Annotated in this window: 95 protein-coding genes, 1 tRNA gene and 5 pseudogenes (2 of these 101 only partly in view); 52 read left to right on the top strand and 49 right to left on the bottom strand. The window is 69.9% G+C overall.

The genetic code is table 11. The features are described 5' to 3' along the window. From EQG70_RS12995 to EQG70_RS12980, 4 genes are all read right to left on the bottom strand, one after another. Positions 1-356: the beginning of a lipid II:glycine glycyltransferase FemX gene (locus tag EQG70_RS12995; RefSeq protein WP_109269288.1), read on the bottom strand. Its footprint begins 664 nt before the window's first position; only the first 356 of its 1,020 coding nucleotides appear in the window; the start codon lies at positions 354-356; the stop codon falls past the left edge of the window. A gap of 55 nt (positions 357-411) precedes the next feature. Further along, on the bottom strand, positions 412-2,028 hold the full coding sequence (locus EQG70_RS12990; protein WP_017832400.1) for an LCP family protein: 1,617 nt from the start codon (positions 2,026-2,028) through the stop codon (positions 412-414). A gap of 66 nt (positions 2,029-2,094) precedes the next feature. Continuing rightward, positions 2,095-2,580, bottom strand: a complete 486-nt coding sequence (gene purE, locus EQG70_RS12985) for a 5-(carboxyamino)imidazole ribonucleotide mutase (RefSeq protein ID WP_109269302.1) — start codon at positions 2,578-2,580, stop codon at positions 2,095-2,097. Positions 2,581-2,716: 136 nt separating this feature from the next. Then, complete coding sequence (locus EQG70_RS12980; protein ID WP_017832398.1) at positions 2,717-3,880, bottom strand: 5-(carboxyamino)imidazole ribonucleotide synthase; 1,164 nt, start codon at positions 3,878-3,880, stop codon at positions 2,717-2,719. A 296-nt stretch (positions 3,881-4,176) separates the two neighbouring features. Between EQG70_RS12980 and EQG70_RS12975 the strand changes: the two genes are divergently transcribed. Further along, the gene (locus tag EQG70_RS12975; RefSeq protein ID WP_095650444.1) at positions 4,177-4,833 is read left to right on the top strand and encodes a GtrA family protein; all 657 of its coding nucleotides are present in this window, start codon (positions 4,177-4,179) and stop codon (positions 4,831-4,833) included. Between the two features lie 10 nt (positions 4,834-4,843). On the opposite strand, the gene EQG70_RS12970 is transcribed toward EQG70_RS12975, so the two are convergent. Further along, entirely contained in the window at positions 4,844-5,599 is a 756-nt protein-coding gene (locus EQG70_RS12970; RefSeq protein WP_138976483.1) for a TIGR03089 family protein, read from the bottom strand. Between the two features lie 347 nt (positions 5,600-5,946). Here EQG70_RS12970 and EQG70_RS12965 point away from each other — a divergent pair, with 347 nt between their 5' ends. The 5 genes from EQG70_RS12965 (at position 5,947) to EQG70_RS12945 (ending at position 10,225) form a co-directional block, all read left to right on the top strand. Continuing rightward, complete coding sequence (locus EQG70_RS12965) at positions 5,947-6,477, top strand: WhiB family transcriptional regulator (RefSeq protein ID WP_095650442.1); 531 nt, start codon at positions 5,947-5,949, stop codon at positions 6,475-6,477. 14 nt (positions 6,478-6,491) lie between these two features. After that, complete coding sequence (locus EQG70_RS18840; RefSeq protein ID WP_126346496.1) at positions 6,492-7,190, top strand: DUF3499 family protein; 699 nt, start codon at positions 6,492-6,494, stop codon at positions 7,188-7,190. 116 nt (positions 7,191-7,306) lie between these two features. After that, on the top strand, positions 7,307-7,651 hold the full coding sequence (locus EQG70_RS12955) for a hypothetical protein (protein ID WP_109222780.1): 345 nt from the start codon (positions 7,307-7,309) through the stop codon (positions 7,649-7,651). Positions 7,652-7,804: 153 nt separating this feature from the next. Then, positions 7,805-9,082, top strand: coding sequence for a L,D-transpeptidase (locus EQG70_RS12950; RefSeq protein ID WP_017832392.1), 1,278 nt, complete (start codon positions 7,805-7,807; stop codon positions 9,080-9,082). Between the two features lie 120 nt (positions 9,083-9,202). Beyond that, positions 9,203-10,225 carry a TIGR01906 family membrane protein gene (locus EQG70_RS12945; RefSeq protein ID WP_081615703.1) on the top strand — a complete coding sequence of 341 codons (1,023 nt, stop codon included), beginning with the start codon at positions 9,203-9,205 and terminating at the stop codon, positions 10,223-10,225. Between the two features lie 9 nt (positions 10,226-10,234). On the opposite strand, the gene EQG70_RS12940 is transcribed toward EQG70_RS12945, so the two are convergent. Then, positions 10,235-11,878, bottom strand: coding sequence for a dolichyl-phosphate-mannose--protein mannosyltransferase (locus EQG70_RS12940; protein ID WP_232035335.1), 1,644 nt, complete (start codon positions 11,876-11,878; stop codon positions 10,235-10,237). 78 nt (positions 11,879-11,956) lie between these two features. Between EQG70_RS12940 and rsmI the strand changes: the two genes are divergently transcribed. From rsmI to cynS, 3 genes are all read left to right on the top strand, one after another. Further along, complete coding sequence (gene rsmI, locus EQG70_RS12935; protein ID WP_414467485.1) at positions 11,957-12,919, top strand: 16S rRNA (cytidine(1402)-2'-O)-methyltransferase; 963 nt, start codon at positions 11,957-11,959, stop codon at positions 12,917-12,919. 185 nt (positions 12,920-13,104) lie between these two features. Next, positions 13,105-13,947 carry a formate/nitrite transporter family protein gene (locus EQG70_RS12930; RefSeq protein WP_109269284.1) on the top strand — a complete coding sequence of 281 codons (843 nt, stop codon included), beginning with the start codon at positions 13,105-13,107 and terminating at the stop codon, positions 13,945-13,947. Positions 13,948-13,997: 50 nt separating this feature from the next. Further along, positions 13,998-14,447 carry a cyanase gene (gene cynS / locus EQG70_RS12925; protein ID WP_035926675.1) on the top strand — a complete coding sequence of 150 codons (450 nt, stop codon included), beginning with the start codon at positions 13,998-14,000 and terminating at the stop codon, positions 14,445-14,447. A 113-nt stretch (positions 14,448-14,560) separates the two neighbouring features. Here the strand turns inward: cynS and EQG70_RS12920 are convergent, their stop codons facing one another. Genes EQG70_RS12920 through EQG70_RS12910 form a run of 3 tightly spaced genes read right to left on the bottom strand, consistent with a single transcriptional unit; the run spans position 14,561 to position 19,292 of the window. Then, entirely contained in the window at positions 14,561-16,978 is a 2,418-nt protein-coding gene (locus EQG70_RS12920; RefSeq protein WP_167508905.1) for a transglutaminase TgpA family protein, read from the bottom strand. Then, positions 16,975-18,345, bottom strand: coding sequence for a DUF58 domain-containing protein (locus EQG70_RS12915; RefSeq protein WP_109269282.1), 1,371 nt, complete (start codon positions 18,343-18,345; stop codon positions 16,975-16,977). Before EQG70_RS12915 ends, EQG70_RS12920 begins: the two co-directional genes overlap by 4 nt. Beyond that, a complete protein-coding gene (locus tag EQG70_RS12910) occupies positions 18,342-19,292 on the bottom strand; it encodes an AAA family ATPase (protein WP_017832385.1) in 951 nt (316 codons plus the stop codon). Before EQG70_RS12910 ends, EQG70_RS12915 begins: the two co-directional genes overlap by 4 nt. 161 nt (positions 19,293-19,453) lie before the next feature. Between EQG70_RS12910 and EQG70_RS12905 the strand changes: the two genes are divergently transcribed. Beyond that, positions 19,454-20,467, top strand: a complete 1,014-nt coding sequence (locus EQG70_RS12905) for a TatD family hydrolase (RefSeq protein WP_109269281.1) — start codon at positions 19,454-19,456, stop codon at positions 20,465-20,467. 180 nt (positions 20,468-20,647) lie between these two features. Here the strand turns inward: EQG70_RS12905 and EQG70_RS12900 are convergent, their stop codons facing one another. Beyond that, positions 20,648-21,544 (bottom strand): DUF559 domain-containing protein, encoded by an 897-nt coding sequence (locus tag EQG70_RS12900; RefSeq protein ID WP_017832383.1) that lies wholly within the window; start codon positions 21,542-21,544, stop codon positions 20,648-20,650. Positions 21,545-21,807: 263 nt separating this feature from the next. Here EQG70_RS12900 and rsmA point away from each other — a divergent pair, with 263 nt between their 5' ends. Both rsmA and EQG70_RS12890 read left to right on the top strand, forming a co-directional pair. Continuing rightward, a complete protein-coding gene (rsmA, locus tag EQG70_RS12895) occupies positions 21,808-22,710 on the top strand; it encodes a 16S rRNA (adenine(1518)-N(6)/adenine(1519)-N(6))-dimethyltransferase RsmA (protein ID WP_017832382.1) in 903 nt (300 codons plus the stop codon). Next, a complete protein-coding gene (locus tag EQG70_RS12890) occupies positions 22,707-23,654 on the top strand; it encodes a 4-(cytidine 5'-diphospho)-2-C-methyl-D-erythritol kinase (RefSeq protein WP_109269278.1) in 948 nt (315 codons plus the stop codon). Before rsmA ends, EQG70_RS12890 begins: the two co-directional genes overlap by 4 nt. A 70-nt stretch (positions 23,655-23,724) precedes the next feature. On the opposite strand, the gene EQG70_RS12885 is transcribed toward EQG70_RS12890, so the two are convergent. The 8 genes from EQG70_RS12885 to EQG70_RS12855 all read right to left on the bottom strand — a co-directional run bounded on the left by EQG70_RS12885 (position 23,725) and on the right by EQG70_RS12855 (position 34,687). After that, complete coding sequence (locus EQG70_RS12885) at positions 23,725-25,086, bottom strand: YveK family protein (RefSeq protein ID WP_109269277.1); 1,362 nt, start codon at positions 25,084-25,086, stop codon at positions 23,725-23,727. Positions 25,087-25,256: 170 nt separating this feature from the next. Further along, the gene (locus tag EQG70_RS12880) at positions 25,257-26,783 is read right to left on the bottom strand and encodes a lipopolysaccharide biosynthesis protein (protein WP_109222788.1); all 1,527 of its coding nucleotides are present in this window, start codon (positions 26,781-26,783) and stop codon (positions 25,257-25,259) included. Next, positions 26,780-28,054 carry an O-antigen ligase family protein gene (locus EQG70_RS12875; RefSeq protein ID WP_017832379.1) on the bottom strand — a complete coding sequence of 425 codons (1,275 nt, stop codon included), beginning with the start codon at positions 28,052-28,054 and terminating at the stop codon, positions 26,780-26,782. The genes EQG70_RS12880 and EQG70_RS12875 overlap by 4 nt, the downstream gene beginning before the upstream one ends. A 7-nt stretch (positions 28,055-28,061) precedes the next feature. Further along, entirely contained in the window at positions 28,062-29,039 is a 978-nt protein-coding gene (locus EQG70_RS12870) for a glycosyltransferase family 2 protein (protein ID WP_052132920.1), read from the bottom strand. Then, positions 29,029-29,340: a hypothetical protein gene (locus EQG70_RS18570; protein WP_244296563.1), complete on the bottom strand. Its 312-nt coding sequence runs from the start codon at positions 29,338-29,340 to the stop codon at positions 29,029-29,031. Before EQG70_RS18570 ends, EQG70_RS12870 begins: the two co-directional genes overlap by 11 nt. Continuing rightward, complete coding sequence (locus EQG70_RS18565) at positions 29,337-29,846, bottom strand: CDP-alcohol phosphatidyltransferase family protein (protein WP_244296561.1); 510 nt, start codon at positions 29,844-29,846, stop codon at positions 29,337-29,339. The genes EQG70_RS18570 and EQG70_RS18565 overlap by 4 nt, the downstream gene beginning before the upstream one ends. Next, a complete protein-coding gene (locus tag EQG70_RS12860) occupies positions 29,846-33,940 on the bottom strand; it encodes a fibrinogen-like YCDxxxxGGGW domain-containing protein (RefSeq protein ID WP_109269276.1) in 4,095 nt (1,364 codons plus the stop codon). The genes EQG70_RS18565 and EQG70_RS12860 overlap by 1 nt, the downstream gene beginning before the upstream one ends. A gap of 33 nt (positions 33,941-33,973) precedes the next feature. Next, positions 33,974-34,687: a hypothetical protein gene (locus tag EQG70_RS12855; RefSeq protein WP_138976482.1), complete on the bottom strand. Its 714-nt coding sequence runs from the start codon at positions 34,685-34,687 to the stop codon at positions 33,974-33,976. Between the two features lie 397 nt (positions 34,688-35,084). Here EQG70_RS12855 and EQG70_RS12850 point away from each other — a divergent pair, with 397 nt between their 5' ends. Together EQG70_RS12850 and EQG70_RS12845 are read left to right on the top strand one after the other, a co-directional pair. Then, positions 35,085-36,203, top strand: coding sequence for an acyltransferase family protein (locus EQG70_RS12850; protein WP_167508904.1), 1,119 nt, complete (start codon positions 35,085-35,087; stop codon positions 36,201-36,203). Between the two features lie 167 nt (positions 36,204-36,370). After that, the gene (locus tag EQG70_RS12845; protein WP_109269274.1) at positions 36,371-36,817 is read left to right on the top strand and encodes an FAD synthase family protein; all 447 of its coding nucleotides are present in this window, start codon (positions 36,371-36,373) and stop codon (positions 36,815-36,817) included. 3 nt (positions 36,818-36,820) lie between these two features. Here EQG70_RS12845 and EQG70_RS12840 read toward each other — a convergent pair whose 3' ends face one another. Continuing rightward, positions 36,821-38,467: a polymer-forming cytoskeletal protein gene (locus EQG70_RS12840; RefSeq protein WP_109269273.1), complete on the bottom strand. Its 1,647-nt coding sequence runs from the start codon at positions 38,465-38,467 to the stop codon at positions 36,821-36,823. 191 nt (positions 38,468-38,658) lie between these two features. Here EQG70_RS12840 and EQG70_RS12835 point away from each other — a divergent pair, with 191 nt between their 5' ends. Next, on the top strand, positions 38,659-39,930 hold the full coding sequence (locus tag EQG70_RS12835; protein ID WP_167508903.1) for a ScyD/ScyE family protein: 1,272 nt from the start codon (positions 38,659-38,661) through the stop codon (positions 39,928-39,930). Between the two features lie 147 nt (positions 39,931-40,077). Then, positions 40,078-40,851, top strand: coding sequence for a matrixin family metalloprotease (locus EQG70_RS12830; protein WP_109269271.1), 774 nt, complete (start codon positions 40,078-40,080; stop codon positions 40,849-40,851). 93 nt (positions 40,852-40,944) lie between these two features. Here the strand turns inward: EQG70_RS12830 and EQG70_RS12825 are convergent, their stop codons facing one another. Further along, positions 40,945-42,183, bottom strand: a complete 1,239-nt coding sequence (locus EQG70_RS12825; protein ID WP_109269270.1) for a phosphotransferase — start codon at positions 42,181-42,183, stop codon at positions 40,945-40,947. A gap of 4 nt (positions 42,184-42,187) precedes the next feature. Next, positions 42,188-44,032 carry an ABC-F family ATP-binding cassette domain-containing protein gene (locus EQG70_RS12820; RefSeq protein ID WP_109269269.1) on the bottom strand — a complete coding sequence of 615 codons (1,845 nt, stop codon included), beginning with the start codon at positions 44,030-44,032 and terminating at the stop codon, positions 42,188-42,190. Between the two features lie 352 nt (positions 44,033-44,384). Between EQG70_RS12820 and EQG70_RS12815 the strand changes: the two genes are divergently transcribed. The 5 genes from EQG70_RS12815 to EQG70_RS12795 all read left to right on the top strand — a co-directional run bounded on the left by EQG70_RS12815 (position 44,385) and on the right by EQG70_RS12795 (position 49,210). Beyond that, positions 44,385-45,152: a hypothetical protein gene (locus EQG70_RS12815; RefSeq protein WP_126346491.1), complete on the top strand. Its 768-nt coding sequence runs from the start codon at positions 44,385-44,387 to the stop codon at positions 45,150-45,152. A gap of 62 nt (positions 45,153-45,214) precedes the next feature. Next, positions 45,215-45,287: transfer RNA gene (locus tag EQG70_RS12810), tRNA-Gln, on the top strand. 232 nt (positions 45,288-45,519) lie between these two features. Next, entirely contained in the window at positions 45,520-47,016 is a 1,497-nt protein-coding gene (glmU, locus tag EQG70_RS12805; RefSeq protein ID WP_232035354.1) for a bifunctional UDP-N-acetylglucosamine diphosphorylase/glucosamine-1-phosphate N-acetyltransferase GlmU, read from the top strand. A 2-nt stretch (positions 47,017-47,018) separates the two neighbouring features. Continuing rightward, positions 47,019-48,002: a ribose-phosphate diphosphokinase gene (locus EQG70_RS12800; RefSeq protein ID WP_017832365.1), complete on the top strand. Its 984-nt coding sequence runs from the start codon at positions 47,019-47,021 to the stop codon at positions 48,000-48,002. A 179-nt stretch (positions 48,003-48,181) separates the two neighbouring features. Next, a complete protein-coding gene (locus EQG70_RS12795) occupies positions 48,182-49,210 on the top strand; it encodes a chitinase (RefSeq protein ID WP_109269266.1) in 1,029 nt (342 codons plus the stop codon). Here EQG70_RS12795 and EQG70_RS12790 read toward each other — a convergent pair. From EQG70_RS12790 to EQG70_RS12775, 4 genes are all read right to left on the bottom strand, one after another. Beyond that, positions 49,176-50,447 carry an acyltransferase family protein gene (locus tag EQG70_RS12790; protein WP_232035334.1) on the bottom strand — a complete coding sequence of 424 codons (1,272 nt, stop codon included), beginning with the start codon at positions 50,445-50,447 and terminating at the stop codon, positions 49,176-49,178. The genes EQG70_RS12795 and EQG70_RS12790 overlap by 35 nt on opposite strands. Next, positions 50,434-52,812 carry a bifunctional polysaccharide deacetylase/glycosyltransferase family 2 protein gene (locus EQG70_RS12785; protein ID WP_232035333.1) on the bottom strand — a complete coding sequence of 793 codons (2,379 nt, stop codon included), beginning with the start codon at positions 52,810-52,812 and terminating at the stop codon, positions 50,434-50,436. The genes EQG70_RS12790 and EQG70_RS12785 overlap by 14 nt, the downstream gene beginning before the upstream one ends. Positions 52,813-53,338: 526 nt before the next feature. After that, on the bottom strand, positions 53,339-54,502 hold the full coding sequence (locus tag EQG70_RS12780; protein WP_095650415.1) for a CAP domain-containing protein: 1,164 nt from the start codon (positions 54,500-54,502) through the stop codon (positions 53,339-53,341). Next, on the bottom strand, positions 54,499-56,385 hold the full coding sequence (locus EQG70_RS12775; RefSeq protein WP_167508902.1) for a GH25 family lysozyme: 1,887 nt from the start codon (positions 56,383-56,385) through the stop codon (positions 54,499-54,501). The genes EQG70_RS12780 and EQG70_RS12775 overlap by 4 nt, the downstream gene beginning before the upstream one ends. Positions 56,386-56,716: 331 nt before the next feature. Here EQG70_RS12775 and EQG70_RS12770 point away from each other — a divergent pair, with 331 nt between their 5' ends. Next, positions 56,717-57,328, top strand: coding sequence for an arsenate reductase/protein-tyrosine-phosphatase family protein (locus tag EQG70_RS12770; RefSeq protein WP_109269262.1), 612 nt, complete (start codon positions 56,717-56,719; stop codon positions 57,326-57,328). Between the two features lie 91 nt (positions 57,329-57,419). On the opposite strand, the gene EQG70_RS12765 is transcribed toward EQG70_RS12770, so the two are convergent. Beyond that, on the bottom strand, positions 57,420-57,662 hold the full coding sequence (locus EQG70_RS12765) for a hypothetical protein (RefSeq protein ID WP_095650412.1): 243 nt from the start codon (positions 57,660-57,662) through the stop codon (positions 57,420-57,422). 53 nt (positions 57,663-57,715) lie between these two features. Here EQG70_RS12765 and EQG70_RS18165 point away from each other — a divergent pair, with 53 nt between their 5' ends. The 3 genes from EQG70_RS18165 (at position 57,716) to EQG70_RS12750 (ending at position 61,637) form a co-directional block, all read left to right on the top strand. Then, complete coding sequence (locus tag EQG70_RS18165) at positions 57,716-58,045, top strand: hypothetical protein (protein ID WP_167508901.1); 330 nt, start codon at positions 57,716-57,718, stop codon at positions 58,043-58,045. A gap of 120 nt (positions 58,046-58,165) precedes the next feature. Further along, complete coding sequence (locus EQG70_RS12755) at positions 58,166-60,355, top strand: M36 family metallopeptidase (RefSeq protein ID WP_109269261.1); 2,190 nt, start codon at positions 58,166-58,168, stop codon at positions 60,353-60,355. Positions 60,356-60,365: 10 nt separating this feature from the next. Then, the gene (locus tag EQG70_RS12750) at positions 60,366-61,637 is read left to right on the top strand and encodes a M28 family metallopeptidase (RefSeq protein ID WP_109269260.1); all 1,272 of its coding nucleotides are present in this window, start codon (positions 60,366-60,368) and stop codon (positions 61,635-61,637) included. Between the two features lie 38 nt (positions 61,638-61,675). On the opposite strand, the gene EQG70_RS12745 is transcribed toward EQG70_RS12750, so the two are convergent. After that, positions 61,676-64,090 carry an ATP-binding cassette domain-containing protein gene (locus tag EQG70_RS12745; protein ID WP_109269259.1) on the bottom strand — a complete coding sequence of 805 codons (2,415 nt, stop codon included), beginning with the start codon at positions 64,088-64,090 and terminating at the stop codon, positions 61,676-61,678. A 197-nt stretch (positions 64,091-64,287) separates the two neighbouring features. Here EQG70_RS12745 and EQG70_RS12740 point away from each other — a divergent pair, with 197 nt between their 5' ends. Together EQG70_RS12740 and EQG70_RS12735 are read left to right on the top strand one after the other, a co-directional pair. Beyond that, positions 64,288-64,908 (top strand): ClpP family protease, encoded by a 621-nt coding sequence (locus EQG70_RS12740; RefSeq protein ID WP_109269258.1) that lies wholly within the window; start codon positions 64,288-64,290, stop codon positions 64,906-64,908. Then, positions 64,905-65,507 (top strand): ClpP family protease, encoded by a 603-nt coding sequence (locus tag EQG70_RS12735; RefSeq protein WP_109269257.1) that lies wholly within the window; start codon positions 64,905-64,907, stop codon positions 65,505-65,507. Before EQG70_RS12740 ends, EQG70_RS12735 begins: the two co-directional genes overlap by 4 nt. Positions 65,508-65,530: 23 nt before the next feature. On the opposite strand, the gene EQG70_RS12730 is transcribed toward EQG70_RS12735, so the two are convergent. Beyond that, a complete protein-coding gene (locus EQG70_RS12730) occupies positions 65,531-65,923 on the bottom strand; it encodes a helix-turn-helix domain-containing protein (protein ID WP_244296559.1) in 393 nt (130 codons plus the stop codon). A 130-nt stretch (positions 65,924-66,053) separates the two neighbouring features. Between EQG70_RS12730 and EQG70_RS12725 the strand changes: the two genes are divergently transcribed. Together EQG70_RS12725 and EQG70_RS12720 are read left to right on the top strand one after the other, a co-directional pair. Beyond that, positions 66,054-66,347 (top strand): ArsR/SmtB family transcription factor, encoded by a 294-nt coding sequence (locus tag EQG70_RS12725; RefSeq protein WP_035926607.1) that lies wholly within the window; start codon positions 66,054-66,056, stop codon positions 66,345-66,347. Further along, the gene (locus tag EQG70_RS12720) at positions 66,344-66,751 is read left to right on the top strand and encodes a VOC family protein (protein ID WP_109269255.1); all 408 of its coding nucleotides are present in this window, start codon (positions 66,344-66,346) and stop codon (positions 66,749-66,751) included. The genes EQG70_RS12725 and EQG70_RS12720 overlap by 4 nt, the downstream gene beginning before the upstream one ends. Before the next feature lie 196 nt (positions 66,752-66,947). Here the strand turns inward: EQG70_RS12720 and EQG70_RS12715 are convergent, their stop codons facing one another. From EQG70_RS12715 to EQG70_RS12690, 6 genes and pseudogenes are all read right to left on the bottom strand, one after another. Beyond that, entirely contained in the window at positions 66,948-67,298 is a 351-nt protein-coding gene (locus tag EQG70_RS12715) for a hypothetical protein (protein ID WP_138976481.1), read from the bottom strand. 316 nt (positions 67,299-67,614) lie between these two features. Then, positions 67,615-68,736, bottom strand: a complete 1,122-nt coding sequence (locus EQG70_RS12710; RefSeq protein WP_141874646.1) for a CpsD/CapB family tyrosine-protein kinase — start codon at positions 68,734-68,736, stop codon at positions 67,615-67,617. 340 nt (positions 68,737-69,076) lie between these two features. Then, positions 69,077-69,319 (bottom strand): annotated as a pseudogene (locus tag EQG70_RS18925) (Wzz/FepE/Etk N-terminal domain-containing protein); the annotation flags it as partial. A gap of 44 nt (positions 69,320-69,363) precedes the next feature. Then, positions 69,364-70,365 (bottom strand): GDP-L-fucose synthase family protein, encoded by a 1,002-nt coding sequence (locus tag EQG70_RS12700; RefSeq protein ID WP_109269252.1) that lies wholly within the window; start codon positions 70,363-70,365, stop codon positions 69,364-69,366. Positions 70,366-70,379: 14 nt separating this feature from the next. Continuing rightward, entirely contained in the window at positions 70,380-71,411 is a 1,032-nt protein-coding gene (gene gmd, locus EQG70_RS12695) for a GDP-mannose 4,6-dehydratase (RefSeq protein WP_109269251.1), read from the bottom strand. A 79-nt stretch (positions 71,412-71,490) separates the two neighbouring features. After that, positions 71,491-72,726: a glycosyltransferase family 4 protein gene (locus EQG70_RS12690; protein WP_167508900.1), complete on the bottom strand. Its 1,236-nt coding sequence runs from the start codon at positions 72,724-72,726 to the stop codon at positions 71,491-71,493. A 140-nt stretch (positions 72,727-72,866) separates the two neighbouring features. Here EQG70_RS12690 and EQG70_RS12685 point away from each other — a divergent pair, with 140 nt between their 5' ends. The 6 genes and pseudogenes from EQG70_RS12685 to EQG70_RS12660 all read left to right on the top strand — a co-directional run bounded on the left by EQG70_RS12685 (position 72,867) and on the right by EQG70_RS12660 (position 78,089). Next, entirely contained in the window at positions 72,867-73,484 is a 618-nt protein-coding gene (locus EQG70_RS12685) for an LbetaH domain-containing protein (RefSeq protein WP_109269249.1), read from the top strand. Positions 73,485-73,495: 11 nt separating this feature from the next. Next, positions 73,496-74,626: a glycosyltransferase gene (locus EQG70_RS12680; protein ID WP_167508899.1), complete on the top strand. Its 1,131-nt coding sequence runs from the start codon at positions 73,496-73,498 to the stop codon at positions 74,624-74,626. Beyond that, entirely contained in the window at positions 74,623-75,729 is a 1,107-nt protein-coding gene (locus EQG70_RS12675) for a glycosyltransferase (protein WP_138976479.1), read from the top strand. Before EQG70_RS12680 ends, EQG70_RS12675 begins: the two co-directional genes overlap by 4 nt. Further along, positions 75,726-75,944, top strand: a complete 219-nt coding sequence (locus EQG70_RS12670) for a hypothetical protein (RefSeq protein ID WP_138976478.1) — start codon at positions 75,726-75,728, stop codon at positions 75,942-75,944. Before EQG70_RS12675 ends, EQG70_RS12670 begins: the two co-directional genes overlap by 4 nt. 108 nt (positions 75,945-76,052) lie before the next feature. Continuing rightward, positions 76,053-77,692 (top strand): annotated as a pseudogene (locus EQG70_RS12665) (IS1634 family transposase). A gap of 76 nt (positions 77,693-77,768) precedes the next feature. Continuing rightward, on the top strand, positions 77,769-78,089 hold the full coding sequence (locus tag EQG70_RS12660) for a transposase family protein (RefSeq protein WP_167508898.1): 321 nt from the start codon (positions 77,769-77,771) through the stop codon (positions 78,087-78,089). Between the two features lie 355 nt (positions 78,090-78,444). Here the strand turns inward: EQG70_RS12660 and EQG70_RS12655 are convergent, their stop codons facing one another. Then, positions 78,445-79,695 (bottom strand): IS256 family transposase, encoded by a 1,251-nt coding sequence (locus tag EQG70_RS12655; RefSeq protein ID WP_109269245.1) that lies wholly within the window; start codon positions 79,693-79,695, stop codon positions 78,445-78,447. Positions 79,696-80,102: 407 nt separating this feature from the next. On the opposite strand from EQG70_RS12655, the gene EQG70_RS12650 reads away from it, so the two are divergent. Beyond that, on the top strand, positions 80,103-80,273 hold the full coding sequence (locus tag EQG70_RS12650; protein ID WP_208746210.1) for a hypothetical protein: 171 nt from the start codon (positions 80,103-80,105) through the stop codon (positions 80,271-80,273). A gap of 299 nt (positions 80,274-80,572) precedes the next feature. On the opposite strand, the gene EQG70_RS12645 is transcribed toward EQG70_RS12650, so the two are convergent. Beyond that, positions 80,573-81,820: an IS256 family transposase gene (locus EQG70_RS12645; protein ID WP_109223276.1), complete on the bottom strand. Its 1,248-nt coding sequence runs from the start codon at positions 81,818-81,820 to the stop codon at positions 80,573-80,575. 142 nt (positions 81,821-81,962) lie between these two features. Here EQG70_RS12645 and EQG70_RS12640 point away from each other — a divergent pair, with 142 nt between their 5' ends. From EQG70_RS12640 to EQG70_RS12630, 3 genes and pseudogenes are all read left to right on the top strand, one after another. Next, on the top strand, positions 81,963-82,586 hold the full coding sequence (locus EQG70_RS12640; protein WP_109269489.1) for an SGNH/GDSL hydrolase family protein: 624 nt from the start codon (positions 81,963-81,965) through the stop codon (positions 82,584-82,586). A gap of 255 nt (positions 82,587-82,841) precedes the next feature. Continuing rightward, complete coding sequence (locus tag EQG70_RS12635; protein WP_109269488.1) at positions 82,842-84,149, top strand: O-antigen polymerase; 1,308 nt, start codon at positions 82,842-82,844, stop codon at positions 84,147-84,149. 213 nt (positions 84,150-84,362) lie between these two features. Then, positions 84,363-85,425, top strand: a pseudogene (locus tag EQG70_RS12630) (IS630 family transposase). A 384-nt stretch (positions 85,426-85,809) separates the two neighbouring features. Here EQG70_RS12630 and EQG70_RS12625 read toward each other — a convergent pair. The 6 genes from EQG70_RS12625 to EQG70_RS12600 all read right to left on the bottom strand — a co-directional run bounded on the left by EQG70_RS12625 (position 85,810) and on the right by EQG70_RS12600 (position 92,382). Continuing rightward, positions 85,810-86,661, bottom strand: coding sequence for a glycosyltransferase (locus EQG70_RS12625; protein WP_167508897.1), 852 nt, complete (start codon positions 86,659-86,661; stop codon positions 85,810-85,812). Positions 86,662-86,893: 232 nt separating this feature from the next. Next, entirely contained in the window at positions 86,894-87,538 is a 645-nt protein-coding gene (locus EQG70_RS12620) for a polysaccharide pyruvyl transferase family protein (RefSeq protein WP_109269486.1), read from the bottom strand. Between the two features lie 175 nt (positions 87,539-87,713). Continuing rightward, positions 87,714-89,210, bottom strand: coding sequence for a lipopolysaccharide biosynthesis protein (locus EQG70_RS12615; RefSeq protein WP_109269485.1), 1,497 nt, complete (start codon positions 89,208-89,210; stop codon positions 87,714-87,716). Between the two features lie 110 nt (positions 89,211-89,320). Beyond that, positions 89,321-90,847, bottom strand: a complete 1,527-nt coding sequence (locus EQG70_RS12610) for a sugar transferase (protein ID WP_244296556.1) — start codon at positions 90,845-90,847, stop codon at positions 89,321-89,323. A 299-nt stretch (positions 90,848-91,146) separates the two neighbouring features. After that, the gene (locus EQG70_RS12605) at positions 91,147-91,608 is read right to left on the bottom strand and encodes a hypothetical protein (RefSeq protein WP_109269483.1); all 462 of its coding nucleotides are present in this window, start codon (positions 91,606-91,608) and stop codon (positions 91,147-91,149) included. A gap of 357 nt (positions 91,609-91,965) precedes the next feature. After that, positions 91,966-92,382 carry a VOC family protein gene (locus EQG70_RS12600; RefSeq protein ID WP_109243337.1) on the bottom strand — a complete coding sequence of 139 codons (417 nt, stop codon included), beginning with the start codon at positions 92,380-92,382 and terminating at the stop codon, positions 91,966-91,968. A gap of 193 nt (positions 92,383-92,575) precedes the next feature. On the opposite strand from EQG70_RS12600, the gene EQG70_RS12595 reads away from it, so the two are divergent. The 3 genes from EQG70_RS12595 to EQG70_RS12590 are packed head-to-tail and all read left to right on the top strand — an operon-like array spanning position 92,576 to position 93,834. Continuing rightward, on the top strand, positions 92,576-93,196 hold the full coding sequence (locus EQG70_RS12595; protein WP_167508895.1) for a sensor histidine kinase: 621 nt from the start codon (positions 92,576-92,578) through the stop codon (positions 93,194-93,196). Further along, the gene (locus EQG70_RS18920) at positions 93,175-93,381 is read left to right on the top strand and encodes an ATP-binding protein (RefSeq protein ID WP_368731352.1); all 207 of its coding nucleotides are present in this window, start codon (positions 93,175-93,177) and stop codon (positions 93,379-93,381) included. The genes EQG70_RS12595 and EQG70_RS18920 overlap by 22 nt, the downstream gene beginning before the upstream one ends. 36 nt (positions 93,382-93,417) lie before the next feature. Beyond that, positions 93,418-93,834, top strand: a complete 417-nt coding sequence (locus EQG70_RS12590) for a hypothetical protein (RefSeq protein ID WP_109269481.1) — start codon at positions 93,418-93,420, stop codon at positions 93,832-93,834. A 24-nt stretch (positions 93,835-93,858) separates the two neighbouring features. On the opposite strand, the gene EQG70_RS12585 is transcribed toward EQG70_RS12590, so the two are convergent. Beyond that, positions 93,859-95,343, bottom strand: a complete 1,485-nt coding sequence (locus tag EQG70_RS12585) for a sugar transferase (RefSeq protein WP_109269480.1) — start codon at positions 95,341-95,343, stop codon at positions 93,859-93,861. A 350-nt stretch (positions 95,344-95,693) separates the two neighbouring features. On the opposite strand from EQG70_RS12585, the gene EQG70_RS18160 reads away from it, so the two are divergent. Both EQG70_RS18160 and EQG70_RS18155 read left to right on the top strand, forming a co-directional pair. Continuing rightward, on the top strand, positions 95,694-96,209 hold the full coding sequence (locus EQG70_RS18160; protein WP_167508894.1) for a WecB/TagA/CpsF family glycosyltransferase: 516 nt from the start codon (positions 95,694-95,696) through the stop codon (positions 96,207-96,209). Continuing rightward, positions 96,155-96,493 carry a WecB/TagA/CpsF family glycosyltransferase gene (locus tag EQG70_RS18155; RefSeq protein ID WP_167508893.1) on the top strand — a complete coding sequence of 113 codons (339 nt, stop codon included), beginning with the start codon at positions 96,155-96,157 and terminating at the stop codon, positions 96,491-96,493. Before EQG70_RS18160 ends, EQG70_RS18155 begins: the two co-directional genes overlap by 55 nt. A 145-nt stretch (positions 96,494-96,638) precedes the next feature. On the opposite strand, the gene EQG70_RS12575 is transcribed toward EQG70_RS18155, so the two are convergent. Then, on the bottom strand, positions 96,639-98,114 hold the full coding sequence (locus EQG70_RS12575) for a sugar transferase (protein WP_244296554.1): 1,476 nt from the start codon (positions 98,112-98,114) through the stop codon (positions 96,639-96,641). 521 nt (positions 98,115-98,635) lie between these two features. Here EQG70_RS12575 and EQG70_RS12570 point away from each other — a divergent pair. Continuing rightward, positions 98,636-99,247 carry a 50S ribosomal protein L25/general stress protein Ctc gene (locus EQG70_RS12570; protein WP_109269477.1) on the top strand — a complete coding sequence of 204 codons (612 nt, stop codon included), beginning with the start codon at positions 98,636-98,638 and terminating at the stop codon, positions 99,245-99,247. A gap of 106 nt (positions 99,248-99,353) precedes the next feature. Then, the gene (pth, locus tag EQG70_RS12565) at positions 99,354-99,932 is read left to right on the top strand and encodes an aminoacyl-tRNA hydrolase (RefSeq protein ID WP_109269476.1); all 579 of its coding nucleotides are present in this window, start codon (positions 99,354-99,356) and stop codon (positions 99,930-99,932) included. Positions 99,933-100,141: 209 nt separating this feature from the next. Here the strand turns inward: pth and EQG70_RS12560 are convergent, their stop codons facing one another. After that, positions 100,142-101,146: a GDP-L-fucose synthase family protein gene (locus tag EQG70_RS12560; protein WP_109269475.1), complete on the bottom strand. Its 1,005-nt coding sequence runs from the start codon at positions 101,144-101,146 to the stop codon at positions 100,142-100,144. 26 nt (positions 101,147-101,172) lie between these two features. Continuing rightward, positions 101,173-102,192 (bottom strand): GDP-mannose 4,6-dehydratase, encoded by a 1,020-nt coding sequence (gmd, locus tag EQG70_RS12555; protein ID WP_109269474.1) that lies wholly within the window; start codon positions 102,190-102,192, stop codon positions 101,173-101,175. A gap of 604 nt (positions 102,193-102,796) precedes the next feature. On the opposite strand from gmd (EQG70_RS12555), the gene EQG70_RS12550 reads away from it, so the two are divergent. Together EQG70_RS12550 and EQG70_RS18150 are read left to right on the top strand one after the other, a co-directional pair. Further along, positions 102,797-103,573 carry a WecB/TagA/CpsF family glycosyltransferase gene (locus EQG70_RS12550; RefSeq protein WP_167508892.1) on the top strand — a complete coding sequence of 259 codons (777 nt, stop codon included), beginning with the start codon at positions 102,797-102,799 and terminating at the stop codon, positions 103,571-103,573. 487 nt (positions 103,574-104,060) lie between these two features. After that, positions 104,061-104,711 (top strand): glycosyltransferase, encoded by a 651-nt coding sequence (locus tag EQG70_RS18150; protein WP_167508891.1) that lies wholly within the window; start codon positions 104,061-104,063, stop codon positions 104,709-104,711. A gap of 1,102 nt (positions 104,712-105,813) precedes the next feature. On the opposite strand, the pseudogene EQG70_RS12540 reads toward EQG70_RS18150, so the two are convergent. Together EQG70_RS12540 and EQG70_RS12535 are read right to left on the bottom strand one after the other, a co-directional pair. Continuing rightward, positions 105,814-106,257 (bottom strand): annotated as a pseudogene (locus tag EQG70_RS12540) (transposase); the annotation flags it as partial. Positions 106,258-106,470: 213 nt separating this feature from the next. Continuing rightward, positions 106,471-107,618 (bottom strand): IS3 family transposase gene (locus tag EQG70_RS12535; protein ID WP_109269471.1). Its coding sequence is split into 2 segments (ribosomal slippage): positions 106,471-107,345 and positions 107,345-107,618, totalling 1,149 coding nucleotides; the frame shifts between segments, so codons are not numbered across the junction. Positions 107,619-107,911: 293 nt separating this feature from the next. On the opposite strand from EQG70_RS12535, the gene EQG70_RS12530 reads away from it, so the two are divergent. Beyond that, a complete protein-coding gene (locus tag EQG70_RS12530) occupies positions 107,912-108,982 on the top strand; it encodes an IS110 family RNA-guided transposase (RefSeq protein ID WP_109269470.1) in 1,071 nt (356 codons plus the stop codon). 20 nt (positions 108,983-109,002) lie between these two features. Here EQG70_RS12530 and EQG70_RS12525 read toward each other — a convergent pair. Beyond that, positions 109,003-109,671, bottom strand: a pseudogene (locus EQG70_RS12525) (transposase); the annotation flags it as partial. 1,333 nt (positions 109,672-111,004) lie between these two features. On the opposite strand from EQG70_RS12525, the gene istA reads away from it, so the two are divergent. The 3 genes from istA to EQG70_RS12505 all read left to right on the top strand — a co-directional run. Continuing rightward, the gene (gene istA / locus EQG70_RS12515) at positions 111,005-112,603 is read left to right on the top strand and encodes an IS21 family transposase (protein ID WP_208746193.1); all 1,599 of its coding nucleotides are present in this window, start codon (positions 111,005-111,007) and stop codon (positions 112,601-112,603) included. After that, a complete protein-coding gene (istB, locus tag EQG70_RS12510) occupies positions 112,600-113,385 on the top strand; it encodes an IS21-like element helper ATPase IstB (protein WP_109269538.1) in 786 nt (261 codons plus the stop codon). The genes istA and istB overlap by 4 nt, the downstream gene beginning before the upstream one ends. 1,034 nt (positions 113,386-114,419) lie before the next feature. Continuing rightward, positions 114,420-115,343, top strand: the 5' portion of a protein-coding gene (locus tag EQG70_RS12505) for a hypothetical protein (protein WP_138976476.1). 549 nt of this gene lie beyond the right edge of the window; the window shows 924 of its 1,473 coding nt (coding positions 1-924); the start codon lies at positions 114,420-114,422; the stop codon falls past the right edge of the window.

The raw sequence follows: 115,343 nt of genomic DNA, 5'->3' as shown, positions 1-115,343 counted from the left end.
AGGTCGATGACCTGGGTGTGCCCCGGCTGCACCTGCCGGGGGGCCGGGCGCATTCCGCGCCGGCGCAGCGAGGCCTCCGGCGTCTCGAGCCCGTCCGTCACCGCGGCGTCGACGGGCTCCACCCGCACGAACCAGCAGCGCTCGGACCGGGCCGTGCGGGCGAGGTCCTCGAGCGCGGCCTCGAAGGCCTGCGGGGTCAGCGCCTCGGGGCCGTACGGGCAGTAGAGGTAGCGGCCCGTCCGGCCGCCCTCGAGGATCGCGAGGTAGCGCCATCCGTCCCCAGAGGCCTGGAACACCTTGTGCCCCAGGTTCCGCTGGAATCCGGCCCATGCGTTCGACTGCAGTATGTTCGCCACGCCCCCACTGTACCGGGGCGTCAGGGCGCCGCCGGTGCCCCGCGGTCCGGGCCGGTCAGGGCACCGAGCAGGTGCCGTTGGGCGTGAGCTCCTGCGTCCCCACGAGAGGCTTCGCCGCCGCGAGGGGGGCGGCCATCGCGATCCCGGAGCCCACCGGGGTGCCGGCCGGCAGGGCCTCCGCGTCCCGCGCGCCGCGGTCCGTGGCCTCTTCGAGCACCCGGTCGAGGTCCTCGTGCAGCAGGTCGAAGTCCGGGTAGGTGGGGAAGGACGGGTCGTAGTACGGCGGGCCGGCGGCGTACTGCACGAGCTCGTGCTCCTTGGCCTTCAGCGCCACGTCCACGAACGAGCCGATCTGGCTCTGCGGGATGTCGGTCTCGACGACCTGTGTGCCCGAGTTCGCGAGGTCCTCGAACCGGGTCAGCACGTTGACGGGGTTGAGCTGCTTGAGCATCGCGGCCTGCACGCAGCGCTGGCGCGCCTGGCGGTCGTAGTCCGTGGCCCCCTCGCGGGACCGGGCGTACCAGAGGGCGTGGTAGCCGTCCAGGCGCTGCACGCCAGGCTCGATGTACCCGAAGATCTCGTTCGGCAGGCCCGTCACCAGGTCGGTGCCGCCGCCGATCGGGACGCGCCCGCCGACGTCGATGGTGATCCCGCCGAGGGCGTCGACGAGCTGCTCGAAACCGTTCATCTCGACGATCGCGTAGGCCTGGACCTCGATGCCGAGGACGCCCGAGGCGGCGTCCTTCATGGCCTCGGCGCCGGGGTCCGCGGCGTCCGGGTAGAGCTCGGCGTGGTTGTTCGTGACGTCGGTGTAGAGGGCGTTGAGGATGCACTCGTCGCCGCAGTCGAAGCCCTCCGGATAGACGTCGGCCAGCGGCGAGTCCGAAGGGAAGGGCGCGTTCTGCAGGTTGCGCGGCAGGGAGACGGTCACGGTCCGCCCGGAGTCGGCGTCCACGCTGAGCACCGTCATCGAGTCGGGGCGGCGGCCCGAGCGGTCCTCCCCGGAGTCGGTGCCCATGAGCAGGATGTTGTACCGCCCGTCCGCGGGCCGGAAGGGAAGCCCGCCCCCGAAGACGTCCGAGACCGCACCGCGCGTCACGGACAGCAGGTAGGCGGACCAGGCCAGTCCGCCGGAGGTGACGAGCATGAGCGCCACGGTGGCCGCGGCCACCGCGCGGCGGGTCCGCTGCACGAGGAGGCCGGGCCGGATGAGCCGGAGGGTGTCGAAGAAGAGCAGCGCCCATCCCACCGCCAGGGCCACGAGCCCGGCGATCAGGAGCAGGGACGTGAACGAGTTCGTCAGGAACCAGACCAGGGGAGTGCGCCACAGCACCAGGGACAGGAGCGCCAGCGCCGCCGCGGCCCAGACCACCACGTCGACCTTGAGGACCGCCCGACCGACGGCCCGCCGGCCCGCGACGAGCTGCGCGCTGCCGGGGACCACGAGCGTGGACAGCAGCAGCGTCCACGCGCGTCGGGCCCGGGTGCCGTCCCCGGCGTGCTGCGGGTGGCGCAGCGGATCCGTGAGCCGGGGCGGGCTCGCCGCGTCGTCGTCGACGCCCCGCACGGCCGTCACGGCGTCGGGCGGGAGGTCCCGGGACCGGGAGCCCTCGGCGGACGGGTCGTGGGGCGGGCGGGGATCGTGCTCAGCGCGGGGGGTGTGGCTGTTCACGGGCAGCTCCGGCGGGGAAGGGCGGGCAGGGGGAAGGACGGGAGGGCGGGAGCGCGGGCGCCCGGGTCAGCCGTCGAGGCGGGTGCGCAGGGCGGCGCCCTTGGCGTGGGCGGTCTCCCGGAGCTCGTCGGCGAAGCGCAGGAGCTGCCGGCGCAGGGCCTCGGCCTGCGGGCCCGCGCCGGCGGCGAGGATCCGGGCGGCCAGCAGCCCGGCGTTGCGCGCCCCGCCGATGGACACGGTGGCCACCGGGACGCCGGCGGGCATCTGCACGATCGACAGCAGCGAGTCCATGCCGTCGAGGGTCTTCAGGGGGACGGGGACGCCGATCACGGGCAGGGGCGTCACCGAGGCGAGCATCCCCGGCAGGTGGGCGGCGCCGCCGGCCCCGGCGATGATCACCCGCAGCCCCCGCTCGTGCGCCCGCCGACCGTACTCGATCATCTCGGTGGGCATCCGGTGGGCGGAGACGACGTCGGCCTCGTACGCGATCCCGAACTCCTCGAGGGCGGTGGCGGCGGCCTCCATCACGGGCCAGTCGGAGTCCGAGCCCATCACGACGCCGACGACGGGCTGCTGCTTCTCGTTCACTGGTGCTCCTGGGCTGCTCGGCGGGTGGGGGCCGCCATCGCGGTCCGGTCTGGGGCTACGCTATCCGTCCCGGCTGGACGGGCCGTGGGAGGCACGCGGGTCAGGCCTGCCCGTCGCGCAGCACAGCGGCCACGCGGGTGGCCCGCCGGCGCAGCTCCGGGATCTCGTCCGCGGTGCCGGTGAGGTTGACGTGGCCGATCTTGCGCCCGGGCCGCACGGCCTTGCCGTAGTTGTGGATCTTGGCGCGGGGCTCTGCGCCCATGGCCGCCCGGTAGGCGCCGAAGAGGTCCTGGTTCGCCCCGCCCAGGTAGTTCTTCATCACCGCGGACCCGCCGATCAGCCCGGTGTCCCCGAGCGGGAGGTCCAGCACGGCGCGCAGGTGCTGCTCGAACTGGCTGGTCACGGATCCGTCCATGGTCCAGTGCCCGGAGTTGTGCGGGCGCATGGCGAGCTCGTTGACCAGGAACCCGGTACCGCGGCCGGGGGTCTCGAAGAGCTCCACGGCCATCACGCCGGTCACGCCTAGCTCGGTGGCCAGTGTCCGGGCGGCGTCCGCGGCCGCGGCCGCGACCTCGGGGCGCAGCTGCGGGGCGGGCGCGAGCACCTCGTCGCAGACGCCGTCCACCTGGATGGACTCCACCACCGGCCACGCCCGCACCTCGCCGGAGGGGGTCCGGGCCACGAGCGCGGAGAGCTCGCGGGAGAACCCGACCTTCTCCTCCGCCAGCAGGGGCCCGTCCGTGCGGGCGAACCACTGCGCCGGCTCGGCGCCGCGGGCGTCCTCGGCGGTGCCGAGCACCATGACGCCCTTGCCGTCGTAGCCGCCGCGCGGGGTCTTGAGCACCACCGGCCAGCCCGTGCGCTCCCCGAAGGCGATCAGCTCCTCGACGTCGGCGACCGCCTCCCACCGCGGGTTCGGCAGCCCGAGGCGCTCCACGGCCGCGCGCATCCACAGCTTGTCCTGGGCGTGCACCAGCGCGTCCGGGCCCGGGCGGACGTCCACGCCCTCGGCGAGCAGGGTCTGCAGGTGCTCGGTGGGCACGTGCTCGTGGTCGAAGGTCAGCACGTCGACGCCCGCGGCGAACCGGCGCAGCACGTCGAGGTCGGTGTAGTCGCCCACGGGGGCGGTGGGCACGGCGGCGACCGCCGAGACGTCGGGGCCCTCGGCGAGCACGCGCAGCTCGATCCCCAGGGCGGTGGCGGAGGGCGCCATCATGCGGGCGAGCTGCCCGCCTCCGACGACGCCGACGACAGGGGCGGTCACAGAAGAATTCACCCGACCAGGGTATCCCGGTACGCCGGGACCGCTCGGCGGGCCGGGATGCCCTGCCTCCGGGGCCGCCCGCCGCCCGGTCTCCGGCGTCGTGCTCCCGCCTCGGCCCCGGCACCTGCCCGGCACGGGCCCCGCGACGGCCAGGGGACTGTGCTGTAACTCTCCGGTGCCGTGCAGGAGGGGCGGGGTAGGATGTGCCGAGGTCCGCCGCGGGTGCTCGTCCGTGGGCGTCGACCGCCGCGCCGGCCGGCGCCCACCGCCTCACCACCTGGGAGACCTGAAGCCGCGTGAACCGCCTCGTCGACCGTTTCGATGCCCTGTGGCACCTCTTCGTCAAGGAACTCATGAAGTTCGGCGTCGTGGGCGCCCTCGCGTTCGTGATCAACGCGTCGCTCACCTGGATCCTGATGCACACGGTGTTCGAGGACGGCCACCTCAAGGCGAAGTTCGTGGCGACGGCCGTGGCCATCGTCTTCGCGTGGGTCGCCAACCGGCTGTGGACCTTCCGGCACAAGCGCCAGTCGGACAAGCGCCGCGAGCTGGTCCAGTTCCTCGTGGCCAACGGCATCGGCATGGCCATCGAGCTCGGCTGCCTCGGCTTCAGCTACTACGTGCTGGGTCTTACCAGCGCCTACGCGTCCTTCGTGTCCGGCACGATCATCGGGACCATCCTCGGCACCGTCTTCCGGTACTTCGCCTACCGCTTCTGGGTGTTCACCGAGGAGCTCGACGAGGACCCCAACTTCGCGGACACCGCGGCCCTCGAGATCGCCCTGATCACGGGTCACCAGCCCGCGGAAGGCGCCGAGCACCCCCACCGCGCGCACCAGCACCCCCACCGGGAGGGCGCCCGCCACCGCGCGGGGAGCGCGGCGGCCCCCGGCTCGGACACCCACGAGAGCCACGAGAGCCACGGGAGCACGGAGCCGGCGGAGGGGCGCTGAGCCGTTCCGCTCAGAACGCGACGGCGTTCTCGGCCGCCAGCACTGACCGCCAGCCGTCGTCGGCCGCGTCCGCCGGACGGTCCGTGACGACCGCGGCCCGGCCCCCGGCCAGCACGGCCAGCACGCGCAGCAGGAACTCGGCGTCCATCCGCCGGCCCGGCACGTGCACGGCCGACGCCGTCCCCCACACGTCCTCCCGCCCGGCCGCGAGCTCGCCCGCGGCCGGCATCAGCCGGTCGTGCGGCAGGAAGCCGTCGTCGGAGCCCGCGGCCCGGAGCGCGGCACCGTCCGGCGCCGGCTCCTCGAGGCCGTCGTAGACGTCCGCGTGGGAGCGGACCTCGGCGCAGTAGTCGAGGACGTCCCCGTCCGGCAGCTCGCCGCGGTGGCCGAGCGAGAGCGCCGGCCGGTCCAGGACCACGGCCCGCGCCCCGGCGGGCACCCGGTCCAGCAGCGGGGGAGTCGCCCCCTGCGGGTCGACGAGGCCCACCACGGCCCGGTCCCCGGGCTCCGCCGCGTCCTCGCGGGGATCGACCACCCGCACCGCGGCCCCCATGGTCCACGACCCGAGGACGGCCGCGAGACTGCGCCAGTGCACCTCGTCGCCGACGGCCACGACGTCGCCCGCCTCGAGGTCGAGCTCGTCCACCCACAGGTTCGCGGTCTTGGCCACCCAGTTGTCGAGGACCCGCCCCGAGAGCTCCACGCGCTCGCCGTCCCGGCCGTACCAGATCAGGGCCGGGCGGCTGCTGCTGCGCAGCTTGTCCACCAAGCGGGGGACAGATCGGGGGGTCGGGGTGTCCATGGTTCCTCCTCGTGGCTGCCGTGCCCGCGGCGGCGGTTCGGCATATGCGTAGAGCCGCATTCTTCGCCCTCTGCGGCATTCCTGTCGAAAATCGGGCCGTGACGTGGAAAAACGTCTACTCCCAAAGACATTCTTCCCGGATATCGTGGCATGGGCGGTCACCCGGGACGGGTTGACTCCGTACTAGTTACACACGTGTAATTGGGAAGTCCGGCAGACGATCAGCAAGGATACGTTCTCCGGGATGCACAGGGTCGGCGACCCCCGTACTGCGCCGCACCCGAGCAATCGTGTCGGATGGAAGGAAAGTCATGGGAGAGGCCGCACGACAGCAGGTCGTGGAATCCAGCCCCCTCGAGGCCCGTCGGCTGAGCATGCGCTCGGTGCCAGAGGACTGGTTCGTCGATCCCGTCGACCCCCGGGCCGCCGAGCGGCACGTCCGCCGGGCGGCCGGGAGCATGGAGGACCAGGCCACGGCCTACCTCCGGGCCCACGAGGCCGTCCAGAACCTCTCCGGCGCCGGCGCGGCACCCGCTCTCGACCTGCTCGAGGCACCGGCGGCCGACGAGGGCTCCGACTGGAGCGCCGTGGCCGGGCTGTACGCCGTGGACGAGGACGAGGGCGAGCTCGCGTGGCAGACCGACGCACTGTGCGCCCAGACCGACCCGGAGGCCTTCTTCCCCGAGAAGGGCGGGTCCACGCGTGACGCCAAGCGCGTGTGCGAGGCCTGCCCCGTGCAGGCGGAGTGCCTCGACTACGCGATGAGCAAGGACGAGAAGTTCGGCATCTGGGGCGGGCTCTCCGAGCGCGAGCGCCGCCGCCTGCGCCGTCTCGCCCGCTGAGGTAGTTTCGGGCCATGAGCTCCTCCGGCAGTCCCACCCGCCTCTGCTCCCGCCAGACCTGCAGGCGGGACGCCGTCACGACCCTGACCTACGTGTACTCGGACTCGACCGCCGTCGTCGGCCCGCTCGCCGGACACGCGGAGCCCCACGCCTACGACCTGTGCGCCGTGCACGCCGACCGGCTCACGGTGCCCCGGGGCTGGCGCGTGGTCCGGCTGGAGCCGCCGGAGGCGCGGGCCCGGCGCGAGGACATCGGCGCCGTGGCGGAGGCGGTCCGGGAGGGCGAGCCCCCGGCGCCCGTCCGCGACCGCCCGCGGACGGTGCTGCGCGACGTCTCCCTGCCGCGACCCTCCTCCCCGGCATCCCCGGCATCCCCGGCACCGCACGCGCCGCGTCCTGAGAGCCCCCGCACGACCCCCCGGACCGGTGGCCGGGCGGGTGCCCCGGAGCGTGCCGCACCGGGCGGCCCGACGACGGCCCCGCAGCGCCCCTCGGTGCCCGCCCCGGAGAACCCCCGGGCTGCCGGCGCGGAGGACCCCCGGGGCCCCGCCACCGGCATCTCCCGCCCGGCCGTGCCCGAGCGCGCTCCGCGGCCGGCCCCCGAGCCGGCCCCCGAGATGCCGTGGAACGACGTCCCGGTGCCCGCGGCCCTGCACCGGGCGCACCTGCGCCGGCCCGCCGTGCCCGGGGGCTCCGCCCGGCCCGAGGCCTGAACCGCGCGTCCCCGGCCGGTTCCGCACCGTGCCCGTGCTCCGCCCCTAGGATGAGCCGCAGACCGCACCTGTCCGGTGCGGAAGGCTCTTCCCCCCGGAGCACCAGGAGTCCCCCCATGACTGTCCCTGCAACGACGCAGCCGGCTCACGAACTCCACACCGAGTTCCACACCGGTCTCCGCACCGAGACCCGCCACGAGAGCCGGCCGGCGCGGCACCACGAGGCACCGGCCGACCGCCGCCCCGCCCCCTGGGCGATGCCGGTGCCCGAGCCGGAGCCGGTGCCCCCCGTGGCGGTCGCCCTGGCGCCCGGTCTGCTCGAGCTCCTGCGGTGCCCCCTCACGGGCGGGACGCTGATCCCCGTGGACGCCGACCGGCTGATGAGCGACCGCCCGTTCCGGGACGGCGTGCACCCGGTCTATCCGATCGCCCACGGCATCGCCTGCCTGACCCCCGGGTGATGACGCACCGGCCACGTCGCCGGGGGTCACGAAGGCGTTAACATTCGTGACCGAGGGGCGGCGGGTGCGGTCCTGCGCGGCCGGCGGACCTATCGTGGGAAGCAGTTCCCCAGCGTTCCCCCCACCCCCCAGACGCCCGAGGTGCCGCTTCCCATGCCCCTGTCCTCCTGCCCGGTTCCCGCGCCCCCCTCCCCGCGAGCGCTGCCGGCCCCCCGGCGCCTGGTCGCACTGGGGGCCGTGACGGTCCTGCTCGCCACCGGCTGCGCCCAGGCCTCCGGGGCCCCCGCGGCAGAGCAGGCCGCCACCGCCCCGACGGCCACTGCCCCGGCCACGCCGTCCCCGAGCGGGCCGGCCACGGCCGCACCGGCCGAGGTCACCGTCGCCCCCGCGGACGCGGCGGTCGAGCACAACCCCGTGGAACCGGTCGTGGTGCGCGCCGACGGGGGCGAGCTGACCGACGTCGTGCTGGTGCCCGCCGCCGGCGGGGATCCGGTGCCCGGGGAGCTCTCCGCCGACGGCCGCACCTGGACCAGCACCGCGGTCCTGGCCTTCGACACCCCCTACGTCGTGCACTGGAGCGCCGCGTCCGGGACGGAGCCGACCACGGGCACCAGCACGTTCACGACCGTCCTCGCGGCGAACGAGGTCGACGCGCGCCTCAACGTGGCCGAGGGCGGGGTCTACGGCACCGGTCAGGTCCTGGAGTTCACCTTCTCCGAGCCCGTCGTGCACAAGGAGCAGGTCGAGGAGGCCGTCACCGTGGACGGCGGCGGCGACCGGGCGGGCGCCTTCCGGTGGTACTCGGACACGATGCTGCGCTACCGCCCCGCCGAGAAGTGGGCGCCGCGCTCGGAGATCACGGTCTCCCTGGACCTCCTCGGACTCGACGTGGGCCACGGCATGGTGGGCAACCACGACCTGCGCCGGAGCTTCTCGACCGGCGCCGAGCACTACGCCCGGGTGGACAACGAGACCAAGACGCTGACCGCCTGGGTGGACGGCGAGGTCGCGGGGACGTTCCCCGTGACCCTGGGCAATCCGGACTGGCCCTCGACCACCGGGCAGAAGGTCATCATGGAGCAGGCCCCGACGTACCTGTTCAAGGCCTCCTCGCTGGAACTGGAGCCGGGGGACCCGCACTGGTACGACACGTTCTGGGCCTCCAACGTGTCCCGGCTGACCGCCAGCGGCGAGTTCGTGCACCAGGCGCTGCCCTCCGCGCTGCCCGTCCTGGGGATCGCCAACGTCTCCCACGGATGCGTGGGCATGCCGCCCGAGGGCGCGAAGTTCATCCACGACGTGTTCCGGCCCGGGGACGTCGTGGAGGTCGTGGGCACCGGCTACCCGCAGGCCGATCCCGACGACGGGTACGGCGACTGGAACATCCCGCTCGAGCACTACGCGGACGAGGAGTGGAAGGGCGACTGGTGAGCCCCCGCCGGTGAGCCCCCGCTGGTGAGGGAGGGGGCCGGCGGTGGGTAGGATCGGGACCGGCCGGAGCGGACCCGCCCGCCCCGGACCACCGACCCCCTCCGACCGAAGGACCCGCCCGTGGCCACCCCCAGCAACGACAAGGCGCCCTGGCAGCAGGCAGACCCGCCCGCGGACGACCGGCAGCGCGAGGAGCCCGTGTGGACGGGCCTGCTCCCCGCCGTCGTCCCCGCGGAGAGCGCGTCCGAGGACGCGCACGACGACGACCGCCCCGGTGGGCGCGGCGGGAGCCGCGGCGCCGGGACGGGCCGCACGGGGGGCGGCGCCCGCGCCGTCGGGGCCGACGAGGCCGCGGGGGACGAGGACCCGGACGCGGAGGCGCGCCGCCGGTCCGCGCTGCGCCGGGACGCGCTGGCGGACGAGCCGCGGCTGCCGCGGCTGCAGCAGGTCCTCCTGGCGCTCGTGCTCCCGCTCGCGCTGCTCGCCGCGGCCGTGCGAGTGGTGGCCACGCCGCTGTTCCTGTGGGCGGAGTACCACCGCCCGGGCTTCCCGGCGGACTCCTACGGCTTCTCCACCGAGGAGCGGATGGTCTTCGGCTCCTACGGGCTGGACTACGTCATGAACTGGGCCCCGGCCGGGTTCCTCGGCGGGCTGCAGGACGCGGACGGCGCCCCGCTGTTCCTGGGCTCCGAGGTCGCGCACATGACCGACGTGAAGATCGTGCTGCAGGCCGCGCTCGCGGTGGTCGCGGTCCTCGCGTTGCTCGGCCTCGTCTCGTGCCTGTACCTGCGGGCGAAGGCCCCGGGGGCCGCCTCCGGCGCCCTGTTCTTCGGCTCGTGGTTGACCGTGGCGCTGCTGGTGGCGCTGGCCGTCGCCGCGGTGCTCGGCTGGCAGCAGTTCTTCGCGCTGTTCCACTCCCTGTTCTTCGCGGACGGGTCCTGGACCTTCCGGGCCTCGGACACCCTCATCCGGCTGTACCCCACCCAGTTCTGGATGGACGCCGCGATCGCTGTGGCCGGCCTCGCCCTCCTGGGGGCGCTCGCGGTCATGGCCGCCACCTGGCCCACGGCCTTCCGCCGGCACCGGGCCCTCGACCGGGTGCGCCGGCGGCAGGAGCTCAAGCGGCGGCTGGCCGGTCGCTGAGCCGGCGGGTCAGATCCAGGCGGTGAACCACATCCGCTCTCGCCACTGGGCGTACTCGACGGTCTCCGCGTACCAGACGGGGGCGAAGTGCGCGCTGAGCAGGAGCACCGCGGCCGTGAACACCCCCACCACCGCGAGACCCGCGCGCCGGCGCCGCACGGTGTCCCCGGGACGGCCCAGGACCAGGCCGAGCATGCCGGCGAGCATGAGCATCAGGGCCGGCTGCACGGGCAGCGCGTAGAAGTAGTACATGGTGCGCTCGGGGTACAGGAACCAGGGCAGGTACCCGGCGGCGAACACACCGGTCAGCGCCCCGAAGCGCCAGTCCCGCCGCACGGCCCACAGCCACGCGGCCACGAGCACGGCGGCGATCGCCGTCCACCACAGGAGCGGGTTGCCGATGTTGAGGATCGCCTGCGAGCAGTGCTCCACCGCGCACCCGGACCTGCCCCGCTCCGGGTCCTCGTAGAAGTAGGAGGTGGGCCGGCCCAGGGTCAGCCACAGCCACGGCAGCGCCTCGTAGGCGTGCTCGGTGCCCAGGCCGCTGTGGAAGCCGTAGGCGGAGGAGTGGTAGGCCCACAGCGAGCGCAGGGGCGCGGGCAGCCACTGGGGGCCCTCGCCCGGGTGCTGCTGCGCCCAGGTGCGGTCGTAGGCGTCCGTCGAGGCGAACCAGCCCGCCCAAGTGGACACGTAGACCACCAGGCCCGTCCCGACGACCGCGAAGAACGCGGGCACGCCGTCCTTGAGCACCCCGGCGGGCAGCCAGCGCCGCACCCCGGCCACCCGGCGGGCGTTGAGGTCCCACAGCACCGTGAGCACGCCCAGCCCGGCCACCAGGAACAGGGCGCTCCACTTCACGCCCACCGCGAGACCGCAGGCCGCGCCCGCCGCGATCCGCCACCAGCGCACGCCCAGCCACGGCCCCCACTCCAGGCGGCGCCGCAGCTCCGCCTCCGGGACGTCGCGGCCCGGGGCCACCCCCAGCCGGGCGACCAGGCGGCGGCGCCCGTGCTCCCGGTCCAGCAGGAGCAGGACGAACGCGAGCAGCACGAAGAACATCAGGAACACGTCCAGCATCGCGAGCCGGGACTGCACCAGGTGCAGCCCGTCCACCGCGGTGAACAGCCCCGCGAGCGTGGCCACCGTGACCGAGCGGAAGAGCAGCCACCCGGCGGCGCACACCAGTGCGATGGACAGCGTCCCGACCAGGGCCGCGGAGAAGCGCCAGCCCAGCGGGTCCTCGGCGCCGAAGAGCCACATGCCGAACGCGATGAGCCACTTCCCGGCCGGCGGGTGCACCACGTAGGAGGGGGTGGCCAGGGCCTCCGGCGGGGTGCCGGCCACGAACAGCTCGTCTGCGCCCTCCGGCCACTGCCGCTCGTAGCCGTGCAGCAGCAGCGAGTAGGAGTCCTTCACGTAGTAGGTCTCGTCGAAGACGATCGCGTCCGGGTGGGAGAGCCGGTGGAAGCGCAGCAGCCCGCCGAGCAGGACCACCAGCAGCGGCCCCAGCCACGCGAACCGGGCCACCGCCGGGGGGGCCGGCAGCAGCCGCTCCCGCAGGGCGGCGGGGGCCAGGGACCGGCGCAGGGTGCCCACCGGTGCCGCCGGCCGAGGCTCCGGCGCCAGGACTGGGGCGCGCACCGAGGAACTCACGGTGTCATCGTAGGGGACGCGTCCCGGCGCCCGCTGAGCCGCGGAGGAGGCCCGCGGGGCGCGCCGTAGAGTGGACCCGTGCACACGGAACCCCACGACGACACTCCTGCCGACGCCCCCACCGACGCCGCCGACGCCCGGAACGGCGCCCCCACCGACGCCGCCGACGCCCGGAACGGCGCCTCCGACGGCGCCGCCGCGGGCCCCGGGCAGGTGGTCCTGGCGGGCACCCCGATCGGCAACCTCGGGGACGCGCCGCCCCGGCTGCGGGCGGCCCTCGAGACCGCGGACGTGCTCGCCGTGGAGGACACCCGGCGGCTGCGCCGGCTCACCGCCGGGCTCGGGGTCACCACGCGCGGCCGGGTGCTCACCCACCACGAGCACAACGAGGCCGGACGGGTCGCCGAGCTGCTCGACGCCGTCCGGTCGGGAAGCACCGTGCTGGTCCTCTCCGACGCCGGGATGCCCACCGTCTCCGACCCCGGCTACCGGCTCGCGGAGGCCGCGGCCGCCGAGGGCCTGACCGTGACCGCGATCCCCGGCCCCTCGGCGGTGCTCATGGCACTGGCCGTGTCCGGCCTGCCCACGGACCGGTTCACGTTCGAGGGCTTCCTCCCGCGGAAGTCCTCGGAGCGTGCCGCCCGGCTGGCGGAGCTCGACGGCGAGCGGCGCACCATGGTCTTCTACGAGGCCCCGCACCGGCTCGAGGTCATGCTCGCCGCGCTGCGGGACGCGTTCGGCCCGGGCCGCCGGGCGGTCGTCGCCCGGGAGCTCACCAAGCTGCACGAGGAGGTCGTGCGGGGCTCGCTCACCGAGCTCGTGGACTGGTGCGGGCAGGGGCAGGTGCGCGGGGAGATCGCCGTCGTCGTCGCCGGTGCCCCCGCCCCCGAGGCCGCGCGACCCGAGGACCTCGTGGCCGAGGTCGAGGCGCTCGTGGCCGCCGGGACCCGGCTCAAGGACGCCGCCGGCCGCGTGGCCGAGCGCACGGGCGTGGGCAAGCGGGAGCTCTACGAGACGGTGCTGGCCGCCCGCAAGGCATAGGGGCGGCCCGGCCCGGGCGTCGCCTCACAGGCTCGCCGCGCCCCGGTGAGGCCGAGTTGACCCCCGGGAGCGGACGGGGACACGGTGCGGAAACACGGCCCGTCCAGACTGGGACGTGCCGGGAGCGGGGCACGTGCCGCGCGGGACCCGGCATCCTCCTGTCCGTCCAGCAACGGAGCCATGCCATGTCCTATGTGATGCCCGCCGACTTCGTCACGAAGATGATCGACGCCGGAGCGGCGAAGGTCGCCATGTCCACCCGCGACACTCTGATCCGTGCGTTCATGGCCGGAGCGATCCTCGCGCTCGCCGCGGCCTTCGCCGTCACCGTCACCGTGCGGACGGGCGAGCCGCTGCTCGGGGCCGTGCTCTTCCCGGTCGGGTTCTGCCTGCTGTACCTGCTGGGCTTCGACCTCCTGACCGGCGTGTTCACCCTCGTGCCGCTCGCGCTCATCGACAAGCGGCCCGGCGTCACCGTCCGCTCGATGCTGCGCAACTGGGGCCTGGTGTTCGCCGGCAACTTCGCCGGGGCGTTCGTCGTGGCCGTGCTGATGGCGATCATCTTCACCTACGGCTTCTCCCTGCCCCCGGACGAGGTCGGCCGCCAGATCGGCGAGATCGGCGAGGGCCGGACCGTCGGCTACGCCGAGTTCGGCGCCGCCGGGATGCTGACGCTGTTCGTCCGCGCCGTCCTGTGCAACTGGATGGTCTCCACCGGGGTGGTCGCCGCGATGATGTCCACCAGCGTCTCCGGCAAGGTGATCGCGATGTGGATGCCCATCATGCTGTTCTTCTACATGGGCTTCGAGCACTCGATCGTCAACATGTTCCTGTTCCCCTCCGGTCTGCTCCTCGGCGGCGGATTCTCGGTCATGGACTACCTCGTGTGGAACGAGATCCCCACCGTGCTCGGCAACCTGGTGGGCGGGCTGACCTTCGTGGGGCTCACCCTCTACGCCACCCACGCCCGCACCGGGGCGCCCCGCATCCGGCCGGCGGCGCAGGAGGACCGCGTCCCGGTCGCGTGAGCGCCGGACCCGCCCGCCCCACCAGCTCGCCGACTCCCGAGGAGCCCCGCATGACCCCGATCCTGACCAAGTCCGACGCCGCCGACCTCGTGGTCGCCGCCCGGGTGCGCCGCGGCCTGTCCTGGCGCGAGATCGCCGACGAGATCCGCGCCCCGCACGTCTGGACGACCGCCGCGCTGCTGGGCCAGCACCCGATGACCCCGGAGCAGGCCCGGCAGGTCTGCGACCTGCTGGGCCTGGACGGGACGGTCGCCGAGAGCCTGCAGCAGCAGCCGTCCCGCGGCAGCGACCCGGCGCGGATGACGGACCCCACGGTCTACCGCTTCGTCGAGGCGCTCTCCGTGTACGGGCCGGCCCTGAAGGAGCTCATCCACGAGGAGTTCGGCGACGGGATCATGAGCGCCATCAACTTCCGGGTCGACGTCTCCCGCCGGCCCGACCCGGACGGCGACCGCGTGGTGGTCACCTTCGACGGGAAGTTCCTCGACTACAAGTGGTGACGCCCCGCCCCTGACCCCGTTGCCCGCCGAGTCCCCCCGGTGCTCGCAGTTCCCCCCGATCGATCCGGGGGAACTGCGAGCACCGGGGGGACTCGGCGTTCGGGGCCGCTCGCTCAGCCGCGGGGCGGCACCGAGCGGGTCGTCACCGAGCGGGGGAGCCACCGGGCGCGCCGTGCGCCGGGGCCGCCGCGCTCGGCGAGACCCGTCCGCAGCGCGGCGACGTCCTCCGGGCCGGCCTCGGGGGTCCATTCCGCGGTGCCCGGCGCGTAGAGGGCCCGCTCCACGTCCCGGCCGAGCCGCCCCAGCGCCGGCGCGGCGGCCGGGACCACGGCGCCGAGCCGGTCCACGTAGGCCCGGGGCGTCTCCGCGGCGGCGCGGCCCAGCCCATGGTCGACACCCAGGTCCTCGACCTCCGCCCACCCCGCCAGGGCCCGATCGGCCGCCGGCGCCTGCGCATCGCCCAGCACCCGCATCCGGCGCCGGCGCCGGCGGGACCGGAGGAGCCGGGGGAGGGCGGCCAGCAGGGCGAGCAGCGCGGCGGTCAGGATCCCGGCCAGCCACGGCAGCCACCCGGCCGGTCCGGCGTCGTCGTCGGGCTCCGGCGCGGCGGGGGACTCCGGGGTCGGCACGGCGGTCGGCTCGGCGGAGGGGGCGTCCTCGTCGGGGCTGTCCGCCGTGCTCGCCGGGGTGGGGGCGTCGCTCGGCGCGCCGGTGGGCTCCGCGGTGCCCTCGCCCTCCTGCGACTGCCCGTCCCCGTCCTGCGGCCCCTCGGCGGCGTAGCCGGGGAGGTCGCCGGTGCCGGGGGTCGGCTCGAAGCGCACCCACCCGGAGCCCTCGAACCACAGCTCCGGCCACGCGTGCGCGTCGCGGGGCAGGACCGTGAAGGCGCCCGCCTCCGCCGCGTCCCCGAACGGCTCGTCGGGGTCCGCCGACTGGTCCGGGGCGGCGCCGGTGGCCGGAAGGTAGCCGACCGCCACGCGGGCGGGGATGCCGAGCTCCCGGGCCATGACGGCCATCGCAGGGGCGAAGTGACCGGCGTAGCCCGTGCGCACGGCCAGGAACTCCTCGAGGGAGGCCATGCCGCCGGCGTCGTAGCCCTGCGCGAGCGGGGCGTCCACGTCGTAGCGGAACTCGTCCGAGCGCAGCCACTCCTGCAGGGCCAGGGCCTGGTCGAAGGCGGTGGGGGCGTCCCCCGCCCGCTCCCGGGCCGCGTCCCGGAGGGCGGCCGGGGTCTCGCCCGGCAGTTCGCGGAACGGGGCGAGCTCCGGGGAGTCCGGCGCGGCGGGGGCCTCGCGCAGCCGCGCGGACGTGGGCTCGGGCACGATCGAGCGGACCTCGTAGGCGGTGCCTTCCGGCGGGACCTGCTCCCCGTGCACGGTGAGGTCGAGCGGGCTCCAGGCCCAGCCGCCGTCCTCGAGCCCCGCCACGTCCACGGGCGCCCACGGCAGCGGCAGCCAGCGCTCGGACCAGTCCCGCAGCTCCACGGCGGTGCTGCGCTCGGGGCCCCCGCCCACGGGGCGCAGCGGGGTGGGGCCGAGGTCGTCGAGCTCGGGGTCCAGCCCGGTGGTGTCCGGGAACCACTCCGCCCCGGAGAAGTCGGAGAGCGTGAGGACCCGCAGCAGCTCCGGCTCGTCCGTGCTCGTCGTGTACTCGAGGCGCGGCAGCTGCTGCGCGGAGCGCAGGTCCTGTCCCACGGCCCGCAGCGGGCCCACCCCGGAGGCGCGCTCGCCGGCGAGACCGCTGCCCTGGGGGAACGCGCCGTTGACGAAGCCGGGGACCAGGCCCGGGACCAGCAGGGTCACCGCGAGCACACCGGCGCCCACCACGAGGGCCCGCGGCCAGCTGCCCGGCGCCGCGGCGGTGCGGGGCTCGCGGACCGCGCCGAAGCGCCGTCCGCCGCCGAGCAGGACCAGGGCCGCGAGCACGGCGGCCGCCGTCCCGGCCGCGCCCACGCTCCCGGGCAGCACCAGGGCGGGCACCACCAGCAGCGCCAGCACGCCGAGCGCGCTGAGCCCCGGCGCCCGCAGCGCCACGAGCACCGTGTCCACGAACAGGGTCACGAGACCCGTGGCGAGGGCGGCGACGAACGCGAGCGCCGCGCCCCCCGGATACGGGGCCGGCCGCTCCGCGACGATCCCGGCCGCCTCCCGCCACAGCTCCGCGCCGAGGGACAGGCTCCCGGGGGTGGGCACGAGGCCGAGCAGCGCGGGCTCGCGCAGGAACAGCAGCGTGAGCACGAGCGTCAGGGCGCCGGCGCCGAACAGGGGCGCCAGCAGGCCCGGCAGCCGCAGCAGGCGGGACGTCGTGGTCGCCACGACCACGGCGAGGGCCGCGAGCAGCGCGCCGGGGACCCAGCCCGCGCCGTCGAGGACCCCGGTCAGCGCCACGAGGGACAGCCCGACCGCCACGAGGACCGTGCCGGCCAGGCCCAGCACGGCGCGCACCGGGCGGCGGCCCGTCCTGGCGTCCTCCGGCGGTCCGGCGGTCTCCGGCGGGCGGGTGGGCGCAGGGGTGCGGACGGCGGCGCTCACCGGACGGCCCCGGCCGCGCGGGTCCCGGAGCCCAGCTGCGCCCACGCGTCCTCGGGCGCGGCGGACGCCGGCACGACGACGACGGACCAGCCCGCCGCCTCGAGCACCCCCGCCCCGTCCGGGACGTGGTCGGCGGAGGAGGTCACCAGCACCGCGCTGCCGGCGGCCGCCCGCCGCGTGCCGCCCAGGACCCGCTCGGCGGCCGCGGCGGAGAGGTCCCCCGAGACCAGCAGCACGGGGTGGACCAGGCCGTCGCGGTCGAACCGCTCGGCCAGCGCGTCCTCCGCGGTCCCGCCGGGCCCCGTCTCCCGGGGTGCGGGCTCGGGGCGGACGCGCGCCAGCCCGTGCCGGGCGTCCTCGGCGCCGTCGTCGGTGACGGCGGTGGCGCGGGTGCGGGCGGGAGCGTCGTCGTCGTCCTCGCCACCGCGGGGGAGCGGGCGGCCGAAGGTGTCGAGGGCGTGCAGGGCGGTCTCGCGCTGGGTGAGGTGCTCGAGCACGGCGGCCGTGAAGGACACGGCCCACTCGAACTCGGCGGTGCTGGGGAGCACGCCGGCCCACAGGCGCTCCCCGGGCCAGGAGGTCTCGTCGCGGTCCAGGACCAGGGTGAGGCGGCGGGTGCTGCGGGGGTCCTCCTGGCGGACCATCAGCTGGCCGTGCTTCGCGGAGGCGGCCCAGTGCACCCGGCGCATCGGGTCGCCGTGCCGGTACTCGCGGGTGGTGACGTTGTCCGGGCCCGGCTGCGGCTGCGCGGTCCGGGACGGGTCGGTGCCGGACTCCCGCAGCCGGTCGGCGCTGATCTCCGGCAGCTCCACGGGGTCCGGGGCCACGTGCAGGGACGTGCGCTCGGAGGCGTCGAGCAGCTCGGCGGCGAGGCCGAACGGGTCGGCCACCCGCACGGTGGCCGGCCCCAGGGCGTACACGCCCCGGCGGCGGGGGCGCACGGTGTAGGCGGCGGGCTCCCCGCCGGCCTCCACGACCAGCTCGCGGTCCCCGCCCAGCGGCTCCGGGACCGTCTCGTGCACGGCGACCGCCCCGGTGACCGTCCCGCCGCGCCGGGTCCGGTGCCGCACGCGCAGCCGGACCACCGCGGAGTCCCCGGCCGTCACCAGCGCCGGGTCCACGCCGCGCTTGAGCAGCACCCTGGGCTTCACCACGTACAGGGACATGGCCGCGAACAGGGGGGCGCCGCCGAGGAACAGGGCCAGCGCCAGCACGTCCTTGCGGCCCAGCCAGGTGGCCAGCAGCAGGCACAGGGCGCCGGCCCCCAGGAAGGCCCAGCCGCGCCCCGTGAACCGGGCGCGGGAGTCCACGGGCTGCTCCGCCCGCTCGCCCTCCGCCGTGCGCCCCGGCGCCGGCCGGCGCCTCATCGGGTCCGGGGGGTGTGCTCGGCCGGGACCCGCACCTCGTCCAGCACCGCCCGCACCAGCTCCTCCGCGGAGTCGGTGCCGGCGCGCCGGTCCAGGATCAGGCGGTGGGCGAGCACCGGCACCGCGACCGCCCGCACGTCGTCGGGCAGCACGTACTCGCGCCCGCTCAGGGCGGCCTCCGCGCGGGCCGCGGCCTGCAGCTGGAGCAGCGCCCGCGGGCTGGCGCCCAGCCGGATCTGCGGGTGCGAGCGCGTGGCCTGGCCCAGCGCCACGATGTAGGCGCGCACCGCGTCCGAGACGTGGATGCCGCGCACGTGCGCCACCAGGCGGGCCGCGTCCTCGAGGGAGACCACCGGCTGCAGGCCCTCCAGCGGGGAGCCGCCGCCGTGGTCGGTGAGCATCGTCATCTCCGCCGCGGTGTCCGGGTAGCCCATCGAGATCCGGGCCGTGAACCGGTCCCGCTGCGCCTCCGGCAGCGGGAACGTGCCGTCCATCTCCACAGGGTTCTGCGTGGCCACCACCATGAACGGGGTCGACAGCCGGTAGGTCGTGCCGTCCGCCGTGACCTGTCCCTCCGCCATGCACTCGAGCAGCGCGGACTGCGTCTTGGCCGAGGCCCGGTTGATCTCGTCCCCGATCACCACGTTGGCGAACACCGGACCGGGCTTGAACTCGAACTCGCGCCGGGCCTGGTCGTACACCGACACGCCCGTGATGTCCGTGGGCAGCAGGTCCGGGGTGAACTGCACGCGCGAGACCGTCCCGCCGATCGCGGTGGCCAGCGTGCGCGCCAGCATGGTCTTGCCCACGCCCGGCACGTCCTCGACCAGCAGGTGCCCGCCGGCCAGCAGCACGCTCAGGGCCGTGCGCGCCGCCTCCGGCTTGCCGTCGATCACCGCGTTGATCCGGTCCAGGATCGCCTGCGTGTACTGGGGGAAGGACTCCATGGGCTCCTCGGCTTCCTGCTCGCGTCTGCAGCTCCCAGTATGTCTGCCCGGGCCCAGCTCGTAGATTGGTCGGTGCCCGCGTGTTTCCCGCCCGCTGACCTGTCCGCTGTCCCGTCCCCATTTCCCGATCCGCTCCCCCGAGACCTCCTGAGGTGCCGCCCGTGACCGACCCCAACGCCACCCTCCTCGCCGCCTCCCTGTGGCCCGACCCCGCCGCCCGGCCCGCTCCCGCCCCGGGCGCGGCCCCCGCCGCCTACGAGCCCGAGCACTACGCCGTGCCCGAGGACGTCCCCGCGGGGGAGGGCACCCGGCGCCGTTCCGCCCAGGCCGACGACGGGCGCCGCCGCAACCTCTCCTACCCGCCCGCCCCGGAGCCGCTGCCGCACCCGGTGGCCGACAACCACACCCACCTCGACCTGCAGGACGGCCGGGTCCAGGTCTCGGTCCGGGACGCCGCGGACGCCGCCGCCCTCGCCGGGGTGGGCGGGCTCGTCCAGGTCGGCTGCGACGTCCCCTCCTCCCGCTTCGCCGTGGCCGCCGCCGAGGCCGACCCCCGGGTGCTGGCCGCCGTGGCGCTGCACCCCAACGAGGCGCCGAAGCTCGCGGCCGCCGGGACCCTCGACGAGGCGCTCGCCGCGATCCGTTCCCTGGGGGAGCACGAGCGGGTCCGGGCCTTCGGCGAGACCGGTCTCGACTACTACCGCACCGAGGGAGAGGGACGGGAGCACCAGAAGCGGTCCTTCCGGGAGCACATCCGCTTCGCCCAGGAGACCGGCAAGGCGCTGCAGATCCACGACCGGGACGCCCACGCCGACGTCGTCGCCGTCCTGCTGGAGGAGGGCGCCCCCGAGCGCACCGTGTTCCACTGCTTCTCCGGGGACGAGGAGCTCGCGCGCACCTGCAACGAGCACGGCTGGTACATGTCCTTCTCCGGGACCGTCACCTTCAAGAACAGCCACGACCTCAAGGCCGCGCTGCGCACCGCCCGCCCCGAGCTCGTGCTCACCGAGACCGACGCGCCGTTCCTCACCCCCCACCCGTACCGGGGCCGGCCCAACGCCAGCTACGTGGTCAACTACACCGTGCGCGGCATGGCGGACATCCTCGAGCAGGAACTCGAGCCGCTGTGCGAGCGCCTCTGGGCGAACACCTTGGAGGTGTACGGCCCCTTCTGACCCGCGGCGCCCCCGTTTCCCCTCCCCGCCCCGCCGAGTCCCCACACCTTGGCCCCTTCACGCGGCGAGTCCCCAAAGTGCTCGCATTTCCCCAGAAACTCTCTGGGGAAATGCGAGCACTTTGGGGACTCGGCGGGCCAGTGGCGGGTACGCGGCGGGCCGGGAGGGATGGAGCCTGGGTCAGCGGGGCGTTGCCGTGCGGCGCAGTGCGGCCGAGATCCGGTCGACGGTCGCGGCCGGGGTACGGACGACGTCGTGCCAACCGACCCGGATGACGGTCCACCCGAGCTCTTGGATCTCGACCTCGCGCCGCCGTTCGTTGCGGATCACCGTGGCCGCGGAGTCGCTGTACTTGCTCTCGCCGTCGAACTCGAGCACCAGCCACTGCTCGGGCCACGCGAAGTCGGCCCGGTAGGTCCCCGTCCGGCCCACGATCACCCACTGCAGCTCCGGCGCCGGCAGGACGGACTCCGCCAGCATGAGGCGGGTAAGGGTCTCACCCACGGATTCAGAGCGCGTGTCCATGGCGGCGAGCACGCGCCGAGCTCTGCGCACGCCGCGTCGGCCGGCCCACTCCGGTAGTCGTTGCTCCAACCGGGCCCGCGTGAGACCGAAACAGTGCGCCTGGTCTGCCAGGACCACGGCGTCCGTGAAAGGCAGCAGGCGGGCGCAGTCCAGCAGAGTTCGTTCACCTGTGGTCGCGCGCAGCCCGCCGACAGTGACGATGTCGGACGCCGGCAGGGGCTCCTGGTGCCTCACGATGCCGGCGTATCCGTTGTGGGTTCCCTGCCCCGGCCGGGTGAGCGTGTGCAGACGGGCCGGGACGCGCCGAAGATCCAGGCCGTGCACCAGGGCCGCCGAGGCGAGACAGAAGATCGGCGGCACGGAGGCAGCCCGGCTGAGCGCCCGGTGCCGGAGCAGCGCCTGCTCCTCGGGTCTAAGTCGCAGATAGGCGTCCGACGCCGTGAAGTAGCCAGGGTGGACCCGGTGGAGATCTCCGTCGCGGAGGCGGCGCCGGATCCCTCGGCCGCTGAGGCCGGTGTCGTGCAGCTGGTGGAGGCTCATGGGCTCGGTCATGACTCCGTGATAGGTCCGGCGCCGGCCGGGCGGGCCGGTGCCGCCGCCACGGGGAACAACAATCCGGAGGGACCGCGCCGCAGGGAAATGGGGAGTGCGAATGCGGTGCTCGCCGAGCCCCCACTGCGGTCGCATGTCCCCAGCATTCCTCTGGGGATATGCGACCGCAGTGGGGGGCTCGGCGGCGAGGGAGGCCGGAATGTGGGGGCTCGGCGGCGAGGGGGGCGAGGGGTGCCAGGGCACCGGGCCGATACGATGGGGCGGTGACAGAATCCACCGCGCCAGAGCCCGCCGCCCGCGCCCTGCTGGGGCCCGCGGAGATCCGGGCGCTCGCCGAGCAGCTCGGGATCCGGCCGACCAAGACGCTGGGGCAGAACTTCGTGATCGACCCCAACACGATCCGGCGGATCATCGCCGCCGCGCGGCTGGGGGAGCACGAGACGGTGCTCGAGGTGGGACCTGGCCTCGGCTCGCTGACCCTGGGGCTGCTGGACGCCGCCGAGCAGGTCGTGGCGGTGGAGATCGACCCCCCGCTGGCGGCGCAGCTGCCGCACACCGTGGAGCGGCTGCGCCCCGAGCGGGCCGGACGGCTGACCGTGCTCGAGCAGGACGCCATGCGCGTGCAGGAGCTGCCCGCCGAGCCGACCGCCCTGGTGGCGAACCTGCCCTACAACGTGGCCGTCCCGGTGCTGCTGCACCTGCTGGCCCGCTTCCCCTCGATCCGCCGCGGGCTGGTCATGGTGCAGGAGGAGGTCGCGGACCGGCTGGCCGCGGCGCCGGGCTCCAAGGTGTACGGGGTGCCGTCGGTCAAGGCCTCCTGGTACGCGGAGGTCACCAAGGCCGGGACGATCGGGAAGAACGTGTTCTGGCCGGCGCCGAAGATCGCCTCGGGGCTGGTGCGCTTCGTCCGCCGCGAGCAGCCGGTGGCGGACGTGGACCGGGAGCTGGTCTTCGCCGCGGTGGACGCCGCCTTTGCCCAGCGGCGCAAGACCCTGCGGGCCGCCCTCGCCGGCTGGGCGGGCTCCGCCGCGGCGGCCGGCGAGATCCTCGAGGCCGCCGGGATCGACCCCGGGGAGCGCGGGGAGAAGCTGGACGTCCACGAGTTCGCCCGGATCGCGCGGGCCGGCGCCGCCGCGGGCCTGACCGCCGGGGTGCGCGGGGCATGACCGCGGTGCTGCTCACGGAGCGCGCCGGCGCGCCCGGCAAGGTCAACCTGTTCTTCGCTGCGGGCCCGCCGCGCCCGGACGGCTACCACGACGTCGCGAGCCTGTACTGCGCGGTGAGCACGGGGGAGACCGTGACGGCCACGCTGACCCGGGGTGCCGGCACCACCGTGGGCGTGGCGGCGGTCCCGGGCTCGCTCGTGGCCCAGCAGCTCGACCGCGGGACGTTCTCCCTGGACGCCGTGCCCACCGACGGGTCCAACCTGGCCGTCCGGGCCGCCGAGGCCGTGCTCGCCCGCTTCCCGCCCCTGGCGGGCGGGCTGCACCTGCAGCTCGACAAGGCCGTGCCCGTGGCCGGCGGCATGGGCGGGGGCTCCGCGGACGCCGCGGCGGCCCTGGTCGCCGTGAACCGGCTCGCCGCCCGCGTCTCGGGGGAGCCCGAGCTCGACGACGACGCGCTGCTGGAGCTCGCGGCCGGTCTCGGCGCCGACGTGCCGTTCGCGCTGACGGGCGGGGCCGCGGTCGGCACCGGGACGGGATCCCGGCTGCGCCCGGTGGCGGTCGGGGCGACGCTGCACCTGGTGCTGGTGGCGGCCGAGGCGGGCCTGTCGACGCCCGCCGTCTACGCGGAGCTGGACCGGCTGCGCGCGGATCAGGACGTCCCGGCGCCGCGGCTGCCGGGCGACCTCGAGGCGGTCCTGGGCGCCGGGGCGGCCGGTGAGCTGGCCCCGCTGCTGGCCAACGACCTGCAGGCCGCGGCCCTGTCCCTCGCGCCGCAGCTGGGGCCGGTGCTGGCCGCGGGCGCGGCCGCCGGCGCCCTGGCGAGCTTCGTGTCCGGGTCCGGGCCCACGGTGGCGCACCTGGTGGCGGACGCCGCCGCGGCCGAGGACCTCGCGGACGTGCTCAGGGGCCAGGGAGCGCCCGCTCTCGCGGTGCGGGCTCCCTGACCCCTGGCCTCCGGCCGCCGGCGCCTGGATCTGACCTGACCTCCCGGGTTCAGGCGGCGCCGGCGGACGATCAGCGGTGCTGCGGCGCGGCGTCCCGGGCCGGCGCGGCGTCCGTGCCCGGGCGCACCTGGCGCTGCACCACGAACGCGGGGACCACGGCGGCGCCGCGGCCGCTGAGCCGCTCGAAGCGCTCCTGGAACCGGCGCAGCCGGCCCCGGGGCTCCACGGCCAGAACCACGCCGTCCACCCGGTCGGTCAGGGCGGCGAGCTCGGCGGCACCCGCGCGGGGCGGGACCGTGGCCACGAGCAGCGAGGGCGTGGTGTCGTCCATGCCCAGCCAGTCGGTGTCGCCCAGCGGGCCCACGGCGTCCGTGAGGGTGCGGGTGTCCACGACCTCCACGGTGCCGCCCCACGAGGAGACGACGGCGTCCAGGGCCTGGACGACCACGGTGGCCTGTCCGGGCAGGGCCGAGTGCACGGCGATCCGGGAGCCGGGCCGCGGCACCGCGCGGTCCTCGTCCTGGGAGAGCCGGCGCAGCAGCTCGAGTGCGCCGTCCTCGTCGTCCACGGAGTTCAGCACCACGGCGGGCGAACCGGTCCCGTCGGCGAGCCGGTCGGGCCGGCGCACGCTGCGGTCGGCGCGCTCCCGGAACGCCCCGGCGAGGGCGCCGAGGACCAGGCCGCCCACCACGCCGCCGGCCACGAAGAGCGGGATGCCGGCCGAGGAGGGCTCCTGCGGCGGCGTGGCCTCGCTGATCACGCGGCCCGGCGTCGGGGCGATGAGGGCGAGGGCGGTGCGCTGCTCGCGCAGCTGCCGCAGGCTGGAGGAGTCGTCGTCGCTGCGCTCGAGGCCGGCGATGGACTCGTCGATGCGCTTCAGCGTGTCGTCGGCGGTGGTCTGCACGTCCTCCCCGCGGTCGGCGAGGTAGGCGGTGGCCAGGGCGTTGGCGCGCTCGGCGGCCTGGTTCGGGTCGTCGCCGGTCACTGTCACGCGGAGCACCTGGGTGTCGTCCGGGGCGGTGGTCGAGAGCCGCTCGAGCAGGTCCTCGGCCAGCGCGGGGTCGGCCTCCTCGACGGGGACGTCCTGCAGCAGGGCGGCGGCCCGCAGGGTGATGCGCTGCGAGGCCATCGTGGCCATCTCCGTCTGCATCTCGACCTCCTCGAAGCCGGAGTCGCCGGTGAGCGGGTTCACCGCGCTCGGCGTGACGGTCATCGAGGCGGTCGCCTGGTAGGTCGGCGGCCACAGCAGGCCCGCCACGAGGGCGGCGGCCAGCACGACGAGCCAGGTGCTGAGGATCGTGGGCCACCGGTGCAGGACGCGGCGCCACGCGGGCGTCGGGTCCGCCGGCTCCGGCCGGTTCGGCCGGGCCCGGACGGTGTCGTCCTGGGTTCGGCGCCGTTCGGCGCCGATGGTGTTCAGAGTCTCACTCATGTGGATTTCCCCCCTGGTGGATCGCGGGTCGTCTCGGATGGAGCAGCCGCGCCCGGCGTCCGCCCCCCGGCGGATCGCCGACCCCGGCCCCGGGAAGCGCTGCCGGGTCCAGCCCGGCCGGCCGCGTCCTGATTCCGATGTCGATCGATTGAAATGTTACAGATGCAAACTCATCGGGACCACAGCAGGACCCGGTGATCCCGTGGTCTCTTCGGACCACACGCCTCGGCGTCCGTCCCCCGGACGGCGGCGCGGCCGCGGAGCACGAGGACCGCCCCGGCGCCGGCCACGAGCAGGCCGGTCAGCGCGAGGTGGACGAGCAGGCCGGTGGTGGTGGTGCCGAGCAGGGCGCGGACGGCCAGCCCGCCCCCGCCCGTGAGCACGGCCGCGGCCGCGGCGATGGCGCCGACCACGGACCAGCGCGGGGCGATGCCGAGCAGCCGCACGGACTGGAACAGGGCCAGCCCCGTGTCGGTGAGCACCGACGCCGCCCACGCCGTGGCGGCTCCCACGAGGCCCCACTGCGGGATCAGCCACAGGTTCAGGGCCACGGCCACGGCCAGGGCCGCGGACTTGTTCATCAGCTGCCACCGGCTGCGCCCGGCCATCAGCAGCAGGGACTGCACGCCGCCGGCCGAGACGGCCAGGAGCATGGCGGTGGCGATGACGAGCATCGCGGGGTAGCCGGACTCGAAGCCCTCGCCGAAGAAGGACAGGACCACCGGCCCGAACAGCAGCAGGGTGAGGTAGAAGGGCCAGGCGCCGGCCACGAGCACGGCGGTGGTGCGGGTGAACACGGAGCGGGCGGTGGCGAGGTCGTCGACCGCCAGCGCGGCGCTGATGGACGGGCCGGTGACCATGCGCGCGGTGTGGTCGAGCATGGCGCCCACCCGGATGCACCGGTTGACCACGCCGTAGACGCCCGCCGCGGCGGGGCCCAGGAACGCGGCCACGAGCAGCACGTCGAGCCACTCGAGCAGCGCCTCGACGAAGGCGGTCACGCCGCGGGCGGAGGAGAAGGACCAGAACGCCCGCCGCTGCTGGTCCGGCTCCGGCGGGGGAGCGGCCCCGGGCCGGTCGCGCAGGTCCCGGAGACAGCGGCGCAGCAGCAGGAGGGCGAGCACGGCGACCACGGCGACCGGTGCCGTCCACGCCGCCGTGAGGGCGAGCAGCCCGCCGCCGGCGACGACGACGGCGAGGACGCCGAGCACCCGCAGCGAGGGCAGCACCACGTTCTGCAGGAAGGAGAAGGTCGGCACCCGGTGCAGCCCGCGCAGTGCGCCGAAGGCGAGGTTGAGCACGGCGCCCAGCACGAGGAAGGGTGCGGCGAGCAGCACGGCGGGGCCCACGCCGTCGGGCAGGGCCCCGGGCACGAGCGTGAGCACGGCCGCGGTGGCGGCGACGCCCGCGGCGAGCACGAGCACCGGCCGGGCCGCGATCCGCAGCACCCCGGCCACCGCGGCGCCCTGGCCCCGGGCGGTGAGGGCGGGGACCGCCCGCACCAGCCCGGTGTCGGCGCCGAAGGTGGACAGGGTGGTGGCGATCGCCAGCACGGCCACCACCTGGAAGAACTGACCGGCCGCCGCCGCGCCCGAGGCGTTGGAGACCACCAGCGTGGCGGCGAAGGCGAGGCCCGCGCCGGTGACCACGAAGGCGAAGGTCAGCGAGCCCGAGCGCGCCAGCGGCTGCGCGCTCACAGCCCCTCCCCGTAGCGCCGGGAGCGCAGCAGCACGGCCAGGCTCAGGCTGATCAGGATGAACTGCACCGCGTCGAGGCCGTAGTAGGTGAAGAACAGGCACGCGGCCACGGGCGCGGAGTGCACGAGCAGCCCGGTGGTGGTGCGGACCTTCAGCGTCAGCAGCGTGGTCCCGTGCAGGTAGGCCACGAACAGGCCCAGGCCCACGAGCCCGTAGCAGAACATGAGGGTCCAGACGTAGCCCTGGGTGCCCATCTCGATGCCGACGGTCTCGTCGTACAGCGGCGCCCCGTAGCCGAGCAGCGGGGAGTCCAGGGTGGCCAGGAACGTGTCCCGGTACAGGTCGGAGCGGGTGCCCGTGCTGTCGCTGTACTCCTGGCGGCCCAGGATCCGTTCGACGGCGCCGCTGGCCACGAGCCACCCGCCGACGGCGGCCGTGCCGGCGACCCCGGCCAGGGCCACCCCGATCCGGCCCCGCAGGACCATCCGGACCATGACGTAGCCCAGCGCCACCGCGATGCCGAGGAACATGCCCCGGTTGGTGGTCGCCACGGCCGGGGCGAGCGAGGCCACCAGCCCGGCCACGATCAGCAGGTGCCGGGCGCGGAAGCGGACGGTGGTGAGGTAGGCGAGGACCAGGGGCGTGAGGAGCACGAACCCGGAGCCCCACCCGTTGGTGTACGGGAACGGTGCGGCCGGCCGGTTGTACGGCTCGGGCGCGCCCCAGGGGAGCTGGACCTCCGCCAGGGGCGGGAAGAAGAAGTTCTGCACCAGCGCGTTGGAGGTGATGCCCTCCGGCAGCAGCAGGCCGATCGGCGTGGTCAGCCGCGCCTCGGGGATCACGAACGTCAGCAGGCCCAGTCCCACGAGCGTGGCCCACGCGACCACGGCGGCCCGCAGGAACCGCCGGTGGTCCAGGGTCTCCCGGGCGTTCCAGTAGTAGACGAAGTAGATCAGCGCGGCGCAGATGTTGACCCAGCGCAGCGCGAAGCCCATCCAGGAGCCGAACCCCTCGATCTGCACCGAGCTCGCCGCCATCCACAGCAGGAACACCACCAGCAGCCAGGCCGGCCACGGGACCGTCACCGAGCGGTGGAGCACGAGCAGGAAGAGCATGACCACGGCGAGCAGCGCCGGGGCGAACTGCAGGGCGCCGGAGGCCCAGATCAGCGGCAGCCCCCAGAACAGGACCAGCAGCGGCCAGGCGGGCAGGACGCCGGTGGTGCGGCGGACCGGGGCCGGCCGCACCACCGAGGGGCTCAGGAGCGCCACGGCCGCCTCACACCCCTCTGCCGAAGAAGGACACGGCGTTCTGCAGCCGCTCGGCGCTGACCGCGCCGGTCGCCACGGCCAGGGCGCCCCACGCCCGCAGCTGGCCGCGGTTCCGGCGCAGCGCCGCCCGCGCCCACCGGACCGCCTCCCGGCGGTCGCCGCGGGCGGCGTGGGCGAACGCGACCTGGCCGGCCATCAGGGCCGTGCCCTGGTCGGAGGTCTCGAACTCGGGGAACTTGCGCAGCATGTAGGTCAGGGCGTCCGCCATGTCCCCCCACTGCTGGCGGAAGAAGGAGGGCCGGTCCCAGCGCACGGTCAGCACGGTCTCGGGCACGGAGTGCACCGGGGCGTGCCGGGCCAGGCGCAGCAGCAGGTCGTAGTCCTCGCCGTAGGAGGACGGCAGGTCCTCGTCGACGAGGCCCACGGGCCCGTACAGGTCGGCGCGGCGGCAGATCAGCGCCGAGGGGTGGATCTCCATCATCCGGTCGGCCAGCAGCTCCGGGAAGGTGGCCACGGCCTGCGGGACGCGCCGGATGGTGCGCTCGTGGGAGACGATGTCGATCGCGCCGGCGATCGCGGAGGCCTCCGGGTGCCGGTGCCAGTGCGCCACCTGCCGGGTGAGCTTGCGCGGGACCCACACGTCGTCGTCGTCGCAGAAGGCGATGATCTCCCCGGTGGCCGCGTGGATGCCCGTGTTGCGGGCGCCCACCAGGCCCGGGGACCGGGTGTTGGGCACGGTGCGCAGCTCCACGCCGGCCGGGACCTCCACGTCCGTGAGCGGGTCGACCTCGATCCGGTCGAAGACCACGACGACCTGGAGCGGGCCGGCGTAGTCCTGCTCGACGATCGCGCGGACCGCCTCGCGGAGCATCTCGGGCCGCCCGGCGGTGGCGATCAGGACGGACACGGACGGGTGGGCGGTGCGGAAGCCTGCGGCGGTGGCGGCGGTCGTGGCCGGGGCCGGGGCGAGGACGTCAGCGGACATGGCGGGTGCTCCTGTCGGTCGGGAGGGCGCCGACGGCGTCGGCGTCCGGGTCGGTGGCGGCGGGCCGTGCGGTCAGCCCCAGGTACTTGCGCCGCATGGAGACCGCGCTGATCGCCGCGAGGGCGGCCAGCAGGATCGCGTAGGCGGGCAGGAAGAGCGCGGGGAGCCCCCAGAGGAGGAAGATCCAGCAGGTGACCCCCGCGTCGGTGGGCAGGTTGAGGAAGGAGCGCAGCGTCCCGCCCGCGGGCGGCCCGGCGATCCCGCCCTTGCGCCGCAGCTGCTCGGCGAGGATCTGGCTCATGAACTGGCCGACCTCCACGAGCACGAACAGCGCGGCGAGCACCGCGAGGGCCGCTGCCGGGAACGCCTCGGGCCGGGGTGCAGCAGGGCGGCGGCCGCCACGGCCAGGTGCAGCGCGGGGGTCCGGATCGAGTCGACCACGTGGTCGAGCCACTCCCCGGCCGGCGAGCCGGTGCCGGTGAGCCGGGCCACCTGCCCGTCGGCGGAGTCCAGGACGTAGCCGGCGGCGAGGAGCAGGGCGACGACGACGCCCGTGGCCGGGGTGGGCGGGGCCGCCACGAGCACGACCAGCCCCGCCGCGGAGAGGACCGCGCTGAGGGCGGTCACCCCGTTGGGGGTCAGCCCCGCCGCGGCGGCCCGCGCGGCGGCGTAGCGGGCCAGCGGGCGGTTCACCCACCGGGTGTACGCCGGGACCCCCTGGCCGGGCTTCTGCGCCGCGCGCAGCCCGGCCAGGGCCTCCTCGTAGCTCGGACGGTGCCGCGGGGCGGCGGTGTCGGTGGTGCTCATCAGGCGTTCGCCTCCGTGCTGGGCACGAGCTCGAGGTCGAAGGTCGTGTCGGTGGTGTTCGTCCAGTTGGAGTGCACCTCGGCGGCGATCACGTTCTTGCCGTTGCGCAGCGCCGACGCGGGGATCTCGACCACGACCGGGGCGGCCATCGCGGTGGCCGTCCGGCGCGGCGCCAGCGCGTAGGTCCCGGGGCCCAGGTCGCCGTCCGGCAGGTTGTCCCGGACGACCTCCTTGCCGTTGACGTAGACCGCCACGGCGTCGTCGGCCCGGGTGGTGAGCGTGAGCTTCCCGTACTTGGAGACGTCGGCCACGTCCAGGGACCGGCGGTAGTACGTGGTCAGCGGGCGGGTGCCGTCGGCCACGAGCGTGGTCCGCACCGAGGCGTCGCCCCAGCCGAGCACGGCCGAGCCCTGCTTCCACGCGGCGTCGTCGAACGCCGTGCCGGCCCAGTCGCCGGCCGGAGGGTTCGCCCGGTCGTGGTGGTACCGCCAGGTGGCGCCCTCGGCGACCAGCGCGTCCGGCTCCTCGGCCGGGGACTCCTCCGCCGGCGGCGCCGGCTGCGTGCCGGGGGTGACGACCGCGGAGAGCTCGAAGGTCGCGTCGGTGGTGTTCGTCCAGTTGGAGTGCACCTCGGCGGCGATCACGTTCTTGCCGGTCTTCAGCGCCGATCCGGGCACCTCGACCACGACCGGGTCGGCCACCGCGGTGGCCGTCCGGCGCGGGGCCGTCGCGTAGGTGCCGGGGCCGAGGTCGCCGTCGGGCAGGTTGTCCCGGGCGACCTCCTTGCCGTTGACGTAGACCGCCACGGCGTCGTCGGCGCGGGTGGTGAGGGTCAGCTTCGCCACCTCGGAGGCGTCCGCCACGTCCACCTCCTTGCGGTAGTAGGTGGTGAGCGGGCGGGTGCCGTCGGCCACGAGCGTGGTCTTCACCGAGGCGTCGCCCCAGCCGAGCACGGCCGAGCCCTGCTTCCACGCGGCGTCGTCGAAGCCGGTGCCGGCCCAGTCGCCGGCCGGCGGGTTGGCGCGGTCGTGGTGGTACTTCCACGTGGCGCCCTCGGCGACCAGCGTGTTGGGACCGGCCGGCTCGTCGGCCGGGGGCTCCTCCGCGGGCGGCTCCTCGGCCGGCGGCTCCTCCTCCGCCGGGGGCGCCGGCTGCGTGCCGGCGGTGACCACCGCGGAGAGGTCGAAGGTGGCGTCGGTAGTGTTCGTCCAGCTGGAGTGCATCTGGGCGGAGATCACGTTCTTGCCGGTCTTCAGCGCCGATCCGGGCACCTCGACCACGACCGGCTCGGCCACCGCGGTGGCAGTCCGGCGCGCGGACAGCGCCCACGGCGTGTCCTCGAGCGAGCCCTCGGCGACGTTGGAGCGGACCACTTCCTTGCCGTTGACGAAGACGACCACACCGTCGTCGGCGCGGGTGGTGAGGGTCAGCTTGGCCACCTTGGAGGCGTCGGCCACGTCCACGGTCTTGCGGAACTGGGTGACGATCGGGCGGGTGCCGTCGGCCACGAGCGTGGTCTTCACCGAGGCGTCGTTCCAGCCGAGCACGGCCGAGCCCTGCTTCCAGGAGGAGTCGTCGTAGTCGGCGGCCGTCCAGTTCGCCCCGGGCGAGACGTCGCGGTTGTGGTGGTACTTCCACGTGGCGCCCTCGGCGATCAGGGTGCTCGTGCCGGGCGCGGGCTCGGGCTGCGGCTCCGGGGCAGGCTGCGAGCCGGCCACCACCACCGGGGTGGAGGCGGAGACGTTGCCCGCGGCGTCCGCCGCGCGCACCGCGTACCGGGCGGCGTCCACGTGCGGGACCTTCAGGCTGGTGCCCGTGGCGGTGCCGATGGGCCGGTCGTTGCGCAGCACCTGGTAGGTCACGCCGGACTCGGGGGCCGCCGTCCAGGAGAGGGCGGCGGAGTCGCCGTCCCGGGCGACCTTCAGGCCCGTGGGCGCGGCCGGGGCCTTGGCGTCCCGCGGGGCGAAGCGGAGGAAGCCGCCCGACCACTGCGCGGAGCCGGAGGTGGAGACGCTGCGGTTGATGTCGCCGCCGGTCCACAGGACTCCGTTGCTGTCCACGAGGGTGGCCCACACGCCCCAGCCGCCGAAGCCCTTGATGTCCGGGTTGAAGCCGGGCAGGTACTTGCCGCCGGCGGCGTCCCACGCGCCGATCGCGTTGATTCGGTCGGCCACGGTCACGGGCTGGGTGTTGCCCCCGGCCTTGATCCACTTGGTGGCGCCGGCGTTGAACCAGTGGAAGCAGTGGCAGGCGCCGTAGACGGTGTCGTCGGTGGAGGTGATCGCCTGGATGTCACCGCCCAGGGAGGTGATGCCCCAGGAGGTGCGCTGGAAGGTGGAGCGGTCGTAGCCGAACATCGAGTGCTCGGCGCCGCCGGCCCAGACGGTGTTCCCCTGCTCGCGCACGGCGAGCTGGAAGGCCGTCTGGCCGGGGTTGGCGTAGTCCACGGGCACGGACGGCTCCCACGTCCAGGTGTCCAGCGGGGCGCCGGCGGTGGTGCGCACCGCTGCCAGGCGGAACGCCGAGGCGCCCTGGGACTGGTTGAAGTACCCGGCCGCGTAGAGCCGGTCGCCCTTCGCGGAGGCGTCCACGCTCGTCACGGTGCCGTTGAACTCCGGGTTCCAGCCGGCGTCCGGGGTGCGCGTGGAGATCTTCACGCGGGCGCCGGACCGGGCGTAGACACGCCCGGTCTCCTGCCCGCCGCTGAGGTGGGTGAAGGCCCCGCCGAGGTACAGGTGGTCGCCCTGCACGTCCAGCGTCCGGACCTGCAGGACGCCGCCGGTCAGCAGGTTCTCCACCTTGAGGTTCCAGGCGGTGTCGACCTTGCCGGTCGTGGAGTCGAGCACCACGAAGCCGGGGGCGCTCACGCCGTTGACCGTGCTGAAGCGCCCGCCCACGGCCAGCCGGTTGTTCGGCAGCTCGGCGAGGGCCTTCACCTGGCCGTTGAAGACCGGGCGGAAGTCGGTGCGCAGCTCGCCGGTGTTGACGTCGAAGGCCGCCAGGTAGGACTGGGCAACGCGCCCGGTGCCGGCCGCGTTGCGCTGCATCGCCTTGAAGTTGCCGCCGGCGAAGACCGTGCTCCCGATCTGCTCGAAGGCCTGCACCTCCGTGTTCATCTCCTCACCCTGTCCGTCGGCGCGCTCCACGGCACCCCACTTCGTGGGCTCGGCGCCGCTGTTGGGCAGGGCCCGCTGGGCGGCCGCGGCGGTGCCGGAGTCCGGGATCGCCTTGCCGGTGAAGGCCTGCTGGGTGACCTTGGGCCGCAGGTACATCTGGGTGAAGGGGATGGCACCCTTCCCGCCGGCGGTGGGCGTCCACAGGTAGGTGGTGCTGGTGTTGCTGCCGGTCACGCCGTCGCCGTAGCGGAAGCCGCGCTGCCAGCTGGTCTCGGTGACGTCCTGGAAGCGCACGCGGGCGGTGCCGGTGTTCGTGCCGAAGTCGTTGGTGGTGCCGGTGGTCCCGGAGGCCACCCCGGTGCCGTAGACCAGGGAGAAGGAGGTGACCGGGGTGCGGGAGCCGAACGTCCAGTTCCAGTACGGCTTGGCGGAGATCTTCATCCGCCCCTCCTGCCAGGTGGTGCCCCCGGCGTCACGGGCCCGGCGGATCCGGATGCCGTCCTCGAGGGAGTCGGGCCGCTGCCCGTTCAGGAGCTCGTCGACCGTCTCGGAGGGCAGCTGCTTGGGCGCGAAGGCCGCGGTGCCCGAGACCGTGGAGGAGACGTCCTTGGGCGTGCCCACGCCCTGGTAGTACTCCTTCCAGTCGTTGCGGCCGCGGCCCACGAGGACCCAGCCGCCGCCGTCGGTCACCTGGTCGCAGTAGAACTGCTCGGGCGCGGTCATGGCCGGGGTGACCAGCCAGTAGACGCCGGAGGCGGACTTCGGGTCCTTCTGCTTGATCTCCCAGCAGGACGCCGCGGCCGAGGCCGCGGACTTGCCGTCCACCGGCGGCGCCTCGGCTGCGCCCACCGGGACGGAGGTCAGCAGCGTCGCTGCGACGGCCAGCACGGTGCCGATGCCCAGGGACGCCTTGGTGCGGGCCGTGCGCGCACGGCGCCGGCTCCTGTCCGCCCGGGGCGGGGTGTTCGTGTTTCCCATGGTGTGGTTCCTCAACAGGTTCGTGCGGACGGATCAGCAGGTCGGGTCGTCGGGGAAGCCGTGCTGGACGACTTGCCAGGACTGGCCCGGTTGGCGGAAGAGGTCGTAGTTGTGCAGGACCCTGCGGTCCTTCTGCTTGCCGCTGACGACCACGCCGTCGCGGTCCACGACGGTGACCTCGGAGGAGTCCAGGCAGACGGTGACGCGCACGGCCTCGCCGTCGTCCGTGGGCAGCGGGGCGGAGACGGGATCGCCGACGACGACGGGCGCTCCGCGCTGCTCCCAGCCCTGGTGCTCGAACTCGGCCAGGGACGCGAGGACCTCCTGGAGGGCGGCGCCGGCGGCGTTCTCCTCGGCCGCCGCGACGGCGGCCGGGTCCAGCTCGGCGGGATCGTTCGCGCCGCCGAGCTCGGCGGAGGACTCCGGGTTGGCGGGGTCCGCCGGGGCCGGGCGGTCGGACGGGACGAAGGCCTCCTGGGCCTCGAGCACCGCCTCGATCTGCTCGACCTCGGGCGCGTCCGCGGCCACGGGCGCCGCCGAGGGCAGGTCCTTGGCGCGGACCTCCTGCGGCGTCTCCAGCTCCACCACGGTGGACGCCTCGAGGGCGTCGGCCGCCGGGTCGTCCGTGGCGCCGGCGGTGCCGCAGCCGGTCAGGACGCCGGCGAGCAGGAGCCCGCCCAGCACCGTGCGGGCTGTTCGGGCAGTGGGACCTCGAGTGCTCGATGTGCACGACAGGTCAAGGATCATGTCAGCTCCCCCCAGATCTGAACTTCCGGCGCCGAGTGGCCGGCGCCGCGGTGATCCGCCGCAGGTTGTGGGTCGAGGGACCCCCGCGGCGTTCCGGACGACCCCCCGCCCGGATTCATTGGATCGCATGGAGTCTAACCCCGGCGTTAACGATCGGGAACGGAATCCGATGTCCCCTTTTGTGACCCGGATTATCAGATGCAAACGCGGGTTTCTCCGCAGTAGGGTGAGGCGATCACCGGAATTCCCTCGAGCAAACGGGGGTCCGGACGCAGCACGGGACGGCCGCGGCTCGGGGGAGCGCGGCGTCCGGCGAACGCAGGGAGACGTTGTGGCGGGGGAGACATCAGGACCGGTTCCGGCAGGGGCGCGCCGGCGTCCGAGGGCGCAGCTGCCCGTGCGGCAGTTCGCGCACCTCGACGCGATGCGGGCCGCCGCGGTGATGCTCGTGGTGCTCGCGCACGCGGGGCTCGAGGTGGTGCCGGGGGGCAGCGGGGTGACGATCTTCTTCGTCATCTCCGGGTTCATCATCACGCACCTGGTGCTCAAGGAGCACCGGCGCACCGGGGGCTTCGACATCGCGGGGTTCTACCGCCGGCGGGCCCTGAAGCTGGCCCCGCCGCTGCTGGTGGCCCTGGTGCTGCCCACCGCCCTGTACGCGTGGCTGGTGCGGCCGGTGAGCCTCGGGGACTTCCTGGGGCAGGTCTTCTTCTTCTTCAACTGGCGCTACACCGACTCCCAGGTGGACGTCCTGCCCGGCTCGATCGTGGTGTGGAGCCTGTCCATCGAGGAGCAGTTCTACGTGGCGTTCGCGCTGATCTGGCTGCTGCTCGTGGGCCGGCGCCGCCCGGCCACCGCGCTGGCGGTGCTGGCGGGGACCGCCGCGCTCGCCTCGGCGGGCGCGCGGGTGGCCCTGCACCTGGGCGGGGCGAGTGCGGACCGGATCTACTTCGGCACGGACACCCGGCTCGAGGCCATCGCGATCGGGGTGCTCGCCGCCGTCTGGTACGCCCGTGCCACCGGGGAGCGTGCGCCCGGGGAGCCCGTTGCTAACGCCCCCGCGTGGTGGGGCCGGGACTGGGTCCTGGTGCTGGCGGTGCTGCTCTACCTGGCCTCGCTGCTGATCCGGGACGAGCTCTTCCGCGAGACTGTCCGCTACACGGCCCAGGCGGTGGCGGCCTGCCTGGTGGTGCTCTGGGGCCTGCACGGGCCCACCGGCCGGATCGGGATCCGGGTCCTGGCGGGGATGCGGTGGAAGCCGATCCAGCTGCTGGGGCTGGCAAGCTACAGCATCTATCTGCTCCACCTGGGCGCCGGGCACGCGCTGAGCGCGGTGTTCGGGGAGCTGCCGGGGCCGGCCGGGGTGGCCCTGCGCGTGCTGGTCGGCACGGCGGCCGGCATCGCCTGCTGGTGGTGCGTGGAGGAGCCCGTGGCCCGCTGGCACCACCGCCGCCGCGCCGCTCGCCGCCCCGCGGCGGCCGCCGCCCCGGTGCCCGCCGGGCAGACGTCCGGCTAGACCGACACCTGCCCGTCCGCTGCGGGCGGGCGGGCCCACAGATTTCCGCCGCGCACCCGAGGTGCTCGCGGCGAGCAGACCGAGAGGGACCTCCGGCGCAGTCCGGGCGGTCCACCGGGCCGGGGCTGAGGAGGCCCCGGCAGGATCCCGAGGGGGGAATGACTGACATGAGCACCGACAAGCACGCACCGCGCGTGGGGTACGCGGCCGGGGCGTTCGACCTGTTCCACGTGGGGCACCTGAACATCCTGCGCCAGGCCAGGATGCACTGCGACCACCTGATCGCCGGGGTCGTCTCGGACGACCTGATCGAGATCACCAAGGGCCACCGGCCCGTGGTCTCCCTGCGCGAGCGGATGGAGATCGTCGAGCACATCCGCTACGTGGACCAGATCCACGCCGAGGTGCTGCTGGACAAGCTGGACACCTGGCGGCAGCTGCGCTTCGACGTGTTCTTCAAGGGCGACGACTGGCGCGGCACCCCGAAGGGGGAGCGGCTCGAGCGGGAGTTCGCGGCGGTGGGCGTGGAGGTCGTGTACTTCCCGTACACGGTCCACACGTCCTCCACGAAGCTGCGGGCCGCCCTCGAGGTGCTCTCGCTCCCGGTGGGCTGAGGCTCAGCGCGGCGGCTCCGGGGGGAGCTGCCGCCCCGGGCGCTCGCCGGCCCACGGCGGCCGGTGCTGTTCCGGCGGTCCCGGCGGCGCGTGCCCGGGACCGGCCTGCTCGGAACCGGTGCGGCCGGGGCCGTCCTGCCACGAACCGGCGGACGGGGAGCCGTCCCGCTGGGAGCCGTCCCGCCACGCACCGGGGGACTGCGGACCGTCGTGCCGGGGATCGGCGTGCTGGGGGCCGCCGGGCCACGACCCGGCGTCGCCGCTCCGGCCGCGGTCGAGTCCGTGGTCCCGGCCCTGGTCCGCGCGCCGGCGCGCGCGGGAGCGGCGGGCGGCGTCCCAGGCCCACACCACGAGGGCGCCGAGGCCGAGCAGCGCCACGAGCAGGCCGACGACGGGACCCAGGAAGGGCACGGCCCGCAGCAGCACGTAGACCAGGAGGCCGAGGGCCAGGGCGAGCACCCGTTTGCCGAAGCTCGCCGGTGCCTTGTCCCGGAGCAGGAGCCCGCCCGCGGTGAAGCCCACTACGACCGGGGCCAGCAGGGCTACGGCGAGCACCAGGCCCAGGACCAGCACGAGGTCCAGCACCACGGCCGTGGTCACGACCGCGGCGGCCAGCCCGGCGAGGGTCATCCAGCCCAGGGCGACGGCCAGCAGGATCGACACGACGAGCACGGCGAGCACGGCCACGGCCGTCCCCGCGATCGTCAGCGCGCCCCAGCCGAGGCTGAGCCAGGGCCGGGCCCGGAGCGTGCGCGCCGCCCCGGTCACGGCCCGGGGCAGCAGCCACAGGGCGAGCAGCCCGACCAGGAACAGGGTTACGAACAGGCGCAGCCCGGCGAGCAGCAGCGCGAGCGGCCCGGCGGGCCCGGCCGGCTCCTCCTCGACCACGACCTGCTCGTAGACGACCTCCCCGGCGATCTCGGCGCCCGGGGCGATCGCGGCCTCCGTCCCGGACCGGTAGGACAGGCTCCCGTCCAGGCGGGCCTCGTCGGTCAGGGTCAGCCCGGGCTCCACCCGCGGCACGGCCACCCCGGTGGTGGGCGCCCAGACGGCCCCCACCTCGTCTGCGGAACCCACGTCCGCCTGCACGTCCCCGCCGATCGCACCGGCCAGGGCGAGCGCGGCGGCCCCGGCGGTCACCTCGCCCTCGACCGTGCCGGCCAGCAGGGCCTGGTACGCGCCGAGCAGGACGTCCCCGCCGATCTCGGCGCCGGGGCGGGCCTCCAGGCTGTAGCCGGCCGTGACCAGGTCGTCGGCCACCCGGGCCTGCTCGCCGAGGCGGAGCACCTGGCCGGCCACGCGGGCGTCGTCGCCCACGGTGCCCTCGATCACCACGGTCTGGGCCGCGGCCATCAGGTCCCCCTCGACCGTGCCGTTGATCGTCACCGTCCCGGCGGCCACCAGCAGGTCGCCGCGCACGGTGCCGTCGACCACCACGTCCCCGCCGGTCACGTACAGGTCGTCGTCCACGACCTCGTCGGCCGCCACCACCACGTTCTCCTCGCCGCGGATCTCGGCGGCCCCCGCGGCGGGGGCGGTGAGCAGGAGGCCCGCGAGCGCGGTGGCCAGCAGGGTCAGGAAGGTCAGCAGGATCGGCAGGCGGCGGAGGAACGGGACGGGCGAGGTGCGGGGCACCGGCAGGGTCTCCATGGTCCCGAGTCCACGCCCGGGCAGGGACGGAGTCAAGACGCGGCCCAGTGTGACGGCGGTCCGCCATGTACCCGTGCGTAGGTGAAGAGGTGGTCACGGTTGCGGACCGTTCCCCGTGGGAGCGGGATCGCGGTCCTAGCCTGGGGCTGTCGCGTGGCGGGCGCGCGGGTGGATCCGACCGGGGGTGGGTCATGACAGGACAGGGACTCGGAGCAGGCGTGGTCACGGCGGTGGTGGTGCTGGCGGGGCCGGTGCCGGCGGCGTTCGCGCACGGGGACGACCGGCCGGACGGGCCGCGCGTGGTCGCGGAGGGCCTGGACAACCCGCGGCAGCTGAACTGGGACCAGGACGGGAACCTGGTGGTGGTCGAGGCCGGCCGCGGCGGCCCGGACTGCGTCGCCGAGCGGTGCGCGGGGCCGACCGGCGCCGTCACCCTGATCGAGGATCCGCACCGGGACGCGCCCGCGGTGTCGACCGTGGTCGAGGGCCTGCTGTCCGTGGCGGCGCCGGACGCGTCCTTCGCGGAGGGGCCCGGCGGCGCGGACGCCACGGACGTGGACGGTCAGTACATCGTCGCGGGCTACGACCCCGAGCGGCTCGACCTGTCGGTGTTCGAGGCGCGCGGCGCGTCGATGCTCGTGGCGGGCACCGAGGAGAACGGGGAGGAATACCTGCTCGCGTACGCCGATCTGCAGGCGGCCGAGGAGGAGCTCAACCCGGACGGCGCGCAGATCGACTCCAACCCGTACGCGGTCCTGTACGTGGACGAGGACGACGAGGTCTCGCCGGACGGCTACGCGCTCGTGGCCGACGCCGGCGCGAACACCGTGTGGAAGGTGGAGCCGGACTTCTCCACCGCCACGGAGGACGCGCCGCCGGAGTACGAGATCACCGCGTGGGCCACCTGGCCGACCACCGCCCTGCCCGACGGCACGGACGACCCGGAGGGCCCGGCCGAGTTCGTGCCCACGTCCCTCACCGCCGACGAGCACGGCAACGTCTACGTGGGCGGGCTGGGATCGGTCCGTCCGGGGGAGGGCGCGGTCGTGCAGTTCTCCGCGGACGGCACCGCGCTCGGCCGCTGGGACGGCTTCACCGCGGTCACCGGCGTGGCGGTGGACCGCGGCCACCTGTACGTCTCGCAGCTGTTCGGGCCCACGCCGCCCATGCCTCCGGGGGAGACCCCGGCGGCGGAGGCGCCGCCGAGCCCGGGGCAGGTCCCCGGCCAGGTGGTGGTCCTGCACCGGCACCACGAGGACGCGGCACGGTACGCGATCGACGTGCCCCTGCCGGCCGGTCTGGCGACCGGGCGGCACGGCCAGGTCTACGCCTCGGTCAACAGCGTGGCTCCGGCCGAGGGGATCGCGGAGGGCCCCCAGAACCCGTTCGGCGCCGTCGGCGGCGGAGCGGTCTGGGAGCTGGACTTCTCGGACGCCTACCGCCTGGAGGACACCAGGGAGTAGGCCCCGGCGCCGGAGGAACGACGACGGCGGTGGCGCGGCGCCGGCCCGCCACCGCCGCCGGACCGCCGCCGGACCGCACCGACCGGCCTCCGGGGGCCGGAGGCACGCAGGACCACCCGGGAACGACGTTCGAGGCGAGGAAGAGCCATGGCACCGACGACCGAAGACCTGGTCCACCTCATCGCGGAGGGGTTCGTCTGCGCCACCGAGGGGAGGGGGCACGCCACGCCGGGAGGGCGGCCCCCGAGCAGGATCGTGGTCGACGCCACCGAGGGGTTCATCCCCCTGTGGCAGCCGGGGTCGATGCTGAAGTGGCGCTTCCAGGAGCGCAGCTTCGCGCTCGCCCCCGACCCGCAGGAGAGCCGGTCGATCGTCGGCGGGCTCATGAGCGAGGCCCTGGTGCGGTGGAGCTCGGCCGCACCGGTCCGGTTCACCCACGACCCCGACCTGTGGGACTTCGAGGTGGTGCTGCGCAACGCCGCGGACTGCACCCCGGAGGGCTGCGTCCTGGCCAGCGCGTTCTTCCCGGACGGGGGCCGGCACGAGCTGACCGTCTACCCCACGATGTTCGAGCAGTCCCACGAGGAGCAGATCGAGACGATGATCCACGAGTTCGGCCACGTCTTCGGGCTGCGGCACTTCTTCGCGGCGAACTTCGAGAAGCCGTGGCCCTCGGAGGTCTTCGGGACGCACAGCCCGTTCTCGATCATGAACTACGGGCCGATGAGCAAGCTCACGGACGAGGACCTCGGTGACCTGCGGGAGCTCTACCGGTTGGCCTGGGCCGGCCACCTCACCGACATCAACGGCACCCCGGTCCGGTTCGTGCGGCCCTACAGCGCCTCCGGGTCACCGGTCGCGGAGGCCGCCGGGGCGCTGCCGGTCACGGCCCGGACGGACGCCCGCTCCCCCCGGTACTGACCAGGACCGGCGCCCGCCGCGAGCCCGGTCCGCGGGGCCCGGAACGGCCGCGCGCCGGTGCTTCCTGGCACCGTGTCAGTCATCCGTCCCGTGTCAGCCGTCCGCGCCCGAGAACCGCCGCGCGCCGAGGAACTCCTCCGCGATCTCCAGCCGGCGCCGGGCCCGGTCCGGCGGGCCGCCCGAGCGGCGGGCGCCGGCCACCAGGGACAGGGCCACCCCGGCGCAGCGCACCCGCAGCGCGGCCGGGTCCACGGCCGCGTCGAAGCCGGCGAGCAGGCGCCGCGCGGCGACCGGCGCGTGCCCGTAGCTGTCGTGGACCGTGGGCAGGACCGCCAGGTGGGCCACCAGGCAGGCGAGGTCGTCCACCCGGTGGCCGGGGCCCACGGCGTCGACGTCGAGCACCCCGGTCACCGGGCCGAACGTCCCGCCTGCGGCCGGGCCGACGAGCAGGTTCGCCTCGTAGAGGTCCCCGTGCACGGGCACCACCGGGCCGGGGTCCGTGGCCCGGCGGGCCTCGTCGATCGCCGCGGCGAGCCGTTCGATCCGTCCGCGCTCCTCCGGCAGGGCCACCGCGGCCGCGTGCCCGTAGTCCAGGACCCGGTCCGTCCAGGAGGCGCGGGCGGGGAGCTCCAGCGCGGCGGCGGGCAGGGCGTCGAGCAGCGCCAGCACGTGCTCGGGGTGCATCGCAGCGGCGCCGTCCTGGCGCACGGACGCGGCCAGCGGGGTGCCGGGCAGCTGCCGGAGCACCACCACGTCCCGCACCGGGTCCTCCACGGGCGCCGGCACGGGCAGCCCGGCCTCGAGCAGCATCCGGTGCCGGGCGTGCAGCGCCGCGGCCCGGTCCCGCCGCAGCACCTTGAGGTAGCGCACCCGGGACCCGTGGGCCGCCCGCAGCACCGCCCGCCGGGTGGGCCGGTAGGAGACCTCGGTGAGCTCCGCGGGCTCGGCGGAGCAGAAGACCTCCCGCCCCACGGCCTCGGGGGAGGACGCCCAGGCGAGCCCGGGCAGCCACGGGTCCTGCGGGTGCCGCCACGCCACGAGGTCCACGCCCTCGTGCCGGGTCCGCACCAGGTCCGGGGACGTGCCGGCGGGCGGGGACGTGCCGGCGGGCGGGGAGGCGGTGCTCACGCACACCACCTCGGCGGTCCGCCGTGCCCCGGCCAGGGCCACGACGTCGAAGACCGCGGTGACCCCGGCGCCCGGCCGGTGGTGAACGCGCCGCCGGGTCCAGCGCTGCACGGACAGCCCGGCCGGGCTCAGCGCCGCCGCCAGGACCGGGCCCATCCCGGTGCCCGAGAGCAGGGCCACGGCCTCCTGCTCCGGGCCCGACACGGGGCTAGACCAGGTCCTCGGACAGCTCGAGCCAGCGCATCTCGAGCTCCTCGATCTCGTCCTGGACCGCGGTCAGCCGGGCGGTGATCTCGCCCAGGCCGGTGTAGTCGGACTGGTCGTGCGCCGCCATCTCGGCGTGCAGGGCGTCGACCCTGGCGGACAGCTTCTCCAGCTTCCGCTCGATCGCACCCACCTCCTTCTGCGCGGTGCGGGCCTGCGCACCGGAGAGCTTGGGCCCGCCCTGCGCCGTCGTCGTCCCGTTCGAGGACGCCGCCCCCGTGGCCGCCAGCGGGTTCGAGGCGTTCGCGGAGCCGGCGGCCGTGCCGGTGCGGGACTGGGAGGCGAGCTCCAGGTACTGCTCCACGCCCCGGGGCAGGTGCCGGAAGCGGCCGTCGATCACGGCGTACTGCTGGTCGGTGACCCGCTCCAGGAGATAGCGGTCGTGGGACACCACCAGCAGTGTGCCCGGCCAGGTGTCGAGCAGGTCCTCCATCGCGGTGAGCATGTCGGTGTCGAGGTCGTTGGACGGCTCGTCGAGGATCAGCACGTTCGGCTCGTCGAGCAGGATCATCAGCAGCTGCAGCCGCCGCTTCTGCCCGCCGGAGAGGTCCTTGACCGGGGTGGCGAGCTGCTCGTTGGTGAAGCCGAGCCGCTCCAGCAGCTGGCCCGGCGTCATCTCCTTGCCGTCGGCCAGGTAGGTGGTGCGCTTGGAGGCGACCACGTCCGAGACCCGGTCCTCGGCCACGTCCTCCAGCTCGGACAGCTGCTGGGTGAGGGTCGCGATCTTCACGGTCTTCCCGCGCTTGACCCGCCCGCTCGTGGGCTGCACCTCGCCGGTGACCAGGCCCAGGAGCGTGGACTTGCCCGCGCCGTTGACGCCCAGGATGCCGGTGCGCTCACCGGGGGCGATCAGCCACGTGACGTCCCGGAGCACCTCCCGCGGTCCGTCGTCCTCGGTGGGGTAGGAGACGGAGACCTTCTCGAGGTCCACCACGTCCTTGCCCAGCCGGGAGACCGCCAGCTGGGACAGGGCCACGGTGTCGCGCGGCGGCGGGACGTCGTTGATCAGCTGGTTCGCGGCCTCGATCCGGAACTTCGGCTTGGCCGTGCGGGCGGGCGCGCCGCGGCGCAGCCACGCCAGCTCCTTCTTCATGAGGTTCTGCCGCTTCGACTCGATGGTGGAGGCCTGCCGGTCCCGCTCCACGCGCTGCAGGACGTACGCCGCGTAGCCGCCCTCGAATGGCTCCACCATCCGGTCGTGCACCTCCCAGGTGTCGGTGCACACGGCGTCCAGGAACCACCGGTCGTGGGTGACCACGGCCAGGCCGCCCTGGTTCTTCGGCCAGCGGTTGTCCAGGTGGCGGGCCAGCCAGGTGATGCCGTCCACGTCCAGGTGGTTGGTGGGCTCGTCCAGGAAGATGACGTCCCAGTCGCCGGCCAGCAGCGCGGCGAGCGCCACGCGGCGCTTCTGCCCGCCGGAGAGCTCGCCGAGCTTCGCGTCCCAGTCCAGGTCCTTGACCAGCCCCGAGACCACGTCCCGCACCTTCGCGTCCCCGGCCCACTCGTGCTCCTCGCGGTCCCCGACGACGGCGTGCCCCACGGTCAGCTCCGGGTCCAGCACGTCGGGCTGGTCGAGCATGCCCACGCGCACGCCCGAGCGCACGGTCACGCGGCCCCCGTCCGGCTTCAGCCGTCCGGCGAGCAGCTTCATGAGCGTGGACTTGCCGTCGCCGTTGCGGCCCACGATGCCGATCCGGTCGCCCTCGTCGATGCCGAGACTGACGGCGTCGAAGACCGTCTTGGTGGGGAATTCCAGGTGCAGGTTCTCGCCGCCGAGTAGATGTGCCACCCGTCAAGGGTACTCGCGCCCCCGCCCCGCCGAGTCCCCACTCTCTGGGCCCCTGGGCGACCGAGCCCCCAAGGGTGGGGCCCCTCGCCGCGTCGACTCCCCAGTGATGGGCCCCTCGCCGCGTCGAGCCCCCAGTGGTTGGCCCCTCGTCGTGTCGAGTCCCCCATCGCGTCGCAAATCCCCCCGCTAGACCATGGGGAATTGCGAGGACATGGGGGACTCGACGGAATGGAGGTGCGGATATGGGGGGCTCGGCGGAATGGGGGGTGCGGGAAGGGGGGGGCGGAGGAGGCACATGTGCGGACAGGAATTTCTCAGCGGCGGCTCAAGCTCGGGTGAGAGCATGGAGTGCATGGAGCAGAATCCGACGGAGCGATCCTCCGCGTCCCCGAGCACCCGTCCGCTGGGCACCAGGCTGGACGGGATCACGGACCTGGAGAACGCCGTCCGTGCCGTGACGGAGCACCCCGGACCCGTGGAGATCCCGGCGGGCCCCGGCCAGCTGGTCGGGCGCCACCTCGGCTCGGTGCCGCAGCGGCAGGTCGGGGAGGCGCTGCGCGGAGCCGGCGCCGACCCGCTGATGATGCGGGCGGACATCTCGATCGACGAGGACATCCCGGACGAGGGCGTCATCGCGGTCCTGGACGACCACCTCTCGCTGGCCGCCGGCGTGGGCGCCGAGTACCTCGTGGTGCCCCGGGCCGGGATGGGCGGGCGGGGGCGCAGCGAGGAGCGGATCTTCTCGATGCTGGCCGCCCTCGACGAGGCGGCCTCGGCCCACCAGGTGCACCTGCTCCTCGAGACGGAGGGCGCCACCGCGGACGAGGTGGAGCTGGTCCAGTTCCTGGAGCGCGCCCGGGAGGCGGGGACCCTGGACGTGGACCCGCACTACGTGGCGTCGGTGGCCTGGAACGTGGCCGCGTCCTCCGCGGCGGGGGAGGGCCCGGCCGCCGCGTTCGAGCGGATGCGGCCCCTGCTGGACCGTGCACCGCTGATCGTCTGCGGGGTGGACGAGGACACCGTGGAGGACCTGTTCGCCGCCGTCCCGGAGCTGCGGGAGGCCGCCGCCGCGGCCCGGATCATCGTGATCCTGGGGCGCCCGGGAGCGGCGGGGGCCTGACCCCCGAGTGGTAGGGTGACTGCCTGTGCACTGCGTGCACCACTGCCGTTCCACGGCGGTGCTCCGCCTTGGTGTAATCGGCAGCACCCCGGCCTTTGGAGCCGTGGAGTCTAGGTTCGAGTCCTAGAGGCGGAACGTCCGCATCCCGCCGGAGAGCCCGAAAGCTCGAGATCGCCAGAGCCGAAGAGCCCACAAGCTAGTGAGACGGAACAGAGCCGGAGCCGGTGAGCCCACCGCCTCCTCTCTCAGATCGACGACCGAGGAGCTGCATCCCGCCGTGAGCACCCCCCAGACCCCTGCACATCGTCCGGGGGCGGCCGCCGGGCCCGCCGCCGTCATCGTCCTGGCCGCCGGCAAGGGCACACGCATGAAGTCCAAGACCCCCAAGATCCTGCACCGGATCGGGGGTCGTTCCATGGTCGGGCACTGCCTGGTGGCCGCCCGGAGCCTGCACCCGCGGCGGCTGGCCGCCGTGGTGCGCTTCGAACGGGACCTGGTGGCCCCGCACGTCCTCGAGCAGGACCCCGAGGCGATCGTCGTGGACCAGGACGAGGTGCCCGGCACGGGCCGCGCCGTCCAGGTGGCGGTGGAGACGCTCGACGCCCAGGAGCGGCTGGCCGGCACCGTGGTGGTCACCTACGGCGACGTCCCGCTGCTGACCCCGGAGGTCCTGCAGCGGCTGGTCGCCCACCACGAGGAGCGCCGCAACGCGGTGACCGTGCTGACCGCGGACCACGAGCAGCCCGGCGGCTACGGCCGGATCCTGCGGGACGCCGACGGCTCGTTCCGCGAGATCAAGGAGGCCAAGGACGCCACCGAGGCCGAGCTCGCGGTCGCCGAGATCAACTCCGGCATCTTCGCCTTCGACGCCGACGTGCTGCGCGACAGCCTCGCGAAGGTCACCTCGGACAACGCGCAGGGCGAGATGTACCTGACCGACGTCCCGCTTCTGGCCCGCGAGGCCGGCCACGCGGTGGACGCGCTGAAGATCGAGGACCGCTGGGAGGTCGAGGGCGCCAACGACCGCGTGCAGCTCGCCCAGCTCGGCGCCCACCTCAACCGCCGGATCCTCGAGGCGCACATGCGCAACGGCGTGACGGTCGTGGACCCCGCCAGCACCTGGATCGACGTGCAGGTGCGGATCGCCGCGGACGCCACGATCCTGCCGGGCACCCAGCTGCACGGGGGCACGCGGGTGGGCGAGGACGCCGTCGTCGGCCCGGACACCACCCTCACGGACGTGGAGGTCGGCCCGGGCGCCCACGTGGTGCGCACGCACGGCTCCGGCTCCGTGATCGGCCCCCGGGCGAGCGTGGGCCCGTTCGCCTACCTGCGCCCCGGCACGGTGCTCGCGGACGAGGGCAAGATCGGCACGTTCGTGGAGACCAAGAACTCCCGGATCGGCACCGGCTCGAAGGTCCCGCACCTGTCCTACGTGGGGGACGCCACGATCGGCGAGCACTCCAACATCGGGGCGGCCTCCGTGTTCGTCAACTACGACGGCGTGCGCAAGCACCGCACCGTGATCGGCGACCACGTCCGGATGGGCTCCGACAACATGTACGTGGCGCCCGTGCAGGTCGGGGACGGCGCCTACTCCGGGGCGGGCACTACGATCCGCAAGGACGTGCCGCCGGGGGCCCTGGCCCTCACCGAGGGCGCGCAGCGGGTCGTCGAGAACTGGGTCGTGGAGCACCGTCCCGGCACCGCTGCGGCCGAGGCCGCGTCCCGGGCCCTGGGCAACGGCGCCGCGACCGCGGCCGGGACCGTTCCGTCCGGGACCACCGAGCACTCCACGGCAGGGACCGGCGCCGGCACCACGGCGCACGGCGCGACCGGGGACACCACCGAGGAAAGCGAGTAGCAATGACCACTGCCATCACCAACGAGGGCGCCAAGCAGCTGGTCCTGGTCTCGGGGAGGGCCCACCCCGAGCTCGCCGAGCGCATCGCCACGGAGCTGGGCACGGAGCTGATCCCCACGGACGCCTACGACTTCGCCAACGGCGAGACCTACGTGCGGTTCGGGGAGTCGGTGCGCGGCACGGACGCCTTTCTCATCCAGTCCCACCCGGCCCCGATCAACCAGTGGATCATGGAGCAGCTGCTCATGATCGACTCCCTGAAGCGGGCGTCTGCCAAGTCCATCACCGTGGTGTCCCCGTTCTACCCCTACGCCCGGCAGGACAAGAAGCACCGCGGCCGCGAGCCCATCTCGGCCCGCCTCATCTCGGACCTGTACAAGACCGCCGGCGCGGACCGGCTGATGTCCGTGGACCTGCACACGGCGCAGATCCAGGGCTTCTTCGACGGCCCGGTCGACCACCTGATGGCCATCCCGCTGCTGGCGGAGCACGTGCGCTCCGTCGTCGACGTCGAGAACGTCACCGTGGTCTCCCCGGACACCGGGCGCGTGCGCGTGGCGGAGCAGTGGACCGAGCTGCTGGGCGGCTGCCCGCTCGCGTTCGTGCACAAGACCCGCGACATCACCCGGCCGAACCAGGCCACCTCGAAGGAGGTCGTGGGGCAGATCGAGGGCCGCACCTGCGTGCTGATCGACGACATGATCGACACGGGCGGGACGATCTCCGGCGCCGTGCAGGTGCTGCGCGAGCGCGGCGCCAAGGACGTCATCATCGCCGCGACCCACGCCGTGTTCTCCGACCCCGCTGTGGAGCGGCTGTCCACGTGCGGCGCCCTCGAGGTGGTCGTCACGGACACCCTGCCCGTGCCCCCGGAGCACCAGTTCGAGAACCTCACGGTCCTCTCGATCGCCCCGCTCATCGCGCGCGCCATCCAGGAGGTCTTCGAGGACGGCTCCGTGACCAGCCTGTTCGACGGCAGGTCCTGACCCGCTCCCGGGAACGGTCGACGACGACGACGCAGCCCCTCGCCACCCGGCGGGGGGCTGCTCCGCCGCCGGGGCCCTACAGCTGGGGCCTCCGCTGCGGAGCCCGGCACCGCAGGAACCACCGTCCCGGGCGGCACCGTCCGGGGAACTTTCGCGCCGACAAGGACAGCCCGCACCCCATGACCCGACGACGACACCGCCTCCTCGGCCCGCTGCTGCTGTGCGGCGCCGCCGGGCTGGTCCTCACCGGCTGCGGCCCCGACCTGCGCGAGCCCTGGTCCGGAGGCTACGTCAACACCACGTCCTATCCGTACTTCGACTTCGGGGCGGAGACCGCGGGGCAGTCCCGCACGGTGCTGGGGTTCGTGGTGGCCGATCCCGAGGACCCCTGCACGCCCTCGTGGGGCGGCTACTACGGGCTGGACGAGGCAGAGGACGTGCTGCGGATGGAGGAGCAGATCGCGTCCCTCCGGGAGCAGGGCGGGGAGGTGGCGATCTCCTTCGGCGGCGCCGCCGGGGCCGAGTTGGCCACCGTGTGCACCGACCCGGACCGGCTGCTCGCGGCGTACCGGACGGTGCTCGAGCGCTACGACGTGGGCATCGCGGACTTCGACATCGAGCTGGACGACCTCGAGGACCGGGAGGCCAACCGCCGGCGGGCCGAGGTGCTGGTGCGCCTGCAGGAGGAGCGGGACGAGCCGCTGGAGGTGTGGGCCACGCTGCCGGTGGCCCCGCACGGTCTGGACCAGGACCCGGTGGAGGTCGTGGCGCAGCTGCTCGCGGCGGAGGTGGACCTCGCCGGGGTCAACCTCATGACCATGAACTACAGCGAGAGCAAGCCCGCGGGGCAGTCGATGGCGGCGGCCTCGGAGGAGGCGGCCCGCTCGGCGCACGGCCAGCTCACCGCGCTGTGGGAGGCGGCCGGCCAGGACCTCTCCGCCGAGGAGGTGTGGAACCGGATCGGGCTCACCCCGATGATCGGGGTCAACGACGTCCCCGGGGAGGTCCTGGACCTGGACGCGGCCGCCGAGCTGGCCGGGTTCGCCCGGGAGCATGGCGTGGGGCGGCTCTCCTACTGGTCGGTCAACCGGGACCGGCCGTGCACCGCGCAGGACGGGGACCCGGCCGAGGCCAACGACTTCTGCAGCGGCCTCGAGGAGGAGGCCGGGGAGTTCACCCGGGTCCTCCGCGAGGGCTTCGCGGGCTGAGCTCCGCCGGCGGGGCCGGCTCCCGCACGGAGCGGGGGTAGAGCCAGGACCGGCCGGGAAAGCCGGTGCCGGCAGCTCCCTGTCCCGCGGAGGCGGCAGCAGCGGGGGCAGGCACGGGAGCGGGAGCGGTGGCGGGGGCGGCCGCGGGCCGGACCGGCCACAGCCGCGGCCGCCGACCCGCGGCGAGGTCCTCCGCCCAGCCCACCGCGAGCACGACGACGGCGAGCAGCGGCCAGACCAGCACGAAGGACAGCCACGGGCTCGCCAGCAGCCCGGGCACGGCGGTGGCCAGGACCTCGCTCTCCCACAGCACGTCGACGAGCAGGACGGTGCCGACCAGCAGGAGGTTGTGCCACAGGTAGACGGTCATCGCCCGGGCGTTCAGCAGGGTCACGGCCCCGTCCAGGAACCGCAGCGGCCGGGGCAGCTCCCGCCAGGCCGGGGAGACGCGCAGCAGCACGGCGCAGAAGCCGAACGACCACAGGGCCTGGGCGAGAGGGATCTCGTTGAGGTCCCACCCCGCCTCGCCGCGGTGGCCGGCGGCCCACCAGAGGCCCAGGCCCATCACCGCGGGCCCCGCTGCGAGGACGGCGCCGCGGGGGAGGCGGCGCAGCATGCCGCTCTGGTGGGCGAAGCCCAGGAGCCAGCAGGAGCCGTAGGTCGCGAGGTCCGTCACCGGGGCGTCCGCCCAGGTGGGCAGCGGCACGAGCCCGAGGGCGAGCAGTCCGCTCAGGGCGAGCGGGGCGAGCAGCACCGGCCAGGGCCGGGCCCGGAACGCCCGCAGCAGCACGGGGGAGAGGAGCAGGAACCAGACGTAGGCCCGGACGTACCAGAGGATCTCCCCGGCCTGCACCGGCCAGGTGGGGTCCACCGCCCCGGACCCGGCGCTCTCGGGGAGGACCGGGTCCCCGACCGGGAGGAACCACAGGAGCACCTGCCCCCAGGACGCGTCGGCCCCCGGCGTCCAGCCCTGTGCCACGAGCAGCGCCAGGACCGTGGCGGCGTAGACCCACAGCGGCACCAGCACCCGGCGGGCCCGGGAGACGAGGACCGTGCCCGCGGACCGGCGCAGGGACCGGGCCATCAGGAACCCGGCCAGCGCGAACATCACGCCCATCGCGGGGAACACGAGGCTGAAGGCGGCGCCGGCGAACGTGTGGTAGGCGACGACGCGGACCAGCGCGATCGACCGCAGCAGGTCGAGGTACCGGTCCCGGCCGGGCTCAGGCCCGCTCACCGCGCCGGTCCTCCTGCCACGGAGCCTCCCGGCCGGCGGGATCCGCCGCGGGGGTCAGGTCGATCACGCTGTTGGTGCGCTCGGGCTTGTACCAGCCGATCATCCGGCCCCGCAGCGCCTGGAGCAGGGAGGCGTAGAGGAGGTAGGCGCGCAGGGGCTCGTAGATGACCCGGTAGACGGGCACGACCAGCAGGTGGGTCCAGGACTCGCCGACCATTCGGATGGCGAGCACGCAGATCACGGCGTGGATGGCCAGGACGAACGCGGCGAAGGCGGCGATGGGCTGCCAGTTGCCGGCGGCCAGGTTGATCCCGGCCATGAGCACGGTCAGCGGCAGGAAGACCAACGGGATGAGGGTGGCGAGCAGGGTGTAGGGCAGGGCCACCATCCCGAGGAACCCGTAGCGGGGGCGGAAGAGCATCCCGGCGTGCTTCCACAGGGCCTGGAGGTTGCCGTAGGTCCAGCGCAGCCGCTGCTTGGCCAGGCCGCGCACGGTCATGGGGGCCTCGGTCCACGCCACGGCCCGGTTCTCCTGCACCACGGCCCAGCCCAGCTTCTGCAGGGTCATGGTGAGGTCGGCGTCCTCGGCGAGGGTGTCGTGGGAGTAGCCCCCGGCGGCTTGGAGGGCCTCCTTGCGCCAGGCGGCGCACGCCCCGGGGACGATGGAGATCGCCCCGGCCACGCCCTCGCCCATGCGGGTGACGCAGATCCCGGAGATGTACTCCAGGGACTGCCACATGGTCAGCAGTCCGGTGCGGTTGCCGACCTTCACGTGCCCGGCCACGGCTCCGACGGGGCGCTTGGCGTCCTGGGCGTAGAAGTGACGGGCGAACATCCGGACGGTCTGGGGCTCGAAGAGGGTGTCCCCGTCGAGGGTCACCACGATCTCGCCCCGGGCGGCCATGATCCCGTGGTTGGAGGCGATGGACTTCCCGCCGTTGGGCTGGGTGATGACCGTCAGCGCCGGCCAGGACGCGGCGTGCTCGCGCATGATCGCCAGGGTGCGGTCGCTGGAGCCGTCGTCGACGGCGATGACCTCGAGGTTCGGGTAGTCGCTGGCGCGCAGGGCGGCCAGGGTGCGGGCGATGACGGGCTCCTCGTTGAACACCGGCAGGATGACCGAAACCAGGGGCAGCCGGTCCTCGGGGAGCTCCGGCCAGGCCCGGCGGGTCTGGCGGCGGTGGCCGATCAGGGCCAGCACCACGTAGAGGGCGGACATGAGGGTCAGAGACCCGATGCCGAACCAGAACAGCCACGTCATGACCACGTCCGGGGCCACGGTCAGTCCGGCCACGGCCAGGGCGGTGGCGTCGTCGGCGAGCACGGGCTCGGTGTCCGCCGCCGGCAGGTAGCCCTCGGGGACGATGGGGGCCAGCGTCGAGAAGGTGTAGCCCTGCGCCTTGGCCTCGGTGATCAGCTCCTTGAGGGCGGCCACGGTGGCGGTGCGGTCCCCGCCGCCGTCGTGCATCAGCACGATGTGGCCCTCGCCGTCGAGCGCGGGCAGGTCCACGGTCTCCCCGGGCGCGGCCTCCCAGTCGTGGGTGTCGTAGTCGAAGTCCACGTGCAGGTAGCCCAGCTGCTGGGCCTCGAGGATGGGCAGGGCCTTGTTGTCGGGGTCGCCGGTGGGCAGGCGGAACAGGTGGGTCGCGTAGCTGCCGACCGAGCGCATGGCGCGGTCGGTGCCGATCAGCTCCTCGCGGTTGCGCAGGTCGTCGTCCCAGGCGGTGGTGTGGGTCATGGTGTGGTTGCCCACCATGTGCCCCTCGCGGACGATCCGCTGGAACAGCTCGGGGTGCCCGACGACGTTGGTGCCGACGTTGAAGAAGGTGGCGGGCACGCCCTCGGCCGAGAGCACGTCGAGGATCTCACCGGTGTAGGTGGCGTCGGGGCCGTCGTCGAAGGTCAGCATGAGCTGCTTCTCCGGCAGCTCCCCGAAGCGCTCCATGGCGTAGGGGCTGTCCCCGACGAGCTCCCGCTCCTCGACGGTGAGCGCCCGGAGGACCTCGTCGGTGAACGGGCTGCGCAGCACCGTCCCGGCCTCCGTCTCCTCGACGAGCCCGATCCGGCTGAACGGGTTGGACGCGTCCCCGAGCAGCGGGATGTTCTCCTGGTCCCCGGTGGCGATCAGCTCCCGCGGATAGCCGTTCTCCTGGTGCAGCGGCCGCTCCCAGGGCTGGGCGAGCGCCTGCGGGACGATCCAGGACACGGCGCCGGCCGCGAGGGCCAGGAGCACCACGAGGGTGGCGAGGATGCGGTACCAGCGCTTGCCGCTGGGGTCGAAGAACACCGGCGGCGCGGCGCTGCTGCCGGTCCGCTCCGCGCGTCGGCGGTGCGGTGGTCGTCGGTCGTTGTCGGATGCTGCCACGGCGTGCTCGTTCCCCCGGTCGGCGGTCCGTCCCCTCGACGGACCGGCCGGCGCATCCCCCCGGACGGGCCGACCGGGCCAGCCTGCCAAGCCGCGACCCGTCTGTCACAAGTGCAAACAGGTTGCACAGGCAGCACATCTCATCGCTGTGCATGCAAGTGCGAGTGCAAACGACTGCCATCGCGGCACCTGAAGTTACGGGGTGGTACTTAATGAACGGGAACATCCGCCGATCGGGGGACGGGCGCGGCCGGACTCGTCCCCCCAAGTGGTGACACGGGAATCCACACATTCACAGATTCGCAACAGGAAACACAGCTCGATTCCGTCCTGCCTGTGAAGCGCACCACATCCTGACGTGGCCGGATGTGATCGCCCGCCCTTGTGCGGGGGACAACCGCGGCGAGCCGGTGCCCGGCCCCCGCTCGGGGGACACCGGCACCGGGACCGGGGACAAGAACGCCGGCCGGGGACGGCAGAACGCCCGGCCGGAGAACCGGCCGGGCGTTCAGCGGGTGGCGAGGGGTCAGCGGGTGACCCAGGTCCGCTTCGTGATCGAGGACCAGTGCACGGTGTAGCCGTTCGAGAACCGCTGGCGCACCTCGGAGCCGTACCGGTACTCGTCGGTGCTCGGGTAGCCGTAGCCCCGCTCGTAGCCGGCGGACTTCCAGCGCTGGCCGATCGCGCTGTTCTCCTTCACGGCCTTCGCACCGGTCCGGGGGCTCCAGAGGACCTTGTGCACGGTGGCCCCGCTGCGGAACACCTGGTAGGCGCCGCCGCCGGTGAGTCCGCCGCGCTCCGGGCTGCTGGGGTAGCCGTAGCCGCGCTCGTGCCCGGCGGCGGCGAACTTCTGGCCGATGGCGCTGTTGAAGCGCACCGGCCAGGCGCCGGTGGGGGCGCTCCAGTAGAAGGTGGTGCTCCTGGCGAAGCTCTGCAGGGCGCCGCCGCCCACCAGGCCGCCGCGCTCGTTCATGGTGGGGGCGCCGAACACGGCGGCCCCGCCCAGCGCGCGGTACTGGTTGCCGATCCCGCCGCGCACCGTGTACCCGGCGGAGGTGATCGGGGCGGTGGGGGGCTTGGGCGCCGCGACCGTGCCCACCGTGGAGCGGGTGTCCGCGGGGGCCTGGCCGGCGGCGTAGCCGTAGGAGTTCACGGTGCCGACCAGCTTCCAGCCCTGCTTGTTCCCGGACAGCTGCCCGTCCACGTAGGTCAGGCCGATGCCGATGACCGTCATCCTCGGGTCGGTCAGCACCTTGTTGTGCGCCTTCGAGCCCTTCCACCAGTTCATGAGCTCGGTGACGGTGCCCTGCCAGGACACGGAGTGGATCTCGCCGACGGCGTTCCAGTTCCCGGCGCGCTCGTCCTTCCAGAAGTCGTCGGTGTGGTCGATGACCTCCTCGCGGACCAGGCGGGTGGACTGCTCCTGGCCGATCTTGGAGAGCGTGGCCGAGTACTTGACCGGGGCGAGGCCCTTGGCCTTGCGGTGGGCGTTGATCAGGTCCAGCAGCCGCTGGGTGTCGGCCGAGCGGGTGCTCGTGGAGACGTTGACGATGTCCGAGGTCGCCGCGGCGGCGGGGGCCGCCGCGAGCATCCCGGTGGCGGGGACCGCCAGGGCGAGGGCCGCCGCGGTGAGCGCCAGGCGGCCGGTGGTGCGGGGGCGCGCGGGGGCGCGGTGCTTGGCGGTGTTCATCGGGTGGCCCAGGTCCTCTTCGTGGTGGTGGAGTAGTGCACGGTGAAGTTCTTGGAGAACTTCTGGCGGACCTCGGTGCCGTAGCGGTACTCGCCGGTGGTCGGGTAGCCGTAGCCGCGCTCGGAGCCGGCGGCCTTCCACTCCCGGCCGATCGCGCTGTTCTCCTTCACGGCGTGGGCGCCGGAGGCGGAGCTCCAGAGGATCTTGTGGACGTCGTTGCCGCGCCGGAACAGCTGGTAGGAGCCGCCGTTGACCAGGCCGCCGATCTCGGGGGTGGAGGGGTAGCCGTAGCCGCGCTCGTAGCCGGCTCGCTTCCACGCCGCGCCGATCCCGCTGGTCTCCCGGACGGGCTGGGCGCCGGTGGCCGGGCTCCACAGGAACTTGTTCACGGCGCCGCCGCTGCGGAACACCTGGTAGGCGCCGCCGCCGGTGAGGCCCGTGATCTCGCGGGTGGACGGGTAGCCGAAGCCGTTCTCGTAGCGGTTGGCCGTGAACTTCCGGCCGATGGCGCCGTTGAAGTTCACGGGCCACGCCCCGGTGGGGGAGCTCCAGTAGAAGGTGGAGTTCTTGGAGAACCGCTGGTACACGCCGCCGTTGACCAGGCCGCCGCGCTCGTTCATGGTCGGGGTGCCGAAGACGGAGGATCCGCCGAGGGCCCGGTACTGGTTGCCGATGCCGCCCTTGACCACGTATCCGGCGGGGGACACCTGGGTGGGGGTCCCGGTCGGGGTGCCGGCCGGTGCCCGGCCGCCCATCGGCTTGTAGTAGCGGTTGCGCACCAGGTCCTGGAGCTGCGCGGTGCTGCCGCGGAAGACGTTGGCGTCGATCCGCTCGGTGAACCCGGCGTCGGTGTACTGCCAGAAGTCGTAGGTGGACCAGGCGCTGGGCACCCGGGGGGCCGTGGTCTCGTAGGCGGCGATGTGCAGGGGGTGGTCGTTGAACGCACTGGTGTTGCCGGTGCAGTCCTGCCACCAGTAGTAGTTCGTGTAGATGGCCGGCACGCGCCCGGTGCGGGCCTTGTACCGGTTGGAGAAGTCGCGGATCCAGCTGACCATCTCGGACTGGCTGAAGCCGTAGCACTGGTTGCCGTACAGGGAGGGGTACGGGTTGTTCTCGACGTCCAGCAGACCCGGCAGGGTCCGGCCGTCCGCGGACCAGCCGCCGCCGTTGTTGATGAAGTAGTCCGCCTGCTTCGCGCCCGAGGAGTCCCGGGTGGGGATCGCGAAGTGGTACCCGCCGCGGTGCATGCCCACGGCGCCCGCGCCGGCGTACTGCTGCTGGAACAGGCTGTTGCGGATGCTGTCGCCCTCGGAGGTCTTGACGTAGGCGAAGCGCGAGCCCTGGTTCCACAGGCTCGACCAGTTCAGGGACGGCTGCCAGTTGGAGACGTCCGTGCCTTTGATGCCGCTGGGGGCCCAGGACGCGGCGGCGCCGAGGGACTCCGCCGACGCGACCCCCGCGACAGCCTCCTCCGCGGTGTCGCCGTCCGCCGCGCCGGCAGCGGCGCCGTCGTTGTCCGTGTCGCCGGCGAGCTCCTCCGCGGTGCGGGCGGAGGACGCGGCCATCTGCTCGAAGTGGCTCTCGGACTTGGCCCACTGGCCCATCACGGCGCCGCCGTGGGGGTCGCCCGCGGCCGGCTGCGTGCCGGCGCGCGCCGGGTCGGGGAGGACGGCCTCGCCGGTGGTCGCGTCCACCAGGGTGGAGACGATCTCGCCGTCGGACTCCACGACCTTGGAGACCAGGTTGCCCTGCCGCTCCTCGGAGAGGGTGGTCGATCGGGTGGTGGCGGCCTCTTCCAGGGCCGCGACCGGGGTCAGTGTGGTGATGGCCAGCACCGCCGCCGTGAGGGCGGCAGGCAGCGTCAGTCGGGGGGGTGCTTTCACGCTGGAACGCCTAACTCGCATGGATCGTTGGGGGAACGACTCGTGCAAGGCCATCGGGATGGGGGGAAGATCCTCAGAGCCACGACGAGTATAAAGGCGCGTTTGCATAAACAATCAATAACGATGGGCCGTGTTACGCACCCGTACCTCTCTGGCCGTAGTGATTCTGTCCGCGGGGTGAGTTGCGGGGGCTGCGCGCCGGGGAACGACGACGACGGACCCGGCGCGCCCCGCACCCGTCGGCGGCGCGGACCCCGGTGGGCAGGAGAAGACCCGGCTCAGGACCCGGTGCCGGATACGATGAACCGGACTCGACCCCCAGAGGAGAACCATGGCCCCCACGCGCATCCTGACGGTCTGCACGGGCAACGTGTGCCGCTCGCCCATGGCGGCGGTCGAGCTCGACCACGGCCTCAACGAGATCTCGCCCGGCGGCTTCGAGGTGACGAGCGCCGGGATGCACGCGCTGGTGGACGAGGGCTTCGAGCACCGGGTGGGCAGGCTGGCCCAGGACCGCGGCCTGGAGGCCGCCGCCGCGCACCGGGCCCGGCAGGTCACCCCGGACGTGCTCAAGGACACCGACCTGGTGCTCGTGATGGCCCGGGAGCACACCCAGCCGGTGCTCCAGCAGTCACCGCGGCTGCTGAAGAAGGTCTTCACCCTGCGGGAGTTCGCCCGGATCCTGCAGTACCTCTCCACCGACCCGGAGCTCGACCGCGCCGTGCCGGCCGACCGCGCCGAGCGCTGGGCCTGGCTGGTCCAGCAGGCGCCGCGCTTGCGGCAGCGGGTGCCGGTGCGCCACCCCGAGCGCAACGACGTGATCGACCCCTACCGCCAGGAGGACGCGGTGCTCCAGCAGATGGCGGACGAGCTGTTCGAGGCCACGGACGCGATCCTTGCCTTCGAGCGCCGCTACGCCGAGCGCGCGCCGGTGGCAGAGTAGTACTGCGTCAGGTGTGTTTTGCGCGGGTGCCTGTTCCACCCGGGTGGGGCGCCTTGTGGGGCGGGGAGTCCTGCACCGACCGCGCGGACGTTCAGTCCTGACCGAACCTCTGCTGGGCCGCTTGGCGCGTCGTGTCGAGAGCGGAACCGATCAAGGCCCAGGAGTCGCCGGCCGCACGGGCGGCCTTCACCGCCTCCCGCAGTTCGTTCTCCGCCTCGGTGATGTGCTGCCGAGCGGCCAGGATGCGCCGGAAGTGCACGGCGTCACGAGCGGGGTGCGACGACACGTCGAGCTCGTCCAGTCCTGTGCGGTCGTGCGCGGTTGCGATATCCATGGAATTCCACCTCATCTCAAATAGTCGTAGAACTTCGGTCTGAGCAGATCGGCGTGGATGATCCTCGTCGGTTCTCCGGCTGGTACGGCGACCAGCTCGAGGAGCCTGCCGTGTTGGTCGGGCCCGATGACCAGGAGGCGGTCTTCGCCCTGGTACTCGTACTCGACCAGACGGATCGCATTTACCCACGCGTGCTCGATGTCGGCGTCGTCGATGCCGTGCTTCCGCGCGGATCCCCGAACCTCCATTTCTCCAATGTGCCGGACCGCCCCGGGCGTGTCAAGATGAAATTGACGCCAACCGCCATGGTGGGCGCGCTCCGCCGCCGCGGGCTGGTGACGAGAAGGACGAACGGGCACGTCACACGCCTGTTCGCTGCTTGACCGATGAACGGGACCGGTTCCTTAATGGAGCTCAGGTCGGCCACGCCTGCGAGGAGAACCCGTTCCCGGTCCCGTGGACGATGACCGGGTGCTGCACTGATCATTCGCGAGGAGTTCCTGATGGCCGCTGACCGAGCACTCCCGGAGGACTTCCACGCGCTGTACGACGCCGGCGTCCGGAACGCCCGTGGCACCGCGCCGCCGGCTGCTCCGGCTCCTGGGTCGCCGGGCCACCTCCGAATGGACGCGCAGCTCGGCGACCTGGAGGTGGACTACGACCAGGCGACCGCGCTGCCGAACCGCATCGCACGGCGGGCCCCGGCCGCCGGGCTGTCGGGGGAGGCGGGCGCATCGCCGGAGGAGACCGTCCAGCGCTTCGTCACCGAGCACGGCGACCTGTGGCGGCTGTCCGAGGCGGACGCGCAGGGCGTCACCATCGTGTCGGTGAGCGGACGGGGGCTGCGCACGGTGCAGCTCGTGCAGCGGGCCGACGGCCTGGAGGTCTTCAACTCCGAGGCGACGGCGGCCATCGGACCGGACGGCGACGTGATGTCCGTGGCCGGCCAGTTCTTTCCCGGCGCCGCGCAGGCGGCCAGTGCCCGCGCGGCCAGCACCACCACCGGCGTCACCACGGCGGAGGAGGCGATCGCGGTGGCGGCGTTCGACCTGACCGGGGTCGAGTACCCCGCCACGGCCTTCACCGGGACGAGCACGGCGAGCGCGGCGAGCGCCGAGGACGCCGGGGGTACTGAGACCGGCGACACCGCCGGTGGCGGCTACCGGTTCTACCGCTTCACCGAACCGGCCGGCGCCGAGCCGACCGACACCGAATCGGCTGGCACCGAACTGGCCGGCGCCGGGCGGCCGGCGTTCGAGCGGGAGGTCCGGGTGAAGGACGTGCTGTTCCCGCTGGGGGAGGAGCAGTTCACCCCCGGCTACTACCTGGAGCTGTGGATCGAGGGCTTCCCGGCGTTCAGCTACGTGATCGACGCGCTCGGGGAGCCGGAGGTGCTGTTCCGGAAGAACCTGCGGGCGGACGCCGCCTTCACCTACCGGGTGTTCAACACGGGGGACGCCCTGTTCCGCCCCGAGGACGGGCCGGCGCCCGGCTCGCCGCACCCGACCGGGCGCCCGGACGGGTTCCAGGCTCCCACCATCCCCGACCGGCTGGTCACGCTCGAGAGCCTGCTCCCGGGCGCCCCGTGGCTGCCCGAGGGCGCCTCGACCACCCGCGGCAACAACTGCATCGCCTACGCGGACGTCCGGGCCCCGGACGGGAGCAGCTCCGGTGACGTGGACGGCCGGGCCACCAGGGCGCGCACCTTCGACCACGCCTACGACCACGCCCGGCCCGCGAGCGACCCCACCAATCTGCAGGCCAGTCTCGTCGGGATGTTCTTCCACGTGAACTGGCTGCACGACCGCTGGTACGAGGCGGGCTTCGACGAGGCGGCCGGCAACGCCCAGCAGGTGAACCTCACGGGGGCGGGCCTCGGCGGGGACCCGATCCTGGCCGAGGGCAACGACTTCAGCGGCACCGACAACGCCAACATGCAGACCCCGGCCGACGGCGCCAGCCCGCGGATGCAGATGTACGAGTTCCGCGGCGTCGCCCCGCTGCCGTCCCGCACCAGCAACTTCGACGCGCTGATCACCTACCACGAGCTCGGGCACTACATCACCAATCGTCTCGTCGGCAACGCCACCGGGCTGGCCAACCAGCAGGGCCGGGCGATGGGCGAGGGCTGGGGCGACTTCTTCGCGATCACCATGACCTCCCAGGCCACCGATGACTTCGGCACCGGCGCCTTCCCCGCCGGCGGGTGGACCGACCTCACCCCCACCTTCACGGACAACTACTACTTCTCGATCCGGCGCTACCCCTACTCGGCGGACCTGGGCAAGAACCCGCTGACGTTCACGCACATCAGCAACGGGGTGGTGCTCCCGGCCGGACCGCCGCGCCGTCCGCACAGCGGCGGGCCGAACAGCGAGGTGCACAACGCCGGCGAGGTCTGGTGCGCCGCCCTGTGGGAGGTGTTCGTCAACCTCGTCGCCGCCCACGGCCACGCCGAGGCCGAGCGCCGCGTGCTCGAGTACGTGGTCGGCGGGCTCAAGCTCACGCCCAGCATGCCGACCTTCACGCTGGCGCGCGACGGCATCGTCACCGCGGTCGCCGCCCTCAACCCCGGCGACCTCGGCGCGGTGTGGCGCGGTTTCGCCAAGCGCGGCCTGGGCGCCGGCGCCGTGTCCCCGCCCAGCACCTCCACGTCGCTCGCGGGCGTGGTCGAGAGCTTCAGCACGCCGTAGGAGGCGCAGCATGACGGCCCTCCGCTTCGACCTGGGGAAGACGCCGGGGAACGACGACGTGTCCCGCGCCGCGGCGCCGGACGCGCTGCGGGCCCTGACCGCCGCGGCCGCGGACGCCGGCGCCGTCTGGACGCGGCTCGGCGACACGCTCCTGGTGACCGGGGCGCCGGCCCAGCTGGAGCGGACGGCCGCCGGTCGCGCCCCCGCGGACCGGCTCGAGGTCCCCGCCGCCCGCCTGCACCTGGTGATCCAGAACGGCCGCCAGTTCCAGCAGGCCCACCCCGAGGTCCCGGTCCTGCTCGACCGGGGACGCTACCTTGTCATCGACCTCGATCCCGCCGAGGCCGGGAGGATCGTCGAGCCGTCCGAGCGGCACCTGCCGTGCTTCGGCGTCCGCCCCCTGCCGGCGAACACCGTGGTGTTCGAGCAGCGGCCACCGGCACCGGCACGGGCGCGGGCCGTGGCGGAGCCGCGCGCAGCCGCCGTGTCCCGGGACGCGTTCGAGGCGGACCTGCGCACGCTCGCCGCGCTCCGGACGCGGCACTCGACGAGCCCGGAGTTCCGCACCGCGCTCGACTGGGCCGCCGGCGTGCTGAGCGGACTGGGCTTCGCGACCCGGACCCAGACGGTGGTGCTCCACGGCGGCAGCACCCATAACCTCGTCGCCGAGCGGCCGGGCGCCGGCGGCGACGGCCGCGCGGTGCTCGTCACCGCCCACCTCGACTCGATCAACGTCCGGGACGGCGCCGCCGCCCCCGCCCCGGGCGCGGACGACAACGGCTCGGGCGCCGCGGGGGTGCTCGCCGTCGCCCGGGCCCTGCGGGACCATCCCGGCGCCCGCGATCTGCGCCTGATCCTGTTCGGGGGCGAGGAGCAGGGACTGTTCGGCAGCCGCCACTACGTCGCGGAGCTGGACCAGCAGGCCCGCGAGCGCATCCGCGCGGTGGTCAACATGGACATGATCGCGTGCCGGAACACGCCCGCGCCCACGGTGCTGCTCGAGGGCGCCGCCGCGTCCCAGGCCGTGCTGGAGGAGCTGGCCGCCGCGGCGCAGGCGCACACCGGCCTGACCGTGCAGACCAGCCTGATGCCCTTCAACAGCGATCACGTGCCGTTCCTCGACGCAGGCATTCCCGCCGTGCTCACGATCGAGGGGGCCGACGGCGCCAACGACCGCATCCACACCGCCGGCGACACCCTGGAGCACATCGACCACGACCTCGCCCTCGAGATCCTGCGGATGAACGTCGCCTACCTCCTCCAGGCCCTCGGCCCTGCCTGAGCCAAGACCGGCACCACCGGAGCGAGCGGGACGGCTGATCAGGCGCCCACGTAGGCGGCGAGGTGTTCGCCCGTGAGGGTTGAGCGGGCGGCGACGAGCTCCGCGGGGGTGCCCTCGAAGACGATCCGGCCGCCGTCGTGACCGGCGCCGGGGCCGAGGTCGATGATCCGGTCCGCGTGGGCCATGACCGCCTGGTGGTGCTCGATCACGATCACCGACTTGCCGGAGTCGACCAGCCGGTCGAGCAGGCCGAGCAGCTGCTGCACGTCGGCGAGGTGCAGACCCGTGGTCGGCTCGTCGAGGACGTAGACGCCGCCCTTCTTGCCCAGGTGGGTGGCCAGCTTGAGCCGCTGGCGCTCGCCGCCGGAGAGCGTGGTGAGCGGCTGCCCGAGGCTGAGATAGCCCAGCCCCACATCCGCCAACCGGTGCAGGATGGCGTGGGCGGCCGGGGTCCGCGCGTCGCCGGCGCCGAAGAACGCCTCGGCCTCCTCGACCGGCATGGCGAGCACGTCGGCGATGTTGCGCCCGCCCAGGGTGTACTCGAGGACCGCGGCCTGGAACCGCCTGCCCTCGCACTCCTCGCAGGTGGTGGCCACCCCTGCCATCATCACCAGGTCGGTGTAGATAACGCCCGCGCCGTTGCAGGCCGGGCAGGCGCCCTCCGAGTTGGCGCTGAACAGCGCGGGCTTCACCCCGTTGGCCTTGGCGAAGGCCTTGCGGATTGGGTCCAGCAGGCCCGTGTAGGTGGCCGGGTTGCTGCGGCGGGAGCCGCGGATGGCGCCCTGGTCGATCGAGACCACGTCCTCGCGTCCGAGGACCGAGCCGGTGATCAGCGAGCTCTTGCCGGAGCCGGCCACCCCGGTCAGCACCGTGAGCACGCCGAGCGGGATGTCGACGTCGACGGACCGCAGGTTGTGGGTGTCGGCGCCGCGCACCTCCAGCACCCCGGTGGGGGTGCGCACGGTGGGCTTCAGGGCGGCGCGGTCGTCCAGGTGCCGGCCGGTGAGGGTGTCGCCGGCGCGCAGCCCCGCCACGGTGCCTTCGTAGCAGACGGTGCCGCCGGCCGTGCCGGCGCCGGGGCCGAGGTCGACCACGTGGTCGGCGATCGCGATGGTCTCCGGCTTGTGCTCCACGACCAGCACCGTGTTGCCCTTGTCCCGCAGCCGCAGCAGGAGCTGGTTCATCCGCTGGATGTCGTGCGGGTGCAGTCCGATGGTCGGCTCGTCGAAGACGTAGGTGACGTCGGTGAGCGAGGAGCCGAGGTGGCGGATCATCTTGGTGCGCTGGGCCTCGCCGCCGGAGAGCGTGCCCGAGGAGCGGCTGAGCGAGAGGTAGCCGAGCCCGATCTCCACGAACGAGTCGAGGGTCTCGCCGAGTGCGGTGAGCAGCGGCGCCACGGACGGCTCGTCCAGGCCGCGCACCCACGCGGCGAGGTCGCTGATCTGCATCGCGCAGGCGTCGGCGATGCTGATGCCCCGGATCTTGGAGGAGCGGGCGGCCGCGCTGAGCCGGGTGCCGCCGCACTCGGGGCACGCGGTGAACGTCACGGCCCGCTCCACGAAGGCGCGGATGTGCGGCTGCAGCGCGGCCACGTCCTTGGACAGGAAGGACTTCTGCATCCGGGGGATCAGGCCCTCGTAGGTGAGGTTGATGTTGTCGACCTTGATCTTGGTCGGCTCCCGGTGGAGCAGGTCGTGCAGCTCGGTCTCGGTGTAGTCGCGGATCGGCTTGTCCGGGTCGAGGAACCCGGAGCCGCCGAAGATCCGGCCGTACCAGCCGTCCGCACTGTAGCCGGGGATCGTCAGCGCGCCCTCGTTGAGGGACTTGGAGTCGTCGTAGAGCTGGCTCAGGTCGAAGTCGTTGACCTGACCCATGCCCTCGCAGCGCGGGCACATGCCGCCGGTGATGGAGAAGCTGCGCCGCTCCTTGACGGTCTTCCCGCCGCGCTCCATGGTCACCGCGCCGGCGCCGCTGATCGAGGCGACGTTGAAGGAGAACGCCTTGGCCGTGCCGATGTGCGGCTGCCCGAGCCGGCTGAAGAGGATCCGCAGCATCGCGTCCGCGTCGGTGGCGGTGCCCACGGTGGAGCGGACGTTGGCGCCCATCCGCTCCTGGTCCACGATGATCGCGGTGGTGAGCCCGTCGAGGACGTCGACGTCGGGCCGGGCCTGGGTGGGCATGAAGCCCTGCACGAAGGTGCTGTAGGTCTCGTTGATCAGCCGCTGCGACTCCGCGGCGATCGTGCCGAACACCAGCGAGCTCTTGCCGGACCCGGAGATCCCGGTGAACACGGTGAGCCGGCGCTTGGGGAGCTCCACGCTGATGTCCCGGAGGTTGTTCTCGCGCGCACCCTGGACGCGGATCAGGTCGTGGCGGTCGGCCACGTGCGGCGCGGAAGGCCGCGCAGAGGACGATGCAGGGGAGTGCGGGTCCTGGCTCGGGGGTGTGCTCATCGTGTCTCCATCCCTGGGGGCGCCTGCGCCGGGATTCCCGACGACGCGGCCCGGTTCGATCCGACCGCCTCCGAGCTTACGTCCGGTCCGCCCGTCGCTCGAGGATTCAGCGCAGCCGACAGCAGAGCCGCTCAGGGCGGAGCCGCGCACAGCAGAAACGGGTTCCGCGCGAGGGGGCCCGGGTCCACGCTGGACCCATGACCACCACCACCGCACCACCCAGAACCTCGATCGACGACGAGCTCGCCTCCCGGCTGCTGGAGCAGCGCATCATCGTGCTGGGCGCCGAGCTGGACCAGGCCACCGGCAACCGGCTGTGCACGCAGCTGCTGCTGCTCTCCGCCCAGGACCCGCGCCAGGACATCAGCCTCTGGATCAACTCCCCGGGCGGCTCCGTCCCGGCGATGCTCGCGATCATGGACGTCATGCGGATCATCCCCAACGACGTGTCCACCCTGGCCATGGGCCTGGCCTGCAGCGCCGGACAGTTCCTGCTCTCGGCCGGCACCCCGGGCAAGCGCAGCGCCCTGCCGCACGCACGGATCCTGCTGCACCAGGGCTCGGCCGGGATCGGCGGCACCGCCGTGGACATCGCCATCCAGGCCGAGGACCTGCGCCACACCCGGGACACCGTGCTCGGGCTCATCGCCGAGCACACCGGTCAGCCGCTCGAGCGGATCGTGGCCGACTCCCAGCGGGACCGCTGGTTCACCGCCGAGGAGGCCCTCGCCTACGGCTTCGTGGACCGGGTCATCGCCGGGCTCGACGACGTGCGGCCCCGCTCCGCCACCACGGCCGCCGCGGGGGTGGGGTCGTGAGCAGCTACGCCGTGCCCTACGTCGTCGAACGCACGCCCCACGGCGAGCGCAGCATGGACGTCTTCAGCCGGCTGCTGATGGAGCGGATCGCCTACCTCGGCACCGAGATCGACGACGGGGTCGCCAACGTCCTGATCGCCCAGCTGCTCTACCTGGACTCCTACGGCTCCGACCAGCCGATCGGCTTCTACATCAACTCCCCGGGCGGTTCCACCACGGCCATGCTCGCCGTCTACGACGCCATGCAGCACGTGGGCGCGCCCGTGGAGACCACCTGCGTGGGCCAGGCGGCCTCGGCCGCGGCGGTGCTGCTGGCCGCCGGTGCCCCGGGGCGCCGCTCGGTGCTGCCCCACGCCCGGGTGGTGCTGCACCAGCCGGCCGCGCAGGGCCAGGGCACCATCCCGGACCTCATCCTCGAGGCCGAGGAGATCGCCCGCACCCGGGAGCAGCTGGAGCAGGTGCTCGCCCGGCACACCGGGCGGAGCCCGCAGCAGGTGCGGGAGGACACCGACCGGGACCTCGTGCTCACCGCCGAGGAGGCGGTGGCCTACGGGGTGGCCGACCGGGTCGTGACCCCGCGGGAGGTCCGGGCCCGGTGAGACGGGCGGGACGGGGAGAGCGCTCAGACGGCCAGGGCCACGGGCCCGGCCAGGCAGACCGGCGCGCCCGGGACGGCACGGGCGGCCGGGGCGCTGTCGAGCAGTACCCCGGTGGTCCCCTCGGTGAGATCGACGAGGTTCAGTCCCAGGGCACCGACCACCGCGGCGATGATCTCGGAGGAGGGGTCCTTCACCCCGCGCTCGATCTCGGAGAGGTATTGGGTGGAGACCCCGGAGACGCGGGCCACCTGCGCCAGCGTCAACCCCTGCGCCAGGCGGTGGCGGCGCAGGAACATCCCCAGCACGGACCGCCACAGCGGGTCCACGGGCGCCCGCGGCGCGGCACGCTCCCTCGGCACGGGTGACGGGAGGTAGGCCGGCGACGAAACGGGTGTGGGGCGGACCACGCTGCTCATGGGCTCATGGTAGATCCGCCCCGGGCCGAGAGCGCCGCCGCTCTGCTGTGAGCAGACGACGCCGTGGATGTCAGGTCGGAGAGCACGCAGCTTCTTGACCGGCAACCAATAGGTTGCCTAACCTGGTGGCGTGGACATCGTGTTCCAGGCCCTGGCCCATCCCGCGCGGAGGATCCTCCTCGAGGAGCTCGCCGCGCGGAATGACCAGAGCCTCTTCGAGCTCACCGTGCGGCTCATCAACGACCACGGCCTGGCCATGACCCGGCAGGCCGTGACCAAGCACCTGGCCGTGCTGCGCGAGGCCGGCCTGGTGACCTCCACCGTTCAGGGGCGCACCACGGTGCACCACCTGGACACCTCCCCGCTCACTGACGCGCGGCAGTGGATGGACTCCCTGCCGCCCCCGCCGAAGGACACGCCGTGATCATCACCTACGCCTCCGTCTTTGTGGACGACCAGCAGAAGGCCCTGGAGTTCTACACCGACAAGCTCGGCTTCCAGCTCAAGGTCGACGTGCCGACGGGCCCCTACCGGTGGCTGACCGTCGTCTCACCTCAGGCCCCGGACGGGGTGCAGCTGCTGCTCGAGCCCTCCGAGCACCCGGCCGTCCACCCGTTCAAGGAGGCCCTGGTGGCCGACGGCATTCCGTTCAACAGCTTCGGGGTCGAGGACGTGCAGGCCGAGTACGCGCGGCTCACCGCCCTGGGCGTGCGCTTCGTGCAGGAGCCGACCGCGATGGGCCCGGTCACCACCGCGGTGCTCGACGACACCTGCGGCAACCTCATCCAGATCGCCCACCTGAACGACCCAGCGGCGGCCGGGCAGTGATGAGGGCCTACTGGTTCTCCAGGACAACAAGGTCAATCTTGCTGGCTGGAGGATAAGCGCTTAATTTGGACTCGTAGCGCCACGAACCTTCAGTCCCGCACTTCATGTGCGTTGGGCGTATTTTTCGCATTTCGAACTGCAATCGAACAGTAGAGTGCCCCCGGTAATTGCCGGGGGCACTCTAAGCGTCAAGAATTCAGGCCAATTCCGCACAGACATCTACCACAGGGCCAGACCCTGAAAAAATCTCCTGCTCGGAAAAGTCAGGGTTGAGGATGTATGTGAAGCTGCCTCGAGTCAGGAACAAGCCTGACTCATGTCCGTTCGCTTTGGGAACGCGCAGTACGTTGCGACCAGTCGCTGTGACTTCGAGGTCGCCGTCTTCCTGCACCGTGACATGGGACGCTCCAGTGACCACGTAAGATACGGTGTTGCCGTTAGGAGCGGTGATCTTTACTCGTTGATTGGGAGCAGTAATAATCGAGCCTCCATCCGGAAGTTCGATTATTTTCTCCTTGCCGCTGAGTTGTATATTGACTTCACCCAATTTTGGGCATGTCCACGTGCTGGGTTTGGGGTCGACTGGGGTCGGGGGTGCGGCCATGACTGGTCCAGCGCCCAGCACTCCGAACATCAGACCTCCCGCCAGCGCCGCACAAAACACAGACTTATTCCACCGATTCATTCCAACCCCCCAGTTGATGTGGCAAAGCCCCCTCAAACTAATGCGTCAGGGCGAGTCATGGTGAATGTGACGGATGCAACCCGATTGTGTCGGTAGTGCGGGGGACAAAGTGGCATGCGGAAGGGGCGCCTCCCGCAGGAGGCGCCCCTTGGACGTTCGAGCCGGCGTTCGGCCGGGGTCAGTGCCCCGTAGACGTGGACCCGGTGGACGAGCCGGACCGGCCCCAGGCCTCGAGCCCGAAGGTCTCGTGCTCGGCAGAGCCCCGGACATCCGGCTGCTCGGAGCGCGTGGCCGCGGGCGCCGCGTCCTCGGCCGCCGGAGCCGTGGGCTCCTGCTGCGCCCGCGGCGTGGCAGGCGGCTGGACCTCGGCAGGTTCCGGTCGCAGCTCAGTGCCCCACGGTTGGTGCTTGCCGACCGGAGCGGGGACGACCGGCTGCGCGCCGGTTCCCGGCGCCGCCTTCTCGTCCGAGTTCGCGTAATATGATTTGCCATAGTAACCGTAGTACCCGGCGTCCGCGCCGGTGGTGGGCACCCGGTTGAGCACCACACCGAGGACGTTGCCGCGGACCTGGTGCAGGTTCTCCAGGGCCTTGGCCAGCTCGTCCGTGGTGGTCCGCTGCGCGGTGGCCACGATGAGCGCGCCGTCGGCGGAGGCCGTGAGGAGCGCGGCATCGGTGACCGGCAGCAGCGGGGGAGCGTCCACCAGGACCAGGGCGTCCTCGGCGAGGGTCTCCAGCATGTTGTGCATGGCCTTCGAGGACAGCAGCTCCGTGGGGTTCGGCGCGGTCTTCCCGGCGCCGAGTACCTGCAGGTTCGGGAACGTGTCGTAGGTCTGGAGCACCTCCTCCACCTGCACCTGTCCGGTCAGCACGTCGGTGACGCCCACGCCGGCCACGAGGCCGAAGAGATCGGTCATCACCGGGCGGCGGAGGTCACCGTCCACGACGACGACGTTGCGCCCCGTCGAGGCGATGGCCACCGCCAGGTTCGCCGTGATCGAGGCCTTGCCCTCACCCGGCAGGGAGGAGGTCACCACGATCATCCGCGGCGGGTTGTCCACCGAGACGAAGCTGAGGTTGGTGCGCAGCTCGCGCAGGGCCTCGGCGAACTCGTGGTGGCCGCGCCCGGCGGAGATGCCGGTCTCGACGATCGCGCGGTGGTCGGACAGCCGGTCGTCCGTGGGGATGACACCGAGGACCGAGACGCCGAAGCCGTCCCGGATCTCCTCGACCGACTTGATGCGGCGGTCCATCTTGTACCGGGCGAAGGCGTAGAGCAGACCCAGGCCGAGACCGCCCACGAAGCCGAGGGCGAGGTTGAGCTTGAGGTTCGGGGAAAGAGGGGGCCAGGGGCAGGGAGGCGTTACTGAGCGGCTGGACGGCCACGCGGTTGATCGCGTCCTCGTCGCCCTGGCTCTCGAGTTCCTGGACCTGGCTGGCCAGTGCCACGACCCAGGCGTTGGCCAGGTCGGCCGCCTCCGTCGGGTCCTCGGCGTCGGCGGTGATGCGCAGCTCCGGGGTGTCCACGGGGACGTCCGTGGTGATGCGGGGCAGCACCTCCTCCGGCGTGGCGTCGAGATCGAGCTCGTCGATCACCGACTCGGCGACCGGCCGGGACGTGGCCAGGGACTCGTAGGACACGGCCTTGGACTGCGCCAGGTTGTTGCCGGCCAGCGCGCTGGCCAGGTCCTGCTCGCCGGTGGCGACGACCAGGCCGGACGCGGTGGCCGAGTAGATCTTCGGCTGGATGAGGGTCCAGCCGAGCGCCAACAGGGTGCACAGCAGCGTGATCAGCGTGATGGCCCGCCAGTGCGTGCGCACGAGCCGGAGGAGGTCCCGTGCATCGAGAGCGGGGGCTTCCCGCTCTGCGTCAAGGTGCTCCATGGTTCTCCTCGGGATCGGCTCGGGGGTGGGGGGATGGGTAGAAGTCACTCGCGGATGCCGTCCTGGTGCTCTCTGAACCACTCGACGGTGGACCGCAGGCCCTCCTGCAGGGGGATGCGGGCGGTCCAGCCGGCGTCGGCGAGCTTGGTGACGTCCATGAGCTTGCGCGGGGTGCCGTCGGGCTTGGTGGTGTCCCACTCGATCCGACCCTCGTAGCCCACGGCCTCGGCGACGAGTCCGGCGAGCTCCTTGATGGTGACGTCGGTGCCGGTGCCCACGTTGACGTGCTCGTCCCCGTCGTAGTGCTCGAGCAGGTGCAGGCAGGCCTCGGCCATGTCGTCGACGTGCAGGAACTCCCGCAGCGGGGAGCCGGTGCCCCAGTTGGTCACCGACTCGGCGCCCGAAATCCGAGCTTCCTCGTAGCGGCGGATCATGGCCGGCAGGACGTGGGAGCCGGTGGGGGAGAAGTTGTCCCCGGGCCCGTAGAGGTTGGTGGGCATCGCGGAGATCCATGGCAGCCCGTACTGGCGGCGCACGGCCTGGATCTGCAGGATGCCGGCGATCTTGGCGATCGCGTAGGCGTCGTTGGTGGGCTCCAGGTGCCCGGTGAGCAGGTACTCCTCCTTCAGCGGCTGCGGGGCCAGCTTCGGGTAGATGCAGGAGGACCCCAGGAACAGCACCCGCTCCACCCCGTGCTCCAGGGCGGCGTCGAGGACGTTGACCTGGATCCGGAGGTTCTCCGAAAGGAAGTCCACGGGATAGGTGCTGTTGGCCAGGATCCCGCCGACCTTCGCCGCGGCCAGCACCACGTAGCGCGGCTTGGTGTGCGCGAAGAAGGCGAACAAGGCGTCGCGGTCCTTGAGGTCCAGCTCGGACGAGGTGCGCCCGATGAGGTCGGTGAACCCCTCGGCCTGGAGCTTGCGCCAGATCGCGGAGCCAACCAGGCCGCGGTGGCCGGCCACGTAGAACGGGGCGGTGTGGTCAAGCGGGCCGGGGGTGAACGACGTCGTCGCGTCGGCGGTCTTCTCGGTGGTGTCTGCCGTCATGGTGGGGTCCTCCGTCACTTGGCCCAGGAGGCGAGGTCGACGGTGTCGATCCAGGCGTCGTTCTCGAGCAGGGCGATGTCGGCATCGACCATGAGGCGGGCCAGCTCGGGGGCTTTGACGGTGGCTTCCCAGCCGAGCTTGTCCTTGGCCTTGGCGGGGTCGCCGATGAGGGCGTCGACTTCGGTCGGGCGCAGGTAGCGCTCGTCGAACTCGACGTGCTCGCGCCAGTCCAGCCCGGCGTGGTCGAAGGAGATCTCGAGGAACTCCCGGACCGTGCACGGGTGGCCGGTGGCCAGGACGAAGTCCTCGGGCTCGTCGGCCTGGAGCATCCGCCACATGCCCTCGACGTACTCGGCGGCGTAGCCCCAGTCGCGGATGGCCTGGAGGTTGCCCATGTAGAGCTTGTCCTGGGTGCCGGCCTTGATCGCGGCCACGGCCCGGGTGATCTTGCGGGTCACGAAGGTCTCGCCGCGGCGGGGGGACTCGTGGTTGAAGAGGATCCCGTTGACGGCGTACATGTCGTAGGCCTCGCGGTAGTTCTTGGTGATCCAGTAGGAGTAGATCTTCGCCGCCCCGTAGGGGGAGCGGGGGTAGAAGGGGGTGTCCTCGTGCTGCGGGGGCGGGGTGGCGCCGTAGAGCTCACTGGTGGAGGCCTGGTAGTAGCGGGCGTCCACGTTGGCCAGGCGCATCGCCTCGAGCAGGCGCACGGTGCCCAGCCCAGTGGTGTCCCCGGTGTGCTCGGGCTCTTCGAAGGAGACCTTCACGTGGGACTGGGCGGCGAGGTTGTAGACCTCGTCGGGGCGGATCTGCGCCATCAGCGTGACCAGGCGGGAGCCGTCGGAGAGGTCGCCGTAGTGCAGGAACAGCTTCGCGTCGGTCTCGTGCGGGTCGGTGTAGAGGTGGTCGATCCGGTGGGTGTTGAAGGTTGAGGCGCGACGGATCAGCCCGTGCACCTCGTAGCCCTTGGCGAGCAGCAGCTCCGCCAGGTAGGAGCCGTCCTGACCGGTGATCCCGGTGATGAAAGCCTTCTTGGGGGTGGCGTGCATGATCGTCCTTCGGGGGGATGAGGCGTGGGCCGTTGAGGGGACAGCTTTATGCTAGTGAATGAATGGCCGAAGCCGGTGATCAGCGCCGGACATGTTGCGTCAAAGATCGGAGCACGTCGTCCCACCGACGCATAGCGGCGTCAGCGGTCAGGTGGGCGGTGGCGTAGGCAGGACCGTTCGCACCCAGGCTCGTGGCAGCGGCAGGGTCGGCGCTCATCTCCTCGGCCGCTCGCAGCAGGTGACGGGGATCATCGGAGGGCACCACCCGGCCGGCGCCCGAGGCCTCGACCTCTCCAGCCGTGGCGCTCTCGGCCTCGACGGCGGCCAAGACCGGGCGGCCCGTCACGAAGTAGGACGTCAGCTTGCTCGGCACGGACATGTCCTTCACCCCGGCCAGCTCGTTGACGAGCAGGACGTCGGCCGAAGCCAGTGCGGCCGCGTATTCATCGTTGGGCAGCGGGTCGAGGAACTGGAGGTTCGCGACCCCGTGGCCGAGCTCCTCGAGGTGGCGGCGCTGATTGCCGTCGCCCATGAGCACGAACTGGAGCGAGGAGTCCTGCTCCTGCGCCAGGCGGGCCGCCTCCACCACGTTGTCGAGGCCCTGCTTGACGCCCATGTTCCCGGCGTGCAGGACCACGGTGCGGTCGGGTGCCCAGCCCAGCCTGAGGCGCACGTTCTCGCGGTCCACCGAGTTCTGCGGGGTGATGTGCGTCCAATTCCGGACCACCTGCACCCGCTCGCCCGGAACCCCGAGCCGGTCCACCACGTGCTGGCGGAAGCGGTCGTGGATCACGATCGTCCTGCGTGCGGAGGACAGCGCCGCGCCCTCGATGGCCCGCATCACCGGGGCGATCACGGCCGCGGAGGCGTGCGACTCCTCGACGCCACGGGAGTATAGGTCCTGCACCCAGGTGACGGTCGGCACACCGCGGTGCCGCAGTTTCGCGGCCAGCGCGCACAGGGCCGTGGAAAACATCGCGGGGGAGACGAGCAGGACGACGTCCGGATCGCCCCAGTCCGTCAGCGCCGCCTTGAGGCCGAAGTGCAGCTCCAACAGGGTGCGGGTGACCAGGCTGGGGCGGCGCGGGACGTACTGGCGCAGCCGCAGGATCTCGGCGCCCTCGTGCCGTTCGCGGTGGACGCGCCCGGAGTAGCCGTCGTAGACCTGCCACTGCGGATAGTGCGGGAAACCGGTGATGACCTTGACCTCCCAGCCCTTCTCGGCGAGGCCGGCGGCGAGGGAGCTGGTGTACGGGGCGTTGCCCGTGGGCTCGGGGGCGAAGTGCAGGCCGATGATCGTCACACGAGGGGGCATCGAAGAAACTCTTTCGCAGTGAGACGGGGTTGGGCCGAGTCGGGGGACTCGACCGGTAACGTTACCCGTGACATCCAGATGCATGAATCTGACACACCCCCCGCCCCCGATGTCGCACCTCACGTGCTCAAGGACTCACCATGTCGAATGACTCTTCCCCCACCGTGCACGCCAGCGCCCAGCAGGACATCCCCGTCATCGACCTCTCCCGGGCGCCCGGCGCCGGCGAGGCCTGGGACCGCCCCAAGTGGATGATCTACGCCTGGGCCGCCGCCGAGCAGCTGGTCATCCACAACCCCTGGCAGGTCAGCTCCGGTCTGCGCGTGAAGGCCCTGCGCCTGTTCGGGGCCGAGGTGGGGGAAGGTGTCATCATCCGACCCCGCACCCGCATCAAGTTCCCCTGGAAGCTGCGGGTCGGCGACCACGCCTGGATCGGTGAGGGCGTGTGGATCCACAACCAGGACCAGGTCATCATCGGCCACGACGCCGTGGTCTCCCAGGACACCTTCATCACCACCGGCAGCCACGCCCACCGCACGGACATGGGGCTCATCACCAGGCCCGTGACCATCGACGACGGCGCCTGGGTCACCTCCCGCTGCGTGGTCACCGGGGGAGTGACGGTCGGGCGTTCGGCCCTGGTGCAGCCACTGACGCGGGTCGCCGAGGATGTACCGGCGAATGCCATTTACGGACACGACTCCCCACAGGTGCAAGGGCAGCGGTTCCGAGATAAGCCGGAAGCGGGGCGCTCGTGAGGATCCTGCAGGTGGTCACCTACATCAGTCCGGACGGTGCATACGGAGGGCCTGTGCGGGTGGCCCTCAACCAGGCTAAGGCCTTGACGGCGCTCGGTCACGAGGTGGTCGTGGCCGGAGCCGCAGGGGGTTTCGACGGGAATCTGCCCACTACTTATGACGACTTTCCCGTTCGTCTGTTCCCGGGCCACCGCGTTGTTCCCCAGACGGGATTCGCCGGTCTGACTGCGCTGGGGCTGCTGAAGTGGTTGCCCAAGGCCCTGCGCCACGCGGACGTCGTGCACGTGCACATGTCGCGGGACCTCGTCACGCTTCCTTCAGCCGCCATGGCCCTTCGTGCGCGGCGGCCCTTGGTCGCCCAAACCCACGGCATGATTGATCCCACCGACAAGTTGCTGGCCAAGCCGCTGGACGCTCTCTTGACCGTGCCGGTCCTCAAGGCGTCATCCACGGTGCTCCATCTCACGGCACAGGAACGGTCTGACCTCGAGGCAGTTGCGGGGCCCGATCTCTCGACACAGGCATTGCCGAACGGAGTGCATGTCCCGTCGGTACCCGCTGTGGAGCAGACAGACGGCCCAGCTGGGCGACCAGAAGTGGTTTGTCTGGCCAGGGTCCACAGCATCAAACGCCCCCTCACTTTTGTCCGCGCCGGTCTGGCGCTCAGAGCGGGACGGCTTGATGCGCGTTTCACCCTGGTCGGGCCTGATGAAGGCGAAGGGGAGGTCGTGCGATCGGCACTGGCTACTGGAGGACACGAGGACAGTGTGACGTGGCAGGGCCCCGTTGCCCCGCACCAAACGACCGAACGACTCCGTCGGGCCAGCGTGTTCGCTCTGCCGTCGAAGAGCGAACTTGTCTCCATGTCCACCCTGGAAGCCATGGCGCTGGGACTTCCAGTAGTCATCATGGACACGCACGGCCTCGCACCCCTTGTCCGCGAGCGACAGGCCGGCATCGTGTGCTCGATGTCCCAGCAGTGTTTCGACGACGCCGTGGCGTGCTTACTCGAAGATCCTGAACTCCGGCGAAGCATGGGCGCAAACGGAAGGCAGGCCGTTCGGGACCTTTACTCGATCAGGCACGTGGGTCAGACACTGGCATCCATCTACACGGCAGCCAAGAAAGCAGACGAATCGTGATCGCGAAAGCCAAAGTCGTCATCGTCCAGCCGTATGTCCCGACTTACAGGGTGGCATTCTTCGAAAGACTGCGCGACAAACTCGCCGCGGAAAACATTGAGTGCCTAGTGGCGGCAGGGGCGCCAGCGGTCAATCAAGCAAAACGTGGGGATGCGGCGCAGGAAAACTGGGTTTTGCAGGTGGACAACAAGTCGCTAAGCGTACGCGGGAAATCGATTGGTCTAGGTTACAGGAGACTTCCCTGGAAGGAGGCCGATGCAGTTATCCTAGGTTTAGAAGGCACTTCTTTGCCAGTGTATCAAGCACTTATGACTCGTCGTCGCACAGGCACTCGGGTGGGTTTGTGGGGACATGTTCGTCCTTATGTGACGAACGGCAACAAGGCTGACCTGTGGCTCGAAAAAAAGCAGATGATGAATGCGGATCGAATTTTCGCATATACACCCGGAGGGCACAATTACGCCGTAAGTGCGGGAATATCATCATCTAAAGTCACGACCGTAATGAACTCAATAGACACCGCGGCGTTGGAAAGAGCGCGTAATGAGTTGACTCAAGAAGTGATCGCACAGTACGCACGGGAATATGGTATCAACCCGGACAAAGCGATTTGTTTCATAGGAGGACTCGACGAAAGCAAGCGCATATCATTCTTACGTGAAGCCTTAAACGAATTATGGTTGAAAGATCCGTCTATACGGCTATTAGTCGGGGGTGATGGCCCTCAAAAATGTCTGCTGCGCGCCGCTGTGGAGCGTGGTCAAGTGGTTGACATGGGATACATGAACGTCCGGCAAAAGGCGCTTGCAATGTCCGCTTCGCGATGCGTGGCGATGCCCGGACGTATCGGCTTGGTGGCTGTCGATTCTCTAGTGATGAATCGACCCGTGGTCACGACAAACTGGCCGTACCATGCCCCCGAAGCCGAATACCTCGTTGAAGGGCAAAGTCGACACACATCCGCGGACAATCCACATGCATTCGCTAGTGCTTTACTTAGGGTGGTCGCATCCACAGAAACAGTTCAGAGCTTTGATTACCCCACATTGGAGGAAATGGTAGAAAATTTTGCGTCGGGCATTCTCAACATGATGCGCGCATGAACCATTTCGAACGTGGACCTCGTACCGACGCGAGTCAAGCAGAATATGCTGGGTCGGCAGGTGATTTTGCTGAGGGCGGCAGCAATGGCACCACCAGGGCGCCAAAAGCTCAAAACCCTAGATTAGCCAAAGCCTCAACGCGAAACATTTTTGGCCGATTTGCCTGGTTGGCTTTGGCGCGCTTCTGCGCCGCTGGCCTTCAAGCATTGACCTGACTTCGCTCAGGTTGTGGCGCCTCGGAACTTCACTGCTCTCTGACCTGCGGTGATGTGTCCGTTGTGGTGGTTTTTCACGCACTAAGCGAGGTGTTCTAGGGTCGCGGTGTGGCGTTCATGAGGCGGGTGCGGACGGCCTCCGGTGCGACAGCAGTGCAGATCGCCGAGTTCGTCCGCGGTCAGCAGCGGATCGTGGAGCACGTCGGTTCGGCGCACACGCAGGCCGAGCTCGGGGTATTGCTCGAGCGCGCCCGGCTGCTGTTGGCGGACCCGGCCCAGGGCGTTCTGGACCTCGGTGTGGAGCCCATCCCGCCGGCGGTGGGCTTGGTGCCCCGGCCGGTGATCCCGGCCTGTTCGATCCCGCCGCCCCGGCGGCCCCTGCCGTCGGCGGCACGGGGCGGGTTCTCGGCACGGACTCATGGATCCTGTTCGAGGCCCTGGCCGCGGTTTTCGCGGATCTGGGGTTCGACGGCCTGGGCGATGCGGTGTTCCGGGACCTGGTGATCGCCCGGGTCGTGGAGCCGATCTCGCTGCTGGACGCCGGCCGGGTTCTGGAAGACCTGGGCCGGGCCCCGGCCAGCTACTCGACCTTGCGGCGCACTCTCGCCCGGACCGCCACGGACGACTACCGCGATCGGATCGCGAGCTGGTGCTTCGGCCACGCCTCGGCCAGCGGGGACATCTCCTTGGTGCTCTACGACGTCACGACCCTGTACTTCGAGGCCGAGAAGGAGGACGAGCTGCAGAAGGTCGGCTACTCCAAGGAACGCCGCGTGGACCCGCAGATCGTGGTGGGCCTGCTCGTGGACCGTCGCGGGTTCCCCCCTGGAGATCGGCTGCTTCGAGGGCAACAAGGCCGAGACCACCACGATCATCCCCGCCATCAAGGCCTTCCAGGCCCGCCACGGGGTGGCCGACATGGTCGTCGTCGCCGACGCCGACATGCTCTCGGCGACCAACCTGCGCGAGCTCGATGAGCCGGGCTTGCACTTCATCGTCGGCTCCCGGGCCACGAAGGCCCCGATCGACCTCGCCTCCCACTTCCGCTGGCATGGGGACGCCTTCGACGACGGGCAGCTCATCGACACCATCACCCCGCGCACCGGGCGCACGAGCGAGAACAACCCTGATCTGCGCGCCGAACCCATCCGGGACCCAGCCCAGCACTCCGGCTCGTGGCGGGCGGTGTGGGCGTACTCCCGCAAGCGAGCCGTGCGTGACAGCGCGACGCTCACAGCCCAGGAGGATCGGGCCCGCGCGGTCGTCGCCGGGGAACAAGCCGCACGGACTCCCCGGTTCGTGAAGACCACCAACGGGGCCCGCAGCCTCGACGAGGCCTCGCTGAGACGTGCCCGGCACCTGGTCGGGCTCAAGGGCTACGTCACCAACATCCCCGCGACCGTCATGGACCCCGGTGAGGTGATCAGCTCCTACCACGACCTGTGGCACGTCGAGCAGTCCTTCCGGATGTCCAAGACCACCTGCGGGCCAGGCCCATGTTCCACCGCACCCGGGACGCGATCGAGGCGCACCTGACCATCGTGTTCACCGCCCTGGCCCTCTCACGCACTGTGCAAGCCCGCACCGAGCTGGCGATCCGCAACGTCATCCGGCAGCTGCGGCCGCTGCGCTCAGCGACCATCTCCATCAACGGCGCGACCCAGACCTTCGCCCCGGCCATCCCCGCCGAGCAGCAGGCCATCCTCGATGCCATTCGCGGCCCCGGGAGTCACGCACTAAGCAAATGAACAAACTCAGGCGGTCGGCCACGGCTGGGTGCCGGTGCTGCTCCACGATATGCCCTGAGCCGGAGTGCCCGTGCGCGTGGTGTGGCGCAAGCGCCGCTACCGCTGCCACGAAGACACCTCCGAGGTGACGACCTTCAACGGGGTCCACGAACTAGCGGCGCCACGGGCGAGGCTGACCACTCGGGCGCTCGTCTGGGCCGTGGCTCGGCTGCGAGTCCATGACATCGCCATCTCGGCTCTGGCCGAGATGCTCGGGGTCTCCTGGAACACCGTTGGGAACGCCATCTCCCCGGCCATCCAGCCCCAGTTGGCCGCCGAGGACCGGCTCATCGGAGTGAACGCCCTGGGCGTGGACGAAACGTCTGGCGCCACGGCGGCCTGCCGGGGACCGGTCTGATCAACCGGCATCGTGGACCACTCCCCGCGACGAGCACGGCCGCCCCCGGGCGCGGTTTCTCGATCTCGTGCCGGGCCGCACCGGGAGCGTCCACGCCGACTGGCCCTCGGCCCAGGGCCGGCGTTCACCAGCAGAATCCGTACGGCCACGCTGGACCCATTCCACGTGAGTATGACAACCCCATTTGGCCCCACTGTGATGGTCTGATTTGGCCCCACCCCCGGGGTATTGATTGTGCTGGCCGGGCTGTCGGTGACGTCCCGCTCTCCGTCGCGGGGTGTGGTCGGGGATCAGGGGCCGGAACCTGCGTCCATCATCTCTGTGTAACGCAGTCACCGCGTGATTCTTGGGGTGGTCAGGCGCTGAGGGCCAGACCGGGGTAGGTGTCCTCCTTCTCGTCGTCGTCGGCCACGGTGGTGCCCACGGCTTGGGCCTGCTGGAGGAGCTCGATGCCGAGGTAGCGGCGGGCTTCGATCCACTCGTCGTGCTGCTCGGCCAGCACTGCTCCGACGAGCCGGATCAGGGAGGTCCGGTCGGGGAAGATCCCGACCACGTCGGTGCGCCGGCGGATCTCCTTGTTCAGCCGCTCTTGCGGGTTGTTGGACCAGATCTGGCGCCAACAGGCCTTGGGGAAGGCCGTGAAGGCGAGGACGTCGGCCCGGGCGGCCTCGAGGTGGTGCCCGACCCGTGGGAGCTTCTCGGCCAGGGCATCCAGGACTCGGTCGAACTGATCGTGCACAGACGCCTGGTCGGGCTGGTCGTAGACGGAGTGCAACAGGGTCTTGACCCAGGGCCAGGAGGCCTTGGGCGTGGCAGACATGAGGTTGGCCGCGTAGTGAGTACGGCACCGCTGCCAGGACGCCCCGGGCAGGGTGGCCCCGATCGCCGCGACCAGCCCGGCGTGGGCGTCACTGGTCACCAGCTTCACCCCGGCCAGTCCCCGGGCGACGAGGTCGCGGAAGAACCCCAGCCAGCCGGCCCCGTCCTCGGCCGAGGACACCTGGATCCCGAGGACCTCGCGGTGGCCGTCGGCGTTGACGCCGGTGGCGATCATCGCGTGCACGTTGACCACCCGCCTGCCTTCGCGGACCTTCAGCACCAGGGCGTCGGCGGCCACGAACGTGTAGGGCGAAGCGTCCAGCGGCCGGGTGCGGAAGGCCTCCACCTGCGCATCCAGGTCGGCGGCCATGACCGAGACCTGGGACTTCGACAACCGGGTGATCCCGAGGGTTTCCACGAGCTTGTTCATCCGCCTCGTGGAGACGCCCAGCAGGTAGCAGGTGGCCACCACCGAGGTCAGGGCGGCCTCGGCGCGGCGCCGGCGTTCCAGCAGCCAGTCCGGGAAGTAGGAGCCTTGGCGCAGCTTCGGAATCGCGACGTCGATGGTGCCGGTGCGGGTGTCGAACTCCCGGGCCCGGTACCCGTTGCGCGAGTTCACCCGGGCGTCGCTGGCCCGGCCGTACTCGGCCCCGCACACGGTGTCGGCCTCAGCACTCATCAGCGCGTTGATGAAGGTGGTCAGCATCTGGCGCATCAGGTCCGGTGAGGCCTGCTCGAGGTGCTCCTGAAGGAAGCGGGCAGGGTCGATATCATGAGGTGCGGTCATCGCGTGAGTTCTCCTTGAGAAAAGACTTTGGTCGGTCTTTCCAAGAATCACGCGGTGGCCGCCTCACGTTCGGAACGCCACGCCCTCCGGGCCCGGCGTACACCACGCTAGGGGACGCTACTGGGGCCGGCGGCTCCCTTTCGGGCACGGGTAGTGCGCAGCCGATAGGAGCTGGTGCCGGTGTTGATGCTGTGGGCGTTGTCAACGCCGAGCAAATGTTGATCCTTTATCGTCGGGTGGGTTCTAGCGGTCGTCGCAACATCCGCGGGTCGGTTCTACCCGGAGTCAAACGACCGAACTACGGCTCAGCCTCTCAGCCGGCCACAGGCCCGCCAGAAGCCATTACAGCCCTACCCGCTCGTGACAGAGCTGCCACCGACCGATTTGCCGTCGAGGTGATGTGACGGGTGCTGAAGTTCGCCCGCCAGCCCTACTACCGCTGGCTGGCAGCCCCGATCACCGTGGTCGATGTGACCCAGGTCTACCGAATGAACGCGTTGTTCGACGCCCACCACGACGAGACCCCGAGTTCGGCTACCGCTTCCTGGTCGATGAGGAAGATGAGGCCGGCGAGGTGATGTGTGAGCGCAGCGCAGAGCGAATCTTCCGGGACAACCGGTGGTGCTCCACGGTGCGTGATCCAGAAGAAGCCGTGACAGTTCATACCCAGGCGACCTGTTGGGCTCGTGTCATGTGGACTCGTTAGGGGACGGTGGCCGGTAAACTTTCGCTCATGCAACGCACCCCCCACACTGACCGTCAACCTTCTAGACATCCAGCCCAGAAATGGGTCGATGCTGGGATCCTGGTCATCGGGATCTTGCTGATTGGAGGGGTCAAGCCCCCTGGAGTGGTGTAGCGATCTTTCGTGTAAGGGTCAGGCTGTGAGCGCGGTCAGGGGGTCGGTGGTCACCTCGCTTCCGGTGTCCGCGACGGTGGTGAGCCGGCAGCGGGTGAGGACCTCGAGGCCGAGATAGCGGCGGCCTTCGGCCCACTCGTCGGTCTGCTCGGCCAGCACGGCTCCCACGAGGCGGACGATGGCTTGCCGGTTGGGGAAGATCCCGACCGCGTCGGTCCGGCGCCGGATCTCCCGGTTCAGCCGCTCAGCTGGGTTGTTGGACCAGATCTGGGCCCAGACGTCCTTGGGGAAGTTCGTGAACGCGAGGATGTCCTCACGGGCATCGGCCAGGTATTCAGCCACCGCGGGCAGCTTCTCGGCGACGTAGTCCAGCAACCGGTCGAACTGGGCGTTCACGGCTGTCGCGTCGGGCTGGTCGTAGACGCTGTGGAGCATGGCTTTGACGGCCGGCCACATGGACTTCGGGCAAATCGACATGAGATTGGCCGCGTAGTGGGTGCGGCACCTCTGCCAGGACGCCCCGGGCAGGTTCGCCGCGATCGCGTCCTTGAGCCCGGCGTGGGCGTCACTGGTGACCAGGCGGACCCCGCCCAGGCCGCGGGCCACCAGATCGGCGAAGAACTCGTTCCAGGCCGCCCCGGTCTCGGCCGTGGCCACCCGCATGCCCAGGACCTCACGGTGGCCGTCACCGTTGACCCCGGTGGCCAGGAGCACGACCGCGTTCACCACGCGCCCGCCCTCGCGGACTTTCATCGTCAGTGCGTCGGCGGCGACGAAGGTGAACGGCCCGACGTCCCCGAGGGGCCGGTGGCGGAAGGACTCCACGTGCTCGTCGAGGTCACCGGCCATCCTTGAGACCTGGGACTTCGACAGGGCGTTGATCCCAAGGGTCTTCACCAGCTTGTCCATCCGGCGGGTCGAGACCCCGGCGAGGTAGCAGTCGGCGACCACGGTGATCAGCGCGGACTCGGCCCGCTTGCGGCGCTCCAGCAACCACTCCGGGAAGTAGGTGCCGGCCCGCAGTTTCGGGACGGCTACGTCGATCGTGCCCACGCGGGTGTCGAGGTCGCGGTGGCGGTAGCCGTTGCGCTGGGTTACCCGCTCGGGAGCGGGTCGGCCCCACTCGGCGCCGACCACCGCGTCCGCGTCGGCGGAGAGCAGCGCGTTGATCACCGTCTGCAGCAGGTTGCGCATCAGATCCGGCGAGGCTTCGGACAGGGCTTCACCGAGCAGGCCGGTGGGGTCGACAATGTGAGGAGCGGTCATCGTGATGATGTCCTTTCGAGGGTGCTGTGAGAGGTGAACTCGAAAGATCTCACGGTGGCCGCGCCCTCGTCCGCAACGACGAGCAGGGCCACCGCGCTACACCACTATCGGGGGCTCAACTATTGGAGGACTCGGCGCCTCCATGGTTCAGGCGGAGCAGGCGCAGGCGAGTATCACTCAAGCAACCTCTACTTACACATCGCCGGTCACCTACACGCCGCCGCCCAAAACCACAGAGGTTGCGTTCATCGGCGACTCATTCACCATGGGTGGTGGGGCAACTAACAGGTCCAAAAGATGGACAACCGTGTTGTCTCGGGACATGAAATGGGTCGAGCTGAATTACGGGGTGAGCGGCACGAACTATGCAACGGCTGGCACCGTGGTCGGGGCGAAACCCTACTGGGACAACCTCACCGACTTGATCATTTCCCAACCGGATATCGTGATCGTTTCCTCAGCTGGCAACGCCCTCAACGTGGACCAAGAGCCGGGCATCAGCCGAACATACGAGAAGCTCCGGGAAGCCCTCCCGGACGCGCAAATTTATGCGACCTCGCCGTACACACGGGCGGGGGGATTCGGTACCGGACTTAAGGAATTCGGTGAGGAAGTAGAGCAAGGGGTGGAATCCGTGGGAGGGGAATACCTGGACCTCAACCACCCCATCGGAACCCGCTTCGACCTCATGGACGACGATGACATTCACCCCAATGACGAGGGGCACCAGATCATCGCTGACTCGGTGAAACGCGAGATCTTATAAGGGTCCGGTAGATCCTGCCCCGGACATCCCTATTCCTGGTATCTGATCCCATACGCCACACTGTGACGTTGCCTCACCTGCATCTGGGCACCTGGCCGATACACTGCCCAGGTGCCCCCCACACCTGAACGAAAATCGCCGGTTGGGCGTCAAGTCCTGTTCATCATCTCGGCCATTGCCCTGTGTTGCGTTGTGCCCGGATGGCTTTACCAAGCCACCGGCGGAGCACCCAACCCCCGGAACCCCTGGTGGTCGTTGGCGATCATCGTCGTGTCCGGGCTGGCCTACGCTGGGGTGATCGCCTCGACCCGCCGGCAGCTCTACGCCATGGTCCTGTGGCTGTTCACCTATGTGTTCATGGGCCTCGCCCCCTATGTCCAGTACCGGCTGGATGTTTCTCTCAGCACGACTCCGTATTTGGATGCGTCGCTGTACCCGTTGGCCGGCGTGGTGATGGTCGTCTGTTCTCTGGCCGCACTAGCCGGCAGCCTCCTCGCCGGGCAATCCCGACGCCCCGCCCGGACACTCCGCCCGACCCTGGTGGACCGCCGCAACGCGAACCTCTTGACATTGGTGGCGGTGGCACTGTTCCTCTACTACGGCAATGCCATCGGCTTCGGGTCGTTTCTGCTATCCCGTGGCGAGTTGTCCTCGTTGCGGGCCGCTACTTGGGGGAACCCAGCGACGATGAACCTGCTTACCGGCGGACTGAACATGACTCTGCTCGTCGCGTTCCTCGCCCAGATGGCCGTGCGTCGTCAACGCCTCACCGCGGGACTACGCGCTTCGATGCTCCCCGCGCTCATGATGGGGGTGCTTCTGCTGTACGTGGTGAATCCCGTGAACACGGCCCGGTATGTGGCCGGCACGGTGATCTTGGCCATCCTCGCCGCTTTGGGCGCCTACGCCACTGTCAACCGCGCCCGTATTGTCGCCGTGGCTGCTCTGGCCGGTCTGCTCTTCCTGTTCCCGATCGCTGACACGTTCCGGCACTCCACCTCCGAGTCCATCCAGGTGGAGAATCCTGTCACCGCATTGACCTCCGGGGACTTCGACGCCTTCGCCCAGTTCGTAAACACCCTCGACTACCTAGACGCCAGCGGTCCCACCTACGGGTGGCAGTTGGTCGGTGTACTCCTGTTCTGGGTTCCCCGCTCTTTGTGGCCCGGGAAACCGGAGGATACCGGCATCGTGCTGGCCGACTACATGGGGTACAAGTTCGCGAACATCTCCTCTCCCATGTGGACTGAGCTGGCCATCAACTTCGGGGTCGTCGGCGCAGTTCTCGGCATGGGGCTCCTGGGGTACTGGTTCCGGTCCATGGACCGCGCCACCGACGCGCACCTGAGAGTGTTCCCGGTACCTCCCTTGTTGGCGGGGGTCACCACGTTCTACCTGCTCATCGTGCTCCGCGGGTCGCTGCTCAACGCCATGTCATCACTGGCCGTGGTGCTCCTGGCGTCCTGGTTCGTGACCCGGAAATCGCGCCGTGCTGTTGCCGGGTCACAGCATCCGGCGCCCCGGCACGTCGCGGCTACTAAGGTGGTGACTGCAAGAACTTAATGTCTCCCCACCGTAAGATCGTCAATACGGGTTGCAGCGTTGTTCGTCTGCCCACCGGTCCTGGTAGCCGTGCGGAAATTTGAGATGGTGGCCATGCTTGCCGGGCGCCAGTCCTCGAAGATGTTGATGGAGTTGCCCTTAGTGGTGACCGTCAGCTCGTGGGTGCCGAGGGGTTGAAATACCTCAGCGGTTGGTGAGGGGAAATCGTGGGTTATGGAAAATCATCCTGCGGCTCCGCTGCTGTTGCGCCAGCGCTACCGGGAGACGCTGCAGAGCCTGGTGCGCTCCGCCTCGGTGCGCGCCGGACTGGCACAGTGGGCGCGGATCGTGCTGCTGACCGCAGAGGGCATCTCCAACACCGAGATGGCGCAGTAGGTGGGCACGACCTGCAACACCGTGATCATCCGGCGAGTTGGTTGCACCGAGGCAGGCATCGCTGGGCTGGCCGACTGCGATCGAACAGGGCGGCCGCGACGGATCGACCACCGGGTGATCGTGGCCGCCAACCTGCGGCCCCCCCGCCGAAAAGGCTCGGGGTCACGCACTGGTCCTCCCGGCTGCTGGCGTCCCGGCTGGGCATCGACCACACCACGGTGGCAAAGGCCTGGCGGGAGTACGGGATCGCGCCGTGGCGGGAGGGGACCTTCAAGTTCTCCACCGGCCCGGAACTGGTGGCCAAGGTCGTCGACATGGGCGGTCTCTACCTGGCCCGGCCGGAGAACGCGGTGGTACTGTGCGTGGACGAGAAGTCCCACATCCAAGCGCTGTAACGCACGTCCCCGGGACTGCCCATGCAGCCGGGCAAGCCGGCAGCTCGCACCCACGGCTACATCCGCCACGGCACCTCCACATTGTTCGCCGCGCTGGAGGTCGCCACCGGCCACGTGACGGCGGCCTGCAAGCCGCGGCGCCGGCGTCAGGAGTTCCTGGCCTCCCTGAAGCAGGTCGCCCGGGCCTATCCGCACCTGGTAATGGACAACTGCGCAGTGCACAAGACTCCTGAGAAGAGAACGTGGCTGGTGGAGAACCCCGGCTCCCGGTGCACTTCACGCCCGCCTCGGTGTCCTAGCAGACCCTCGTGGAGGTCCGATTAGGCTTCATCGAGCGCCAGGCCCTGCACCGGGCCGACGTCGCCTCGGTCAAGGAGGCGAACGCCAAGATCCGCACCTTCGTCACCGGCTGGAACTACCGTGGCCACCCGATCGTGTGGACGAAAACCAGCACCAAGATCCTCAAGAATGCCAACCGCTCAAGTACTTCAAAGACAGACCACTAGCGTCTAGAGAGACGTGATCATGGCATCGTCTCGGACTTCTTGATACCGTCTGAATACTTTCCCTTGGCCGCCTGTCAATAGAGCGTCATACCCCATCGGCGATGACAACCCCTTTATGAGAGTGAAATCACGGATACCGAGAACGAGGTGTATCGGGTGATTGACCAGGACGATCATCGCATGCATCGGAATTTCCTGCAACCACCAAAGAGTTCACCATCAACCCGGCTACGGGCGTTCCGTTATGCGCAAACCACGCTATAGAGCACCAATCATTCTTTCGAAGTTCTTAAGCTGAGCGGCGCAAATAGACTGAAGAGAAGGAGGATCACTTCAAATAGCGGACGATTGCCAAGACTTTCCTTCAAACCATAATCCGCAAACTCACATGTTGGCCAGAATCGACGCCCAATTATGCCGTGAAATGCAATCCTGATTCTCAGCCCAGTTGTACTTGTGTGTCTTTTCTTGCGCTGCCATCAAAGCTAAGTCCGCTAACATCGACATGTCACCCTCGGGCGCAAGTGCTTGCTTTCCTAGAATACGGGAAAACTCGGGGCAATCGAAGGCAACTACGGGGAGCCCCATGGTCATAGCCAGCAAGACACTACCCGATACAGTGACATTCCTATATGGTGCGACCATCACATTTGACTTTTTTAGGGCCGAATGTAGTACCTCATCGTCCAAGTACGACCGTCCGTCCCCCACGATGGACACATTCGTCTTAGTCCTAAGAGTGGCCACATCCCGCGGACTGTAGATACCTACGCACACAAGTAGGCGGATACCTTTGGAATCCAAAAAATCAGCCAAGCTAGGAAGCTCAAAGAAACCCTTATCCTCTCGGATGCTTCCTACAAATACGGCCGTCAGGCCAGGCTGTAGATCAAGATGGCGGAACGGGCGCCCGGCACTTTGACGGTGAGAGAGGGATAGATTCCACGCTTTGTAACTCGGGTGGGCCGCTACTAAAGCAAGTTTCGACGAACCTGCACGTAGCCGGTCAGTGTGGACAACTAGCGCCGTTGCAGATTCGCGCACAGCGCGTAATCCTTTAACCTGCTCGAGTTCATCCCTTTCCTTAATGGGGTTATGGACGACAATTACCGTGGGCAGGCGGCAGAGTTGCAAAAATCGTGTCATCAGAATTTCCCATCGGTTCATAATCCATGGGAATACGATGATAGGGCGCTTAATCACACATACGGCAATAAAGTGGAACACCGCCAACATATATGTGATGGCATGGATATGGCTATGGTTTCCCGCTGCTGGAGCCGGTAGACTTTCTACGGTTCGCGCCTCGTCCGTGCCGTAGGGTCTATTTCGACGCGTATAGTGAGTGGCAGTGACGTTAGGAATTCCACCTATTACACGTGCCAGCTCCGTCCCGTAAGGATTAAAGGGATTTGGGTCCCACACATGTACACGCTTTTCTTTCGCTGTGACAATCATTAGTATCCTTTTACTTCCACAGATCCCACGGAAATACGTCAAGTACCTTCATCGCTGTTATGGGCTGCTGAGGTTGCTGCGGAACTACTTGAAGTGCATCCTCCGCATTGTCTTGTAAGGTTGGGCAATCTCTATCGGTACCGTTGTAATAATCCTGGTACTTAAATTCAGGCTCATTTGGGGAACTGACCGCGACTGTAGGTATGCCGAGCGAATCCGCAATAATGAGTGCATGCAATGAGCTGGCGATAACGGACTTACTCTGGGCGATAATTCGTATGCAGTCCCAAACGTTTGATCGAGGATTCAAGACCTCAACATTGAGGTGTTGCCATTCTTCAAAGTCATTCTTGTTCGGAACGGCGACTACATCACGTTGTTTGAATTTGGACCACTGAACGACGTGCGGATAAAGGTGGGGTATGAGCAAAGCGGGATCCCCGTAAATTTCGGGAACTGGCACGCCTGCGTCTCTGAACTTTTCCGCCGTAAGGGGGCCCCTGACGCATCGCACGTCGAGTTGGCGCAGTTGAGTCAAAGAGGGCAGTACTTTGCCATTGATACCGGAACCCCAAACAACGTCCCCAGCGCGCGAGAAATGTATGATCGAACCCACGCTCAACAACCGCGGCTGTGTGTGCGATCTCGACCGCATGCGATGCCGCTTAGGAGTGGGATTTAAGATTCGCTGAACAATTAACGGGCCCAGCAGGTCTCCAAAATTTTCGACCCGTTTATGCCTTGGGATATGCGAGGTTATTTTACCGTTGCCGAGTCTCTGACGCGGATTCCAATGCACCACATTGGTGCCATGTATCGTACTCAATGAATCACCTAATCTTTTGGGGTGGGCGCTTCTTGGCCATGTTCACTACAATTCGTATTTGTGCTATGTCTTGCCTAAATGGTCGTACAATAATGAAGAGTGTTCCAAGATAGAGAATCCAGAAAACCAATAGGACCGAAATGGTTTCAAACTCGTTTAAACTTCTTGGAAGGTAATGGCCCACTGCAATGGCGCCGGCAAGTCCTCCAAGTAGAATGGTTATTGGTCGGGCAGAATTCGATAGGAAAAATCGTCGTCGTAGTCCGCTGCGCGGGACGACAAAAAGAGTCAGGAGTGTCCAATTGATGGCGAGTCCTGCGGTGACCGCCCAGGCGACACCGTTCGCCCCCCATGGCGAAAAAGCGATTATCATTGCAACCATAATAAGTCTTGCCAGTCCGCCAAAAATGAGTTGACGGCCAACTAGGTCCTTAACTATAAAAAACCAGTAATATATGTATCCCAGCGTTTGAAAAATTCCGCCGATGGCTAGAATCTGGAGGACCGGGGCCACACCCTCCCATCCTGGGCCAAGAATAATGAGCATTAGAGGTGGCGCCACGGAGGCTAGTATCAAGAATACGCCACCGATGGCGTAAATCAGCATCGATTGCAGGTGCTTTAGGTACTTCAGCATTTGCTGATCATTTACGCGGGATAAGACAGGAATCATCACGTTGGTCAAGGGCGATGCGAGCTGACTTATCGGCACTTTAAAAAATTGATATGCCTGGTTATAGATTCCGGTGGTAGAGGCACCCCACATTGCTCCCAGTGCCACGGTGTCGGCATTGGAGGATACGTAATTGATTATTTGAGTAGCAGAGGCCTTGGAACCAAAAATAAAGTGCTTGCCTGTTCCCCACAAATTTCGCGGTTTCTGAGGCAACCAGCCGGAGAGTGTAGCAAGGCCCATTACTTGCAACACTATTATGGTTACTTGCTGGACTACAAGTGCCCAGTAGCCCATCCCCGTAAGGGCGAGGGTAACGGCTGTGGCAGTGGCACCTAGCTGCGCCAGAACATCGATTGCTACAATTCGCGAGAACCGGAGTGATCGTGAAAGCTCGGCACGGAATTGTCCCGCCGCGGACTGGAGCAGGAACGTTGCGCTTAGCGCGAGAACTATGGTTTTTAGCTCTGGCCTTCCGTAGAAGTCGCTTATGGGGCCAGCAGTTAAGGCGATGATAGCCGAGGCGAGCAATCCTATAATGAGATTGACCCAAAAGAGATTCGACTTGTCTTCATGCGACATGTCAGGGTCGCGAAGAGCTGCGAGGGAGAGGCCAAAGTCGGATAGAATGGCAGCTATGCCTATGATGGCAGTTACCATGGCCACTAAACCGAAATCCCCTGGTGACAAGATTCTGGCAAGTATTGCAGTTCCTGCTATTTGGACCGTAAATTTGGACCACTGCCCGAATAGCATTACAAATGCGCCATTTGCGGCGGAATTGGCGAGTTTCAAATTGAGGCGTCCACTCTCGTTGCGGAAAGTCATGTAATTGATCAAGAAGCTTGGTTGTAGGTCGGAATCCCCGGTCTTCCGCAATGTTTTTGGTGCCCTATTTCAATCGTGCGACTTATCCATCTGCTTGCACGACTGTAATGCTAATACGCACCTTCTTTGGCTACTACCGCCTTGAAAGTGCGCGCCAGGATCAGTGTGTCCAGCAGCGGCGACCAGTTCTCCACGTAGTACTGGTCCAGGCGGACCGACTGCTCCACATCCAGGTTGTTGCGGCCGGAGACCTGCCACAGACCGGTGATGCCGGGTTTCACGCGCAGCCGGCGGTGCATGTACTTGTCGTACTCGTCCACCTCTGCCTGGATCTGGGGGCGGGGGCCCACCAGGGACATGTCGCCGCGGAGGACGTTCACGAATTGGGGGAGCTCGTCGAGGCTGAAGCGCCGCATCCAGTGGCCCGGCTTGGTGATGCGGGGGTCGTTCTTGACCTTGAAGAGCAGGGCCTTGCCGCCGGACTCCGCGAGGAGCTGCGGCAGCATCTGCGCGGCGTCGGTGCGCATGGTGCGGAACTTCAGCACCTTGAAGCGCTTGCCGTCCACGCCGATGCGCTCGTGCGCGTAGAAGACCGGTCCGCCGTCGTGCTTCTTGATGATGAGGGCGAGGAGCGCGATCACGGGGGAGAGGGCCGCCAGTGCCGCGGCGGAGCCGAGGACGTCCATGGAGCGCTTGATCAATGCCGCGCCGCGGCTCATCCTCGGAGTGGCCACGTGGATGAGGGGCAGGCCGGCCACCTGCTGCATGTGGATGCGGGGGCCGGCGATGTCCGTGAGCCCGGTGTCCATGACCAGGCGGATGCGCTCGTCCGTGAGCAACCAGCTCAGCTGGCGGATCTCCCGCGTGGTGAGCGGCACGTTGGAGGACAGCACCACCGTCTGGATGCCGTGCTCCCGGCAGGCCTCGATGATGCCCTCCACCGAGGGGCGCTCGCCCCGGGGCAGAGCGTTGGGCGGCAGCTGCACCCGCTGGACCTCGAGCGGCAGGGGCTTGAGAGTCGACGGCGTGTAGACCACCGCGGTGTCGAAGCCGGTCGCCGGGTTTTTCCGCAGGGACGTCACGAGCTCGGACACGCTGCCGATGCGGCCGACCACCATGGTCCGGGAGACGGACTCGCCGCGGACTCGGTCCTTCACGAGTCGGTCCCGCACGATGAAGCGCCCCAGGATCAGGAGGCCGATGCCCAGCGGCAGGGCGATCAGGACGTAGCTGCGAGCTGTGGGGATGTTGAAGGCGAAGGAGACGATGGCCACGGCACTGAACAGCACCAGGGTGGTGTTGACCACCTGTCGGGTCTCCTCGAGGCCGTAGCCGATGAGCCGGACGTCGCGGGCGCCGCGCAGGCCCAGGTGGATCCACCAGACCACGGCGAGGAGCCCGCCGACGATCCAGTAGGGGACCGAGTAGCCGTCGCCGAGCGGCAGTCCGGCGTTCTCCAGCTGGAAGCGGACCAGTTGCGTGCCGGCCATGGCGACCAGCAGCGCCAGGCCGTCCGACCAGCGCATGCGGGTGAGGTACTTCGCGCGCCAGTCGGCGCGGGATGCCGGCGTACGGGTGGTGTCCGGGCGCGGTCGCTGCGCGACGTCCGCCCGGTTCATCTCATCGACTTTGAGCACAGTTGTTCCCTCCCCGATCAACGCGGCGCCGTCTGGGGTGTCCGCTCCCAGCCCGTGGGAGGAACGACGGTCGCCGCGGTACAACACACTTGGGGACAAGTTTAGGGCCGCAAATGGATGCAAGTGCCTATATGACTTCGGATGTTTACGTTCGCACTTAGGCTTCCGGGATTCCGCGGAACCGCATTGTGCCTAGTGGTGACGGGGGTCATGTCCTCCGGCGGGGAAGTTCGCCCTGTGGCCGAGGGTGCTGCTTCATGTCCCCTGATCGGGGGACCGTGGCATCGGCTTGGGGTCGCTCAGGCGGCGCGGGCCTCCGGCGCGGTGTGGCCGGCGGTGCGAAGGTGCTCAGCCTTGAGGCGGCGGAGGTTCAGGGCCAGGCAGCTGGGGGCATAGGCCGGGCGGATCACCACGGGGGTGCCCTCGTGGCCGTGGGCGGCGAGGATCTCTCCCAGGGCGCCCTCGTGGCGCTCGAGGACCACGTGGCCGAAGTAGTGGTCGTTGAAGAGGTCGGCCAGTTCCAGGGCGTAGGCCCAGGTGGGGGTGCCGACCTCCATGGACGCCTTCGGGCAGTCCCAGTCGCTCGGGGTGCCGGCGGTGCGCAGCTGGGTGCGCAGCACGCGGTCGAGGGCCTCGGGGGTGAAGGCCAGGGTGAGCTCGGCGACGTCCTCGACGATGTCGAGCTCCAGGAGGGTGAGACCCGCGGGGGAGCAGGACTCCAGGTAGTGCTGGATGTCAGTGGCAAGGGGGGAGGTGCGCATCGGATTCTCTCTTGTCCGTCGAGGGGTACGGATCTTCGGGTCCTCCGAGCGTATCGGGGCAACGGCCCTAGTGGGGGCCGTTTCTTGTCCCCACATGGTCCCCATCGGACCGGACAAAAGTCTATTGTCAGCCTCTGGTTCCTATGCGGAGAGTGGTTCGGCGTAGACCATTGTCCAGGCGGTGTTTCCGGAGTGTGTCAAGGGCCACACGCACCGCCCTGTTCGCCGGAGCAAGGCGTCGACCCGATCTGGTGCACACCATCGGAGGAACGCTCGCCGAGGGCTACGTACTCGAGGCCCCGGTGGTGCGCCGGGTGGCGGCGCGGCCCGGGTGACGCGGTGGAGTCCTGTACGCGCCTACGCGACCAAGATGCAGAACGGGTGCCCTGCGGGATCGGCGAACACGTAAAACGATTCCTCCGGGTCGTCTGCGCGATCGAGCAGCTGTTCGGCGCCCAGTTCGAGGGCCCGTTGCCGCTGGATCTCGAGCGATTCCCGGTCCGGGACGGACAGGTCCAGGTGCAGCTGTTGCGCCACACCGGAGGCGTCGGGCCACGTCACCCGGGGCAGGACGGGGACCGCCTGGAACGTCAGCTTCCGTGCTCCGTGGGCGTCCGTGAGGACCAGCCACCGGTCGTTGTCGGCAGATCCGTCCGTCGGAGGCTCATCCCGGGGCAGGTACTGCAGGCCCAGCAGCTTCCTGTAGAACTCGGCCAGCGCCCGGACGTCCGTCGCGTCCAGCACGGTGGTCTGCAAGTGCGGGTAATCGGTCATCCGTCCACCTCTTCTCCTGGTGTCCACCTCTCACGGTAGCCAATGGCCCGCCGGGGCGACATCCCACCGCAGGACGTGCGAAGGCGCTGGAAGCTGGCAGGTGCGGGACATGCCCCTCTTACTCAGCTCACGGAAGCTGGGAGTGGGCAGGTGTCTCCGTCGGTCCACGCAGCGTCCTGGAAGGAACCCCACGATGACCGTGACCCTCAGCATCCTCAGCATCCTCAGCATCCTCAGCATCCTCACCACCTCCACTCCCGCCGGGACAGTGGAGTGGGCCCGCCTGTTCTCCTACCAGCTGCCCTCCGGCCACGACCCCGGTCTCGAGGCCGTGCTCGAGTCCATGACCGAGGGCCGGCGCCTCCCCGGGCAGACCATCGAGCGCAACACCGACCAGCCGCTGAGCCTGGTCGACGACCTCCTGAACTCCCACCGGGATGCCGCCGACCTGCACGTCGTCCCCGCGGACCTCGTGGCGCTGCCCGAGCAGTCCGCCGAGGCCGCTCAGCCCCACACCGAGCGGGCGGGGATCACCGTGAAGGCCTGGGCGCCGGACACCCTGGTGGTCGGCTGCGACCCCGTGCGCCTGCGCCAGGTCCTGGACAACCTCATCTCCCACGCCATCAAGTACTCGCCCCCGAACAGCACGGTGTTCGTGCTGGGCACCCAGTCGGGCGACTCCGCCCAGGTGCAGGTGATCGGCCACGGCCACGGGATGTCCCCGGAGGAGGTCCGCCGGGTGTTCGAGAAGTTCTACCGCGGCGCCACGGCCCGGATGAGCACCACCCCGGGCTGGGCATCGGGCTGGCCCTGAGCAAGGCCATCATCGAGCAGCACCGCGGAACCCTGACCTGCCACAGCACGCTGGGGGAGGGGGCCGTGTTCACCCTGATGCTGCCGATGGCCTCAGCGCGCGAGGCGGTCCCGGTCGCCGACGGTGCCCGAACTCAGACTTTCGTCGGTGGGGCAGGGGACTCCGGTGTGGCTACGGTGGAGTAGCCGCTGTTCCGTCGTCGAACTCCCCGAGGTGTTTTTATGTCCCGTCCCGCCACCGGTTCTCGCGACTTCTTCGGCGGCCCGCCGTGGTGGGCGGTGGTCGCTGTGCCGGTAGGACTGGTGCTCGCGCTGTTCGTACTCGAGGGCCTCGGCGTGCCGACGGCACCGGCGGTGCTGGGACTCTTCGCGGTGCTCTACGCCGTCTTCAGCGTGGCCACCGGCGTGCGGCGCGGCTGGCGCATCGCGCTGCGCACGGTGGTCCTGCCCGCCGTGGCTGGGCTGCTGGCCGGCGCGGCGGTGATGAGCTCCGGGGCGACGATCACCGGGGTGCAGGCCCCGTGGGCGGACGACACCTATCTGCCGGGGCTCCTCGCGCTGGTCGCGGTGATGTACGGACAGCAGCACCTGCTCTCCCGGCGTGGTCTCGCGGTGCCGACCGGGCGAGCCGGCCGATGAGCCGGCCCGGCGGAGGAAGGCGCGTCAGTGCGCGCCTTCCTTGGCGACCACGGCCTTGACGGTGCGCAGCAGGATCACGAAGTCCTGGACCGGGGACCAGTTCTCCACGTAGTAGAGGTCCAGGCGCACGGCCTGCTCCCAGTCCAGGTCGTCCCGGCCCGAGACCTGCCACAGCCCGGTGATGCCGGGCTTGACCCGCAGCCGGCGGTGGACGTGCTCCTCGTACTGGGCGACCTCCGAGGGCAGCGGCGGGCGCGGGCCCACCAGGGACATCTCGCCCTTGAGGACGTTGAGGAACTGCGGCAGCTCGTCGAGGCTGTACTTGCGCATCCACCGCCCCGGCGTGGTGACCCGGGGGTCGTTCTCCATGAAGAACAGCACCCCGCCCTTGGCGTCGTTGGCGGCCATGAGCTCGGCCTTGCGCTCCTCGGCGTCGGTGTACATAGAGCGGAACTTCAGCATCCTGAAGGTCGTCCCGTCGAGGCCGGTGCGCTCCTGGGCGAAGAGCACGGGCCCGCCGTCGTGGGCCTTGACGATCGCGGCGAGCACGAGCATGACGGGGGACAGGGCCACCAAGGCCGTCACGGCGCCGACGATGTCGACCAGCCGCTTGAGCATCCGCCGGGAGCGGCTCAGCCGCGGGGTGGAGACGTGGATCAGGGGCAGTCCGGCCATCTGCTGGGTGTGGATGCGCGGGCCGGCGATGTCGGTGAGCCCGGTGTCGAGGACCAGGCGGATGCGCTCGTCGGCCAGGTACCAGGACAGGTGCCGGACCTCCTCCGAGCTCAGCGGCGCGCTCGCGGCCATCACCAGGGTCTCGATCCGGTGGGCCCGGCACGCGGCCACGATCCCCTCCACACTGGGCGCCTCCCCGGCCGGCAGCATGTTCTGGGGCATCGGCACCCGGGCCAGGTGGTGCGGCAGGACCCGGGACGACGACGGCGCGTAGACCGCCACCGGGTCGAAGCCCGCGGCAGGGTTCTGCTGCAGGGACTGGAGCATCTCCACGACCCCCGGTACGCGCCCGACCACCAGGGTCCGGGACATCGCCTCGCCGGCCAGCCGGTGGCGGGTCAGTCCGCGCCGCACCAGGCCGCGCCCCGCCAGCAGCAGGAGCGTGCCCAGCGGCAGGGCGATCACCACGTAGCTGCGGGCCATCGGCACGTTCAGCACGTAGGACAGGATCGCCAGGGTGCCGAAGAGCACCAGCGTGGCGGAGACCACCTGCCGGTTCTCCTCCACGGCGTAGCCGATCAGGCGCACGTCGCGGGCGCCCCGCAGTTCCAGCCAGCCCCACCAGGCCGCGCCGAGCACAGCACCCACCAGCCAGTACGGCACGGTGAGCCGGCCGAGCTCCAGGGCCTCCTGGTCGAGGCCGAAGCGCAGCAGCTGCGTCAGCACGAGCGTGGCGGCCAGTGCCGCCGTGTCCACCTGGCGCAGACGTCTGATGTGAGTTTCCCGCCAGGCGGCAGGTCGCACGGACATGTTCTTCTTGAGCACGTTGGTCACTCCCCCCGAGTGTGCGGGGGCCGGAACACTCCTCCTACGCCCCCCGGCGTGGTTCCGGCCCCCATCGATGACTTTACAAGTGCACATCGATGTAAACAGGTGCTTAACAGGGGACAGTCCCGAGGGGTGGATGCTCCACTCTCTTTGCTAGCGTAAATGCAAGCGCATGTTCGCCGGTCCCCAGGGCTGGTGGCCGCGAGACGTGCGCTGCAGGGGTGCCGGTCCGCCGGCGGGATCCGGGGGGATCCCGCCGCACCATGGGCGGTGCTCCCTGCTCAGCAGCCGGCCCGGTCCCCGGGTCCCGGCGGGGGAGCGAAGCGCCGCAGAGGCGCAGCACAGGGGGAGTTCGCATGTTGAAGCACCAGTCCCGTGACCGGAGCACGGACCCGATCGAGATCCCGGTCAGCGGTGTCCGCGTGACGCCGATGGACGCCGAGGAGCTGCACCGGTGGATCTCGGCCACGTGGCAGGAGCGGCGCAAGGCCGCCGTCCTGGCCCACAACCTGCACAGTCTCTACACGTGGGAGGTCAACCCGACGTTCCGCGCCTTCTACGAGAAGGCCGACGTGGTGCTGACGGACGGCTTCCCCGTCCTGAAGCTGGCCAAGTGGCGATCCGGGCGCGACCTCAGCGCCAAGCGGCACCGCCTCGGCACCCTGGACTGGCTGCCCGGCCTGATGGGACGCACCCCGGTGCGGCGCGTCGCCGTCGTCGGCGCGACCCCCGCCGGCAACGCCCGCACGGTGGACCTGCTCCGGCGGGACGCCCCGACGGGCGGATCGAGGGCTGGCCGGGGGAGGGCTGGAACCCCGTGCTCGAGGACCACATCGTCCGGTCCCTCCAGGAGTTCCGGCCGGACTTCGTGATCTTGGGCCTGGGCATGCCGTTGCAGGAGGAGTTCCTGAGCCGGCGCTGGGAAGAGCTGCCCACGGCGATCTACGCGGCCGTCGGCGGCGGGATCGACGAGTACGCCGGCATCCAGAAGCCGCCGCCGCGCTGGCTCGGGCCCATCGGGCTGGAGTGGGCCTACCGGGTGGTCACTCAGCCGCGGCGGCTGGGCCACCGGTACCTCGTCGAGCCGTGGGTCCTGGCCTACCTGCTGGCCATCAAGGTCGCCCGCGGGGGAACGGGCGCGTCGGCCGGACGATGAGGCCGTCTCCGGTCAGGGGGCGGACGCTGCGGCCGTCCGGCAGTCGTTGACCTTGGCTCGGGACCAGGTGGTGCACGCTCGCAGAGCCGCGGTGAGACCCGCTCGCGGTCGGACGGCTGACTCCCCGCAACCGCGGCGCGTCCGGTCAATAGGCACCTTCGCGAGCCAACACGGCCTTGACGGTGCGCAGCAGGATGACCAGGTCCTGCACCGGGGACCAGTTCTCCACGTAGTAGAGGTCGAGTCGCACGGCCTGGTCCCAGTCGAGATTCGAGCGACCGGACACCTGCCACAGTCCGGTGATCCCGGGCTTGACCCGGAGCCGGCGGTGCACATGGTCCTCGTACCTCTCGACCTCGCTCGCCAATGGCGGACGGGGGCCGACCAGCGACATCTGGCCAGCGAGCACATTCATCAGCTGCGGCAGTTCATCAAGGCTGTACTTGCGCATCCACCGCCCTGGAGCCGTGACCCGCGGGTCGTCCTTCATCTTGAAGAGCACCCCGCCTGCTCCCTCGTTGGCCGCGAGAAGTGCGTGCCTGCGCTCTTCCGCGTCGGTGTACATGGAGCGGAACTTGAGCATCTTGAAGTGGGAGCCGTCCAGTCCGACTCGCTCCTGGGTGAAGAAAGCTGGTCCGCCGTCATGGGCCTTGACGATGAGGGACAGGACCAACATGACGGGCGAGAGCACGAGCAGGGCCCCACCGGCACCGACGACATCCACCGTGCGTTTCAGCAGAAGGCGGGCGCGGGTCATCTTCGGCGTGGAGACGTGGATCAGCGGCAGGCCGGCCACGTGCTGGGTGTGGATCCGAGGTCCTGCGATGTCCGTCAGGCCGGTGTCGAGGACCAGCCGGATCCGCTCGTCGGCCAGGTACCAGCTCAGGTGCCGGATCTCCTCGGGACTGAAGGGAGCGCTTGCGCACAGCACCAGTACCTCGATCTGCCGGTCTCGGCAGGCTTCCAACAGGCTGAGCACTTCCGGGGACTGGCCGTCGGGCAACAGGTTCGGTGGCTGTTCCATCGCGGCCAGAGAGACCGGCAGCGGCCGGGAGGAGGCCGGTGCATACACGGCCACGGGGTCGAATCCGGCTCCGGGGTGCTTTCGCAGGGACTTGACGGTCTCGAGGACCCCCGGCGGACGGCCCACGACCATCGTCCGAGAAGTCGCCACGCCGGCATACCGCTGAAGGGTCAGCTGCCGCCGAATCCGACCACGGCCCAGAAGCAACAGACCCATGCCCAGGGGGAGTGCCACGATCACGTAGCCCCGTGCAGTGGAGAGATTCAGCGCGTAGGAGACAATGGCGATGGCGCCGAACAGGACCAGCGTTGCGTTGACCAGTTCCTTCGATTCCTCGATGCCCTGTCCGACAAGCCGGATGTCCCGAGTGCCGCGCAAATCCAGCCATGCCCACCAGGCCAGGCCGAGAAGGACACCGACACCCCAATATGGCAATCCCCACCCTCGGACGAACAGAGTCCCGCTCTCGAACCCGAAACGGATGAGCTGAGCAGCGGCCACGGTCAACGCCAGGGCCGTGGCGTCCGTCGTCCGCACGGTGCGCACGTAGTTGTCCTGCCACGAGGCGGACCGCGACATGTCGGTCTGTTTGAGCACAGTTGTCGTCCTTTCCCCACTGCGGTGGACGAAACCGTGCGTGCTGGAACCTCCTGGCGGTGGGCAGGGCGACATGGCCCTCTCTAAGGGCTTGTCTTTGCCTTGGATGCCTGATCGTTCAGCGCACGGACCGTACCAGCCGGCCGACCCCCATCGACCGGATCCGTCCGGCCCGCCGGGGTAATCCGACGGGCCGTGGAAGCCGCGGTACCGACTCTAAGGTGAACGTCTGGCCGATGCTTACTTTTGTCCAATAATGGCCTTGTGTGAATTTACTATCGTGATGACTAGGGGTGATGTCCCTCAATGCAGCCCGTGCCAGTCCCGTGCTAGCCTTGTGCGGTTGCCAAGGCGAGGGGACCCCTGCGGGTCCCGTGATCGACGACGGCTGGTTGAACGTTCCCGCCCCCCCGGTGCGGCGCCCCGCAAGGCGCGTCGCCCGGAGTTCAGACGACTGGGGAGGGTCTGCGGCCGGTATCGCCTGGCCATTCAGACGACAGACCCGACTTCGAGGAGTTCCCATGGCTGACACCATCCGCATCCCGGCCACCACGCGCAGCGACTTCGGCAAGGGCTACGCCCGCCGCATCCGCAACAACGACCAGATCCCCGCGGTCGTCTACGGCCACGGCGCCGAGCCGCAGCACGTGATCATCCCCGGCCACGAGACCATGCTCGCCGTGCGCCACTCCAACGCCGTGCTCGAGCTCGACGTCGAGGGCAGCACCCAGCTGGTCATGGTCAAGGACATCCAGCGCCACGCGACTCGCCCGGAGATCCTGCACATCGACCTGCTCGCCGTGCGCCGCGGCGAGAAGGTTGAGGTCGAGATCCCCGTCCACGTCATCGGCGAGGTCGACCCGACCGCCGTGCACAACGTCGAGGAGAACACCCTCACCGTCGAGGCCGACGCCTTGAACGTGCCCGACTCCGTCACCATCAACCTCGACGGCCACGGCGTGGGCGACCACGTCTACGCCGCCGACGTCCGCCTGCCCGAGGGCGTGACCATGGTCTCCGACCCGGAGCTGCTGGTCATCAACGTCTCCGAGCCCCAGGCCCAGGACCTCGGTGACACCGAGGGCGAGACCGAGGCCCCCGAGGGCGACGTCGTCGCCGAGAACGAGGCCTGAGCCTCACCGCTCACCTGATCCACGTGATCCTCGAAGTGCGGGGCGGCTTGCGAGCCGCCCCGCACTTCGCATGACCGCTCTCTTCACCACTTCGATGGAGGCACCGATGTCCGACGCATGGCTGGTCGTGGGACTGGGCAACCCCGGCCCCGAGTACGCCCGGACCCGGCACAACGTGGGGCAGATGGTCCTCGACGAGCTCGCCTCCCGGCTCGGCGGGACCTTCAAGGTGCACAAGACTCGCGCCCAGGTCCTGGAGTCCCGCCTGCGCCCGGGCGGGCCGCGCGTGGTCCTGGCCAAACCCATGACCTACATGAACACCTCCGGCGGGCCCGTGGCCGGCCTCGCCAAGTTCTACGGCATCCCCGCTGAACGGGTCATCGCCGTGCACGACGAGATCGACATCCCCTTCGCCGCCGTCAAACTGAAGATCGGCGGAGGAGAGGGCGGGCACAACGGCCTGAGGGACATGTCCAAGGCCCTGTCCACCAAGGACTACTACCGCGTGCGCGTGGGCGTGGGCCGCCCCCCGGGCCGGATGGACGCCGCCTCCTACGTGCTCAAGCCGTTCTCCTCCACCGAGGGCAAGGAGCTGCCCTTCCTGCTCGACGATGCCGCCGACGCGGTGGAGCACCTTGTCGAGAACGGGCTGCTCGAAGCGCAGCAAAGGTTCCATTCTCGATGATGTAGTGTCCGCCACATTTGCCCTCGTCCGACTCAGCAGTGCTGTCGCAGTGATTGTCCGGCGGTGGTGGACGCCACTCTTTCCGGGCCAAAAGTGCCGCGAAAGATCTGCGGACTATGACGGTGACGCAGCAGCGCGTTCTCGTCGGGGTGATACTTCCGGAATGCCGCCACGGCCTCCGACATGAGCTCTGGAGATCAGGACGAGCGTTATTCGCGGATGCCGTCCTGGTGCTCTCGGTACCAGTCGACCGTGGACCGGAGTCCCTCCTGCAGCGGGATGCGGGCGGTCCAGCCGGCGTTGGCGAGTTTGGTGACGTCCATGAGCTTGCGCGGGGTGCCGTCGGGCTTGGTGGTGTCCCACTCGATGCGCCCTTCGTAGCCCACGGCCTCGGCGACGAGTCCGGCGAGCTCCTTGATGGTGACGTCGGTGCCGGTGCCCACGTTGACGTGCTCGGGGCCGTCGTAGTGCTCGAGCAGGTGCAGGCAGGCCTCGGCCATGTCGTCGACGTGCAGGAACTCCCGCAGCGGGGAGCCGGTGCCCCAGTTGGTCACCGACTCGGCGCCCGAAATCCGAGCTTCCTCGTAGCGGCGGATCATGGCCGGCAGGACGTGGGAGCCGGTGGGGGAGAAGTTGTCCCCGGGCCCGTAGAGGTTGGTGGGCATCGCGGAGATCCATGGCAGCCCGTACTGGCGGCGCACGGCCTGGATCTGCAGGATGCCGGCGATCTTGGCGATCGCGTAGGCGTCGTTGGTGGGCTCCAGGTGCCCGGTGAGCAGGTACTCCTCCTTCAGCGGCTGCGGGGCCAGCTTCGGGTAGATGCAGGAGGACCCCAGGAACAGGACGCGCTCCACTCCGTGGGCCAGGGCGGCGTCGAGGACGTTGACCTGGATCCGCAGGTTCTCCGAGAGGAAGTCCACGGGGTAGGTGTTGTTGGCGAGGATCCCGCCGACCTTCGCCGCGGCCAGCACCACGTAGCGGGGCTTGGTGTGCGCGAAGAAGGCGAACACGGCGTCGCGGTCCTTCAGGTCCAGCTCGGCGGAGGTGCGGCCGATGAGGTCGGTGAAGCCTTCGGACTGGAGCCGGCGCCAGATCGCGGAGCCGACCAGGCCGCGGTGGCCGGCCACGTAGAACGGGGCGGTGCGATCCAGCGGGCCTGGGACGAACCCGGTGGTGGTATCGGCGGGGGCCGTGGTGGTGGGTGTCTGTGTCATGGGTGCTTTTCCTGTCGCTTCCCGGGTCATTTGGTCCAGGAGGCGAGGTCGACGGTGTCGATCCAGGCGTCGTTGGCGAGCAGGGCGATGTCGGCGTCGACCATGAGCTTGGCGAGTTCGGGGGCTTTGACGGTGGCTTCCCAGCCGAGCTTGTCCTTGGCCTTGGCGGGGTCGCCGATGAGGGCGTCGACTTCGGTGGGTCGCAGGTAGCGCTCGTCGAACTCGACGTGCTCGCGCCAGTCCAGCCCGGCGTGGTCGAAGGAGATCTCGAGGAACTCCCGGACCGTGCACGGGTGGCCGGTGGCGAGCACGAAGTCCTCGGGCTCGTCGGCCTGGAGCATCCGCCACATGCCCTCGACGTACTCGGCGGCGTAGCCCCAGTCGCGGATGGCCTGGAGGTTGCCCATGTAGAGCTTGTCCTGGGTGCCGGCCTTGATCGCGGCCACGGCCCGGGTGATCTTGCGGGTCACGAAGGTCTCGCCGCGGCGGGGGGACTCGTGGTTGAAGAGGATCCCGTTGACGGCGTACATGTCGTAGGCCTCGCGGTAGTTCTTGGTGATCCAGTAGGAGTAGATCTTCGCCGCCCCGTAGGGGGAGCGGGGGTAGAAGGGGGTGTCCTCGTGCTGCGGGGGCGGGGTGGCGCCGTAGAGCTCACTGGTGGAGGCCTGGTAGTAGCGGGCGTCCACGTTGGCCAGGCGCATCGCCTCGAGCAGGCGCACGGTGCCCAGCCCAGTGGTGTCCCCGGTGTGCTCGGGCTCTTCGAAGGAGACCTTCACGTGGGACTGGGCGGCGAGGTTGTAGACCTCGTCGGGGCGGATCTGCGCCATCAGCGTGACCAGGCGGGAGCCGTCGGAGAGGTCGCCGTAGTGCAGGAACAGCTTCGCGTCGGTCTCGTGCGGGTCGGTGTAGAGGTGGTCGATCCGGTGGGTGTTGAAGGTTGAGGCGCGACGGATCAGCCCGTGGACCTCGTAGCCCTTGGCGAGCAGCAGCTCCGCCAGGTAGGAGCCGTCCTGACCGGTGATCCCGGTGATGAAAGCCTTCTTCATGGTGTGTCAAACTCCGAACACTTGAACTGGATTGAAGAACCTGACCATCTTCGTAAGCGTGAGATCTCTGGAGGGCTCGGACAGCGACGTCACCATGAGCGACGTGCATGCCCTCCGGTCGTGCTTATGCCGGGCGGGCGCCTCGGAGATCGGAGGGCTCAACTCACGCTACGCCCTGCATCGCATCCCGCGCACAGGATGAGAACCCGCACATGTGGGGACAAGGCAGCTTCCCTGACCCGCTGACAGGCGGCGATACAATTCTGAGACTTTGCCAAGCCGGACGTAGACGATCCCAACCAGGAAAGTCCTGCCGATCTTCATAAACGTAATGTGTCTGGCCGCCTTTGGGCGGTCATGACCAAAACAGTAGAGGCATCGGACGGCAGACTACGGTCACCACATGGACCGCGGGCATGGGACCGCAGGGCACCTCATTTGGCGCTTGGCAACTTACTAAGTAGGTCTTGAGTCATGTAAACGTCATGCCATGGGGGAGATCGTATGGCCTGGAGTTCTCTCTATGTGCACTGTCGCAAAGTAAGAAGGGGCGGAAATGGGCCACGATGGGATATTCAAGGTCCCGACGGAGCGGGTCGGAGGAGTGCCTTTTTCGGTCACGAAATTTGAAAATGCTGTCGAATTTTGTTTAAATATTGCAGAACGGCCTCCCGCCACTGGAGTCCCAGTTCGCCTCGCAAATTCATATTGCGTCGCGTTGGCAAGCAAGGATCGGGCCTACCAAGAAGTGATGCTCGGTCACGGACTAAATCTGCCGGATGGCACCCCCGTGTGGCTAATAATGTTTCTGCGGGCAGCGCTAAAGGGTTCAACACTGCCGCAGCGAGTGCGCGGCCCATCCTTTTTTGTGTCCAGCTTGGAAAAAAGCGAAAACTCAGAAATTTCTCACTACTTCATCGGGGGTACGGATGAATCGATGCTCCGGATGATGGAAAAAATGAAGCAACAATTCCCCGGCCTGAGGGTAGCAGGGTGGTATGCCCCACCTATCGCGCCAGCGAATAAAACCCTTTTTGATGAATGCACTGAAAGAATTAGGGCATCCGGAGCTAGTATTGTTTGGATTGGGTTAGGCACTCCCAAGCAAGACATAACCTCTTCTGTTCTGGCTGAGCAAACCCAAACGGTGTGCATTGGAGTCGGCGCTGCTTTCGACTTTTTTTCTGGCACTGTTAAGGAGGCGCCGCGAGTGTTCCGCCTTACTGGTTCTGAGTGGGTTTTCCGCCTCGCCACAGAGCCCCGACGATTGTGGCGGCGATATTTGTTTGGTAACTATACTTTTTTGGCAATTGTCCTGCGCGAAGGGCTGTTTGAATTGAAGAATAAAATTGCTGTCAGGGGTTGGCTCGGCCGTGCATGAAATGCGGAACATCACCATAGTCGAGCATCTGGACCCGACTTCATGGGCGCCTGGTGGTATCGATAATGTAGTGCGCGACTTTATTTCGCATGATAATTCTATCCAGTTTTCAATTGTGGGAGTAACGGATAAGCCTGATCTCAGAATCGGGATGTGGACAAATGTCGACGTGGAGGGTCGCATGGTGCGCTTCATGCCGGTCGCCCTTTTTGATCGAATTCAAAAGCCAGCCGGTTTCCGGATCCCACATTCTCTGCGCTTTGTCACTGGACTGATCCGGTACAGGCGCCGTATTGGTAGGAGCACGATTCATGTGCACAGGGTGGAGACCGGGTGCTTCGTAAGTCTTTTCTTGCGGCAACCTTACGTACAGTACGTGCACAGTAACTCTCGGGGATTGCTAGGCCCCAAATCCGATTCCATGTGGAAACATCTTCCCTGGTTGCACCGACGCGTGGAACGCAGAGCTGTCGGGCGCGCAATGTCCGTGGCAATTTTTAACAAAGAAGACGCACCGCGACTTGCCAAGCTGGCGTCCTCCCTCACCATTGCCGAAACCTGGTTCGACCCAAGACTATTTTGTCCTTCGCCTGAAGGGGCTCTGAAGGATATTAAAGAAATCGTATGGGTTGGTCGTTTGGACCACGGTAAAGATCCATGGCTGGTGATGTCGGCGGCCGAGGAGGCTTGGAAGAATGGGCAGGATTGGGTGTTTACGATCATCGGTGACGGTCCACTCATGAAAGAACTTCAACGGCATGTCACCGTTTCTGGTTTGGGCAATGTGCGACTCTTGGGGGCGTTGCCTCACGAGCAGGTGGCCTCCGTGCTACGACGCAGTCGGGTTTTCCTGATGACTTCCTACTACGAAGGCTCTCCTACGGCACTTCTAGAAGCTCTGGCCTGCGCCTTGCCTGTCGCCATTACACGTGAGTCAGATCCGGACGGTCTGGTTCGAGACGGGGTAAATGGGTCCTTCATCGATCAACGTGACGGGGATCGAGTTAACCATGCGTTGCGCCAGTGCTTCGAATTAAAGCATGTCGTCGTGTCTGAACCTGTCAAAAGCAGGTCTGCCGACAGATTGGTGCCAGTTCTGGCCAACTTGGATCATGCTGCACGCCGGTTCGCCACGTGATCGAAAAGTATTCGGAACCGCATCGGCGGATCATGGGTACGACGTCAGTTCGGCCTGTGAGTGGGTGGGGTACGGTTAGAATGTATGGGAAACACAGACCATCGCGATGAAGACGTGGCACGTGGTGGTTGCGAGCGCCCTGTGTTTCGTGATGGACGGCGTACTGCTCGGAGCTCATATATTCCACCACTATTGGGCCGTCCGGGAGGGCGGAGTTACTCCTGTTCACTTGTTCCATCACGCTCGAATGTGGGATGGTGGGCAAGATGGATCGCTGGCCGAAATATTCGGGCACCTGCAATTGGGAGGGGCCGCGGTTGTCCTAATAGTTCTGTCTTTGCGGTCGCAGGGAGCGCGCGTGTTGACGGCTTGGGGGATAGTATTCACCGTCATGGTGACTGATGACCTCTTTCGGGTGCATGAGCGTGTGGGTCGACTTCTTGATCTTCGCCGTTTAGACCATCGACTCACTGAGCTAGGTGCACAAGAGTTCGGCGGTCTGCTGTTATGGGGTGGGGTAGGTCTTGTGCTGGGTGCCTTAATCGTTGCTTGTCATCGTACGAGCTCCCTTGCCGCCCGCTCAGCGTCCTGGAGGATGTTTGCCCTATCGTTGCCATTTATGGCCATAGCGACGAGTTACGTCATGGTCAGCGTTCTACACCCCGAATTACTCGAGGCTGCGCGCGGCGTCGGGATAGCTTCTGCGCGGATTGTCGTGAAACTTCTAACCATGACTCTAATATTTGTTTACGCCTTGCTTTTGTTTAGGGATGGAATTTCCCCCGAGAAGAGCCTGCATCACCACGGATGGGTCTGACGGTGCCGTAATCTCCTCTATCTCGGCGCAACAAGTTACGTATGAGGGTGCGACAATTGACGCCGGTTGGTTGTCGGATGCTTGGTACTTCCGCACTGATAGGTGACTGTTGGGGTTTCATGCCGAGAGAGGTACGGCGGAGGGGACTGATGCACCGATAGGTAACACCCTGACCTGACCTGCAGTCTGGTTTCCAGTCGTGGTGGCTAGCTGTTGTGGGGCATGAGGTTCTTGGCCCGGGTGCGTCGATGGGGACTGCCGCACCGATAGGTGACAGGTGGGGTCTCATGCCGCGAGGGTCACGGCGGGCTTCATCATGGTCTCGTACTCGATGGGGGTCAACCGCTCCAGACGAGCCTGCCGCCGGCGTCGGTGGTAGGTCCGCTCGGTCCAGGTGACGATGGCGATCCTCAACTCGTCCCGGGTCGCCCAGGAGCGCCGGTCGAGGACGTTCTTCTGCAGCAGGGCGAAGAAGCTCTCCATCGCGGCGTTGTCCCCGGCCGCACCGACCTTGCCCATCGAGCCGACCAGTCCGTGCCGGTTCAGGGCGTGGCCGAATTTCCGTGAACGAAATTGACTGCCCCTATCCGAGTGGACGATGCAGCCGGCCACATCTCCGCGGCGCGCGACCGCGTTGTGCAGTGCCTGCACCGCCAGGCTGGACTTCATTCGCGAGTCGATGGAGTAGCCCACGATCCGCCCGGAGAAGACGTCCTTGATCGCGCACAGTTAGAGCTGGCGGTTTCTCAGGGTCGATGCAACAAGGACGTCTTCATCATGGGTTTTTTCTCCTCTGAGGAGAAGTAGGTCAGCCCTGTGGGGACGGGTTCTTCACGTGCTCTGTCCTATTCAGATCGCGAGAGCCCTTCTTCTCGAACGATGAAGTGCAGGAACATGTTCGGGACTGCCCCGACTTCCGTTGACTCTCGGGGTTGATAGGTTTCAGGCTGCTTTGAGTCCGTGATTGATGGTCTCAAACTCGACCGGTGTGAGGCAACCCAGACGGCGTTGCCGGCGCCGCCGGTGGTAGGACTTTTCGATCCAGGTCACGATCGCCAGCCGCAGGTCCTCCCGGGTGGACCAGCGCTGCCGATCCAGGACGTTCTTCTGGAGCAGGGCGAAGAACGATTCCATGGCGGCGTTGTCCGCGCACGCCCCGACCCTGCCCATCGACCCGACCAAGTCGTGACGGGCCAGCTCGTGCACAAATTTCCGGGCTCGAAATTGACTGCCGCGGTCGCTGTGGACCACGCAACCGGCCACCGTCCCGCGGCGGGCCACCGCGCTCCGCAGGGCCGTGACCGCCAAGGATGCCTTCATCCGGAAGTCGATGGAGTACCCGACGATCCGGTTGGAGTAGACGCCCTTGATCGCGCAGAGGTAGAGCTTGCCCTCATCGGTGCGATGCTCCGTCAGATCCGTGAGCCACAGCTGGTTCGCGGCGGTGGCGGTGAAGTCGCGCTCCACCAGGTCGTCGTGCACCGGTGGACCGGGTTTGCGGTTGAACCCGCGCTTCTTGGAGTGGACCCTGAAGAGCCCATGGGCCGAGCACAGCCGCTGCACCCGGTTCTCCCCGGCATGGATGCCGTGGTCGGGTGGTTCGTCGGAGATGAACCTGTAGCCGAAGGCCGGGTCGTCGGCGTGGATGGTCATGGCGGCGTCGACCAGGTGCGCGTCATCCCAATTGCGATTGGTGACCGGGTGGGCGCGCCACTGGTAGAAGGCTTGCTTGGAGAAGCCCAGAGTCCGGCAGGTCACCGCGACGGGAATCCCATCGGCGGCCAGGTCGAGGACCAGCGGAAACCTCATTTTGGGGGCAGTTCCCGGGCGAAGAACGCCGCGGCCCGGCGCAGGATCTCGTTCTCCTGCTCGGTCAGCCGGTTGCGCCGCTTCAGGGCTTTGAGCTCCTCGGCCTCGGCGCTGGTTACACCCGGACGGACCCCATCGTCGACGTCGGTCTTGCGCAACCAGTTGTGCAGGGTGGCTTCTGAGATCCCGAAGTCGCGGGCGATCTGGGACAGCGGGGCCTCGTGCTTACGGGCCACCGCCACCACGTCGCGGCGGAACTCTTCGGGGTAGGGCTTGGGCACGGGATCATCCTTACCGTGAGGACAGATCCTCACAAGTCAGGAGTCAAGGAAACAGTGGAGATGGTACTGAGCGGTTCGGCGGAGTCTGACTTGCAATGAAACTGACGCGACCCTGCGGGGTGCTGTCCTGCCCGAGACGGGTCGGCTCGGTCGAATCGCTCGTCCTGCCGGGCATGGCCGGACCGGGCGGGGACGTGACTTCATAGGACCCTGTCTCGCAAAACACGGTGCCCCGTCACTGTTGTGTCCGCCCGGCCCGGTTCGGTCATCCAACTCAAGGAGACCGTTCCAGAATGACTGCTTCACTGACGTCGACGCAACCAACCATCATCGGCGGTATCGACGCGCACAAAGACACCCATCACGCGGTGGTCCTGGACGACCGCGGCGTGAGATTGGCCGATCAAGGATTCCCGGCTACCACGGCCGGTTATCGCTGCCTGCTGGACTGGATGACCGGCTTTGGGCGCCTCGATCGGGTCGGGATCGAATCGACCGGCTCCTACGCCGCCGGACTCACCCGGTTCCTCCAAGAGCACGGCACCGAAGTCATCGAGGTCAACCAGCCCCACCCGCACACCCGAGCGCGCCGCGGCAAGGACGACGCGATCGACGCCGAAGCCGCCGCCCGCAAAGCACTCTCCGGGGAAGCCTCCACCCGCCCGAAGACCACCACCGGGGTGATCGAGTCGATCCGGCTGCTGCGCATCGCCCGCGAATCAGCCGTACGAGCCCGCACGACCGCCCTCGTTCAACTCCAGGACGTACTCATCACCGCACCGGCCGAACTGCGTGAGCAGATCACCGCCACCTCCGGGCGCAGCATGGCCACCCAGTGCGCCAGGCTTCGCCCCGACGCCTCCCGCCTGGCGGAGCCGGCCCAGGCCGCGAAGCTGGCCCTGCGCACACTGGCCCGGCGGGTGGACGAGCTCGAGGCCGAGATCACCGAGATCGACGACCACCTCGGTGCTTTGGTTCGCCACGCTGCTCCGACCCTGACCAGCAGGCTCGGGATCGGCACCATCCACGCCTCGCAACTGCTGGTCACCGCCGGACAGAACATCGACCGGCTGACCTCGGAGGCAGCCTTCGCGCGGCTGTGCGGGGTCGCCCCGATTCCGGTCTCCTCGGGCAAGACCCACCGGATGCGCCTGCACCGCGGTGGGGATCGCCAGGCCAACCGCGCTCTGCACCTGATCGCTGTGTGTCGTCTGCGCTACGACCAACGAACTCGTGACTACGCCGCCCGCCGACTCGCCGAAGGCCTGTCGAAGAAGGACATACTGCGTTGCCTCAAGCGCTTCATTGCCCGCGAGGTCTACAACGATCTCCGACACGACCTCACAGCCCTTGACGATCTATAGGACCGTCCCGGGGCAGTCCCATGGGCCTTCCGGTACGTGCGTCCGGTCCGCAGGCAGGATCGCGGTCCCCGCGCCAGCGGCGGGAGCCGGTGGCGGTACACGGCGCGGTAGATCGTCTGGTGCGCCAGATGGCGATCTTGCTGGCCCGGAAAGGTAGCCGGCAGGGCCCGGGCGATCTGCGACGGACTCCAGTACTCCGCCAGCCGCGCGGCGACCCACGAGCCCAGCTGTGGGTCGGCCTCGATCTTAAGCCGATGGTGGCGCCGCCGGCGTTGCCGGGCGAGCTGCTCGGCGGTGAAGGGTCGGTAGGCGGTGAGTCCGCCGCGATTGCGGCGCACTTCGCGGGAGATCGTTGAGGGGACCCGGCCCAGCAGCGCGGCAATCGCGCGGAGACTGGCGCCCGCCCGGAATTCGTCGGCGATCACCAGCCGCTCCTCCTGCGAGAGGAACCTGGCGGAGATCGGCTGTGGGGTCGGGGTCAGTGCCTCGAAAACGACCACGGTGCCGTCGGTGCGGGCCACCCGGTAGCCGCTCTTCCAGTTGTTCGCCGAGCTGCGACTGATCCCCAGTTCACGGGCCGCAGCGGCCACGGACCAGCCCTGCCCGACCATCTTCAGGAACTGCTCCCTCTTGGCCGACATCGGACGCCGTCCCACGCGGCGATCATGGCCCCTCACTGGTCCTGTCATGGCCTAACTTTCGGTCAGGTGTTGCGACCATGACGAGAAAGCACCCCGTCGTTGACAGCAGGGCCGACGACTATCCCATCAGCCAGTGGCCATGGAAGTCCGTCGCCCACCACCCATGCCTCTGCTTTTCAATCCTGTTTCCGACACGGCGACAGTCAGACCGACCAAAAGCCCGACTAGAGCCCCACCTCCGACCAGAAGCGGCATCCGGGGGGAAGTAGGTTCTCCAGGTAGATAGGCAGAACCCACGGGCACGAGCCGCAACACGCTGCGACCGGGGCCACCCTGGTCGGACGACTGTTCCACGTTGAAGGCCTCTACCTGAGAACTCAATGCGAGGATCCATGCGTCTGCAAGTTGCTGTGCTGCCTCAGGTGTCGAGCTCTGTGCCGTCACACGGATCTCGGACGTATTCACGGGAACAGAAGTGCTTATGAGCGGCAACAGAGTTTCAGGTTGAACCTCGAAGCCCAATTCCGCTACAACGGACTCCGCGACCGGTCGCGTCTTGGACACACTTTCATATGTGATAGCTCGTGATTTCGCGAGATTCTCTCCGGCGAGCACTTCGGAGACACTCACGTCGCCGGTCGGGACTAGGACGCCGCTAGCCGTCGTCTCATATACCGTGGGGCGATTCATACCGATCCCGAAGCCTACGAGAGCCCCAAGCATTCCCATTACCAGCAGGACCCACCAGCGGCGACGCAACACCTCCAGAAACTCGCCGGCGTTCAGGTCCGAACTCTCGTCGCCCTGAACAGAACGAACTCCAACATTTCTCATGGACCCCCCGATCCCACGGCCGGGTCCGTTCCCGCGCACTTCGTAACGATGCTATAGAACCAGTGCGGGCCGTGATGTCATGTGACGCGGAAGCACGGATTCCAGCGCAGGCACGCCAGTCGCCCGAGCCTCTGTGCCACAGTCAAAGCAGGGACCGCTGAGGAGCGTGTCACATTGAGAAGTCAGTTCCTGGCTACGCGCCGCAGAGGGTTCCCAGTCGACGTCGAGGCACGGTCCAGGCGCGTTAAAACCCGCGCCACAGTGGCGGCGGGACCAGCGAGGGCCGCGAACAGAACCGCTGTACCATCAGCTGGCAGACTAAAAGAATCGACGAGGAGAAACGCACGGCAGAGAAGAAATTATGAACGCCTGCTAGCGGACATGCCAATCTCCCTGTAGGCGGACACGTACCTCCCTGCTGACGGACAGCTGATCTCCCTGTTCTCAGCCCCGGGGCCAGGCTCGTGTCGGTCCCCATGCAGACGTCCCTCCGGGGGTTCGCTCGAGGTCTCTGACCACCTTGAGCCATCACCCGCCGGAGGGACGCATGAAGAAGTCTGACAGGGAGATCATGGAAATTCTCGAAGCATATGACGCCACCGGCTCCGCGCACTCGGCCGCGGCCCTGGCCGGGGTGGATCCGAAGACGGTCCGCCGTTACGCCGCCGCCCGGGACGCGGGCCGGCCGGTGACCGGCCCGGGCCGTCGTCCTCGGATGATCGACGCCTACCTGCCGAAGATCGAGGAGTGGGTCGAGCGCAGCCAGGGCACAGTCCGCGCCGACGTCGTCCACGCCCGCCTGGTCGCGGTGGGGTTCCCGGGGACCGAGCGCACCACCCGCCGGGCCGTGGCGCAGGTGAAGGCGGTATGGCGGGCCGGGCACCGGCGCACCTACCGGCCCTGGATCACCGAGCCGGGTCTGTGGCTGCAGTTCGACTGGGGCGAAGGCCCGAAGGTGCCCGGCGCGGACGGGGTGCCGCGGCGCACGTGGCTGTTCTGCGCCTGGCTGGCGTGGTCACGGTTCCGGGTGGTGATCCCTGTATGGGACCAGACCCTCCCGACGCTGATCGGGTGCCTGGATGCGACTCTGGCCCTCATCGGCGGGGTGCCGACCTATGTGCTCACCGACAACCCGAGAACCGTGACCGTCGATCACGTGGCCGGGGTTGCGGTGCGCCACCCGCAGATCGTGGAAGCCGGCCGGCACTACGGCACGCAGGTGCACACCTGCGTGCCGTATGACCCCGAGTCCAAGGGCGGGTCGGAGTCCACGGTGCGCATCGCCAAGGCCGATCTGGTGCCCACCGAGGCGAACCTGCGCGCAGCTTACGGCTCCTTCGCCGCACTCGAGGCCGCCTGCGCGGCGTTCTGCGCCAAGGTCAACGGGCGCACCCACCGGGAGACGGCCAAGATCCCGGAGCACGCTTTGGCCGAGGAACAACGACGGTTGCACGTGCTGCCGGCCGCCCCGCACACCACCGCCCTGGGGGTGACCCGCACGGTGGGCACCGACCAGACCATCCGGTTCGGCTCGGTGCGCTACTCCACCCCACCGGGCCTGGTCGGGGCCGAGGTGTGGGTGCGGGTCGCAGCCGAGGAGCTGGTGGTCGTCGCCGACCTCGACACCCTTCCGGTGGCCCCGGGGTGGGCGGCCGGGCGTGCCGGGCTCACCGAGGTCGCCCGCCACCGCCTCTCGACCCCGGGCAATCCGCGGATCGACCTGGCCCACTACCCCGACCACCCCCAAGACCCCACTGGTGCCCCACGCCCGCCCCGGCCACGAGCCCGCAGCGCGGCGGAGAAGGACTTCCTGGCCCTGGGCGCCGGGGCGCACACCTGGCTGATCGAGGCCTCCGCGGCCGGGGCTACCCGGATCCGGGCGAAGATGGCCGCCGCGGTTGAGCTCGCCGCCCTCATCGGGGCCGGGCCCGTGGACGCCGCCCTCGGGATCGCCGCGGCCGCCGGGCGCTTCAGCGAAGGGGATCTGACCGCGATCTGCGATCACCAGGCCACCGGGGCCACCGCCGCCGGACTCGTGGCCGCCGACGAGACCCACTCCGCCCAGCCCGGCACCGCCGCCTGGGCCACCTTCGGCGCCACCACGACAACCAGCACAACCACCACAACCGAGGAGACCGCTCGATGAACACGGCCACCACCGCCCCGGCAGCACCGCCGCTGCCCGAAGACCTCGCCGCGGTGCTCAAGCGGATGCGGATGCCCTATCTGCGCGCGGCCGCCCCCGAGGTGTTGGCCACCGCCCGTTCCCAACGGTGGGACCCCACCGAGGTCCTGCGGGTGCTGCTGGCCGAAGAGGCCCGCGGGCGTGATGAGGCCACTCGGGCCGCACGCCGCAAAGCCGCCGGACTGCCCGCCGGGAAGACCTTCGCCTCCTGGCGCGAAGCCGATTCCTCGATCCCGGTCCCGACCCAGTCGGCCCTGGCCACCCTGGAGTGGGTGGGGCGGGCGGAGAACCTCGCGATCTCGGGGCCTTCGGGCACGGGCAAGACCCATTTCGTCGAGGCCCTGGCCCATCAGGTCATCGACGCCGGGATGCGGGTCTCCTGGTTCACCCTCGAGTCGCTGACCGCCGCGATCGGCCGCGCCGGGGCGGACGGCTCGATCGGCAAGACCATCGCCCGGATCACCCGGGCCGAGCTCATCGTCGTGGACGACATCGGGATGCTGCCCTCGGGCCAGGCCGCCGCCGAGGCCTTCTACCGCCTCGTCGATGCGACTTATGAACGCCGCAGCCTCGCGGTGACCTCGAACATCCACCCGGCCGGGTTCGACACGATCATGCCCAAGACCCTGGCCACCGCCGCCGTGGACCGGCTCCTGCACCACGCCCACGTGATCATCACCGAGGGCACCTCGCTGCGGCTCACCGAGGCCACCGCCGGACGCGGGGTGGTCCCACTGAACTGACCGGCAGGGAGGTCAACTGACCGCGGACAGGGAGATCAGCTGTCCGCAGACGGGGAGATCACCTGACCGCCTACCGGGAAGTCCCGCTGACCGTTGACAACGCCGCGAATATGCACCGTGGTTCCCGTCTTCGCACCGGCCACAAGCTCGGAAGTTCAACGAGCGTACCCCCATCCACTTAAAGAGCGGCCCGGTATCAAACCGCAGTCATCCCCGCCTCGGCGTTTGTAGGTGGGTTGTACGAAAAATGCTGCAAGTCGGAAGGTCGCGGGAGGGGGGCGCGTACCCAGAACGGCCCATCGCAGGAAAAGACTCCGAGAGATTCTCCCGTCCATGTCGGCTACCGTCTGCGACGGGACGGCAGGCGCACGTTGCCCAATGGGGTGAGAAGGCATGCAACGTCGCATGCAATTGGTGGATAAACATGAACGAGTCAAAAACTTATGGTCTTACGCGCAAAAACGAACTGCATCGAGACAGCACTGGTACCGGACCCCGTGCACGACGGCATTTATGGCGGAGGGTGAGCCGCTACGCCATTAATGGCATACCATTCGAGAGTATTAGTGTCGAATTTCGATCGGACCACTTGAAGGAAAAAAGCGCACGAGAAGAAAGACTCAATTGTCCACAGGGTCGACGGAGGGCGTATAGGTGGACTAAGAGAAAGCTGAGTCACTTTTTCAATCGCATGCCGCTACGTAGCGGTCAACGTGTCCTGTCACGCAAGGGGCTAACGGACAAACTTACAAAGTACTCGATTTCCCGAAGTAAACCAATCAATGGAAATTGGGGCAGAGAATACTCGCGCCTTCGACCGCTATTTTCGGAGCCAGCTTTCGTAAGCTGCGAGGGCATTTTCAGGAAGCACGTTGGGGGTGCAAGACAGAACAACGTCGGGTCGAGCAAAGTAGGTCGTCGCCGTTCCTCTCGGGCCATAAGGCCATGGATGCGGGCGCACTACTTCAGCGAAGAAGTGGTGGAAATGGGCCACATTTCTTACCTTCAACGGAAGGTTCGAAAGGAGGGTGAGCGTGTCAGTACGCAACTTTAGATTCCTGGTCCTGACGTTATTGCTTCTCGGAGCCCTCGGAATTGTAGCCAGTGATCAATATGTTTGGACAGGGATAGTAGGCCTTCTGACTCTCGTCGGATTTTTCTTGTACCCTAAGGCTGGCACCGCGATCACCTTTGTCGCGATACTCGTTGCGCAAACTCTCCAAGCAGCATCGGGAATCACTGCCGTCGGATACTTGGACGACGTCCTCGTGTTTGTGTGCCTCGTCGCTTTTACGACACGCGCGGCATCCATACGTGGACGCATTCGTTGGTTGTCCGCCCTCGTTCTCTTTGCAGTCTATCTCGGGCTCGGGCTTGCCAGTTCCTTACCGCATGGGGTTTCCCTGGCCACGAGTTCATTAAGCGGATTCCTATTCGTCAAAGGAGCCCTGCTGGCCTTCGCAGTAGCACAAATTGACTGGATTAGACAAGACTTGCCCAAGATCGCAAAGTTCTCCGGGTGGCTATTAGCCGTTGTTCTGGTCGCTACTCTGGCCAACGCCGCGGCCCCCGGTCCATGGAAAACTGCCCTCGGAATCATCGGAGGTGATGAGCGCGTCGGCTATACCAGCCTTACAAGCATTTTTGATCACCCCGTTGGTCTCGGCACAAGCATGTCGCTGAGTTTTATAGCGGTGTTCCTGTTCCGAAAAATTGTGGGTCGATCGGCACCTTCCTTGCTTCTCCTTACCGGCGCAGCACTTGCAAATATTTTTTCTTTCAGGCGAAAGTCGATTGTGTCGATGATCGCTGGAACCATTTTTGGGCGTCTTGCAATTCCGGGTGGACGCTCGTTTGTCATGGCCGTGATCGCCGTCGCGGCGCCATTGGTGCTTATTCTTAGTTGGGGTCCCCTGGTCAGTGTAGTGTCCTTCACTTGGAATGAGTATTTCACCAAT

Source organism: Kocuria rosea, assembly GCF_006094695.1.
Lineage (GTDB): Bacteria > Actinomycetota > Actinomycetes > Actinomycetales > Micrococcaceae > Kocuria > Kocuria rosea.
This window is presented reverse-complemented; position numbering and strand designations above follow the sequence as displayed.

What these genes read in the sequence shown, in the direction of transcription:
- purE (WP_109269302.1), bottom strand. Translation starts at nt 2,580, where the DNA reads ATGGGCTCGGACTCCGACTGGCCCGTGATGGAGGCCGCCGCCACCGCC.
- EQG70_RS12965 (WP_095650442.1), top strand. Translation starts at nt 5,947, where the DNA reads ATGGGAGAGGCCGCACGACAGCAGGTCGTGGAATCCAGCCCCCTCGAG.
- EQG70_RS18840 (WP_126346496.1), top strand. Translation starts at nt 6,492, where the DNA reads ATGAGCTCCTCCGGCAGTCCCACCCGCCTCTGCTCCCGCCAGACCTGC.
- EQG70_RS12955 (WP_109222780.1), top strand. Translation starts at nt 7,307, where the DNA reads ATGACTGTCCCTGCAACGACGCAGCCGGCTCACGAACTCCACACCGAG.
- EQG70_RS12950 (WP_017832392.1), top strand. Translation starts at nt 7,805, where the DNA reads ATGCCCCTGTCCTCCTGCCCGGTTCCCGCGCCCCCCTCCCCGCGAGCG.
- EQG70_RS12930 (WP_109269284.1), top strand. Translation starts at nt 13,105, where the DNA reads ATGTCCTATGTGATGCCCGCCGACTTCGTCACGAAGATGATCGACGCC.
- cynS (WP_035926675.1), top strand. Translation starts at nt 13,998, where the DNA reads ATGACCCCGATCCTGACCAAGTCCGACGCCGCCGACCTCGTGGTCGCC.
- EQG70_RS12915 (WP_109269282.1), bottom strand. Translation starts at nt 18,345, where the DNA reads ATGAGGCGCCGGCCGGCGCCGGGGCGCACGGCGGAGGGCGAGCGGGCG.
- EQG70_RS12910 (WP_017832385.1), bottom strand. Translation starts at nt 19,292, where the DNA reads ATGGAGTCCTTCCCCCAGTACACGCAGGCGATCCTGGACCGGATCAAC.
- EQG70_RS12900 (WP_017832383.1), bottom strand. Translation starts at nt 21,544, where the DNA reads ATGACCGAGCCCATGAGCCTCCACCAGCTGCACGACACCGGCCTCAGC.
- EQG70_RS12890 (WP_109269278.1), top strand. Translation starts at nt 22,707, where the DNA reads ATGACCGCGGTGCTGCTCACGGAGCGCGCCGGCGCGCCCGGCAAGGTC.
- EQG70_RS12885 (WP_109269277.1), bottom strand. Translation starts at nt 25,086, where the DNA reads ATGAGTGAGACTCTGAACACCATCGGCGCCGAACGGCGCCGAACCCAG.
- EQG70_RS12870 (WP_052132920.1), bottom strand. Translation starts at nt 29,039, where the DNA reads ATGTCCGCTGACGTCCTCGCCCCGGCCCCGGCCACGACCGCCGCCACC.
- EQG70_RS18570 (WP_244296563.1), bottom strand. Translation starts at nt 29,340, where the DNA reads ATGAGCCAGATCCTCGCCGAGCAGCTGCGGCGCAAGGGCGGGATCGCC.
- EQG70_RS18565 (WP_244296561.1), bottom strand. Translation starts at nt 29,846, where the DNA reads ATGAGCACCACCGACACCGCCGCCCCGCGGCACCGTCCGAGCTACGAG.
- EQG70_RS12860 (WP_109269276.1), bottom strand. Translation starts at nt 33,940, where the DNA reads ATGGGAAACACGAACACCCCGCCCCGGGCGGACAGGAGCCGGCGCCGT.
- EQG70_RS12855 (WP_138976482.1), bottom strand. Translation starts at nt 34,687, where the DNA reads ATGATCCTTGACCTGTCGTGCACATCGAGCACTCGAGGTCCCACTGCC.
- EQG70_RS12845 (WP_109269274.1), top strand. Translation starts at nt 36,371, where the DNA reads ATGAGCACCGACAAGCACGCACCGCGCGTGGGGTACGCGGCCGGGGCG.
- EQG70_RS12840 (WP_109269273.1), bottom strand. Translation starts at nt 38,467, where the DNA reads ATGGAGACCCTGCCGGTGCCCCGCACCTCGCCCGTCCCGTTCCTCCGC.
- EQG70_RS12835 (WP_167508903.1), top strand. Translation starts at nt 38,659, where the DNA reads ATGACAGGACAGGGACTCGGAGCAGGCGTGGTCACGGCGGTGGTGGTG.
- EQG70_RS12830 (WP_109269271.1), top strand. Translation starts at nt 40,078, where the DNA reads ATGGCACCGACGACCGAAGACCTGGTCCACCTCATCGCGGAGGGGTTC.
- EQG70_RS12815 (WP_126346491.1), top strand. Translation starts at nt 44,385, where the DNA reads ATGGAGCAGAATCCGACGGAGCGATCCTCCGCGTCCCCGAGCACCCGT.
- glmU (WP_232035354.1), top strand. Translation starts at nt 45,520, where the DNA reads ATGAAGTCCAAGACCCCCAAGATCCTGCACCGGATCGGGGGTCGTTCC.
- EQG70_RS12800 (WP_017832365.1), top strand. Translation starts at nt 47,019, where the DNA reads ATGACCACTGCCATCACCAACGAGGGCGCCAAGCAGCTGGTCCTGGTC.
- EQG70_RS12795 (WP_109269266.1), top strand. Translation starts at nt 48,182, where the DNA reads ATGACCCGACGACGACACCGCCTCCTCGGCCCGCTGCTGCTGTGCGGC.
- EQG70_RS12780 (WP_095650415.1), bottom strand. Translation starts at nt 54,502, where the DNA reads ATGAACACCGCCAAGCACCGCGCCCCCGCGCGCCCCCGCACCACCGGC.
- EQG70_RS12770 (WP_109269262.1), top strand. Translation starts at nt 56,717, where the DNA reads ATGGCCCCCACGCGCATCCTGACGGTCTGCACGGGCAACGTGTGCCGC.
- EQG70_RS12765 (WP_095650412.1), bottom strand. Translation starts at nt 57,662, where the DNA reads ATGGATATCGCAACCGCGCACGACCGCACAGGACTGGACGAGCTCGAC.
- EQG70_RS12755 (WP_109269261.1), top strand. Translation starts at nt 58,166, where the DNA reads ATGGCCGCTGACCGAGCACTCCCGGAGGACTTCCACGCGCTGTACGAC.
- EQG70_RS12750 (WP_109269260.1), top strand. Translation starts at nt 60,366, where the DNA reads ATGACGGCCCTCCGCTTCGACCTGGGGAAGACGCCGGGGAACGACGAC.
- EQG70_RS12745 (WP_109269259.1), bottom strand. Translation starts at nt 64,090, where the DNA reads ATGAGCACACCCCCGAGCCAGGACCCGCACTCCCCTGCATCGTCCTCT.
- EQG70_RS12740 (WP_109269258.1), top strand. Translation starts at nt 64,288, where the DNA reads ATGACCACCACCACCGCACCACCCAGAACCTCGATCGACGACGAGCTC.
- EQG70_RS12730 (WP_244296559.1), bottom strand. Translation starts at nt 65,923, where the DNA reads ATGAGCAGCGTGGTCCGCCCCACACCCGTTTCGTCGCCGGCCTACCTC.
- EQG70_RS12700 (WP_109269252.1), bottom strand. Translation starts at nt 70,365, where the DNA reads ATGACGGCAGACACCACCGAGAAGACCGCCGACGCGACGACGTCGTTC.
- gmd (WP_109269251.1), bottom strand. Translation starts at nt 71,411, where the DNA reads ATGCACGCCACCCCCAAGAAGGCTTTCATCACCGGGATCACCGGTCAG.
- EQG70_RS12690 (WP_167508900.1), bottom strand. Translation starts at nt 72,726, where the DNA reads ATGCCCCCTCGTGTGACGATCATCGGCCTGCACTTCGCCCCCGAGCCC.
- EQG70_RS12685 (WP_109269249.1), top strand. Translation starts at nt 72,867, where the DNA reads ATGTCGAATGACTCTTCCCCCACCGTGCACGCCAGCGCCCAGCAGGAC.
- EQG70_RS12670 (WP_138976478.1), top strand. Translation starts at nt 75,726, where the DNA reads ATGAACCATTTCGAACGTGGACCTCGTACCGACGCGAGTCAAGCAGAA.
- EQG70_RS12655 (WP_109269245.1), bottom strand. Translation starts at nt 79,695, where the DNA reads ATGACCGCACCTCATGATATCGACCCTGCCCGCTTCCTTCAGGAGCAC.
- EQG70_RS12645 (WP_109223276.1), bottom strand. Translation starts at nt 81,820, where the DNA reads ATGACCGCTCCTCACATTGTCGACCCCACCGGCCTGCTCGGTGAAGCC.
- EQG70_RS12640 (WP_109269489.1), top strand. Translation starts at nt 81,963, where the DNA reads ATGGTTCAGGCGGAGCAGGCGCAGGCGAGTATCACTCAAGCAACCTCT.
- EQG70_RS12625 (WP_167508897.1), bottom strand. Translation starts at nt 86,661, where the DNA reads ATGTTGGCGGTGTTCCACTTTATTGCCGTATGTGTGATTAAGCGCCCT.
- EQG70_RS12620 (WP_109269486.1), bottom strand. Translation starts at nt 87,538, where the DNA reads ATGCGGTCGAGATCGCACACACAGCCGCGGTTGTTGAGCGTGGGTTCG.
- EQG70_RS12615 (WP_109269485.1), bottom strand. Translation starts at nt 89,210, where the DNA reads ATGACTTTCCGCAACGAGAGTGGACGCCTCAATTTGAAACTCGCCAAT.
- EQG70_RS12605 (WP_109269483.1), bottom strand. Translation starts at nt 91,608, where the DNA reads ATGCGCACCTCCCCCCTTGCCACTGACATCCAGCACTACCTGGAGTCC.
- EQG70_RS12600 (WP_109243337.1), bottom strand. Translation starts at nt 92,382, where the DNA reads ATGACCGATTACCCGCACTTGCAGACCACCGTGCTGGACGCGACGGAC.
- EQG70_RS12595 (WP_167508895.1), top strand. Translation starts at nt 92,576, where the DNA reads ATGACCGTGACCCTCAGCATCCTCAGCATCCTCAGCATCCTCAGCATC.
- EQG70_RS12590 (WP_109269481.1), top strand. Translation starts at nt 93,418, where the DNA reads ATGTCCCGTCCCGCCACCGGTTCTCGCGACTTCTTCGGCGGCCCGCCG.
- EQG70_RS18160 (WP_167508894.1), top strand. Translation starts at nt 95,694, where the DNA reads ATGTTGAAGCACCAGTCCCGTGACCGGAGCACGGACCCGATCGAGATC.
- EQG70_RS12570 (WP_109269477.1), top strand. Translation starts at nt 98,636, where the DNA reads ATGGCTGACACCATCCGCATCCCGGCCACCACGCGCAGCGACTTCGGC.
- pth (WP_109269476.1), top strand. Translation starts at nt 99,354, where the DNA reads ATGTCCGACGCATGGCTGGTCGTGGGACTGGGCAACCCCGGCCCCGAG.
- EQG70_RS12560 (WP_109269475.1), bottom strand. Translation starts at nt 101,146, where the DNA reads ATGACACAGACACCCACCACCACGGCCCCCGCCGATACCACCACCGGG.
- gmd (WP_109269474.1), bottom strand. Translation starts at nt 102,192, where the DNA reads ATGAAGAAGGCTTTCATCACCGGGATCACCGGTCAGGACGGCTCCTAC.
- EQG70_RS12530 (WP_109269470.1), top strand. Translation starts at nt 107,912, where the DNA reads ATGACTGCTTCACTGACGTCGACGCAACCAACCATCATCGGCGGTATC.
- istA (WP_208746193.1), top strand. Translation starts at nt 111,005, where the DNA reads ATGAAGAAGTCTGACAGGGAGATCATGGAAATTCTCGAAGCATATGAC.
- istB (WP_109269538.1), top strand. Translation starts at nt 112,600, where the DNA reads ATGAACACGGCCACCACCGCCCCGGCAGCACCGCCGCTGCCCGAAGAC.